Source organism: Atribacterota bacterium (assembly GCA_028717805.1).
Taxonomy (GTDB): domain Bacteria; phylum Atribacterota; class Phoenicimicrobiia; order Phoenicimicrobiales; family Stramentimicrobiaceae; genus Stramentimicrobium.
The window spans coordinates 1-115,343 of sequence record JAQUNC010000001.1; the positions used below are offsets into that span (position 1 = coordinate 1).

Here is a 115,343-nt window from a genome sequence, read left to right on the forward strand (position 1 = left end):
ACAGGTTTTTTTGTTTATCCTATTGATTCTTTGGATAATAATATCCGTATTTTTGCTATCAAAGACGCCACCGAAAGAGTCGAATTCCCCAATAATTTATCACTATAGGTGAAAGCTAAGCAGTATCAAGCATATCATATAGCATTTATGTAAGAATAATTGAGAGCAAAATAGTTTATAGTTGATAGTTTGCAGTTATTAGTTTTATATTTTTTTACGATATACGTTATGCTGGTATACTGGTATACTGAAATAAATGACGCAATACGCACGACGCATGACAAATTGTTATTGCCAGAAGCGAAGCGATGAAGCAATCCCATCCTATTACTCCCGGAACGGTTTTACTGAAAACCGAAAACTTTCCACCAAAAACCAAAAATTATTTACAAAAACCTACTTTTTTTGTCTAACATAAAAAAATTAGGGAATAATTAAGAATATAGGAGAAAAAAATCAGCCCTTAAATTTATAGATGTCTTATTTAAACTAATTGTTTATCACTATGTTTATGCTCAAAGATCAAAAGAAAACGGGAGAAAATATGGAACCTATAAAAAGATACAAAATGAAAAATAAAAAAGGTTTTACCTTGATTGAATTAATGGTTGTGGTAGCAATAATTGGAATTTTAGCCTTAATCGGGCTTAGAATCTACGCTGGTCAACAGAACAAATCTAAAGACGCCTTATTAAAAGGAAATGTTTCCACGATCCACTCACTTATTCAATCCGAATTGGCTGACAATACAGTAAGCAACGTGGAGGTTTGGGGAATGGTAGATAATATTATTAATAAATCCGGTATCCATCTTCCTGCTGGCAGTCCCCAGACCACAAATATTCCAGGAATGGGTGCTACAGAACCTGATATAACAGGAAATGGCGGCTGGGTCTTTGTCTTTGTAGATGATGTTTCTAATCCTGCTGTATTTTATATCAATGGTGTCAATGCGGAGGAGTCTGGCTGGGTTTTTGAAAATCATCTGGAGGCAAAAAAATAATAAAAACTCTGTCTAAAATATTTTTTATAGGGAATAATTATAAAAGAAGTAGTTAACACATAACAAGATAGGAAAAATATTTAAGATAGTTAGAGATACGGTAAAAGATAACTGAAATTTCTTAAGAAAGGAAGGGATAGCATCGCAAAAGATAAAACATATAAAGTGAATGATCTTCACTTTATTCATTGTAAAAAAGCTAACAGTTGATACGAGAAAAAATAATCTTTACAGATTATACTGAATGCAAAATTTAAATTAAACTTGAACCGAAAGCTAAAAACCGAAAACTTTTCAACTAACAACTTAAAATGCAACTTAAATTTTTTACTAAATACTAACGACTAAATACTATATTTAAAATTGGAGGAATTTTTAAAATGTTCATGTACTTACAAAAAAACAAAAAAGGTTTTACCTTAATCGAATTGATGGTCGTCGTGGCCATTATCGGTATCCTGGCACTGTTAGGATTGAGACTGTATTCCGGACAGCAGGCTAAAGCTAAGGAAGCTATAGTAAAAGCCAATGCTGGTACCATTCAAACCTTGATTCAAGCCGAGTTAGCAGATACAGCCACTGTAACTGTTGCTGATATATTCGCAAAGTCTGGAATATTCAATCCTTTTACTAATACTAAACAGGCGGATAGCGCAACTGGAAAAGGGAATGTGGTAGTAAGCCTTGGAACTGCTATAACAGGTAGTGATGTAGCTGAATCCGGTGTTTACTTTATTAATGGATATAAGGAAGATGGAGCTAATTTTGTTTATGATCTTAGTTTAACTGCCAGAAGATAATTAGCTTGATTATTGAAGTATGAAAAATGGACTCTATTTTTGAAAGAGAGTCCATTTTTTATACTTGTCTTTCTCTTTTATTAATACCTTATCTTTGCATTAATTATTAATTTTAGATAAAAAGATTTGCAGTATATATTTCAAAAAAATAAATTGTAGATTATGCTTAATATTGATTTTAGAAAAACTGAATTATTCTTATTAAAACTTTTTATTTTGGTTTCACCAACAGTAGTGTACAAGTATGTTTTTTATTTTAGAGCCAGTCAATTCTTCTGGGTAAAATTTTTCACCATCGTCTTGTTAACGGTTTATCTGGTTTCTTTAATTAAGCCTGGTCAAATTTTACCGGTTAGAATTACTAAAATATACTTACCCATTATTTTATTTATATTGGCTATGCTGATTTCCAATTGGATAAACTCCACGGAAATACCCATTGATCTGGAGCAGGTAGTCATTTATGCAAACTATTTCATTTTATTCTTTCTTATGATTAATTTTGTTGATAACGAAGAGCAATTTAATCAATTTATTCTTCTATTATTTTTAACAAGCACTTTTATTGCTTTGTATATTATGCTCCATTATTACGGAATCATTGCCTATCTTCATGATTTTGGACCCATTATTTCTCCCATTGGACAGAAGAATTGGACTTCAAATTATATAAGCCTAATATTTTTTATTCTTTTTGTATTTTTTTTATTGGAGAATAACAGGAATATAAAAATAATCTATTTTATTTCTTTATTATTTCAATATACTGCTCTGATGATTTGCCAGAGTAGGGGGATATGGATCAGTATTATTGTAAGCTTAATCATTGGATTCTATTTCATTTATAAATATAGCATGGCTAGTCTATTTAAAAATAATAAAAAATGGCTAATTACATTGCTTTCATTTTTTATTCTAATAGCTGCTATCTACTCAACAGACAACGTATTCAATAAAAGTCCCCTTACTGTTACCGAAAGAGCCCTGTCTACATTTGATAAGGACGATCCATCCATTAATCGTCGTTTGATGATCTATAAAATTACTTTAGCTATGATTAATGATAAATACCTATTGGGGGGAGGAATTGGTTCTTTTAAGTATAATTTTTTAGATTACCAGGCAGATTATATTGAAAGAAATCCATCTTATATCAAAAATGCTAAAAAAGTAGCAGAAGCACATAATGAATACCTGCAAATGTTTAGTGAAACTGGATTGTTAGGATTATTATCTTTCTTATCGATCCTAATAGTTTTTTTCTTAAATGCTTATCATTTTTTTATTACTGAGAATAAAGAAAAGAATAAAATAATCTTATTAGGATTAATTTTGGGAATCATTTGTTTTCTTATACATAGTATGTTTACCTTTCCCTTGCATGTTCCTTCTTGTGGCGCTGCTTTTTTTATTCTATTTGCTTTGGCATTTGTTTTTACAAAAAAATATCAATTTAAAACAATGATAATTAATAAATCATCTGTTAATAATCAAATAATATTAAAATTATTGAGTCTTTTGCTATTAGTGATTGTGATATCCTCTTCTTTATACTTTATAAATATTATGGTGATAAAACCTTTTTTAGCCCATCGATATGCTTTTTGTGCTGAAAATAGACTGGCAAATAATAAAATAGACGAAGCATTAATATATTATAAATTATCACTGAAAAACAATCCTCGATATGGCCAAATGTGGCTTAATATGGGAGCATTATATTATAATGCTAATATGAATAATGAAGCGATGGAGAGTTTATTGGAATCAAAGAAGTTTTATAATCATCAAAATATTTATTTCAATCTGGGATTAGTTCATGCAAAATCAGGAAATCTTAGAGCAGCAGAGGAAGAATTTCAAAAGGCAATTTATTTAGAACCAAAATCCTGGCTTGCCTATAATTCTTTAGCATCACTTTATGTTTACCAGAATGAATATGAAAAAGCAATTGAGATATGGAAGAAAGCAATTCAACTTGGACTGGACTTTGAAGAGAAGCATATCTTTTTATACTATATTGGTTTGGGATATCAGCGATTGGATAAACAGGAAGAAGCTTATAATTATTTTCTGGAAGCCTTGCAGGAAGCCCCTGATGATAGCCCGATAATGAAAGATATCGAACAGCAATTATTAAATATTTATCTAAATACCAATGCCTCAGCATAGTCGGTAGATGAAGATACAGATATTTGATTACCTATGTTAACTTACCTTTGGGTGGGAATAAATGCCTGAGCAGATTTTAACCGACAACTTAACACTTTTAATATAACGAAAATAATCACTTATTACTAATTACTGTATTAAATTTGCAAACTATAATATACTCGACACTGATATGATTGATAGATTGTTGTATTTTGGTTGTTGACTGGTGATTATCTTTATAATACCCGATGCAGATATATTTTTGGCTTTCTTTACTATCAGAGTGTAGAATATTAACAATAATGTTAATATTCTGTGCTTTACAAAAAGATATGGAAAAAGATTTCTGAATCCCAAAAAATTAAAGATTGAAAGAAGAAAGAGTCTAGAAAATTCAGATTTTGAAGATAAAATTGCATATTCCAAATATAATAATACACAGGTGCTTGTTAAAGGATTTACCTTGGAACAGATGATGAAAAATGAGATTCAGGCTTTATTGGATAGAAAAGAAATTAGAGATGCTTCTGATATTAAATTTTGGTAAGATAAGGGAATTGAATTACCTGCCGAAATAGAGAAGAATATGGAAATAAAAAAATTGTTAATCATTTTAAGAAAAGTGATTATCATGTTGCTTTAGGTTCATTGTTAGAATCGGAAATCCAAGATTATTATAAGCAAAATGGATTTTCTTATTTAATACAAATACTTAATCAAAAGTTATCTTATATAAAATAATATTTTGCTAAAATCTGTTATAATAGGGAATAATAAAAGTAAAAAGATATGCAATTAAATGCTATTATTTAATAAATTAACCAATATAGAGGTGGCAGGAATGAAAATAAACAGTCAAAAAGGAATCACCATTCTTGCTTTAATTATCTGGGTGCTGATTATAGGTTTGGCAATCATCTATGCACCTAAAGCTTATCAATATGTGCTAAATGCCAATATCAAACGTATTGTTACTTCTAATGTACAGTCCGTAGAAGCAGAAATCCGTTCTGAACTTATCAGCAAGCATCCTGTTCTCATCTGGAACAATATTGATGAATTAATCAAGCGCTTAAATTTTCAAAATCCAATAATGTTGGAGCAGCAAATTAAAAATGGTTGGGACCGGCCTGGTGATGTGGTAGTGACCTTTGATGGCATCAATACCTTTCGACTGGATGGCATTGGACGCGATGGCTCCTCACTTCGCCTCAACATAATAATTCAAAAAGCCCCATAAGGATATAATATAATGTATTACACTGTTTAGTCACGCAATACCCACAACGCAGGACGAATTTGTCCTTGCGAGGAGCAAAGCGACGAAGCAATCTTATCCCATTATACCTAAGGAAATATTAACTGAAAATCGCTCACCGATAACTGCCAATATCTTACATATTTTATAACTTGTAACAAATATCCTCTTTACTATTTAGAAAAGTAATCTCTCTTGTCAATATTTCATAAATATATTATGATATTCCCAAGTTTTAAATTACTTGACTTGTACTATTGCTAATTAACAAATAATTATAGTATATATTTTTTAACTATCTATCTGTAGTAGAGAATAAATATTCAGAACAAGCCGCTCTATAATTATCAGAAGGATAATAATGGGAGAAATGATAAACAAGATTAGATACAACCGAAAATGGCAATTATCAGGTCTGGCAATAATTATAATTATAGGATTACTGGCATTCTGGTATTTTCGTACCAATCCAGTATTACCCCAGATGACCATTTACTTTTTAAATGAGGTGAAATTGCCTGAAGCAGGAGATACTATACTGGTTTTTTCCCCTCATCCTGATGATGAAACCATTGCCTGTGGTGGGTATATCATTGAATCGATAAATATAGGAGCAGAGGTCTATATTGTGCTGATAACTGATGGTAATCGCCGTAGCTTAAAGGATTTGCGTTATGTAGAATTTGAAAACGCTACCAGTATGATGGGTGTACCTAAAGAAAATCTGGTTTATCTAAACTATCCGGATAGTAGACTGGCTTTTCTTAATCCTCAAGAACTTAAAGAAATACTGGCAGAACAGATAGAAAAGTTTCAACCAAATATCCTTTTTTATCCCCACCCTGATGATGCTCATAGAGATCATTCCACAGCTGGTAAAATAATTGAAGAGATTCTCCAGGAAATGAAGGAAAAAGTAGAGGTAATGGAATATTTAGAGGAATATGAGGAGTTAGTAAAGGAAGAGGTCTGGGAAGAATTACAAGAAGCAGAAAAAATTACTCAGAAGATTTTCTATTATAAGTATTTAGTGCATCACAGCTATTTCCCTCATCCCAAACGATATGGGCCAGATTTATATATATTACCCCCATTAGACCTTATTACCATAGATGGTGGCTGGGGAAAGTTTATTCTTTCCAGTGAGACCAAACAAACTAAAGAAAAAGCCCTCAGAGCGTATATCAGTCAGATCAGAAATCCTTTATTGAAGAATCTTTTGGAGGCTTCCATCAGAGAAAATGAACTATTCGCAAATTAAGTTAATGGTTAAAGGTTAAAGTTAATGTTAATGTAATTAATGGGGTCAGGTCTTGAATTATAATTACATTTATTTTTTGTTATGTTTTATGAGTTGTACTAATTGAAATATATAACTGAAATTTAGAGTATAAAGATGATAGGGCAGGGGAATATAGATATAAAGATAAGAAATTTTAGACCGGAAGAGCAAAAAACTATCCGTAAAATCAGTGTTCAGAGTAGTATTTTTGGAGAATATAAAAATCAACTGTTAAGTGAAGAAATAATTGCTGATTTGCTAACTTCATATTTTCTAACAAACGAACCGCAGTCCTGTTTTGTCGCAGAGAAAGATGGTGAGGTTATAGGTTATTTGCTGGGTAGCTGTGATGTAATTAAGATGCGTAAGGTTATAAAAAGCAAAATTTTACCGTCTCTGACAAAAAAATATGGCACAATGGTCTAATATTTCGTTCCCATAACTTGAGATTAATCAAGAACTTGTTGTATAGTTATTTCAAGGGCGAATTTACTGTTCCTGATTTTTCTCGGGAATATCCGGCAGCTTTACATATTAATATTGCTTCTGAATATCGAGGGAAAATGATTGGTTCATTATTAGTTAATCACTTTCTGCAATTTTTAAAAGAGAAGAAAGTTAAAGGTATTCATTTTGGAGTTCTTTCCGAGAAGGCAAAGAGATTCTTTTTAAAGCTAGATTTTGAGATATTGTTTAGTGAGGAATATACCTTTTTACGATTTATAAGCGGGGAAACACTTCCCCATTACATTATGGGTAAAAAATTATAAATAAAGTAATGATACTCGTAGTATAAATTTCTAAGTTTTTAGATCATAGTCATAAGTTTTTAGACAATAATGTGGTAATAATTGATTGAGATAGTTACTTTTATTCGTAATTACATCTTTGTATTTGGTCATTGGTATTTATATTGCAAATAATTAGATAATAATTTCAATCAATTAACTAGCAGAAAAACGAAAACTAAATATCAGGTAACAGCGACTAACTACAATTTTAAACAACATAACGAGATTAAGGTATAAATTATACGGTATCCTTATTTGAATACGATTTGCATAGGAATAAATTTTCATTATGAGTGAACGAGGCGAGCAAATCAATCTCATTCAGTTATACCCGATAACCTGATAGATTTTAACTGAATACTGAGAACTGAAATCTGCCAGCTAAACAATAATGACTAAGGCTAATGTAACGGTGTACATTATGTCATATTACAGTATACTTACGAAAAATAAATTGAAAGGCACACTTATTGTAAATGTTATTATCACTTATCTTGATCTTTGTTTTAGGATATTTAGGTTATCGTATTTTTAGTTTCTTGCATATTCCCGGTGGTGCTGTAACCGGCTCCCTGGTTACCCTTGCTGTTATTACCAGTCAAGGCTATGAATGGGTGGAGCTATCTTCTTATCTAATAACTTTTATGCAGATAATTATAGGAGTTATGATTGGGTGTAGATTTAAAAAAGAACAGATTCCAGTCATAAAGTCTATTTTTATCCCTGGTTTAATATCATCAGCCTGGATGATATTAATTAGTCTGGCAGTTGGTTTTCTCCTGGCGAAAATGACTGGGATAGACCTGGGGACAGCACTTTATGCTTCAGTACCAGCAGGTTTATTCGAGATGGGCTTAATTGCCCTTTCTTTAAGTCTAAGCGTTCCGATTGTAACGCTTTTACAATTTGTACGCGTAATTTCCATAAATTTAAGCTTACCAGTGATTGTTTCTAATTGTGACAATTGGGATAAAAACGGTAAAACAAACTGTCAGTTAAAGACTGATAAGGGAAAATACCCCAATCCCAATAATAAAATAAAACAATCTAAGGCAACAACAAAAGAAAGAGCATATATATGGGAAATATTACTGGTGTTGTTTTTAGGAAGTATCGGTGGATTTACAGCCAAGTATTTAGGCATTCCCGTTGGTGGCATGCTGGGATCTATGATTGTGGTTGGGGCTTTACGTATTGCCGGAATGCCTTTAAAAGAACTTCCCCCATGGCTAATCCTGATTACCCAGATTATTGTAGGAGGATATCTTGGTACTACTTTTGTTCCAGAGATGCTATCTACTTTAAAATCTTTATTGTTTCCTGTTTTATTTTTTTCAATTTTTGTGGTTTTAAATGGAATATTAATCGGTTTTATGTTTCATAGACTATTAAAGTGGGATTTAGCTACTGCATTACTGGCAACTGCCGCAGGCGGGGTTACCTTGATGACCTTAACTGCCATAGAAATAAATGCCGATCCAGTCCGGGTGAGTATTACTCAGACCTTGAGGATTGTTATAATTTTACTTATTATGCCTACGCTGATATTACGTATTATATCCTGATACTTTGTTTCTGAAGTGATAGATAAGTCTAACAAAAGGTATTTAAATGAACCTTACACCCTAATAATCAGCAAATTGTTAAAAGTAAAATTATCAAGGTAAGCGAACTTACTTTTTTTCTTATTACGAGTTACGAGGAATGAGGAGACGAAGCAAATTTATCTAATCATATAATTATTTCCTGGAGAACTTACGACAAAAAATAAAAAACCTGAAGTAAAAAACTTGAATGTCATGGCAAGTGACCGAAGGGAGCAAAGCAATCTCATCCCATTATGCTCGAAAAAATTTTAACTGAAAACCGACAACAAAATAATAAAAACTAACGGCGAATTTCACGGTATACGCTATACGGTATACATAATACTTATTTATTTAGGATGCAATATGCATAACTATCTATTTCGATTGTTCACAGGAATAATTATTGTTACAATTGGTCTGGTAATCGGTAGCTTCAGTAATGTCTGTATCTATCGTATTCCCCGCAGAGAATCTCTCATTTTCCCTGGCTCGCATTGTCCTAAATGCAACCATCCTATCAAATTTTATGACAATATTCCGCTGGTCAGTTATCTCCTCTTAAAAGGTAAATGCCGCTACTGCCAGGAAAAGATATCAGGACAATATCCGCTGGTAGAATTCTCAACTGGTTTTATTTATCTGATTTTATTCTTATCTTATGGATTGCAATTGAAAACCTTTGTTTATATGTTATTTTGTTCGGCTTTAATTATAATTACCTTTATAGATTTAAAAGAAAAGATGATTCCCGATGTCATCTCTCTTCCTTTTATGGCACTCGGTTTCTTATTAAGCTTTGTTCCAGGTAGCTTATCTCCCATTAATTCCTTGCTGGGCATTTTATCAGGAGGCGGTAGCTTGCTCTTAATAGCTGTGGTTGGCAGCTATCTCTTCAAAAAAGAAGCAATGGGGGGAGGGGACATTAAATTAGCTGCTATGGTAGGTGCCTTTTTAGGATGGCAATTAACTCTGCTTTCTCTTTTTCTGGGTTTTCTTCTGGGATCTATTGTCGGTATTATCATATTAATCAAAAACAAAGGAAATAAAGATCAAAGTGATTCCCTTCCTTTTGGACCATTTATTGCTCTGGGGACTGTAATTGCCCTTCTTTTTGGTCAAGCTATTATCGACTGGTATCTTATAATATAGGAAGAATGTAAAAATTAAATCTTACATTAATTCTTACTAATTTTCTCTTTACCTGAAATCTGAAATGTGAAGAATGTTAATAAAGATTATTTTAACGTGGCATATATGTTTTTGCTAAAATCTGCTATAATAGGGAATAATAAAAAATAAAAGATGTTTTTATAATATATACCAGTAAATGAAATACTATTATAATAATAGTAGAAGAAACAAAGGATATACTCTCCTCGAATTAGTTATCATAGTAGGTATCATTTCAATACTTTTAGCAGCATCATTTAGAGGTTTAATAATAGCTAAACACAATTTAGAATTGAATCTGGCAGCACATCAGTTAGCCGCAACATTGAAAGATTGCCAATCCAGAGCAATGTATACTGGTAGTTATTATAAAATAGAATTTTATCCATCTTTAAATAGATACCGGGTATATCGGGAGAATGAATTGGTTGAGGATGTGCAGCTGGAAAATATAAATTTGCATTATACCAATTTTACAGATTATAAGGTTAGATTTTACAATAACGGAACACCAAGTATGGGTGGTACAGTAACCTTGAAAACAAAAAACGGCAGGACTCTATATGTGATTATGACTCCGGTGACAGCACGCACCAGAGTCAGTACCAAACCACCAGCAAACTGGTAGGTTTTACGCAGCAAAACCGGTATATAATATATGGTATGTAGTATGTAGTTTAAAGAGACAAGAATTGTTGCATGAATGCAGGATTGCAATTTTGCAATAATGCTGATAAGCCACTATGAAAGAAAAGTGAAGAAATGATTTAATATATTTATATAATTAAATCCATTAACTATTAACTAACGAAAAACAAATAACTAAAAAATTTGCCAATATATATCACTTACAGATGAAAGAGGGGTGACCTAGATTGTTAGAAATTAGAAAATCTTTATTCCGAAATCAAAGGGGATTTTCATTAATTGAGCTAATGGTAGCAATTGCTATTTTAGGCGCTGCTGCTTTTGGTATATTCCAGTCCTTCCAAGCTGGATTCTGGGGAATGAGTGATGCTCGGGCACGAACTATTGCCACTAATATTGCTCAGAAAAAATTGGAAGAGATAAAGGGTAAATCCCTTGCTGAAGGGACATATCCTGACCCGGATAATCCTATTGTTGTTTCAGGCAAAGATTTTAATGTAGAAATAGTTGTTAAGGATGTTGTAGAAAAGGGCTTATCGACTGGTCTAAAAAAAATCACTACTACAGTAGAATGGCAGAAGCGCAATGGAACACGAGCCAATGTTACTGTAGAAGGATTGCAAAGCAAAGCTCTTGCCCCTCCTGATACTGATGTTCCTACTGCTATCTTGCTTAGTATTAGTCCCAGTGACATAAAAGTTGCCGAACAATCCTTAATTAAAGTAACAATTTTGGATCAAGATAACTATCCGATTGCTTTTGAAGGCCAGATTAATCTATCCATGAATCCAGAAACTTTGGGAGACCTGAATGATGAGTTTCTTATTTTTAATGGTGAAAGTTATATTACAACAGAATTCATCGCCAATGATAGTGGAGAGGCAGGGGTGGTAGTAATTAACGCGGTAGATGATGCTGGGGAACTAATTCCTGATTCAGATATGATTACTATTCTTGGTGGAGAACCAGTAGGTATTGATTTATCTGCTGATCCTAATTCGATTATCATTAATGGTGATACCTCTACTCTTACGGTAAAAATTACAGATGAAGATGGTGTTCTGGCTGATTACTGGACGGGAATAGTGGAATTAACGCTTACATCGGGTAATGACACTGGAGATTTAGGGGAACCGCCAGTAGGCGATACCATTACCCTGAGCTTTGAGGAAGAGAATATAAAGACTACCTTGTTTACTTCCTCTGCACAGGAAGGAGAAGCGATAGTAACAGCAACTGACCAAGCGGGAATATTAGATTCTGATAGTGTAACCATAAATGTTACCAGTGGTCCACCCTATCAGATTGATATCTCTGCTGAACCAAAATCTATTTTTATTGCAGGATATGAAGGTGGACCTACTTCCTCTACCATCACAGTAACTATTAAAAATGAAACAGGGATTCCTGTTAGTGGTTTTATAGGAACAATTTCCCTATCCATATTATCTGGAGAGGAAAGCGGATCACTGTTAGCTAATAGTCTACCTTTTAATGGAGAGAGTACCCTTTCTACTACCTTTACTTCTGCCACGATTCCTGGCAATGTAATTATTGAAGCAAGAGATACCACTTCGACAGAACCATTGGCTCCCGATACGGATTCACTTACTGTAGCCACAGGTCCACCTCAATTCATTGAAATAGTGGCAGCGCCAGATATCATTGTCAATGATGGAGTTGATTCCTCTACTTTAACCGTAATCTTGAAAGATTTCCATGGGAATGTTTCTTCTTTTGATGAAGATAAAGAACTTACTTTTTCTCTTAATCCGGATAAAGGTACGGTAAATAATACTCCTTTAACCTTGCCAGCCGGGCATAGCCAGATTAGCACAACCTATATCTGTGCTGATGAATCCTTTGAAGGCAATGTAGATATTACTGTCAACTGCGAAGGAATTTTGGAGGGCAGCACTACAACTGTTCAAGTTGCTCAAAGAGCTATTAGAGAATCAGAAAATCCCAATATTCGTTATGGAGGAAGATGGATTTATGATTACTGGCGAAGGACTTGGATCTGGAGTGAAGATAGAGAACAAATATTTTTTGACATTGATGTTTTGGGAGGAACCATTGATATCTCGCAGATTGATTTAGCCTGGAAAGAAGGGACTTCCTTGGGTTTGCAAGCAATAACAATAAGAGATATCAGCTCTAATGTTAAGGTGCAAAGAAGCTGGTACTATTCTTATCCTTCTATCCCAATTTATCCGGCATTTTATGAGATTAGTAGTTTTCAAATTAACCAGACGCTTGGTGTAGGGACTTATACCATACAATTGGATTGTAGAGGGGAAATTGAAAATAGAACACTTATTATTCAATTCCATGGTACCTATTCAGGCAAAACAAATATTTATCAATTAGAATTCTTAAGTCCTGATTATATTGTTTAGTGAGATAAGTAGTTATGAAAAAAAATAAGATAAAAAAAGAAAATATAGGGAAGTTGTTAAATAAAACATTGACTTCACATTTCGGTTTTAGCCTTATTGAACTTATGGTTGTGGTCAGCATTCTTGCTTTAGTCGTCCTGGGATTAGTGACTATATTTTCCGGAGGGATGCGCTCTTATATCAGCGGAAATGCGCAACTGGAGGCACAACGTAATGCCCGACAGGGGATGGATAGAATGGTCCGAGAACTCCGCCATGGAAAAAAAGTTAAGACCTGGACCTCTCATTCTATTACCGTAATAATTCCGGAAATTGATGAGGAAGATGGATATGAGGTAACCTATGCCTGGTCAGGAACCCCATATGATTCAATGTATCGCACTGTTTCAGGGGGGAATAGTTCTTTCATTGATAATATATTGAATTTGGATTTTGATAATGCCAAAAGTTCCAGGATAAACATTGAATTAGAAGTTGATGTTGATCGAGATGAGAAAGCTGATATTTCGCTCAATACTGCGGTTACACTTAGAAATTTCTAAATATATATAATATATATTACTATAAATTAAATTAACTGTTTTCAAAGGGGTTGCTTTATTATGAAAAAAAATAAAGATATTTTTAGGCTCCTGCACCAAAATCTTGTTTCTCAAAAGGGATTAGCTTTAGTTGCTACTTTAATATTTGTGGTTGTTTTAACAACTTTTGGAATTGCTATACTATCCATGACCCGAAACGAAATAAAACTGGCAACTTTGCAGGAAGAATCTACCAAGGCATTTTACCTTGCCGATGCGGGGGTAGAGAGAGCAATTAACTGGTTAGAGAACCAAGACCTCCCACCAAACGCAGAGGATCTTCCGCCCGAAAATCTTGATGGAACACATATTTTTGAATTAGCTACTGGGAAGTATAGAGTTGGAATAGAACCTAATATAACCGGAGAAACAACAGCAGGATATATAATCAATTCCGAAGGTTGGATTACCCATGAAGATGACAGTAAAGTTTCGCGAAAGATTAGAACACTGGTAACAATTGCCAATTTTGCTCAATATGCTTATTTCTCAGATGAAGAAGCCTTTCCCTTTAATACTGATATACCTGGTTGGGGTGGTTATGCTGGTCAGACTATCTGGTTTACCGGAAATGATAGCTTCGGAGGCAGAGTTCATAGTAATAGTCAATTCCATATTGTGGATATCCCTGATTTTACGGGTAAAGTTACTTCTACTGAAGAAACCATTGATTTCTGGGGGAGTGCCTATCGACCAGATGGTTCTGATTTTCCAACAGACGGTGAAGGATTTATGGGTGGATATGAATTGGGTGTGGATGAGATTCAGCTACCTCAATTCAGAAATATAAGTGACCTTGATGATGAAAATAGCTTACAGAGAATTGCCGGAGGATCATGGAGTGTAGGTGATTTTCCTTCAACCGATGGTGTTAAAATTCCCTCTGTTATAAGTGGCACCGATAAAGTTACGACTGGTGGAATTTATATTAAGGGTAATGTAAATAGTATTGAATTGAATGTAGATAACACAACAGGGACGGAAGGACCCAATTCCAAGATTACCATAAAACAAGGGTCTTATCCCACTAAAACTACCCATATTACTTTAGTAAAGGAGCCGATTACTTTACCGCCTGGTAGCAAACTTAATGGAGTAGCTGCTGATGGTACAGTTATTCCTGCTAATACAACCCTATATCTTGAAGAAGGAACAACTGACTATAAAAGTTATATCGGTTTAACAAATGGGGTGATGTTTGTTGAAGGTGCTATTGGCAGCTTGTATGGAGAGAATCATCGGGGGAAAATGAGTATAGTCTCCACCCAATCTATTACCATTTCAGATAATATTTATTATTATGACCGCGATAAAAGTAAAGACCTTTTCGAAGATGATATTCAAGCAATAGATGATAGTTTGGGATTGATAGCGGCAAAAGATGTAAAAATAGCTTCCAGTGCTCCGAATAATATTGAAATTGATGCAATTATTATGGCTTTAAATACCTCCTTCTTTTACAATGGATGGCAAAATTATATGAGAGATACTTTAAGTTTACTGGGAGGATTAATTCAGAAGCAGAGAGGTCCGGTAGGTACTCATAATGCCGGAGTAAAGATAACTGGATACAGTAAGCAGTATATTTATGATACCAGAATGGCTAATCCAGCAAGTGGCTATCTTCCACCTTATTTTCCGAGTACTGGCAAGTATGAAAAAATGTGGTGGAGAGAGGTGGTTGATTAACATATTGTAATAATTACAATATTGTTTGTTTAATAATATTATTATGAATAAGATGAATATTAAGAATAATTTTAAATTAAAGAGTATTGTTTACCTAGTTATGGCATTAGTTATCATTATACTGTTGTTTTCAGTATTTAGGCATATTAATAAGCAAAATATTGAATATCGGAAAATAGAGCAAGAGTCAGTAATTAGAAAACAGGAGGAGAGCTTAGAAGAAGAAACGAGAGAAAAAGAAGAATTACCAGTATTAGAAGAAGAAAGCACTGGAACAATAGAACCGGAATTCAGGGATGATACCATAATGATATTCTAGCCTAATATCACAATATTTATAGTTCTTGACTTAATTATTGTTAATAGTTTTAGATTGAGTAATCTTTTTGATAAAAAATTTAAATAATAGCTTGTATATTTTGTTTCTTATATAATATAATATAAAAAATTATGATTGTTTTTTGTGTCTATTGTTTTAAAATAAAAAAGGTTGTTTTAAATTATTTTTTACTGATATAATAAGAGAAGATTGTTAAGCTTGTGTCTTAATGGAAGTCAAGACGCAGGTAAATAATGACTGGAGAGAGTAAATGCTTGCTATAGATTTTGGTGCAAGATCTATCAAAGTAGTAAAATTAAGCAGGACAGGGAGTGGATATCATCTGGATAATTTTGGGATGGTATTAACTCCACCGGATAGTATTTTACATGGAGAGATTAAAGATATTGAAGCGGTTAGTCAAGCTTTAAACAAAATGCTTCATAAGAAGAGACTCTATGATCGTGGTAGTATTATTGCTATTACCGGTCAGAAGGTTATTATCCGCGAAATTACTACCCCCTTGATGACTGAAAAGGAACTGTCAGAAGGATTACAGTGGGAAGCCCCAAAATATGTCCCCTATGATTTAAAGGAATCTTTGCTGGATGCAAAAAAAATAGAAGAATTAGAAGAAAAAGAAGGCACCAAAATGATGAAGGTTTTATTGGTCGCTGCACCAAAAACCCTTGTTGAACAACAGATTTCAGTATTAAAGAATATAAAGATGCAACCTAAAATAGTAGACATAGTTGCCAATGCCCAGATAAGAGCGTTTGAAAGTTACCTTACTCCATCGTCCAGTAGTACAGAAGATGGAACTATGATTGATATTATTCTCTCTATGGGAGCCAGTACCACAGAAATTACTTTACTGGAAGGGGATCGATTAAAATTTACCAGGACTATTCTTAAAGGTGGAAGTGATATTACCAGATTAATTGAGAAGAAATTCAATCTCCCCTTTCAAGAAGCAGAGGCGCTTAAACGTCATGTTGGTCTCTCCTTGCCGGAGGAAGCGTTGATTGCCGAAGATAATAACGACATAAAAGTAGAAGAAAAAGCAGAGACTGATGCAATTTTAGAACAAATGGATGAAGAACAAATTAATACAAAAATAGATAAAAAAGATGAATCAATGCCTGCCGAGGAAGAGATTGCTGATTTAATTCATACCGGTGTTACAGATGTTTTTAATGAAATTCGTAAGTCATTAAATTACTTTAAGACCCAATATCAGAAAGTGAAATATCAAAGAATTATCTTATGCGGTGGCATGACTCAGTTACTCAACATCGGACAAACGCTGAAAAAACAATTCGGTATCACTGTTGTGATTGCTAATCCCTTAAAAAGTATTTCTGTTAATGAACAAGAAGTCGATATTAATCACCTTGATAAATATAAGTCTGCCCTCGCTACTGCTATCGGATTAGCAAAAAGAGAAAGGTAAATAATAAAGTATGGCAAAAAATAAAAATATCATCAGAGATATTAACCTATTACCATCGGAATACCGGGAAAAAGAGAAATTTAACTTATTCAGGATATTGATAGCAACTTTTATAATTCTGCTCTTTGCTGCCTCAGGTTTTCTATATTTCTATCTGGAGAACGAAATTTTAACCAGGGAGAATGAAGTAAGGAATTTGGAAACTCAGTTAAAAGCCATTGAAAAGGTCATTCAGGAAGTAAAAAATCTGGAAAAGGATAAGGCTGAATTAGCTGAAAGAGTTGCGGTAATAGAAAGTTTGATTACAAATCAATCCCGCATGACCAGAGTCTTAGGTGATTTTAGCGAGTCAACTTTCTCTGAGGTGTGGCTTAATAACTTAAGTATAAATGCTAATCAATCTTTTAATTTAGTTGCCAATACTTTTAATAATTATTTAGTTGCTCAGTATATGAATAGTTTGAAAGATCACCAGGGTTTTGATGCCATTGAATTACAATATATTCGTAAGCAGACTACCAGAATTCCGGAGATGGAAAAGAATATTGATACAGTAAGTTTTCAGTTATCGGGAATTTTTATTCCTTATTATCGTTTATTAAACAAAGAAAGCAGTGTTTCAGCAAAATAGAGGAGTATTATTGTGAAGTTAAATAGAAATGCAAAAATTATTATTTCCATTCTTTTACTCATTATTTTTGCCTATTTAAATTATTCCTTTATCTATCAACCAAGAAATATTAGAATAAAACAATTAGACCAACAAATTAGTTCATTACAGAATAGGATTGCTGAGGGAAAGCTTATTGCCGCTCGGTTGGAAGATTTGAAAAAAGAAAACCAGGAGCTGACTGAACGTTTAGAATTCGTTGAAGTGCTTCTACCTCAAGAAAAGGAAATTCCGGAATTTCTGATTCTCTTACAGGATACTATGAATGAGTTTAATATTGACTTCTCCACTTTTACCCCACAGAATTTAATACAGGAACAAAATGTTATCTATGCTAAATTACCCATCAACATAGTTTTTACTGCTAACTATTTTGAAACCATTAAATTTTTAGATAGATTAGAGAATTTTCCCAGAATTGTTGATGTTAGAGATTTAAAGCTTAATCCTGTTGGTGAAGATGTCGAGAATGTTAATGTTAATATGAGCATTTTTACCTATGTCTTAAGGAAAGGAAGATAGTAAATGAGCAGGTTAAACCGTGTATTGCTAATTATTGTAATTGTTCTGGCAGTGGTAACAGCATTGGTTTGGTTTAAACCAGATTTACTAACCTCTTTTTCTTTATCGTCGTTAAATCCCTTTAGCAAAGAAAAAAGTTTACCGGTAACTACCAATACATCCACTGCTCAACTATCACCCGGGGAAAACATCACAACCACTACTCAACGAGATACTGCTCAAACTCCCCAAAGTAGGATTGAAAACACCGCTCTTAATGAAACTGAAGAAGAGCTAACTCCGTTTGAGAAAGAAATAAGACAGAGACATGAAAGTTATCAAACCAAAATCTATACCTATGAACCATATGAACCCCCAGTATTACGTAATCCCTTTCAGAGAGTAGTCAGTACTGTATATGTAGGAGACGAGGAGGAAGAGCGGCTGGCTAAAGAGTTAAGAACTGAAGAAGACATTCGTAGATTTGTCCAACCGGAGTTGCCTCCGGGAACTAAATTTACCGGATTGATTTCTTCCGGTGATACCAAATTGGCTATTATTGAAATGGAGGATGAAACCTATATAGTTAAAGAAGGCGAGCTGATTCAGGATAAATATTTAGTTAAATCAATACAGGATGACCAAGTTATTATTGAAATTAATGGATATGAGATTGCACTAAAATTGGGAGGTGAGGAGGACAGTAATGATTGAACAAATGAAAAAAAGGCATATAAATAATGACCATAACAGAACTAAGATTGATTGTCTGGAAAATAGCACAGCTGATTTTAGCAGAAAGAAAGTTTTCATTGTTTTGATTTCTTTATTATTATTTTTCTTTTTATTTGATGTTTGTCTTGCTCAAGTAAATATTACCATTACTAATATCTGGTATAAGAAGATGCCCAATTTTACCAGAGTAACTATCAAGGCTAATCAGCCAATTCAAGAATTTGAATCAATGTATGTAGGAGACCCGGATCGGGTTGTTATTGACATTAATAATGCTGATTATAATATTACCGGGTTGGTAAAGAATACCCTCTTCTTGAATATGGGTTCTGTCAAACAGGTCAGGTGTGGACAGATTGAGTCAGATAAAGTAAGATTTGTCATTGATTTATTTCAACAGGTAGATTACGATCTGGCGCTGGATAGCACCAAACAGTTATTGCAAATTAATGTTTATGATTATAAAGAGTTCCTCACTCCTGAAAAACAAACATTTACTGTGGAACCTCTTAGGGCAGAAGAGATTAAAAAAATAAAAGAACAAGAAGCGGCTATGGTCCCCTCTCTGGTGGATCAGGTTACTACTCCCATTACTATGAACCTAAAGGAAACTGAGGTTGTTGATGCTATTCGAACCCTATCTATGTTGAGTGGTATTAATATTGTGGCAGACGATTCAGTTACCGGGAATATTACCCTTAATTTAAATGAAGTTTCTTTTAAAGAAGCTTTAAATTGGATTTTAACTTTAAAGAGACTTAGCTATGCTCAGGTAGGGAATGCTCTGATTATTGGTACCGAAGATATTATTGAAACATATCGGGAAAAGATAACACGTATTGTTCATCTGGAAAATGCCAGTGTAGAAAATACCAAGAGTGTTCTGGATAATTACTTTGGCGATAATAGTAATATCAAGATAACCCCGGATGCCAGGTTGAATAACCTTATTGTTGAAGGAACGGAAGAAATGGTATTAAAAGCGGAAGAGCTGATTGCGGAAATGGATACCAGCTTGATTACCCGAAGCTTTAAGATTGATAATGCCACTTTTTCGGAAGAAGTTGATGAAATTAAGAGAATGTTAGGTATTGTTATTCCGGATGAAAATAGAATTATAATTGATTACCGGCAAAATGAAATTATTATTAAGGGAAACCAGGAAGAAATTGCTAATGCTGAGACCATGATTCAAGGACTGGACAAACGTGCGCCACAGATTATGATTGAATCTAAAATTGTGGAGATTACCCTGGATGCCGAAAAGGATCTGGGAATCTCCTGGTCTTCCGGTGCCACCGATGAGGAAGGGGTTGTTCCTGGTAGGATAGTACTGGGTGAAATAACCTTAGGTGGTTCATTTGAAAGACAGGGTTTAATTAAAGCAACCCTTGATGCCTTACAAAGAAAAGGGGAAACGAATGTTTTATCAAATCCCAAAATACTAACTCTTGACGGTAAAAAAGCTGTGATTCTTTCCGGTCAGAAAATTCCGATTCGTGAAATTACTGAAGAAGGTATAGAAACGATTCGCTACCTTGATGTTGGCTTAAATATGACCATTACACCCAGATTAAGTATGGATGATAAAATTACCTTGGATTGCGATATAAAAGTTGAGTCATTAGGAGCTGAATTAATTCAAGGATATCCCATCATTAATTCCAGGCAGGAACAGGCAATTATACGCTCACCTTTAGGAGTAACTAATGTGATAGGAGGATTGATTACCTCAGAAGACATCGAAAATATTACTGAAATACCATTTTTAAGTAAATTACCCCTTATTGGTGAGTTATTTAAATTTACCAATCATACCAAGAAAAGATCTGAAATTATTATCCTGATTACTGCCCATAAAGTTGAATATTAATTCGTGATGAGTATTGCGTAATTAGTAATAAGTAATTAGTTAAGAAGTAAATGATAAACACTAGTAAGTAGAAAAACAAACATATTACTTTTAATTACAAACCAATAACTAAATACTAAATATTAACGGCCAGAATATCATAACAAAGAGCGTAGTAACGAAGCGTTCTCATTCAATTATATCTAAGAAAATATTTACTGAAAACTAAAAACCATAAACTGAAAACTTTTTATAAAAAGGGAGGGGAAGGGTTTGACCAAAAAAATATCTAAAGAGAATAAGAAAATAGTCCTGTTATTATCAATTTTTATATTGTTTGCTATAACACTTTCCGGTTGTAACTGGTTTGGTGAAGGTATTTTAAATGTTTTTGACCCCAAAGCCCAGATAAGAGTTAATTTTACTGAAATAAAATTTGCTGAAGACGAAGGTACTATTGATTTGGAGATTTACTCTATTAACCAGGTGGAATTTATTGGAGAAGGTTTTGGCTATAAATATTATAATGATGGAGTATTGATTCCTGATTTAACAAAGACAGTTGGTATGGCATTTTATGTTGCCCACTCTGATTCTCCCGGGACTCCCGGAGATATAACTGAAATAACAGATTTGCCGTTATATTATCAGCAGGTGTTGGATTATGTTAAGATGAATCCAATGATTACAGAAATTACTTGCACAATTAGCTTAATTGGCACTGATGGTGCAGGGCATGGCATATCTAAATCAGTCACAGTAGAATTTCCGGCTATTCAGCCTGGTGTTGACTTTGAGCCTCCAACGGCTGAAATAGATGTAATTCCAGATACAACTGGCACAGCTCCGTTTAGTGTAATTTTTGATGCATCAAAATCCAAAGATGATAGGGGTATAGCCAGCTATAGTTGGGATTTTGGAGATGGTTCAACAGGAAGTGGAGTTGTTGTTGAGCATACCTATAATAATGTTGGTGCTTATAATGTAACACTTACCGTAACAGATTATTTTGGTAATAAAGGATATGCTTTTGAAAGTATTACAGTAGATTACTTTACTGCAATAAATATCATTGTTGTTGCAGTACCAGCATCCTTTGCTAGTGGTGGAGGAGATTCAACCATAACTGCCTATGTTATAGATTCTGTTGGTGAACCAGTAGTAGGCGTAAATGTAATATTCAGCACTGAAGGAGGAACCTTGTCTAACACAGTAGATGTTACCGATGCGGATGGTACTGCCACAACTGCGTTGGCAGTCCCGCCTAATTCTACTGATAATAATATAACTATTAAAGTAACTGCGCATGTTGGTAGTCAAAGTGGATCTACCACTATCACTGTGCTTAAATAAACCATAAAGAATTGTCACAGAAATAGGGGACGGTTCTCTGTGTCATTGTGATACAGAGCCGTCCCTGTATGTCATGGGGACTGTCATGGGGACGGTTCTCTTGACATAGAAGGGAAAGACTCTCTGATTAACTATACCCCACTGGTATTTTATATGATACCAGTGGGGTTTTCTATTGGAAATTACCAATTTTTTAATTTGACTTGATTTTACTTTGCTGTAAAATGATAATTAGAAAAAAATAATTTTCCCGAGTGTGATGAAAATGGCTAATAATCAAAATGATGAAAAAAAGACACTAAAAAGAAAATATTTCTGGTTACGCCTCTTGATGCATATTCCCAATTTTTTTAAATTAGCCTTTCGTCTGGTCAGGGATAAAGATGTTCCTCTGTATCTGAAAATAATTTCTTATGCCGCTTTTATTTATGTTTTATCTCCATATGATTTAATTCCGGTTATTTTATTACCCTTTATTGGCTGGATAGAAGATGTCATAATTTTTTATTGCTGTATGAAATTATTGGTTAATCTCAGCCCTCCTGAGGTTGTGGAAAAACATGTTAAAGCAATTGATATGGAAATGAAGCAACGATTCAGTCAGTTTTATTATAAAAGATAAATGGTATTTATCGCTATAAACTTTTTTTGAATTAAAAATCTTACTATGCTAAAATTTTATTGACCACAAAAATGATGAAAATTAGTTAATACTGATAGATTTATGAAGTTTAAAATAATTATATCACCAAAAAAAGGCTGGGAAGTTTTTAAAATAAAAAAACAGGAAACTTTTAATAAAACTGGAAATGATTTTAAAGATAACTTGCATTACTTTACTAGGATCAATTAAATGATTAAGATAAGATATCCATAAGAGGAGTGAGTTAAAATAAGAGAGTATACTATCAAAGATATTGCTGAAATTGCCGGTGTGTCTCAACGAACAGTTTCCCGCGTAATTAACAGAGAAGCAAGGGTTAGTCAAAAAACAAGGGAAAAGATAAACCGTATTATCAGTTCGACTGGTTATCAGGTCAATTTAGTTGCCAGGTCACTTCGAAAAAAAAGGACCGGAATCCTCATTGTTTTTTTAGAAAAAAATACCACCAATTATATGGGAAGTTTTACCAATGTTTTTATTAATAATCTGAATGATATGGCCAATGATTTTGGGTATAAACTTATTGTGTCTAAATCTTCAGCCTATCAGGTGGAAGAAAATAAACATGATGGCTTTTATTTACTAAAACATGGCCTGGCAGATGGAGCTTTTATTTTTGATACCCGTGAGGTGGACATGCGCATTGACTACCTTGTAAACAGTAATATTCCCTTTGTTATAATCGGAAGAGATAATATATATGATTCTACATCCTTTGTTAACCTGGATAACTTTAAAGTAGGATACATAGGTGCAGAGCATTTGATTAAAAGAGGCAGAAAATCAATCGTATTCCTTCTGGGTGATAAGAATTTTACCGTTAGTCAAGATCGAGCAAAAGGATTTTTACAAGCTATAAAAGAGTATAATATTATATATGAACTGGTAAAAATTGAATATGGAATCAGAAGTCCACAAATGGCATATCAGAGGATGAAAAATATTATGGATCAAAAGATTCCAGATGCAGTTTTTGTTTCTGGGGATGAAAGAGCACTCGGGGTATATCATGAGATACAGGAAAGAAAATTACGAATACCTCAGGATATCGCTGTATTAGGTATTGACAATATTTTAATATCAGAATACTATTATCCTGCCCTATCAACGATTGACCATTCTATTTATCAGATGTCCGAATGGGCTATGAAGATATTGGACATCCAGTTAAGAGATTTAACTAACCAACCCTGTCGGAGAAAGATATTCCAGCCAAAATTAATCATCCGAGATTCAACATAACCTCCAATTCTCCATAATTAAGCCATAAAGATATTAAGATAGCAGTAAATATTTTTATTTGACAATGAAAAAAGGTAATGATATAGTGATAATATATAAAATGCCATCGATGGCATTCCTTTTTGTTAATGGTCAAAAAAGGAGGTGGTAAAGAGTTGGCCATTAATTTTATTAAAATTTAAGGGGGATAATTAATTGAAAAAAATTAAGCGATCTCTTCATTTTTTTAAAATATTTTTACTTGCTGCTATTTTTCTGCTGAGTTTTGCTTTTAACGGAATTTCTGCTGATAAAGAGGCCAAAATTTTAGAGATTTATCACTGGTGGACTTCAGGTTCAGAAAAAGCTGCCATGGACGCATTAATTGGACAATATCTCAATGAATACCCTGATGTTACTGTTTTAGAAAGCCCTGTTGCCGGTGGGGGTGGTTTGGAGATGCGGCAAGTGATGCATACATTAATGCTAGCAGGAGAAGCTCCTGATTCATTTCAGAGCTATCCGTTTGGTTTGATACCTTACTGGGAAGCAGATATGTTAATTTCTATTGATGAGGTATGGACGGATGAAGTGAAAGAAGCTGTACCAGATGTGGTAGAAGATATGTGTAAAATGCCTGATGGCCATTATTATGCCATTCCCTGCGGAGTGCAACAGGCTGGCGTTTTCTTTTACAATACCAAGATATTTGCAGAAAACGGATTAACTGAACCGAAAACATGGGATGATTTTTGGAACATTTGCGAAACTCTAAAGAAAAAAGGCATTGATCCAATTGCACTGGGTGATAAAAATGCCTGGCCATTAACATATATTTTCCGTACCCTTACTGCCAGTCAAGGAGTTACCTATTATGAAGATTTTATTAATGGGAAAGTAAGCACAGAATCACATCTGCAGCTGGTTGATACACTGGAAAAAATGGTTAAGATGAGTCAATACTATAATTCTGATCATGCAGCTCTAACCTGGGATGAAGCAATGGGGCGTGTTGTTACTGGTGCAGCAGGATTTAGTATTATGGGTGACTGTGGTGCTGGTGAATTTATTGTAGCAGGAAAGGAATATCCTGATGATTTTGGTGCTTTTTATGCTCCCGGAGCTGCTGATATTTTTGGGGTGAGCTTGGATGTATTTGCATTGCCAAAAGGCACTAAGCATCCCGTTCAGGCAATGAACTGGTTTAAGATTATTGCTACGAAGGAAGCTCAAAGTTCTTTTGCAGGACCTAAGGGTTTTATCCCTGCCAGAACTGATTCATTAATGGGTGAAGGTTTCTCTAATTATCAGAAAGATGAATCAGCTGTTCACTTCAAGGAAGCTGCATATTATCGTCCTGGAATGTGGAGTGGTACTCCAGCAACCTTTATGGGTCATTTGCAGGATATTATATCTCAGGAAATCGGAATTAATAAGGATGCTGCGGCTGCTGCGAAAGCCATAGCCAGGATTGTTCAAGAAACTGATTGGCCAAAACAATGGGATTTAACACCATAAATGAAAATTTTATGTTACTGTAGTATTAGTAAATAGTATTGATAGAGAGGTAATGTAAGGTTTTCATTAATCTAAAAAATAGATTGATGGAAGCCTTACATTATTAATGTATGATTAAAAAAATAGGAGCAGTTAATTGGAACAGGGTAAGAAAGAAAAACTAATTGCTTTAATGGTCATTTTGCCTGGTCTCATCATTATATTCATCTTTTATTATATTTTTACAGGATGGAATTTTATTATTTCCTTAACTGATTGGGAAGGATTTATTCCCAGTTATAATATTATCGGACTAAAGAATTATATACAGCTTTTTCATGATTCTCTATTTTGGATTTCATTAAAAAATAATATATTATTAATTGTTCTTTTTGTTCCCGGAGTAATAATTATAGGTTTATTAATGGCAATTTTGCTTGATCAAAATGTGAAGGGAGAAGGGATTTTCCGCAGCATATATCTATTGCCTTTCTCGCTCTCTTTCGTAGTAACGGCAACTTTATGGTCTTGGATGTACAGTCCCAGGGATGGAATAATCAATTTTATTCTTCAAAAAATGAACCTTGAATCTTTTCAGCAAGGATGGATTACAAGTCCCCAGCTGGTAATGTATTGTATTATCATTGCTCTTATCTGGCAATTTGCCGGTTATTCCTGTATTATTTTTTTGGCAGGAATCCGATCAATTCCCCAAACTCAAATAGCTGCAGCCAGAGTGGATGGAGCTTCAAATATTACCATTTATAGGCGAATTATTTTACCTCAATTAAAAGCATCTTTTATTACATCTTTTATTGTTTTTATGTGTTTTGCATTGAAGGCATTTGATTTTATCTGGGTTCTTAATCGTGGTGGACCTGGATATTCTTCCCATATTTTGGGGATAACTATGTTTAAAGAGACTTTTTCTTTTGATCGTTTTGCTTATGGGGCATCTTATTCAACAATAATTTTATTACTCAGTATGGTTATTGTTATTCCCTTTTTATTACGTATTTATAGGGAGAAATAGCTATGAATACAATCAAACCGACTCGGATAGTCTTGTATGGATTGTTAATATTACTAGTTATATACAGCCTGCTTCCATTATGGAGTTGTATTGTTACTGCCTTAAAAAGCTCAAAAGAGGTTGTGCTAACAACGCCGATTACACCACCGGTGGAGCCAACAATGGTAAAACTTATTGAATCCATCGATTTATTAAAAAGGTCTTTAATCAATAGCATAATCCTGGTCTTTTCCGGTGTTATGGTTGCCACTTTCTTTGGTTCTTTTTTAGGATACATCTTTTCCAAGTGTAAATTTCGAGGGTCATTTTTTATCTTCATTCTGGTGGTATTATGTCTTTATATCCCACCCCAGGTGCAACTGATACCTATGGTTCGCACTATTTCAAGATTGCATTTATTTGGAAATCTGGGTGCTCTGGTTTTGTTGTATATGTTGTTTGGGATTCCTATGTGTACTTTTGTCTTTAAAACATTCTATGATGATGAAATACCAAATAGTTTCATTAATGCTGCCAAGGTGGATGGTGCAGGTATATGGACAATTTACCGACGTGTTATTCTACCGCTCTCAGTCCTTCCTTTTGTGGTAGCTGCCCTGCTACAGGTAGTTGTAATTTGGAATGATTTTATTTGGGGACTGGTCCTGACCAGTGGTAAGGCGAATTTACCGATAACAGTTGCCATGGCCAATTTAAAGGGTTCTTTCGTGGCGGAATGGAATTTACAAATGGCAGGTGCCTTATGGGTATCTTTGCCTACCTTGATTATTTTTATCTTTTTAGGAAAGTATATTATTCGTGGTTATAGTAATGTATAGGAGGAAACAGTATGGCCAACTTAACCATTAAAGGATTGACTAAAAAATATGATGAAACAATTGCTGTAAATAAGTTGGATTTAGAAGTTAAAGATCGAGAATTCCTAGTTTTAGTGGGACCCTCGGGTTGTGGCAAAACAACTGTTTTAAACAGTATTGCTGGTCTGGTAAATATCAATGAAGGGGAAATATGGTTTGGGGAAGAATTAGTTGATGCCCCACAGAAGAAAATATTTAAAATTCCCCAGCAACGTGGAGTAGCAATGGTTTTTCAGGATTACGCAATCTATCCACATATGACAGTTTATTCCAATATGGCATTTCCTCTGGAAGTTCGGAAAATAGAGAGTAAGGAGATAGAGAAAAGAGTAACACAAGCTGCAAAATTATTGGGTATCGATCATTTACTCCAGAGAAAACCTAAGGCGTTGAGTGGTGGGCAAAAACAACGGATTGCTTTAGGCAGAGCAATAGTAAGAAATCCAAAAATATTTTTGATGGATGAGCCATTAGCTAATCTTGACGCTAAACTTCGTGTACAGGCACGGGTGGATTTAAAAAAATTGCAAGAAGAATTAGGAGTCACCACTATCTTTGTGACCCACGACCAGATTGAAGCCATGACCATGGGTGACCGAATTGCATTAATGAACAATGGCCGGATTGAACAGATTGGGACACCGCTTGATTTGTATCTAAAACCGAAAAACATATTTGTCGCTGATTTTATCGGTAGCCCGCCTATTAATAAATTCCAGGGAAATCTAGTGAAGAAAGAAAAAAACATCGGTATTGATTTGCGGTTTTTATTTTATCCCTTAACTGCAGAACAAAGTGAATCCATTGTTGACAAAGAATTTTCCAAAATAATCATCGGAATAAGGCCAGAAAATGTTCTGATTGTTCGTAATCAAAAAGAAGGCTTATTTCAAGCAAACATACTACGCATTGAACCAGTTGGGAAAGAGTATAACATTCATCTCAAAGTAGAACAGACGCTATTCATATCAATTGAAAATTCTGTAGATTATTTTCGGGAAGGAGATACAGTGTGGATTACTTTTTCTAAAGATTATATTTATCTATTTAATCAAGAATCCGGTGAAGTTCTTTCTTAATTACATCTTTTTCTAAATCATTAATCTTTGTTTTGAGGAGAAATCGAGTGTCAAAAAAAATGAAACAACTAATAATTTTTTCTGTTTCCATTATCGCTTCAGCTATTCTATTTTTTTATTTGTTAGAAACCTTACTGGTCTGGAGATTGTTTTTTGCTATTATAATGTTCTTGTCTACCTATATTATGTTTGATGGATTTGTAAAATATAGATGAGTGATAAAGTTATGATTGTTAGTTTATTGAGGAGGATTATCTTTGATGAGTAAGAAATTTAAAATTGCACTGGCACAAATCGATTGTCAGCTTAAGGATAAGGATAAAAATATTGACCATACCCTGGAAATTTTAGACCAAGTTAAAGGACATGCCGATATCATCTGTTTCCCGGAGCTATTTACTACTGGTTATGATTTTGAAGTAATCGGAAGTGCCTTTTATGACCTGGCAGAAACGATTCCGGGCGAAACTACTGCAATATTGTGCAAGAAAGCCAGACAATACAAGATGGCTATCATCGGAGGCATTGTGGAAAAAGATGAGTTCAGTCCAGATATCCTCTATGATTCTGCCATTGTTATCAATAAAGAGGGAGAAATAGCCGGGAAATATCGAAAATATTTTCTGTATCCCTTAGAACATAGATATTTTAAAGCCGGGAAAGAAATTCCAATATTTAATCTGGGAACTATCCGAGTGGGAGCTGCAATCTGTTATGACCATGCTTTTCCTGAATTATTTCGAGTGCTTACTCTGAAGGGTGCGCAAATTATCTTTATTCTTTCGGCAATACCGGAAGGATTTCAGTATCTTTTAAATTTGCGGGCTTGTGCCAGAGCACAGGATAACCAGGTCTTTATTGCTCATGTTAACAGAGTTGGGCAGGATGGGGAAACTCGATATTGTGGCTTGAGCAAAATTGTAAATCCCAGAGGTGAACTTATATCAGAAGCCTCACCGACTTCGGAAGATGTGATTATTGAGCAGATTAATCTAGAAATGATTATGCAGGAAAGAAAACAGGAGAAAATCACAAAAAGCCTTAGAGCTGAAATTTATCAGGAGCTAAAACGGCTTATATAACATTTCATTTTTTCAAATACTTCTTAATCACCCTTTTGAAACATAATTGAATACCAAAATAATTTATTTTTCTATTAATTAATCGGTCTTTATGAAAAAAGCAATGAATAAAATGTCAAAAGAAATAAAAATACATATTATTTCTCATACTCATTGGGATCGGGAATGGTTTTTAGACAATAAATATACCAGTGAGTGGTTAATTCCTTTTTTTAACTCTCTATTTTCAATACTAAAAAAAGAGACTGAATATACATTTGTATTGGATGGACAGAGTCTGATTGTGGAAGATTTTTTTAAGGAATTGAGAAGACAAAAAAGGGATTCTTCAAAATATCGTAAATTAATACAAAAGTATTGTAAACAGAGGAGGGTTCTAATTGGCCCCTACTATATGCAACCTGACAGTCAATTAGTCAGCGGCGAATCCTTAGTCCGAAATTTGTTAATTGGACATCAAATTGCGGAAAGACTTGGTAGTATCATGAAAGCGGGATGGTTGTTAGATAATTTTGGTCAGGTATCTCAGACTGTTCAAATACATGATCAGTTTAACCTGAAAGGATTGTTTGTTTGGAGGGGAGTTGAAATGGAACCGACTGGGATCCGTTCTGAATTTTTATGGGAAAGTCCAGATAAAACTAAATTACTTGCAATCTATCTCTTAAGCAGTTATCGGAATGCTATGCGCCTGGGAAGGTACAAAGAAATTATGAATGAAAGAATTTTAAATGAAGTTCAAAAAATATTTCCTTTTGCCACTACTTCCAATGTTCTGTTAATGAACGGCTATGACCAGGAAATGGTCCCGGATGAATTTATTTCAGATTTAAAAAGACAATCTTTCCCGAATATGCAAGTAACACAAAGTACGCCTGAAAAATATCTAGAAACCATTAAAAAAGAAAATCCTGAATTAAAGGTACTGAAGGGAGCTCTTTATAGTGGACGATACATATCAGTATTTCCAGGTACACTATCAACGAGGGTATATTTAAAGTTTCTGAATGACCAATGTCAGCAAGAACTGGAAAGGTATGCAGAGCCTTTATCAGTTCTATCTTGGTTGGCAGGATGGAAATATAATAGAAAAGAATTAATGGACTGTTGGAAAAAATTATTAAAGAATCATCCCCATGATAATATTTGTGGAGTTAGTATCGATGATGTTCATACGGGTATGGAGAAAAGCTTTCATCATATTTTGTCAAAATCACGTCATATTTCAAATAATAAACTGAATGAACTCGCTATGAGTGTTGATACCTCAGCTAAACCAAAAGATTCCACAACTTACTTGTTGTTTAATCCTACTCAAGAGATTCGAAATAAGGTCCTCAGCATCACCAGAAATCAGAAGAGAAAAACTACTTTTATTGATTCACAGGGAAGAGAATTACTGCAAGAAAAAGTGAATACGAATAGTTATCATGTTTATGTAGAGGGAATTCCCTCTTTCGGATTTAAAGCGATTTATACCAGTAATAAGCAAGAAAAGTCTTCTCGGAGTTCAAAATTGACCATTTCTGATCAAGTGATTGTAGAAAAAAATAGAATAGAAAATAAATTTGTACAAATTACAATAAATAATAATGGGAACATAGATGTGTTTGATAAAATCAATCAATGTCATTATCGAGGACTGGGAAGTTTTATTGATAGTGCTGATGCTGGAGACGAATACAACTATTCCTATCCTGAAAATGATATTATTTTTAGTACTGAAAATTGTAAAGCAAGAATAGAAATAATTGAAAAAAGCAGTCTAAAGGTAATTGTGAAAATAAGTCTGGGTATGCAATTACCTGAATCTCTCTCTGCAGACCGGAAAACACGTTTAAATAGATACAGAGAATTTCCAATTATTACCTGGATTTCTCTCGAAGCCCAATCACCTATTATTCGCTTTAAGACAAGTTTAAAAAATACCGTCAAGGATCATCGGTTAAGAGTTTTATTTTCTTCAGATATCGATACCCGGTATTCTTTTGCAGGCACTCAATTTGATATTACAAGACATCGGATTAAAGTAGGGACTTTTGATGATCATAATATCCCGGACAATGTGCAACGTATTATGATTGGAGCAAGAGAGAAAAAGCCCGTAATGACTTTCCCCCATTGTAGTTTTGTTGATATCAATAATGGGCAAAGAGGAATAGCATTATTAGATAGAGGCCTAAAGGAGTATGAAATTCTTCCTGAGCGAAACACAATTGCCATTACTCTTTTTCGATCAATTGGTTGGTTGGCCAGGGGGGATCTCTTAACCAGGATCGGTGATGCCGGACCTACAATTTTTACCCCTGAAGCTCAATGTTTACGTCAAATGACTTTTCACTATGCCCTTGTCTTCCACCAGGGAGATTGTTACCAGGGAGGTATACCCCGATTAGCGGAAGAGTTTAATATCCCTCCCAGGTTAGTGAAGACTAATAATGGTCATAAGGGTAATTGGAAAGAGAATAAGAGTATATTACAGGTAAAATCGAAAAACGATATTTTGAGAGTAACTGCACTAAAAAAGATGGAAAAAGGAAGTGCCACTATTCTTAGATTATTCAACTGTTCTCCGAATAAGGTAAGAGGAGAGATTTCAGCAGATAATATAATTCGAAAAGTATATCTGGTTAATCTTAAGGAAGAAATCATCAAGGAGATTCAAACTTTAAATAAATACAAATTTAAATTAACTGTAAAACCCAAAAAGATTGTTACCCTAAAATTATTCTTAGAAAAGCAGAGATTAATTGGTACAAAGAGAGATTTTATTTCCAATCAGAAAAATGTTGAATTTTTAGACATTGAAAATAGTTATGAAGCAAATTTTAATACCCTCAAGACAGTTCCATTGCTTTCCAGGAGTGATATTCTTCAAGAAGAGCTGAGAATAAAGGAAATCGAGAAAAAACTTGAAAAAGCAAAAAAGAGGATTATTAACATTAGAAATAGGATGCATAAAGATGACCATCCTGATTCAGCAAATTCAAGAGAATTTGATTTTTGTTACCATAGGGCGAGAGGAGATGTAGAAGCCTTTCAAAGAGAGATGCTGGAAGCAAATTTATCGCTATTGCTGGCAAAGAAAAAATATCTCCAGACTTATGCTCAGAAACCCAGTTACATTGGGGAGTCCTTGAAAGAAATAAATGAGAAATTAAGAAAAATAGGATATGCCTTGAATAATGCCAGGATTAATAAAAGAGCTTATGAATATATTGTTGAATATTACCAACATCGTCTAAATATTCTTCAAAATAAGACCACTCTTCCATCTAATTTTAAGCAGAATTAATAGCCTAAATGGATAGCTTGTTAAATTAGTGACTGCTAATAAAGTAAGGTGACCTGTAGAGAAAATCATTATGGTATTAAATGTTGCGGAATAAAAACGGGTTAAGCCTATTTTCGAAAAATTCATTTTAAATTATGGTCTTTACGATTCACTCCCTATCAATTTAGGTAGTTAAAAAGAAAGTAATATCTCAATCTTCTTTAATTTAATTCGGTGTTTCCCCTAAAAACCTCATTGCATTATCAGTTAATAAAATATAAAATAGAGATAGGCAGAATAACTGGAATAAAATAAAAATTTATAAAATTGGAGGGATGTATTGTGAAAGAAATCACTAAAAAAACAATTGAAAAGCTGATTGAGGAAAAAGATGATCTTAGTATTTCAATTTATATGCCGACTATATCTGCAGCAAGTAGTGACGTAAAAAAAATGCCCATCCAACTAAAAAACCTGCTTAATAATGTTAAAAAGGAATTACAGGATAAATATAATGTGGATATTCGTAATATTGAAGACTTATTAAAACCAGCCACGAATTTATTGGGAGATAGAGTTTTTTGGCAAAACCAGAAAGAAGGATTAGCTATCTTTGTCAGTCCCGGACAATTCCACTATTTTCGCTTAAACAGTTCGTTAGCGGAGAAGTCTTCAGTAAGTAAGTATTTTAATATTATACCTTTGATTCCAGAGACTATGTTTAATAATATTTACTATGTATTAGCCTTAAGCAGAAATATGAACAGAATATTCCGGGCTACCAGAGGAAGTATTATGCAGTTAGATATTGAAGGTATTCCGGAGAGCTTAAAAGAAATATCTAAATATTCCGAAAACGAGAAGAGTCTTTCTTCGCATACCTCTGGCTCAGAAGGTGCTGGAACAATTTTCCATGGAGTAGGAGAAATTGATGCTGATAAGAGAGAAGAGTTAATGCAATATTTCCGACAAATAGATCAAGGTTTGAATAAATACCTGGATAAAAAAACTAAGTCTCCTTTAATTGTAATATGTGTAAAAGATCTTTTCCCGATGTATTATGAAGCAAACTCTTATCCCTACTTATTAGAAGAAAGTATAGAAGGCAATCCTGATGAAATTTCACCCGATACAATTTTAAAGAACGCCTTTCCCATAGCTTCAGGTTATTTCCATAGCCAATTGGAAAACATCACATCTTTATATCATAATATAAAAGGTACCGGTAAGACCTCCACCCAGTTGGAAGATGTCGTTTCAGCTGCATACTTTAGTAGAGTAGAACAATTGTTAATAAAGAATAGGGCTTCTCAGTATGGTAGTTTTAATCCGGAAGAGAATCGGGTATATCTGACAGAACAAGGAAATGAACAATATGATTTATATAATTTTGCTGCTATAAAGACTATTTCCAATGGTGGACAGGTATATATTCTTGATGAAGAAAAAATGCCTGATGGAGAAAACATTATTGCTTTTTACCGATTCTAAAAGGTGGTTGGTTTAAGAAGGTTATAGTTTTCAGCTTGTGTTTATATATTTTTGGGTAAATTAGAATGGGATTGCTTCCCTCATCTCTTAATCTGGTTAAGGGATAGGAGAAGCAATTTCAAGTATTTATTCTCACAAATGGTATTCTTTAGCCATTAGCGTTAATTAGTTTACAGTGGTTAATTTTTAATTAAGAGCAATAGATTAATATTTCTATAAATAAAAATACTTGCTTTTTGCTTATTAATTATTACTTATCACTGTATTTTTGAAACATTATACGGAATAGGTAATATTATAGTGCACTATACACTCAATGAGTAAGACTAATAAGTCGTTGTAAGGTAGAATAGCAATTATGGCAATCTAATACTCTTAAATTTACACTGACGTTATCAGGTATACTGATTGAACCTATTTACCATATTTCTTCCCAATGATACTATATTTAAAAATATATTTGAAAAAGATATTTATATGTTATAGATAGGCAGAATTATGCGTATAAGCATCCAATCACTCGGTTGTCCTAAAAATTTAGTAGACAGTGAAGTTATTTGCGGTTATCTATTAGAATATAACTATACCTTAACTAATGATATAGAAGATTGTGATATTGCCTTAATCAATACCTGTAGTTTTATTGAACCGGCAGTTGAAGAATCCATTGATGCTATTTTAAAGGCGGCACAATTAAAAAAAGATGGCAAAATAAAATACATCGTGGTAGCCGGTTGTCTTTCTCAAAGATATGAGCTCCAAGAACTGATAAAATCATTACCTGAGGTGGATGCTTTTATTGGCATTAATGAGATAGCCAGAATTAACGATATTATGGAAAAAGTTACTAGAGGAGAAAATGTATTTCAGGTAAATTTAAAACCATGTTTTATTTACAAGGAAAGTTCTCCACGCTTTCTTTTTACTCCTGGACACTACACCTATCTTAAAATAGCCGAGGGTTGTAATAATGCCTGTGCATATTGTCTTATCCCCCATATTAAAGGTAGCTATCGTAGTCGAACTATGGAGTCAATTTTTTCAGAAGCTCAATTTTTGATAGATAAATATCCTTTAAAAGAAATAATTCTAATAGCTGAAGATACTACCTATTATGGAGTAGACCTTTATGGCAAGCCATCACTGGCAAGCTTGTTGTATAAATTGGTTCAATTAAAGTGGTCTGAGGAGAATCGCATTAGAATTCTTTATACCCATCCTGCTCATTACGATGATCAGTTAATTGATTGCCTGGCTAAAAATGACCTATTTTGTTCCTATCTGGATATACCTCTCCAGCATATCAGTAATTCGGTATTGCAGAGAATGAATAGAAAAGTTAATAAGAAAGACATAATAACACTTATTGAAAAATTGAGAAAAAATATTCCCGGATTAACCTTGCGCACTACCTTTATGGTAGGATTTCCTGGAGAGACAGACGCTGATTTTCAGGAACTGTGTGATTTTGTGCAGGAATATCAGTTTGAACAGGTAGGAGTCTTCACTTATTATAATGAGACCGGTTGTTTGGCCAGTAAATACTCGGATCAAATACCGAAAAAGATTAAGAAAACAAGATTAGATACATTAATGAAAATACAACAAAAAATTGCTTTAAATCATCAAAAGAGAAAGGTAGGTAAAAAGATAAAAGTATTAATTGACGAGATTTCTGAAAAAAAGAAAGATATTCTGGTAGGTCGTTCCTGTGCTGAAGCTCCTGAAATCGATGGGAATATTTTTATCTTGAATGGGAAGAAAAAGGATATAGGGAACTGGGTGAAGGTTGAAATTAGTAAAGCATATCCTTATCATTTAGATGGTAATATATGTTATGAATAGAAATTTAATATTTGCAGATTGAGAAAAATTATGGTTATAATAACATAACTAATTATTTTTTATTTTTAACCTGCATTTTTAGAAATTGGTAATGCTGTTCTCACAGATTAACTAGCAAGATAGATATGAAGTAAATAAGAAATATCATGTTTAATGCAAGAGCTAAATAAGGAGAAAGGAAGCCGTACTTTGATAAAGGAGAGAATAAAAAAATTCTGGCTGGAAATAAATAAAGGTGTAATACAACCCAATGCCTTCCTGGTTATTAATCCTAAAAATATCTTTTATTTGACCCAGTTTAAAGGAGAAGGCCTTCTACTTTCTACTCCTGATCAAAACTATCTTATTACTGATTCACGTTATACCGAACAGGCAAAAACAGAAGTGCAACATTGTGATATTATTATCCAGGAATTGAAACAGAATGATGCTCAGACTATTTCTTTATCTAATCTTATTGCAGAATTGAAGATAAAGGAATTAGGATTTGAATCCGATTTTCTTAAAGTTAGCGATTATCAAAAATATCAACAGGTTATGCCACAATTAAAATTATTTCCCTTTACCAATATCCTTGAAATAGTTCGTATAGTTAAAGATCAATCTGAGATTAATTTGATAAAAAAAGCTGTGCAAATTGCTGATACTGCTTTTCAGGAAACCGTGGGAGAGTTATCACCCGGGATTTCTGAGCTTGCCCTGGCCAACCGATTGAATTATAATATGCGAAAAGAGGGTGCTACCAAGGAAGCCTTTGATTTGATTGTAACTTCAGGTGAGAGAGGTGTCCTGGTTCATGGTGCACCATCTGATAAACAGATTAAAGATGGCGAACTCATAGTAATTGATTTTGGTTGTAATTATGGCATGTATAACTCGGATTGTTCCCGAACATTAATATTAGGAAAACCAGATAAAGGGCAGGAGCAAATATTTAATATTATCAAACAAGTGCAAATAGAGACATTACAGAAAGTTAAAGCTGGGGTACAATGTAAAGAACTGGATGAATTTGCCCGCTTGGTAATAGAAGAAAGTGGTTATGGCGATTTTATTCAGCATTCCTTAGGTCATGGCGTTGGATTGGATATTCATGAGTTTCCACACCTTAATTCTTACGATAAAACCATATTACAACCAGGTATGGTAGTAACAATTGAACCTGGTATTTATGTTCCTGGTCTGGGAGGAGTACGAATTGAAGATACGGTAGTAATAACCGAAAAAGGTTGTCATATACTTACTATGCTACCTAAAGAGCTATCTCTTGCTTTTTATTCCGAAAAAAATTTTATATAAATAGGAGAAAAGAAATGAGTTTAGAAAAGGTTGATTTAGATATATATCAACTTATCAAGAAAGAAGAAGAGCGTCAAAAATATACTCTAGAACTTATTGCTTCTGAAAATTTTGTCAGCGATGCAATTTTGGAAGCCCAGGGTTCTGTCTTAACCAATAAATATGCAGAAGGTTATCCCGGTAAAAAGTATTATGGCGGATGTCAGTTTATTGATAAAGTGGAAATTTTAGCCATTGAGAGGGCTAAACAATTATTCTCAGCTGATCATGCTAATGTACAACCTCATTCAGGATCACAGGCCAATATGGGAGTCTATTTCAGTATATTAAAACCCGGAGATACTATCCTCTCTATGAACCTTGCTCATGGTGGTCATCTTACTCATGGCAGTCCGGTAAATTTTTCTGGAATGCTATATAATATAATACCTTATGGCGTTACCAGAAATACGGGACGAATTGATTATGATGAATTGGAAAGTTTGGCTTTACAGAATAAGCCCAGAATGATTGTTGCCGGCGCCAGTGCCTATCCCAGAGAAATAGACTTTGCCAAATTTCGAGAAATAGCTGATAAAGTTGGAGCATTTCTGATGGCCGATATTGCTCATATTGCCGGATTGGTTGTTGCCGGTGAGCATATAAGCCCAATTCCACATTGCCATTTTGTTACTACTACAACTCACAAAACATTAAGGGGACCAAGAGGAGGCTTAATACTCTGCCAGGAAGAATTTGCTAAACAAGTTGATAAGAGTATTTTCCCTGGTATTCAAGGGGGTCCCTTGATGCATGTTATTGCTGCTAAGGCGGTTTGCTTTAAAATGGCTATGCAAGATGATTTTATTACTTATCAGAGACAAATTAAAGAGAACGCCTCTGTCCTGGCTCAGAGGTTAATGGAAATGGATTATCGGCTGGTATCTGGGGGAACTGATAACCACTTGATGCTGGTTGATTTAAGGAATAAGGGCCTTACCGGTAAACAGGCGGAAAAGGCATTAGAAGAGGCGGGTATTACAGTGAACAAAAATGCTGTACCTTTTGATACCCAACCACCTATGGTTACCAGCGGTATTCGTATTGGTACACCGGCTATGACTAGCCGAGGTATGAAAGAAAAAGAGATGACCCTTATTGCTGAATTAATTGACAGAGTACTTTGTAATATTGATAATGGAAAGGTAAGGCAGGAAGTACGGCAAGATGTACAGACATTATGTCATCAGTTTGTTGTTTAACCTGGCGCTGAAACAGCATTTATTATTAAAATCAATGTGATAAATAATTGAATAATATATATTCTAGAAAGGTAAGGGGGAGTTAACTTGATTTCTACCAGCGATTTTAAAAATGGCTTAAGCATAGAATTAGATAATTATTTATATACTATTATTGAATTTCAACACGTTAAACCTGGTAAGGGAGGTGCCTTTGTTCGAACAAAATTAAAAAATGTACAAACCGGAGCAGTTATTGATAGAACCTTTCGAGCTGGTGAAAAGTTTGAACAAGCAATCATAGAACGTAAAGATATGCAATATATTTATAATGATGGTCATAATTATTATTTTATGGATAAGGATACCTATGAACAAGTACCCATAGATATGGAGATGATAGGTGATTCAGCTGATTTATTGAAAGAAGGAAATGATGTTGAAGTTACCTCCTGTAAGGGTATGATAATCGGTATTCAACTGCCAACCACTATTGCCTTACAGGTAGTAAAGACCATGCCTGGAGTAAAGGGGAATACGGTATCCGGGGCTATGAAACCTGCAATTGTGGAAACCGGTGCGATCATACAGGTTCCTCTCTTTATCAAGGAGGGGGATATTATTAAAATAGCAACAAGTGATAAAAAATATCAGGAAAGAGTATAAAAAATATATGGAATTAGCGAGTATTGTTACCGATAAGGGGAGTATCAATATTTCCCGAATTACCATTGAAGTATTAATTGGTCTTGTTTTGCAGGATATAAATGGCATAATACATCCAAGGAAGACTGGTATGCCAAAAATTATCCAGTCTTCGGTCGATGACACCGGTAAAGAAAGCAACAATATTACTCAGGAAATCAGGATAGAAATAAAACCAGATTCGTTGTTGGTCAATCTCTTTTTGAACATTCAGTATGGTATAAGAATCCCTGATTTAACCTGGGAAGTCCAGACAAAGGTGAAGGAAAAAATTAAAGAGGCAACCAGTCTGGACGTTGATCAAATCAATGTTCATATTCAGAGCATACGTTTTTCTAAGAAACACTATAATAAGGGAAAATTAGTTGCTTCAGGGAGCTTTTTAAAAATATTCTAAAGACAAAGTACAATTTGATAATAAAATAAGTGCTTGGGGAAGTTATGGGGAATAGAAGAGTAGCCAGGGAGATGGCGTTGAAAATACTATTTCAAGTTGATCTTGTTCATTGTAATGTCAATGAGGCAAGTTCATACACCTTTCAAATTGAGGACCTATTGCAATGCAATGATTCTGATAGTATTATCTCTTTTTCCCAAGATTTAGTAAAGGGAGTCCTGGCAAATCTAAATGAAATAGACGCGCTAATTAGAAAACATGCGAATAACTGGTCATTAGAAAGAATGGCCAATATTGACCGTAATATTTTACGAATTGCTATTTATGAAATAGTCTTTATTGATAACATTCCTAAAAGTGTTTCCATAAATGAGGCAGTGGAATTAGCAAAAAAATACAGTACTGAAAATTCCTTTGGTTTTGTCAATGGCGTTTTAGGTAAAGTTGAAAAAAATGATAATTAGTATAAGTACAAAAAAATTAAAAATTTAAGGCCTTAGATGTTAATAAACTCTATCAATGAAAAAATATTTACCGTAAGCAGCATTACTCATCATATTCAAATGCTTTTTAATTCCGATCCTCTTCTTCATAATATCACCATTATAGGTGAGATAAGTAATTTTAAATATCATTCTTCAGGTCATATGTACTTTGTTTTAAAAGATGATCAAAGTCAGATAAAATGTGTGATGTTTCGGGGGAATAATCAGGGACTTGATTTTGAGCCAGGAGATGGAATAAGTGTAAAAGCAAAAGGAGAGGTAAGGGTGTATGAAAGAAGAGGAGAATATCAGTTTTATGTTTCTCAAATGACTGAAGCAGGAAAGGGTGCCTTATTTGCTGCCTTCGAAGCTTTAAAGGAAAAACTAAAAGCAGAGGGGCTGTTTAGACCTGAAATAAAAAAGACTTTACCAAAAATACCTCGTAAAATTGCTGTTATTACCTCACCTACCGGAGCGGCTATCAAAGATATTATTTCTATTACCTTGCGGCGATTTACTAATATGCATATTATTATTGTTCCAGCTCAGGTGCAAGGAGATGAGGCAGCAAGACAGATTGCCGAAAATATTGACTTCCTTAACCAGGAATTACCGGAACTGGACTTCATTATCATCGGTAGAGGAGGAGGGTCAATTGAAGAATTATGGGCTTTTAATGAAGAGAGATTAGCCCGGGCTATTTACGCTTCCCAGATTCCCATTGTATCAGCTGTGGGTCATGAGACTGATTTTACCATCTCTGACTTTGTAGCAGATCTTCGTGCTCCTACTCCTTCGGGGGCAGCTGAAATGACTATTCCTGATAAAGAAAGTTTAGTCCAGCATCTTAGATTAATGCAGGGGAAATTAAATCGTATTATCTGGCATATTATGGAATTGAAAGAACAGAGATATTTGAATACAGTGGTAAATTTAAAATATCAAAGCCCGAAAAACCAGATTCTTCAACATCTACAAACCATTGATGATTTACATAATCGATTGAAATTGAATATGAAACATATTGTTAATATAAATGAAAATATTTTAATAAACTATAAAGAGAAAATCATTACTTTAAGCCCTAAATCGATACTGAGTAGGGGATATAGTATTTGTTTGAAAATACCTGAAAGGATAGTAGTTAAAAAAATTAATCAGGTAGAAAAAGATAATCAAATTGAGGTTCTAATTCAAGATGGTAAAATTTCAGCAAATGTTTTCGGAAAGGAGGAAATAAAGAATGAGTGATAAGAAAAAAAAGGATGAAGATATATCTTTTGAAGATTCATTAAAAAAACTGGAAGAAATTGTAGAAGAACTGGAAAAAGGCGAACTTAATTTAGATGAGGCATTAAAGTTATACGAAGAAGGAATGCATTTTTCAGATAAATGCTTAAAAAAATTAAATGAAACAAAACAAAAAGTTGAAAAGCTAACCAGAGAGGGTGATAAAAAATATCATACTGAACCATTTTCTGTAAATAATAATGAAGAGGCTAATAACAAGTAAATGGAATTAACTTCCTACTTACAGGAAAAAAAGAAAATTATTGATCAGTACCTGGTAGAAAAACTACCTTCAGAACAAGAAAATCCTTTCCTGATACATCGATCTATCCGTTATAGTGTTTTAAATGGTGGTAAAAGGCTCAGGCCGATATTGACCTTAATGACTGCGGAATTATTAGGGAAATCCTATGAACTGGTATTACCTACTGCTGCCGGGATTGAATTAATCCATTGCTTTACCCTGGTTCATGATGATTTACCCTGCATGGATGATGATGACTATCGCAGGGGGAAGTTGACCAATCATAAAATTTTTGGAGAAGGTATGGCGGTATTAACTGGCGATGCTTTGTTAGTAATGGGATTGTCTTTTATTTGTCAGAATGCAGAATTAGAAGGAGTTAGTAAAAATTCAGTTATTCTGGTATTACAGAATATACTTGATATGCTGGGAACAAAGAAGATGCTGGGAGGGCAGGTAGAGGACATTAACTGGCAGTCTCAAAACCAGAATACAGATAATATCAAGGATATTTATTTAAAAAAGACTTCAGCTTTAATCTGTGCTTCTTTGGAAGCAGGAGCTTTATTGTCTCAAGCGAGTGAAGAACAAATTTCAGCATTGAATGGATTTGGTGAGAATATAGGCCTTGCTTTTCAAATTACTGATGATTTACTTGATTTACAACAGGATAAAAAAGGTTATGATAAACCAACCTATCCCGCAATTTTTGGTGTTGAAAAATCGAGAGATTGGATTCAGCAATATTGCAGATTGGCAAAAGAAAGTATGTCAATTTTTGGAAGTAAGGCTGACTTATTTTGTAAATTGGTAGATTATGTACAACACCGGAAAGAGTAAATGTATATTTTTAGAGAGAGAAGAGTGTAGGAGCCATGCTAAGAGCTTATAATCGCAAGTATGATGAAATCAGACCAATAAAAATAATGCGAAATTATATAAAATATTCTGAAGGGTCTGTACTTATTGAGATGGGAGATACTAGAGTAATCTGTACCGCAAGTGTAGAAGAGAAGGTGCCTGCTTTTTTAAGAGGAACACAGCAGGGTTGGATTTCAGCTGAATATTCCATGATTCCCCGTGCAAATCAGTTCAGGAATATAAGGGATTCGGTGAAGGGAAAAATTGACGGAAGATCTCAGGAAATTCAACGATTGGTAGGTCGCTCACTAAGAGCAGTAACCAACCTGGAAAAGATTGGTTCTAGAATGATCTGGATGGATTGTGATGTATTGCAGGCAGATGGCGGAACCAGAACAGCTTCTATTATCGGTTCTTTTATTGCTTTGATTGATGCATTGCAATACTTAAAAGCTGAGAAAAAGATTGGCACCATTCCAGTAAAACATTTTTTAGGTGCAATGAGCGTAGGAATTGTAGATGGAGAGATATTGCTAGATTTGGATTTTAAAGAAGACAGCCATGCTCAAGTAGACATGAATTTAGTAATGACTGAGCGGGGGGATGTGGTTGAAATTCAGGGAACTGCTGAAGATCGACCCTTTTCTATGAGAAATTTAATTAAATTAATTGAATTAGCTAAAATTGGTATGAAACAGGTTATTTCGGTAGAGAAGGAAATAATTGGGGAGCTATGCTAAGATTAATACTCGCTACTCGTAATGAGGGAAAAGTAAAAGAAATCAGAGCAAAACTGAAAGATTATCCAATAGTAGTAGAATGCTTGCAGAATTATCCTCAAATTCCTGAAATTGAAGAAAATGGTAAAACATTTTCTGACAACGCAGTTCTTAAAGCAACTATAGTTTCGCATTATACCAATTTACCTGCTCTAGCAGATGATTCTGGACTGGAAATTGATTCTTTGGGTGGGAAACCTGGTGTATATTCTGCCAGATGGGGAAAAACTGATGAGGAAAGAATTGAAAAGGTTTTAAAGGAGCTACAAGGTATTACTGAGAAACAAAGAAAAGCTTGTTTTATCTGTGTTATGAGCTTAGTAATTCCTGAAAATATAGTCTATACTACAAAGGGTATTTGTTCCGGAAAAATTACGTTGTTACCCAGAGGACAATCTGGTTTCGGTTATGATCCCATTTTTATTCCAGATGGATATGAACTTACTTTCGCTCAAATGGGAGAGCAAATAAAAAATAAGATAAGCCACCGCTCTATTGCTCTTGATAAGATAGTTCAAAAAATTATTGTTCATTATAATTTTAAAAAATTGTCAGAATAGTTAAAACTATTCATAAAGAAAGTAAATTTAAACCTCTTTTTTCATTTCTTAAAACTACTCCCTATAACTGGTATCTGATATATTATTTATTTACATTATTTTTAATTTTAATTATAATGAAATTACTTGCTTCCCAAATTACAGGAAAAGAGGGATAACTTTGTTGACTTCTAATTTGATATACTATATAATACTTTTGTTTCGGGGTGTAGCGCAGTTTGGCTAGCGCACCTGCTTTGGGAGCAGGGGGTCGGAGGTTCAAATCCTCTCACCCCGACCATGAGCGGGAATAGCTCAGTTGGTAGAGCACTAGCCTTCCAAGCTGGTTGTCGCGGGTTCGAGACCCGTTTCCCGCTCCATTTTATGAAAATATTAAGCCTGCGCCTGTAGCTCAATAGGATAGAGCAACGGACTTCTAATCCGTAGGCTGGGGGTTCGACTCCCTCCAGGCGCGCCATGAAAGTATAATGGTGGGCGTAGCTCAGTCCGGTTAGAGCACTGGATTGTGGCTCCAGTGGTCATGGGTTCAAATCCCATCGCTCACCCCATTTCTGAGCGCTCGTAGCTCAATTGGACAGAGCTGTGGACTTCGGATCCAAGGGCTGGGGGTTCGACTCCCTCCGAGCGCGCCTATCTTGATGCTAAATACTAATAACGAGTTCATTTAAACTGAATATGTTATACTATATACGGTATACTAATTATATGGGCCGTTAGCTCAGTTGGCAGAGCACCTGACTTTTAATCAGGGTGTCACAGGTTCGAATCCTGTACGGCCCACCATTATTAAAAATTGGCGAGGGTGGTGGAACTGGTAGACACGCTGGATTTAGGATCCAGTGGGTAACTCCATGCGGGTTCGAGTCCCGCCTCTCGCACCAAAAACGTTGCCGCAAAGTTAATTTGCGGTTTTATTATGATAAGTGGAAGCTTTGGAGGAAGAATATCATGGTTCATATTGAAAAGGATAAAAAAGAAAAAAATAAAATTGAAGTAAAAGTAACAGTGGAACAGGAAAAGGTTGATGAGGCATTTAAAGATGTATATCGCGATTTCTCTCAAAGAGTAAAGATTCCGGGATTTCGTACCGGGAGAGTACCCATTAATATATTAGAAATGAATTTAGGAATAGAATATATTAATCAGCAGGTTGCCGAAAAACTCATTAAAGAAAGTTATACCAAGGCTATAGAAGAAAGCAATCTTGATCCCATTGATGTTCCCAAAATAAATTTAGTACAGATTGAAAAGGAAAAACCTTTTATTTATAAAATGGTTTTGGAAATAAAACCAGATTTTAAAATACCCCCCTTAGATGATATTTCTCTGGAACAGAAACAACCAGTAGTTTCCAAAAAGGAGATAGAGGAAGAACTTAAAAAGATTAGAGAAAGTCATGGTAAGTTAAAGGCAATAGAGGATAGGGAATCAAAAATAGGGGATTTTTTGGTATTGGATTATGAAGCCTTTCTTGATGATAAACCACTCGAGAATAGTAAAAAAGAAAAACAGATAATTCAACTCGGCGAAAGAATACCACCTGAATTCAATAAAAATCTGTTAGGCATAAAACCGGGTACCGAAAGAGAGATAAAGGTAAAATTTCCAGATAATATAGCTGATAAAAAATTAGCAGGAAAAGAAGTAGTCTATAAAGTTAAAGTTGCAGAAATAAAGGAGCAAGAATTACCGGAATTAGACGATAATTTTGCTCAAAGTGTTGGTGATTATAAAAAATTAGCAGATTTAAAAGAACATATTAAAAAACAATTAATGGAACAGGCAAAGTATGAATCAGAAAGAGAATTCCAGGATATATTAATGGAGAAGGTTTCTGAAAAGTGTAATTTTGAAGTTCCGGTAGTACTGGTTGAGAAACAGTTAGAAAGTATGATGGGTAACTTAAAAGAAGATTTAAAAGCAAGAAATATGACCCTGGAGGAATACTATAAAGTAATTCAAGCAGATGAAGCAAAAGTTAAGCAGGAATATCGCTCAATTGCTGAAAAACAGATAAAAAAAGAATTGATTATTGACAAAATTATTCAAGATGATAAAATTACTGCTACTGAAGAAGAGGTCAATAAAAAAATTGAAGAAATTGCGGAGAGTACGAATCAAAAACCATTGAAGGTAAGAGCAATGTTTGAAAAAAACAAGACCTTAGAAAATCTAAAAGAACAGATTAAAAGAGAAAAAGTGATAGCAATACTCTCCCAAAAGGTAAAAATTGTTAAAAAATAAAGGAGATTTTTATTATGTATTTAGTTCCTATAGTAGTGGAGAAGACTCCTCAGGGAGAAAGATCCTATGATATATATTCACGATTATTAAAAGAAAGGATTATTTTCTTAGGAAGTCCTATTGATGATCAGACTGCCAATATAATTATTGCCCAGTTGTTGTTTTTAACAGCAAGTGATCCCGAAAAGGATATCTATATTTATATCAATAGTCCTGGTGGTTCAGTAAGTTCCACCATTGCCATTTACGATACTATTCAGTATATTAAATCTGATGTTTCTACTACTTGTATTGGAATGGCTGCTAGTGGTGCCGCATTGATTCTTGCCTCTGGTGCTCAGGGAAAGAGGTTTTCTCTGCCTAATTCCAGAATTATGTTACACCAACCTTTGGGTGGTGCACAAGGACAGGTCTCTGATATAGAGATACAAACTAAAGAGTTGTTACGAATTAAGAAGAAGATAAATGAAATATTAGCCTATCATACCAATCAGCCTTTGGAGAGAATTGAAAAAGATACTGACCGTGATTTTTATATGACCGGAGAGGAAGCCAAAGAATACGGGATAGTTGATGATGTAATAAAGAAGCGCAGTGATATTCAAAAGAACTAACTTGAGGTGTTTATTATGAAATGTTCCTTTTGTGGAAAAGAGCAAATTGAAGTTGGGAAAATTATTTCTGGTCCTAATGGAGTAAATATCTGTAGTGAATGTATTCAGGTCTGTAATTATATTCTCAAAGAAGAGGACATAAAAAAAGTAAACAAGGATTTTTCAATTAAGAATATTCCCACTCCTGAAGAAATAAAAAAATTTTTAGATCAATATGTGGTAGGGCAGGAAAGGGCAAAAAAAATACTTTCTGTATCTGTCTATAATCATTATCAGAGAATTAAGAATAATCTCTTTAAGAAGGATGGAAAAAGAAAAAAGAAAATAGCAAAGGATTTTGTGGAACTGGAAAAGAGTAATATTCTTCTTCTGGGTCCTAGTGGCTGTGGGAAGACGCTTTTAGCCAAGACTTTAGCTGATAAGTTAGAAGTTCCCTTTGCTATTGCCGATGCTACTACCCTGACTGAGGCAGGATATGTGGGAGACGATGTAGAAAATGTTTTGCTCAAGTTATATCATGCAGCAGAAGAAAACGTCCAGAGAGCACAGATAGGGATTATCTATATTGATGAAATAGATAAAATTGCCCGAAAGTCTGAAAATCCCTCTATTACTCGTGATGTATCTGGAGAAGGAGTACAACAAGCCTTATTAAAAATTTTGGAGGGTACTATTGCGACTATGCCCATGCAGGGCGGAAGAAAACATCCCCATCAGAGTAATATTGATATTGATACTACCCAGATTTTATTTATCTGTGGTGGTTCCTTTGAAGGACTGGAAAATATTATAAGAAGTCGATTACAATCCCATAATATTGGGTTTAATACAGATTTTTTAAGCAATAAACGTCTGCAGGAAAATGACATTTTGAAGAATGTTTTACCGGAAGATCTGATTAAATTTGGTTTAATTCCAGAATTAGTTGGACGCTTAACTATTATTGCTCCTATAGAAAATCTTGACAGAGAGTCTTTAATGGATATATTAACCAAACCCAAAAATGCTATTACTTTACAGTATAAACAGATTTTCCGAAATCAGGGCGTTGAGTTAAAATTTACCCAGTCCGCCTTAAAAGCAGTAGTAGAAAAGGCTCTAAGCCGAAAAACAGGGGCAAGGGGATTAAGATCAATCATTGAAGAATCTATGCTCGATATTATGTATGAAATTCCTTCTCATAAAAATATAAAAGAATGTATCATAACTGATAAGGTTATTGAAAGTAATGAAATGCCCATTCCAATTAAGGAAAAGCAAAAAAAGCAAATAAAAGAAACCGCTTAATTGCCATAACTGTTTTCCTTAATGGTTGGTTATTTTGCTTGACAACCTGCAATAATGATAGTAACATAACAAATAAATATATTGGTGTTGAAAGGATAGAGTAAATAAGATCTAACTATGAATAGGTTTTATTGAAAGTCCTCCTGGAGCCTTTAGCTGAAACAGTAGTAAGTTTCAACGGTAGTACCGTTAAAATTGTTTAAGTGCCTATTCTTTATATCTTTTTACTGAAGAACAGGAATTAAGGTGGTACCGCGAACCCTTTTCGCCCTTAGAGAGGATGAAAAGGGTTTTTTTATGGTTTTTTTACTTATTGTTACAATTTAATAATGTTCAGGAGTAATTCCTATGAAAAACAATAAATATAAAGATAGCCAATTATTAACCCTCTATAATCCTAAAATAGTAGAAGACCGATGGTATCAATTCTGGTCAGATAATAACACTTTTCAAGCTAACAATAATAAAGAAAGAGAAAAAAACTATTCAATAGTGATACCACCGCCCAATATTACAGGTTCACTGCATATTGGTCATGCCTTGAATAACACTCTGCAAGATATTATTATTCGATGGAAAAGGATGCAAGGATTCAATGTGTTATGGCTTCCGGGCACCGATCATGCAGGTATCGCCACCCAGAATGTTGTGGAAAGAGAAATAGCTAAAGAAGGAAAGACCAGATATGACCTGGGCAGAGAGAAGTTTGTAGAGCGGTGCTGGCAATGGCGCGATGAATATGGTTCTAATATATTGAATCAACTTAAGAAGATGGGATGTTCTTGCGATTGGTCTCGTTTAAGATTTACGCTCGATGAGGGATTGTCTAAAGCAGTAAGGAAGGTATTTGTAACCCTTTTTAAAGAGGGGCTTATTTATCGTTCTAACTATGTTATTAATTGGTGTCCACGTTGTCAGACTGCCTTGGCGGATATTGAAGTTGAGCAGAGAGAGGAAAATTCAAAATTATATTATATAAAATATCCCTTAAAATACTCACCAGAAGAATATATTGTAGTTGCTACTACGCGACCGGAAACTATGTTGGGCGATACAGCTGTTGCCGTAAATCCAAATGATTCGCGATATAAAAAATATGTTGGTAAAATAGCAATTTTGCCTCTGGTAGGTAGAGAATTACCAATTGTTGCTGATAAGTATATTGATCTGGAATTTGGAACAGGAGCAGTAAAGATTACTCCCGCTCATGACTCAAATGATTTTGAACTTGGGAAGAGGCATAAATTACCGGAAATTAATATCATCAATAATAATGGTACTACTAATCAAAATGCAGGTGAATATGCCAATCTCTCGATGCAACAGGCTAGAGAAAAAATAGTTGCTGATTTACAGGAACAGGGATTTATGGAAAAGATTGAAAATTATAATCATGCTATAGGACATTGTTATCGATGTGATACTATAGTTGAACCTTATTTATCTCAGCAATGGTTTGTTAAAATGAAAGATTTAGTTAAACCAGCCATTAAGGCTGTTCAAGATAAACAAACTAATTTTATCCCTGAAAGATGGTCTAAGGTTTATTTCGAATGGATGTATAATATTAAAGACTGGTGTATTTCAAGACAATTATGGTGGGGGCATCGTATTCCAGTATGGTATTGTCAGGATTGTCAGGAATTTATAGTTGAAATGGAAGATCCCCAGGAATGCCCTAAGTGTCATAGCAAGAATATAATACAGGATGAAGATGTCCTTGATACCTGGTTCAGTTCAGCCTTATGGCCTTTTTCTACTATGGGATGGCCAGATCAAACTCTGGACCTGAAAGATTTTTACCCTACCAACCTGTTGGTAACTGGATTTGATATTATCTTCTTCTGGGTAGCTCGAATGATGGTAATGGGGCTTAAATTTATGGGAGACGTGCCTTTTAGACAGGTTTTTATTAATCCCCTGATTAAAGATATTGAAGGGAAGAAGATGAGTAAATCGAGAGGCAATGTTATAGATCCTCTATTAATGATTGAGCAATATGGCGCAGATGCTCTACGTATGACCTTAGCATCAATGACCATTCAAGCAAATTACATTCGTTTGTCACAAGATAAGATTGAAACATTTCGAAATTTTACTAATAAAATATGGAATGTGGCACGATTTTCTTTAGCAAACCTGAATGATTTCAATCCCTCAGAAATAAAGGAAGAAGAATTAGAATTGAACCTGTTTGAGCAATGGATATTAGGACATCTAAATAAATGTATCAAAAAAGTAACTGAGGGATTAAATAATTACAAATTTAGCGATTCAGCTATGGCTATATATGAATTTACCTGGAATTATTTTTGTGACTGGTATGTAGAACTAGTGAAAGAAGCATTATATCAAAATGACAGTGGCATCAGGAAAAAATCTACTCAATATGTTATCTGGTATGTATTAGAACATATATTAAGGTTATTACATCCCTTTATGCCCTTTATAACTGAAGAGATATGGCAAAAAATTCCACATCAAGGGCTGAGCATTTCCTTAAGTGAATGGCCTGTATGCCAAAAGGAGAAAATTAAACCTAATATTGAAAAGAAAGTTGTTGTTATTCAGGATGTTATTAAGGTGGTTCGCAATATCAAGGCGGAAATGAACATTCCCTTAACTAAGCAAGTTGAAATTTATATTAGAGTAGTGGATAATAAAAAAGAAAAAATATTACAGAATAATTTATCTTATATTAAAAATTTAGCATATGCCAATTCTATAATAATAGGAAATACTGTAGAAAAACCCAAATATTCAGCAACCGGTGTTTTAGAAGATATAGAAATTTTTATTCCAATACAGAATGTGATTGATATTGAGGAAGAAATAAAACGGTTAGAGAAGAAGTTAACAAAGATAGAAAGAGAAATAGTCATTATCAACAAAAAATTAAAAAATGTTGATTTTATGCAAAAGGCACCAAAAGCCATCCTTAATAAAGAAAAAGAAAAAATGAAAGAATTAGTAGATATACGAGATAGAATTTCCTGTAATTTAAATACCATAAAATCAGTATGAGCAATAGTTATAAAAAAGCAATTGAATATATTTATAATCTTAATAAATATGGAATTAAATTAGGCTTAAAAAATATTACTTATCTTCTTTCACTTTTTGATAATCCACATTTAAAGAATAAGGTAATTCATGTGGCTGGCACTAATGGTAAGGGATCCACTGCAGCTATTATTTATACCATTTTACAAAAGGCTAAGTTTAAAGTTGGTTTATATACTTCCCCCCACTTGGTATCTTTCCAGGAAAGAATGAGTATAAACGGAGAAGATATTACTCAAGAGGAGGTATGTAGTTTACTGGAAAGATTGAAACCTGCTATTCATAAAGTTGCTAATACGGAAGGGTATCAGCATCCTACCTTTTTCGAAGTTATTACCACAATGGCCTACCTTTATTTTTATGAAAAGAATGTCGATTTTACCATTATGGAAGTGGGTTTAGGTGGAAGACTGGATGCCACAAATGTCTGTCAGCCCTTGTTATCAGTAATTACCCATATTGATTTTGATCATATGGATAAACTTGGTAATAGCTTAGCTGATATTGCTGGGGAGAAGGGAGCGATTATTAAACGAAATACTCCTGTTGTGAGTGCTCAACAGTTTCCGGAAGCCGCAGATATAATTAGAAAAATTGTGCAGGACAAAGAAGCTCCTTTCTATGTTTATGGAGATCATATAAATGCTACGCTGCTAAATTCTACGCTAAAAGGTAATTATTTTAATTATGCAGGAATTTATCACAATATCAATAATCTATATCTTCCATTAGCTGGTGAGTTTCAGATTGAAAATGCTTCTTTAGCTATGGCAATAACTGAATTGATTAATAATAAAGGGTTTGTCATTACTAAAGATGATATTGTTAGTGGTGTAAGGAATAGCCAATGGCCGGGTCGTTTTGAAATCGTTAGAGAAAAGCCTATGGTCATATTGGATGGAGCTCATAATCCTAATGGAGTTAACCAATTTATAAACAATTTAAGAAAATTAATACCAGCTAAAAAAATTATAGCTGTTCTTGGAGTCTTTCAAGATAAGGATTATCCTACCATTATAAAAACTATTGTTCCCAGAGTTAACCAGGTTATTCTTACTATGGCTGATAATCCACGTGCTACACCCACCTCGATATTAGCTAAAGAAGCTCAGCGTTATATAAATAAAGAAAATATAGTAGAAACTAATAATGTTACTGCCGCTATTAATAAATCTCTTCAGATAGCCCGAGAAGATGAAGTAATTTGTATCACTGGTTCTTTGTATACAGTAGGAGAAGCAAAAGCCTATTTTCTGAAAAGGAAAAAATAGAAAGGGGTAATAACCTTGTTTATTTTATCCAGACAGGAGAAAATAATTTTATTATTTATTATTGCCGTCATAATCATAATCTTTGGCTGGAAACTATACCTTCAAGAAAAGAGCAGTATTTCCATCATTTCTGCTAACCAGGAGAATAAGGAGGTTAGTCTAAGTACAGAAGAAAACACTAATGAGGGAATCTGTATTATTCATATTTCTGGAGCTGTTCAACAACCTGGTGTATACCAGCTTTCTAATGGTAAGCGTATAATTGATGCAGTAAAGGTAGCTGGGGGAGTAACAGAAAAGGCGAATCTTGATGCTGTTAATCTGGCAGCACATCTCCATGATGGTCAGATGATAATTATTCCTTATATTAGAGAAGGTGTAGATGACGATTTAAATGCTACAGTTGAGGAAAATTTAATTTCTCGAGGATATAATTCTTACCATAATAGTAGTTTATTAAATATTAACATCGCAACTGCCCGGGAATTAGAATCATTACCAGGTATAGGCACTATTCTGGCAGAACGTATTGTGGAATATCGTAAAAATAATGGTATATTCCGCAAGGTAGAAGATATCAAGAATGTTCCAGGAATTGGTGAGAAAAAATACGAAGCTATGAAGGAGATGATTACAACCTATTAGACAGGTTAGACCAGGATATTTATTACCTGATTTTCAGGTACCGCTATTATCAATATTGATATTTTATATAACAGGAATCATACTGCAAAGGAGTTTTATCTCTTTTAGCTATGAGTCAGTTTATCTATCTTGTCTGGTATTTCTGCTTTGCTTTATTTCTTATCGCATAGAATGGGATTTTACTGGTATTTTCTTACTCCTTTGTTTTATGTTATTCGGGATATTAAATACTTCTTATCAAAGCCAGCCGCATGGCTCCAACCACATTTACCAGTTTGTCCATAGATCCGGATTTTTGACTGGCACCGTTCAGGAAGCTGAATATAAAGCAGATAATCAATATCAGGAAGTATTGATTTCTGCCCAATACTTTCAAGAGCAGAATAAATGTTATAATACCAAAGGTAAGGTGCTTCTAAGGATATATGGTGAAGGCGCCTCCCTACAAAATAGAGATTTGATTAAAGCGAGAGTTTTGTTACAAGAACCTACTCTACCTGGAAATTTTGGTGAGTTTAATTACCGAGAATATTTAACCAGAAAAAATATTTTTGTGATAGGCAGTATTAATATTGACCAAGTAGATTTTATGGGCAAAAGTAAGCAATTGGATTTATCCTATTTTCTAAATTATCTCAAAGATAAAGTGGAAAAAAATATTGATAAAATCTACCATTATCCCTATAGCCCTTTGATAAAGGCTATTATAACAGGAAAGAGAACAGAAATACCTCCGGAATGGGAACTTCTTTTTCAAGATGCTGGAATCATGCATATACTGGCAATCTCTGGACTACATGTTGGTATCGTTACCGCAGTTTTATTATATATTTTAAAATTGCTGCCCATTTTTAAAAGAAAAAACTTAAGTTGTTTTATTGTTATTATTTTCTTACTAGGGTATGCTGCCATAACCGGTTTTCGTCCCTCAGTAATCAGGGCTACCATAATGTTTATTACTATTCTCCTAGCCAGATATGTCAATCGACCTTATCATCCTTACAATAGTCTTTATTTGGCAGCTTTGATTTTATTATTTTATCAGCCTTTAATATTATTTGATGCCGGTTTTTTGCTTTCTTTCACAGTAACTTTTTTTATCATTTTCCTTTACCCCATAGTAAAGGAACAATTAGGTTTTCTGCCTTATTGTATGTCTAAACCATTAGCAGTCTCCTCAGCTGCCTGGTTAGGGATGGCTCCACTGTCTGCCTATTACTTTTATAAAATTTCTTATATTGCTATTTTTTCTAATTTGATTATAGTACCGTTGATAAGTATTATTTTAATTTTAGGATTAATTTCTGGTATATTATCCTTTATATTCCTCTCCTGGGCAGGACTAATTGCTTTGTTAAATCAAATATTTGTAGAAATATTAATATATCTAGCAAGTCTGTTCTCTTCCTTACCATTTGCTTATCGATATATAGCTCAACCACGATTGTATCAGATTATAAATTATTATTCTATTATATTTCTTATAGTTTACAGTAATTCATTATGGTTTAAGTTAAATACGATAAAAAAGAAAAAATTATTCTGGACTATAACTATCTCTGCAGTAACATATTTACTAATTCAATTTATATTTTCTTCAAATTTGCTTTCGGTTCACTTCATTAATGTAGGGCAGGGGGACTCTATTTTAATTCAAACCCCTTATAAGCAAAATATTTTAATTGATGGTGGAGGAACGCCTTTTAATGATTTTGACATTGGCAAACAGATAGTAATACCCTATTTGAGAAGATTGGGAATTGATAGAATTGATTTGTTGGTTCTCACCCATCCAGATATAGATCATTTAGAGGGATTACTTCCTATTTTAAGAGAAATAAAGGTAAATATGGTTATTGATAGTGGGATAACCAATCGGCATAATGCCTATCTGGAATTTATTTCTTTAATTAAAAAAGATGAAAATATCACTTATTATCAAGCAAGAGCAGATGATATTATCTGGTTGGGACCAGATCTGGAAATAATTGTCCTTAATTCTTTCAATCCACTATCCTACAGTAATGAAAGTAATTTTAATAATCATTCAATTGTGTTAAAATTACTTTATAAAAATGCCAGTTTCTTGTTTACTGGTGATATTGAAGAAAAAGTTGAAATTGATTTATTATCCCGGAAGAACTTGTTAAGAAGTGGTATATTGAAAGTCGCTCATCATGGAAGTATTACCTCAAGTACTGAATTATTTATGGAAAAGGTTCAACCAACAGTGGCTGTAATTTCAGTGGGTTTAAATAATTTTAATCACCCCCACGCGGAAGTAGTTAAAAGGTTGGAAGACCAATGTCAGCAAGTGTTTAGAACAGATAGGAATGGTACTATTTTGATAAGTAGCAATGGCCAGAAATACTATATAAATACTTTAAGGTAAGGACTAAAAATATGGTTACCAAACTGAAGGCGTTAAATTTTTTTACTATTCAAAGAGAGATAGAAAATAATGTAGTTAAACCCATATACTTAATTTATGGAGAAGAAAATTATTTGCATAATATTATTCTTGATAAATTCAAAGAATACTTTTCCAAGTACCAAGAGCAGGTTAATTATAAAACATTCTTTGGGGAGGATTTAGATTTTAATCGTCTGGCTAATTCACTACAAACTTTACCTCTTGGTGGTGGGATACAATGCATTATTATCAAACAGGCAGAACGAATAAAAGCTTCTTTATCTGAAAAATTATATTCCACAATAGATAAGTTATCTTTTAAATATGATAATAATTTATTCCTTTTACTTTTTAGCAATGATAAGAAAATCCCTCAACATATAAATACCGAAAAAATAACTAATTATGGCTCAATCGTTTCCTTGCCCAAACTGAATACATTTCAGACTAAGCAATGGATAAAACAGAAATGTCAGGATAATCAAAAAGAGATAAACGAGGAAGCTATCTATTATCTGCAAAGAATAACCGAAAATGATTTTGGTCAGATTAGCAATGAGCTGGATAAATTATTTTGTTTTTTGGGGGATTCTACTAATAAAATAAATAAAGATGATATTATTAAAAACTTGTATGGACTTCAAGAAGGGAATATTTTTGATTTTGTAGATGCGGTAGGGGAACGGAAAACTGGAGAGTCCTTATTTTTGCTTAGAAAATTAATGAATAACGGTGAATATCATCCTTTGCAAATTTTGGCTATGCTTAATCGCCAGATAAAATTTATTTTCAAGGCAAAAATATTTTCCGATAATTATAAAAAAATTAAGGGAGATATGAATCTCCCTCCTTTTGTGATAAAAAAATTGATCACGCAGTCTAAAAAATATAAACTGCATGAATTGAAAAAAGCTTATCACTATTTACTAAAAGCTGAAATTAGTCTGAAAACAAGTTCCTTACCATCTGGTATAGTGCTGGAGCAATTAGTAATGAAAATAATCAAATGAAACAGGCTTATTTCTTTTCGTCATCCTGATTAGTTACAGTTTTAGCGCTTTGTGCCTGAAGTTTAAATTTTTTTGATAGTAAGGATTTCTTTCTGGCAACAGTATTTTTTGCTAGAATACCTTTTTGAGCAGCTTTGTCCAGAGCAGATACACATTGATTGTAATATTGCTGAAGAACATCATTGTTTTCAGTGCTAAGAGAATTTTCAAATTTTTTAATCAATGTTTTTACTTTGGATTTATAAGCAAAATTTCTTTGATGTTGTTTTTCCGAAATTTTGACTCTTTTTATTGCTGACTTTATTATTGGCATAATTGGCTTCCTTTCTGAAAGTTTTTGCTGGTAAATTGTAACATCTTTTCAAATTAAAATCAAGAAGCAATAAGCTAAATAGTTCTTATATTACAATTGTGGAGATAAAAGATGACTAATAGTAATTTATGGATTGCTAGATATACCGGTATAGTAATGATAGCAACTTTATTATGCCGCATTCTGGGTTTAGGTAGAGAGATGGTAATTTCTAATCAATTTGGAGCTGGTTTTGAAACCGATGCTTTTTTTATAGCTTTTATGATTCCCAATCTATTAAGAAGTATTATTGGAGAGGGAGCTTTAAATACCGCCTTTGTGCCTATTTTTTCAGGATGTCTAACCAATCAGAATAAGCAAAAAGCAGATGCTTTTGCCAGTAATGTAATAAATCTCTTAATCATAGCTCTGGTGATTATTATAGCTCTGGGTATCTGGGGTGCACCAATCATTGTAGATATTGTAGCAAGTGGATTTAAACAATCTCCCGAAAAATACATCTTAACCATTCGCTTGACTAAAATTATGTTTCCATATATAGGTTTTGCAGCTCTTGCTGCTTTGTTTATGGGGATTTTAAATTCTTATCGAGAATATTTTCTTCCGGCTTTAGCTCCAGCAATGTTAAATATAGGCATTATCTTCTTTGCTTTGTTTTACGCTAATAAAGTTGGTATTTATAGTCTGGCTTTAGGGGTAATGATTGGTGGATTAGTGCAGGTACTAATACATATCCCTTCCTTATTTAAAAAAAAGTTTCATTATCAAATAAACTTAAATATTCATGACCAGGAAGTCCAGATGCTTTTTCAGATGTTAATTCCGGCTATTTTTGGTTTAGCAATTGATAAGATTAATTTTGTTGTGGATCGTATTATTGCTTCTTATCTGGCTCATGGAAGTATATCAGCTTTGTATTATGCTAATCGACTTATGCAGTTCCCCCTTGGTGTTTTTGGTATAGCACTTTCTATTGCTATTCTGCCTACACTTTCCAGACATGTTGCCAAAGGGCAACTAACGAAAATGAAGGATAGCTTCGCCTTTGGTTTTAAACTCCTTTCTTTTTTTACCTTGCCTTCTACGGTAGGGTTAATTGTGCTAAGCTATCCTATTGTTCGACTATTTTACGAACATGGTTTATTTAGCTCTCAGGATACTTCTATTACAGAGGTAGCACTGGTTTGTTATACTATTGGCCTTTTTGCTACCGCTATTTTGAGATTGGTAATAAGTTCATTCTATGCTTTAAAAGATACCAGAACACCACTTCGAATAGGTATTTTTGTAGTAGTCTTTAATATCATACTAGATTTAATTCTGGTACGTTTTTTAGCACATGCTGGAATAGCATTAGCAACATCCGTTTCGGCTATTTTACATCTCCTTATTCTAAGTATTTCCTTAGAGAAGAAAGTTAATGGCATTTACAAAAGGGAATTATGGGTATTTTTTAGTAAAACAGTCCTGTCCTGTCTGGTAATGGCATTAACCTGCTGGGGCTGTGCCCGCTATTTTGATTTTAGATATGATATGAGTCTAAAAATATTTCAAGTAGGTCAGGTGTTGATTTCCGGCCTGCTTGGTGTAATAGTATATTATTTTAGTGGTATAATAATGGGTATCCCAGAGTTTAGGAATGCCAGACAGATTATTAAGACTATTATTAGTAGAAAGATGAAGGAAACAGAAGATAATGACTATCAATCAGATGATTGAAATTGATGATATTCGTAATTTTTCTATTATAGCCCATATTGATCATGGGAAATCTACCATTGCTGATCGTATCTTGGAACTTACTGAGGCTATCAGCCAAAGGGAAAAGAGGGAGCAGATTCTTGATAATATGGATTTAGAAAGAGAAAAGGGTATTACCATAAAATCAAAAGCAGTCCGACTATCCTACAAAGGATTAAATGGTCGGCAATATGTATTTAATTTGATTGACACTCCCGGTCATGTTGATTTTTCTTATGAAGTTTCTCGCAGTTTAGCAGCCTGTGAAGGTGCTTTGTTGGTAGTTGATGCAGCTCAGGGCGTTCAAGCCCAAACAATTTCCAATGTTCAGATGGCTTTAGAAAATAATTTGTCCATTATACCCGTTATTAATAAAATTGATTTGCCAACAGCTGATCCGGAAAAAGTTAGTAAAGAGATTAAAAAAATTAAAGGATTAGAAAATAATCCAATATTTCTAGCTAGCGCCAAAGATGGTACCGGAATAAGAGAGATAATGGAAGCAATTATCAAGTATATTCCTCATCCCAATGGTAGCCTGGAAAAACCATTACAAGCACTGATTTTTGATTCAGTTTATAATTCCTATCAAGGATCTATCGTTTATGTCAGAATTGTAAATGGTTTAGTTACACCAGGTATGAAAATCCAGACTATGTCCAATAAAAAGAACTATGAAGTAAGTGAAGTGGGTGTTTTTACTCCAAAAAAGAAAAAAGCAGAACAGCTTTCTGTAGGAGAGGTAGGCTATCTAACAGCTGGATTTAAAGATATAAATTTAACCAAAGTTGGTGACACTATTACCAATACCGATCATCCAGCTGCTCAACAATTACCTGGTTATAAAAAGGTTATACCAGTTGTTTTTTGTAGCTTTTATCCAGTTGAAAACGATGACTATCATAATCTTAAATATGCTTTAGAAAAGTTAAGTCTAAATGACTCCGCCATTAGTTATTTACCTGAAAATTCACCTGCCTTAGGATTTGGTTTTCGATGTGGCTTTCTGGGTTTACTTCATATGGAAATCATTCAGGAAAGACTGGAACGAGAATACAAAATCCAATTGATTGCCACAACTCCCAGTGTTTTATATCGTGTTCATTTGAAGAATAAACAAGTTATAGAAATAAATAATCCTTCCTCATTACCTGAGATTAATTTAATTGACTATATTGAAGAACTGTTTATAGAATTGACCATGATTTCTCCCGGCCAATTTTTAGGTGGAATAATGGAATTGTTGCAAGATAGAAGAGGAATATTTAAAAATTTAGAATATCTTGATAAGAATAGGGCTCGATTGTTATATCATTTACCTTTAAATGAAATTATGCTTGATTTTTATGATCGTATTAAATCTATTAGCAAAGGATATGCCAGTATAGATTATCATGTTATAGAATATCAGACATCCCCATTGATAAAGGTTGATTTATTAGTCAATCAAGAAGTAGTTGATAATCTATCATTCATTTGCCATAAAGATAAGGCTTATGAGCGAGCCCGGAAACTGGTTGATAATTTGAAAACAGTCATTCCTCGTCAATTATTTGATGTACCTATTCAAGCTAGTATAAATCATAAAATAATTGCTCGATCTACTGTGAAAGCATTAAAGAAGAATGTTCTGGCGAAATGCTATGGAGGGGATATTACCAGAAAAAGAAAATTATTAGAAAAACAGAAAGCTGGTAAAAAAAGAATGAAAAGAATAGGGAAGGTGGAGATTCCCCAGGAAGCATTTATGAGTGTTTTAAAAATTGATTAGACTTTTTTAAAATCTTACCATGAGTATTAATAAAAGTATTGGTTTATATGTTCATATACCATTCTGTTTTTCAAAATGCCCTTATTGTGATTTTTTTTCTATTGTTACTGACAATAAGCAGTTAAAGAAAAATTATCTCTTGGCATTAAGACAGGAGATGGAAATTTATAGTCAGAAAAATAAAGATATTGAAATTATATCAATTTATTTAGGCGGAGGAACTCCCACTGCTTTGGAAGGGATACAATTAAAAGAAATACTGGCTTCCTGTTACAGTAATTTTCACATAAAAAAGGGGATAGAAATTACCGTTGAAGGTAATCCTGGAACTATAGATAATGAGAAAATCAAAATGTTATTACAGGCAGGGGTAAATAGAATTAGTTTAGGAGCCCAATCTTTTAATAATAGAGTATTAAAGAAGATTGGAAGAATACATACTAAAAAAGATATTATGATTTCTTATCAATTAGCTAGAGAAGCTGGATATAAGAATATTAATCTTGATATTATGTTTGGTTTGCCGGGACAGAGCAAGACGGAATTCGAGCAAACATTAGATGAAGTAGTTCTACTAAAACCAGAACACATATCTCTCTATGCTCTTTCGGTGGAGCCAGGAACTCCTTTAGAATATTTAGTGAAAAAAGGTAAAATGAAACTTCCTTCTGATGATTTTAGTAACGAATTATTTTTAAGAGCAATTAATATTCTGGGTGAATATGGTTATGAACATTATGAAATATCCAATTTTGCTTTACCAGGAAGAAAGTGTTTTCATAATCAGATTTACTGGAAAAACCAGTCTTATTTGGGAATTGGAGCTGGAGCATCTTCTTATATAGATAATAAAAGGTATCAAAATTATCGCGACTTGAGTGAATATGTTTTTCTTCTGGAACATGGTATGTTACCAATAGAATTTCAAGAAGTACTCTCCTGGAAGGAAAGGATGGTTGAAACAATAATTTTAGAATTAAGGATGATGGAGGGATTGTCGAAAAATGATTTTTTGATAAAATTCAATATACCAGTAGAGAAAATATTCTGTAAACCCTTACAAATTTTGATAAAACAGGGTTTATTAGAAGAGAATGAAACCAGTTATTTTCTTACTACCAAGGGGATCTCGCTGGCAAATAATGTATTTATGGAATTTATAGATTGAAATATTTTTATCGTATATTTTAATATGTTCTTTCAGAAAGAAGTATTGACAAAAAGTTTGTTGAGTGCTATCTTAAATAAGAAATTAGCACTCTCGGTCTTAGAGTGCTAATTTGAGGTGATAATAATGATAATAAATATTAGGATGAGTAATATCTTAAATGCTGTAGTGCATCTTTATATTACTAAAGCAGAACCTGTTAGCTCAGAAATGATTGTTTCTTATTACGATTTGCCCATTAGTACGGCAACTGTTCGCAATGATCTGCTGGTACTGGAAAAACTTGGCTTTTTGAAAAAACCACATACCTCAGCAGGACGTGTGCCAACGGATAAAGGCTATCGCTTTTATGTAGACCAATTAATGGAAAAAGAAATTGACTATCTGACCGATAGAGAGAAACAAGAAATTATAGAACAATACAAAATGGTAAGAGATTACAATGAAATAATGAAGGTTACCTCTAAATTAATTTCCAGATTGACTAATAATCTAGGTGTGGTTCTAGCACCCAATATGGTAAAGGATACTTTAAGAGATATCCATTTTATTGCCTTAAATAATCAACGTATTTTGATAACTTTGGTTACTAATAGTGGTTTGTTTTTTCAAAAAATGATGAGAACTAATTGTGATATTTCTGAAGAAAATTTAGAAACCATTTCCCAGATTATAAAGAAGGAATTCTATGGTAAAAGTTTGGAAATAGTTAATGAAGAGATGTTGAACCAAATTTATCGTTATTATTTTAAATATCAGACTTTGGAATCAATCTGGAAATTGCTTGAAAGCTGTTTTAATTTTACTGAAGATGAAGCGAAGATTTTTTTAGGCAATCGTAGTTATATATCACGGCAACCAGAATTCAAGGAAATTGAAAAATTAAATTATCTTTTTGATTTTATTGAGGAAGAAAAGAATCTGGTTAAAATTATCAATAAATCCATTTTAAAAAAACAGATTGACATTATTATTGGCAGTGAACTGGGACAAGAGCTTATGGAGAATTGTAGTGTAATTACCAGGCAATACCTCATCAAAGGGAAAATGAGAGGAGCTATTAGTGTTTTAGGACCTACAAGAATGGATTATTCCAAATCTGTTTCTATCCTGGATTTTATTGCTGATCAGTTAAGTGAAATATTATCCTGATGAGATAGTTGAAGAGTAAATTTAGGGAAAATGTTATAACTGTGCTATCAGTGGAGGTAAATAATGGATCATAATGAACAGCAAAGAAAAGAATGCGAAGATGTAAGTGATATTCAAATAGAAAAATATAAGAAGATGAAAAAAACAGAACTTCTTACAGAAATAGTGTCCCGAGATAAGAATCTAAAAGAAGTTGAAGATAGTTTAAAAAAAACAGAAGCTGATCTTGAAAAAATGGGAGAGAATGAAAAAACTTATAAAGAACAATTAATCAGAATGCAAGCTGATTTTGAAAACTATAAAAAAAGAGAAGAAAAGAAAAAACTTGAATTTATGGAATATGCCAAGCAAGATTTAATCTGTCAACTACTATCTGTAGTTGACAATTTAGAAAGGGCTACTTCCTATACTAGTGAACAAAACAATGAAAAGTACTATGAAAATATTAAAGAAGGACTAAAGGGTATTTTAAAGAATTTTCAAAATATATTGGAAAAAGAAGGTCTTAAACCCATTAAGGCTGTAGGTACAAAATTTGATCCTTATTGTCATGAGGCTATTATACAGGTTGAATCTGACAAATTTCCTGAGGATACAGTTATTGAGGAACTTATTAAGGGATATTATTTAAAAGCAAAAGTACTTAGGCCCTCTGTAGTTAAGGTTTCCAAGGGTGTCAGTGAAAAGCAAAAGGAAACCGAAAATAAAGCTGAAGATTTCAATAAGGATGATACAAAAAAATGATAATTGTTATAAGGAATAAAATAAAAGGAGGAAATTAATTATGGCAAAAGCAATTGGAATTGATTTAGGTACTACAAATTCGGTTGTTGCTGTTATAGAAGGCGGCAAACCTATTGTTATAGAGAATAAAGAAGGTAGTAGAACTACTCCTTCCATGGTCGCTTTTACAAAAAAAGGAGAACGATTAGTCGGTTTGTTAGCAAAAAGACAGGCAGTAACCAATTCAAAAAATACTGTCTATTCTGTTAAACGATTTATTGGAAGACGTTTCACTGATTCAGAAGTACAACAAATTAAAAAAGTTCTTTCTTATGACATAGTAGAGGGAGAACATACAGATGTACAAATAAGAATTCAGGATAAGCTTCATAGCCCACAAGAGATATCAGCAATGGTTTTACAAAAGTTAAAACAAGCAGCAGAAGATCATCTGGGAGAGGAGATTAATGACGTTGTTATTACAGTTCCTGCCTATTTTAATGATAATCAGAGAGAAGCAACTAAGGCAGCAGGGAGAATAGCTGGCTTGAATGTCTTAAGAATAATAAATGAGCCCACTGCTGCTGCCCTGGCCTATGGTCTAGATAAGAAAAAAAGTGAAAAGATTGCTGTATTTGACCTGGGAGGAGGTACTTTTGATATTTCCATTTTAGATATAGGAGAGGGTGTTTTTGAGGTCAAGTCAACTAATGGAGATACTTTTTTGGGAGGAGATGACTTGGATCAGCGAGTCATCAATTGGCTGATTGACAATTTTAAAAAGGACCAAGGTATTGACTTAGGTAAAGATCAGATGGCTTTACAGAGATTAAAAGAAGCTGCCGAGAAAGCTAAGTGTGAACTTTCTTCTTCATTGGAAACTGAGATTAATTTACCTTTTATTACGGCTGATACCAGTGGACCAAAACACCTAAATTATACTTTAACCAGAGCTAAATTAGAACAATTGACGGAAGATCTGTTAGGAAGAACCATAGAACCATGTAAAAAGGCATTAGCAGATGCAAAAATGACTGCTGAAGATATTGATGAAGTGATTCTAGTAGGTGGTCAAACAAGAATGCCTAAGGTTCATGAAATAGTGAAGCAAATATTTGGCAAAGAACCTCATAAGGGAGTTAATCCTGATGAAGTAGTTGCTATGGGTGCTGCTATTCAAGCTGGAAAATTAAAAGGAGAAGTTAAAGACATTCAATTATTAGATGTTACACCATTATCCCTGGGTATAGAAACCCTTGGTGGTGTATTTACTAAATTAATTGAAAGAAATACTACTATTCCGGCATCAAGACAGCAGATATTTTCAACTGCATCTGATAGTCAAACTGCTGTTGATATTAATGTTCTTCAAGGAGAAAGACCTTTGGCGAAGGATAATACCAGTTTAGGACGTTTCCAACTGGTAGGAATTCCACCAGCACCAAGAGGAGTTCCGCAGATTGAAGTTTCTTTTGATATTGATGCCAATGGTATTCTCAAGGTTACTGCAAAGGATAAAGGTACAGGAAAAGAGCAAAAGATTACCATTAAACATTCCAGCGGATTAACGGAAGAAGAAATTCAAAAAAAGATAAAAGAATCAGAGCAGTATGCTGAAGAAGATAGAAAACAAAAGGAGAAGGTGGAATTACACAATCAAGCAGATAATCTAATTTACATTACTGAAAAGACTCTGAAGGATGCTGGAGATAAGATTAGTGATAGCTTGAAAAATGAAATAGGTAATCATATCACTCAATTGAGAAAAGCTATGCAGGATGACAACATAGATGAAATGAAAGCGGGTATTGAAAAATTAACCAATTCTTCTCATAAAATGGCTGAAGAGATGTATAAGCAGTCTTCAACTCAACAAGAACAACATACTCATTCTGGTAGCTCTTCTGACCAACAATCAGAGGGAGAACAGGAAGCACAAAAGGATGAAAAGGTATTTGATGCTGAATATAAAGAAGAGGATGGAGACAATACTAAATAATAGCTACCGGCTATAAAAGAAATAATAAACTATATGAACTTTAAAATCTTGCTGAATTTCTGGAGAAAATAATATTTTATCCAGAAATTCAGCAAGATAAGCTTATATATACTTATATTTTACTAAAGGGGTTTTTACTTTGGCTAGCAAGGATTATTACCAAATATTGGGAATTAACAAAGATGCTAATCAGGAAGAAATAAAGAAAGCATATCGTAAATTAGCTTTAAAATATCATCCAGATGCAAATCCTGATAAGAAGGAAGAGGCAGAAAAAAAATTTAAAGAGATAGGTGAAGCTTACGCTGTTTTAAGTGATCCGGAAAAGAGAGCTAGATATGACCAGTTTGGCTCTGCTGATACTTCCAATTTTGGTGCCGGATTTGACTTTAGAAACTTTTACGGTGAAGGAATGGATGATTTTAGTAGCTTTAGTGACATCTTTGAAAGTTTCTTTGGTGGTGGTACTCGTAGAACTTATCGCCGTGATAGAGCTAAAAAAGGAGCTGATTTAAGGTATAACCTAGAAATAACTTTAAAAGAAGCTGCTTTTGGAGCAGAAAAAAAGATTGAAATACCGGTTTGGCAAACATGCAGTAACTGTAAGGGAAGCGGAGCAGAACCAGGAACGACAAAAAAAACCTGTCCTGATTGTAAGGGAAGTGGAGAGATTAGGATTACTCAAAACACTTTTTTTGGTCAAACCATTAATATTCAAACTTGCCCCAGATGTAAGGGGGAGGGTAAGATTATAGAAACACCCTGTAGAGTCTGTCGTGGTTCTGGAAAGGTAAAGAAAAGAAAAACAATAAACATCAAAATTCTGGCTGGTGTGGAAAGTGGGCATCGTCTCAGACTGGCCGGTTTAGGAGAACCTGGTGAAAACGGTGGCCCTTCGGGAGACTTATTTATAGTTCTGTATGTTAAAGAGCATCCCATATTTAAACGAAGTGGGGCAGATATTTATTGTGACCATAAAATTAGCTTACCCAAAGCAATTTTAGGCGGAGAAACTACAGTTCCCACTTTAGAGGGCAATGTTAAAATGCGTATACCAGCAGGGACTCAGAGTGATACTGTTTTTCGATTACGGGATAAAGGTGCTTATGTTCTTGGTTCTAAAAATAGAGGAGATGAGCAAGTCAGGGTGATCGTAGAAATTCCTAAAAACTTAAATGCTAAGACAAAAAGATTGATTTATGAATTAGCCCAGGTAATGGGAGAAAATATTGACCAAATTGGTGAAAAAAATTTTTTTGAAAAGGTAAGAGATTCTTTTACCAAAAAATAAATTTTGGTGAAATAAGTGACCTATAAAGTTGCCTTTAAAACTATAGGCTGTAAAGTAAATCAATACGAAACAGGTACTCTAAGACAGTCATTTATCAAAAATGGCTATCAGGTTGTTGAATTCCGAGATAATGCCGATATATATATTATTAACACCTGCTCTGTTACTGGGGAGGCCGAAAGAAAATCAAAGCAAATAATTAGAAGGGCAATCCGATTAAATCCCCTAGCTACCATTATTGTAACTGGATGTGCAGTACAATCTAATTTACCTGAAATCAAGAAATGCAAAAATATCTCCTTAATTGTCGGAAACAGCTATAAAGAAGAAATTTTTAATATTATCAATCAGATACAATTAGCTGAAGAACAACAATTAATTTATATTAGTTCCCCAGAAAAAATTATCAGTTTTACAGAAAGTAAATATGATAGTGCCTCAAACCGTATTCGTGGATTGGTTAAAATACAGGATGGGTGCAACCAATTTTGCAGTTATTGCATTGTTCCCTATCTTCGTGGTCGAGCTAGAAGCAGGTCTATTAATCTAATATTATCTGAAATCAGGAATTTAAGCAGAAAGGGGTATAAAGAAGTTATTTTGCTGGGCATCAACCTGGGTAGTTTTGGCTCTGATTTAAATAATACCAAAATAAATCTGATAAAATTAATTAGTAAAATAGAAAGTATTCCCAATATTGAGAGAATACGTTTGAGTTCTATAGAATTACCTTATATTAACAAGGATCTTATTGATGCCTTTTATTACAACCCAAAGCTCTGTCATCATCTTCATATTCCTTTGCAAAGTGGTGATAACAGAATACTCTCTCTTATGCATAGGAAATATACCACTGAACAATTTAGCAACATTATTGACTCAATTAAGGAGCAAATCCCTGATGTAGCTATTACTACAGACGTTATTGTTGGATTTCCAGGTGAAGATGAAGAAGCATTTCAGAATACTATAAATTTAGTAAAAAAGATCGGCTTTAGTAAGGTACATGTTTTCCCTTATTCGGCGAGAAGACTTAACCTATCCTCATTTTTACCTGATAAAATTGATGAAAAGGTAATAAAAAATAGAAGTAGACAGCTAATTAATTTTTCAAAACAAATTGCCGGAGATTATATACGAAAAAGTCTTGGAAAAGAAAAGAATGTGTTAATTGAATTTCGAGGACAAGTTAAAAACGAAAGTTTTGTTTATGGTTTGACTGATAATTATATTAAAGTTTATATCTATGATGAAAATACTGAAAAGGGTCGCCTAATTAAAGTTAAAATAATTCAAGTTAATGATAGTTATGCAGTGGGGAAACCATTATAATAAGAATATTCTATAATATAAAGCAGGTATTGATGGGAATTTAATAATATGTATTAAAATTAAGATTTTGATATTTTTTATTTCTATGTTATAATGTTATAAATTTTAAAAACATCTTAATCTAGAAAAGAGTGGTTTGTGAACCACTCTTTTGTTTTGTAATTCTATTTAACTATGCAAACTAATGCTTTGAAAGGTATTAATGGTTAAATAACAGGACTCCTGTTTACTAACTTATTCTAATAGTAAACTATAGAGAAAGATGATATTATTAAGTTTTGAACAAAAGTTATTTTATTTAAGGAATAGAAGATAAGAAAAGGGACAAGTAAAAATACTCCAGTCTTCCCATATTATATAGGGGAGGAGGTTAATAAATATTATGAACATTGATCTGATTAAAATACTTGATGAAATTGAAAAAGAAAAAGGTATCCCCAAAGAAGTTATATTGGATGCTATTGAGATATCTCTTGTTTCTGCTTATAAGAAAAATTTTGTTCAGGGAAAGGATACTGTAGAGATAAACATTGATAAAGAAAGTGGAAAGGTACAAGTGTTATCTAAAAAAATAGTAGTTGAGGAGGTCAAAAAGCCAAATTTAGAAATTGATATGGGGCAAGCTCAACAGTATAAAAAAGGAAATATTAAATTAGGAGATGAAATTAACGTTGAAATAACTCCGGAAGAATTTGGTCGGATTGCTACTCAAACTGCTAAACAAGTTATTGTTCAAAAGATAAGAGAAGCAGAGAGAAAGGCAATATATGAAAGATATATTGATAAAGTTAGGGATATTGTGACAGGAATTGTTCAACGTCAGGAACATTACAATTATATAATAGATTTAGGTAAAACAGAAGCTATCTTACCACCTAATGAGCAAGTAAAAAGCGAGGCTTATAACAAAGGTAAGAGAATGAAGTTTTATGTAGTTGAAGTTAAAAAAACTTCAAAAGGACCTAGAATTATACTTTCTCGAACTCATCCTGATCTTCTAAAGCGCTTATTTGAGCTAGAAGTCCCTGAAATTCATGAAGGATTAGTAGAAATTAAGCAGATTGCCAGGGAAGCAGGAAAAAGGTCTAAAATTGCCGTTACCAGTAGAGATAATATGGTTGATTCAATCGGTTCCTGTATTGGAGACCGAGGTTCAAGAATTAAATCAATAATGACCGAACTTCAAGAAGAAAAAATAGACATTATTAAATGGCATGAAGATGATAAGATATTTATTGCTAATTCTCTTAATCCAGCAAAAGTATTGTTGGTTAAATTGTTTGAAAAAGAAAAAAGGGCTTTAGTTGTAGTTAATGATCAACAACTATCTTTGTCTATTGGTAAAGAGGGACAGAATGCTCGCTTAGCTGCTAAGTTAACAGGCTGGAAGATTGATATAAAAAGTGAATCGCAATACAAGCAGGAAAATAATATCGAACAGAGTGTAGATTTAAGCAAAATGGCATAAAGAATTGCTAAATTAAAATACAATTTTATTGAAAGAATATGAAGAAAAAACAATTCCCAAAGATACCATATAGGACATGTATAGGATGTCAAGAAAAAAAACCGAAAAGAGATTTATTAAGAATTATTAGAACACCTGATGGTGTTGTTGAAATTGATGAAACAGGTAAGAAATCAGGCCGTGGAGCATATTTATGTTATAATAAAACATGCTTCCAAGAAGCTATCAAAAAAAAGAGATTAGGAAAAGCATTAAAAATTGAACTTTCGATAGTAATAGTTCAAGAATTAGAAAAAAGGTTTAATTTAATAGAAAAGAATCAGAGTGATAATACAAGTATTCCAAACTAGGCATTAGTAGATTAGTTAGAGAGCAATATTTTCTTGTTTACAAGCCGGTTGAGATGGAGGTCAATGTGTATGAAAAAAAGAGTATATGAAGTAGCTGAGGATTTAAAAATCCCTACAAAGGAATTAATTGACTTTTTAGCAAAGGAAGGAATTAATGTTAAAAATCACATGAGTACCCTTGATGATGAGATAATTGAAATTATTAAGGAAGCTATCACTGAGGAAAGAAAAAAAGAGAAAAAAGTAGGAAATGAAGAAAGTAGTGTACTCGTATTGAATAAATTACCAAGCTTAAAAGAGTTATCAATACAACTCAATTTATCTTTATCAAAAGCAATGCAACAAGCTTCTAAATTTGGTAAAATACAATCTATTGACAGAGAATTACCATGGGAAATTGTTGAAAAAATATGTCAACAGCACAATATAAAGATAAATATATCCAGTAAACTAAAAAAGTTACTCAAAACTAAGTACACTAAAGATATTAAACCTCTATCGACAGCTAAATCACCAGTTATTACTATTGTTGGTCATGTTGATCATGGCAAAACAACCCTACTTGATGTAATTAGAAAATCAAACATCACCAAAAAGGAAGTAGGTGGTATTACCCAACATATTGGGGCTTATGTGGTTAATCTAAATAATAATCGATTTGTTTTTATTGATACCCCAGGGCATGAAGCCTTTACCACTATGCGAGCCCGCGGTGTGAAGGCAACAGATATTGTAGTATTGGTCGTAGCTGCAGATGATGGTGTTATGCCACAAACTGTTGAAGCAATTAATCATGCCCGAGCAGCTAACGTTCCTATCATCATAGCCATAAACAAGATTGATAAAGCAAATGCTAATATAGATAAGGTAAAAAAAGATCTCTCTAAATATCAGTTAGTTCCAGAAGATTGGGGAGGAGACACTCTTATAGCTGAAATATCTGCTTTGCAGAAAAAGGGTATCGATGAGTTGTTAGAATTAATATCTCTTCAAGCAGAAATATTAGAGCTAAAAGCTAATCCACAGCTCCCTGCTACTGGAGTTGTGATAGAAACTAAACTGGATAAGAGAAAAGGCGTTCTGGCAACTATTTTAATCCAAGATGGTCATCTGAAAATTGGCGATAATTTTGTTGTTGGAACTGCTTATGGAAAAGTTAGAAATATGATTGATGATATGGGAAAACATCTTACCCAGGCAGGTCCTTCTACTCCAGTGGAAATAGCCGGTTTTAATAAAATGCCCATGGCTGGAGATATATTTCAAGTAGTTTCTAATGATCATTTTGCCAAAATAATAATCAGTGAAAGGGAACTAGAAGAAAAACGAAAACAAAAAAAGGAAGAAGAGAAAGTTTCTCTGGAACGATTATTTGAAGAAATGAAAAAAGGTAAAATTAAAGAGTTAAATATTATCTTGAAAGCCGATACACAGGGATCTTTAGATGCTATTAAAGAAACTCTGTCTACTTTGAGCAATGAAGAGGTCGAAGTTAGAATAATTCATGGAGGTATTGGCACAATTACAGAAACAGATATTATGCTTGGTTCTGCTTCAAACGCTTTAGTTATAGGATTTAATGTAGCAGTGGACCACAATACTCAAAAGCTTGCCAAAAATGAAAAGATTGAAATTAGAACTTATAATATAATATATGATTTGATTGACGAAGTTAAGGCAGCATTAAAAGGATATTTAAAACCCCAATTGGAAGAGGTAACCAATGGTATAGCTGAGGTGAGAGAAATATTCAAAATACCTAAGATTGGAGTTGTTGCTGGATGTTATGTTATTGAAGGAAAAATATCGACAAAAGACATCATCCGTGTTTTTCGTAAAGGGCAGAAATTATATGATGGAAAAGATTTTTCCTTAAAACGCTTTAAGGAAGATGTAAAGGAAGTAAATTCCGGATATGAGTGTGGTGTTCATATAGAAAAGTTTGATGACTTGCAAGTACAAGATAATATTGTTTTTTATAATTTTCAAGAAGTTACTAAATAATTAAAATGCTAGTCGGTATATGTGAAATTATTATATATTTACCAAATAGTCATTCTTTGAAAGACAAAAGAAGTATTCTGGAAAGCTATAAGGCTTCCTTGAGAAAAAAATATAACATATCTATTGCAGAAATCGATCAGAAAAATATATGGAAGAAAAGTATTATGGGAATTGTTTGTATCAGTGACAATCGTGGAGCAATTGACCATATATTTCAAAAAATAATTAGGATTACTGAAAATCATTCTGAAATACAACTGCTTAATTATCGAATTTCTGTTAATTAGATAAAACAAAATCTAAGACTATACAATGGATAATTAGAAAAATGGTTTTAGAACAAAAAAAGAAACATTTTGAAAAATTATTAAAAAGAAATATAAGTCATATAATATATAGAAATACAAAAGATCCCCGTATTGGCTTTGTCACTGTAACCAGAATTACCCTATCCAATGACTTGCATAATGCAAAAGTATATATTTCTATTCTGGGAAGTAAAGAAGAACAGGACAGAAGTCTAAAAGGTCTCTACAGTGCAACTAAATTTATAAGGGCAGAATTAGCACATGAGCTTAAGGGATATCGCTTTACGCCATCTATATCTTTTCACTTTGATAAGGAATTAGAAAAAGTACATCAACTTATGATAAAAGTCAGTAATTTGGAGAAGGAGAACGAAGATAGGGAAAAACAAAATGCAGAATGAGAAAATATGCGAAATTGCCAGATTATTTAAAAAATACCATAACTTCATCATTACTTCTCATGTAAACTTAGATGGTGATGCCCTGGGTTCAGAGCTAGCCTTATATTTTATGCTTAAACAGCTTGGAAAAGAAGTGAAGATTGTTAATCAAGACAAAGTACCATATATTTATAAATTTATGCCAGGAATAGATGAGATTATCAACAGTGTTGAGCTTGATAAAAATTATGTTTTAGAAATTAAAAGTGATACAGTATTAGTGGTTCTTGATTCAAGTAATTTAGAAAGAATTGGTAGCATACCTTTAGAAATTGATAAAATTAATATTATTGTAAATATTGATCATCATCCCAGTAACACATATTTTGGCCATATTAATTATATTGATATTAATTCTTCCTCAGTTGGCGAGATTCTCTTTAAACTGAGCAAGGAGATGAATTGTCAATTAACAGAGCAAATAGCAATTCCCTTATTTACGGCAATAGTTACTGATACAGGTTCTTTTCGCTATGCTAATACCAGGGCTAAGACATTCCAAACTGCCTTTCATTTAGTTAAATCCGGAGTTAATCCTCACTTAATTACTAATTATATTTATAATAATAATGAATTATCCAGTCTAAAATTATTAGGAGAAGCGCTTCTAAAATTACAAGTTGACAAGAACTCAAGGATTTCCTGGACTATAGTTACCAGAGAAATGATAGATAAGAACTTGGCAAAAGAAGAAGAAACAGAGGGTATTGTTGATAGAATACTTTCAATCAAGAAAGTACAGATTTCGGTATTATTCAGGGAAACTAAAGAGGGAAAGACAAAAATCAGTTTCCGCTCTAAAAGTAGGTTTAATGTAGACCAATTTTCTCGAATATTTGGTGGAGGTGGTCACCCCAATGCAGCAGGTTGTCAATTAGAGGGAAACATGAATGCCATAGTTGATACAGTAATTGGAAGATTGAAAAAAGCGCTTGACGATTGTAATTTTAATCAGTGATATTATTTTTTTAGTACCCCCTCCCTTTTTTTATTATGAAAGATGGTATTTTAATTATTGATAAGCCTGAAGGAATTTCTTCAGCAAAGACAGTTTTTAAAATAAAAAAAGTGCTAAATCTAAGTAAAGCCGGACATACTGGAACATTAGATCCTTTTGCTACCGGAATACTGGTTATATGTTTGGATAATACTACAAAAAAAGCTGTTTTTTTTTCTAATTTGGATAAAACATATTTAGGTACAATGATACTTGGTATTTCCACTGATACTCAGGATTTAACAGGTAAGGTAATAAAAGTAAATACTAGAAAGAACTATAGATTAAGCGCAGATGAAATTAAAAGTGTTTTTAAAATGTTTCATGGTGAAATATGGCAAACGCCTCCAATGTTTTCAGCCATAAAGTCTAAGGGGAAACCGGTTTACCTATTAGCCAGAAAGGGTATCCAGATAAAGCTTATTCCTCGAAAAGTAAAAATATTTCAGTTAAATCTATTAGATGCGAGGTGGGATCGATACCCCAGTATTAGTTTTAAAGTTCAGTGCTCTAAAGGAACTTATATTAGGACATTGTGTAATGATATCGGAGAATATTTGGGGTATGGAGCATATATGTCCAATCTAAGAAGAATTCAAGTTGGAAAAATTGCTCTCAAGCAAGCTATTCCATTAAATAAATTTATAAAGCTACCATTTGAAAAACAAAAGAAACATATATTACCTTTTGATAAGATTTTAAACTATATTTCCACTAAAGAAGAGGAAGTATACAGTTAAATCTCTTTTATAAAAATCATGAAGCCACTAGTAAGTGGGTATGATATTTGCTGAATAAGGATTAATAAGAATTGCATGAAATCTTTTCAATATAAATATCTTTTGAGAAAAAAATTACTACATAACAAAAAATTATTTTCCTATATAGCTCTGGGATTCTTTGATGGGATGCATTTAGGTCACCAGGCATTATTAAGATTGTGTATTGAAAAAGCAAGGCATACTGATGCCCTGAGTACCGTTATCCTGTTAGAACCTCATCCAGAGAAAATTGTGAATAAAATAGATAATTTTTCTCTTCTTACTACATTATCGGAAAAGGTAAAACATATCAGAAATGCTGGTGTTCAACAAGTCATTGTTCTAGATTTTACTGATGAATTTAAGAAAATTAGTGGTGAGGATTTTATAAAGGATATTTTATTGAATAAATTCCATATGGGTGCCGTTTTTATAGGATATGATTATCGCTTTGGCTATCAGAAAAAGGGTGATATAAACCTAATAAAATTATTAAGTGATAAATATAATTTTAAATACTATATTTTAGAACCCAAAAAGATAAATAATAAGCTAATAGTTAGTAGCACTATTATTAAAAAGCTTTTAAAAAAGGGAGATATAGTTAAAGCCAATCGATTATTAGGTTACTCTTACCAAATAAGCGGAAATGTTATCCATGGTGATAAAAGAGGAAAAAAAATTCTTTCTTTTCCCACTGCTAATATAGAAATTCCACAGGAAAAATTATTACCTCAAAATGGAGTTTATATAGCCTTAGTAGAAGTCCAAGATCAAAAGTATAAAAGTATAGTAAATATTGGCATTAAACCTACCTTTCAACAGAAATCTAGCAATAGCATAACCAGCAAATCTGTTGAAGCATATATATTTGATTTTGAAAGAGATATATATAATAAAAAGATAGCCGTCTCTCTACTTAAAAAAATAAGAGGCGAGAAAAGGTTTGCTGATGTTAAGAAATTAACTCAGCAAATCACAAGGGATAAATCAGAAGCCGAAATTTTTTTCAGAGATGACTACAAACCTTAGTTAATATTTAAAAAATAATTAAATATATTTGAATGAATTTCTTAATTGTGGTAAAATATTTGAATGATGTAAGATTGAAATAGTATTTAAAGCAGGTAATAAATCCCTATTTTGGGGGTTTTGTTATAAAAGGAATATTTTTCTGACAATCTCACAAACATCTTTCCTTACAATAGCTAAGGGAAATAAAACAATTTCATTAAATATTTAAAATATATGATTAATGTTAAAAAAGTAGAACATATAACTACCATTATGTAGAAGGAGAGTTTAGCAAAAATGGTTAAGAAAGAATTAAAAAATAAAATCATAAAAGAATACCAGCATCATGAAACTGATACTGGTTCAACAGAGGTTCAGGTAGCTATTTTAACTGAAAAAATAAATAGTCTAACCAAACATTTAAATGAGAACAAAAAAGATAAACATTCTAAATATGGATTATTGAGAATGGTTGGACAAAGAAGAAGTCTTCTTAATTATTTAAAAAAGAATGACATTGAAAAATATCGTAAATTAATTGAACATTTAAACCTCAGAAAGTAATGAAATTAAATTTTAATTGCCTATTAAGGAGATATTTGATTTATGTCTAATAATAATGTTATCTACAATACAGAAATAGAAATTGGTGGTAGGACTATAAAAATAGAAACAGGGAAATTGGCTAAACAGGCCAATGGTTCAGTCACCGTTACTTGTGGTGAAACGGTAGTACTCGTTACCGCAGTTGCCTCAAAAGAACCTAAAGAAGGGAATGATTTCTTTCCGTTACTTGTTGATTATGAAGAAAAATTTTATGCCGCTGGAAAAATACCTGGCGGATTCTTCAAGCGAGAAGGGAAACCAAGTGAGAATGCCATTCTGACATCCAGGCTTATTGATAGACCGATACGTCCATTATTTCCTGAAGGCTATTACAATGATGTTCAGATTATTACTTCGGTATTGTCTTATGACCAGACAAACCTTCCTGATATCATTTCTATTATTGGTGCCTCCTGTGCTCTTTATATTTCTGATATACCTTTTTATAAGCCAATTGCTGCGGTACGTATTGGGTATTTAAATGGAGATTATTTAATAAATCCTACAGTAGAAGAACTCAAAGCATGTCAGCTAAATCTGGTTGTTGCGGGCACAAAAGATTCAGTTATTATGCTAGAAGGTGAAGCCAATGAATTATCTGAAGAAGATATTTTAGTGGCAATTGGGAAAGCACAGGTTGAGATTGAGAAGATTGTTGAAATGCAGGTTAAGATTGCTCAAGAAATAAAAACCGAGAAAATAAAACAAATATGGCAATTAGAACAATCCTTATTGAAAGAAAGAGATACGTATTACCAGCTGATAAAAAAGGAATATTCAAAACAAATTGAAATATCAATCACTACCAGGGATAAAGTTGAGAGAGAAGCGAAATTAGCTAATCTAAAAGATGATATAATCTCAAAATTAGAAAATAAACGTAAAAACACGGAAGAAGAACTGAATGTTTGCATAGTTAATGAAGTGTTTGACTCTATATGTAAGGAAACTATGAGAGAATTAATTATTGAGAAAAAAACAAGAGTGGATCATCGTGAACTGGATGAAATTAGATCTATTGAATGCGAAATAGGTATTCTACCGAGAGTGCATGGAAGTGCTCTTTTTACCAGGGGACAAACACAGGCTTTGGTTATTACTACTTTAGGTTCGGTGAGAGATGAACAATCTGTTGATACATTAGAAGAGGACACTACCCGTAAATTTTATTTACACTATAATTTCCCTCCTTTTTCTGTAGGAGATGTTAAACCAAGAAGATCTCAATCCAGAAGAGAGATTGGTCATGGAGCCTTAGCTGAGAAAGCTGTGAAATCTCTTATTCCTGATGAGATAGAATTTCCCTATACTATTCGTGTGGTATCTGAAATTTTAGAATCGAACGGTTCGTCATCTATGGCTACAGTCTGTGGCACCAGCTTATCTTTAATGGATGCTGGAGTACCACTAAGAAAACCGGTTGCTGGTGTTGCTATGGGATTGATTAAAGAGAATGATAAATATGAAATACTAACTGACATTCTTGGTATTGAAGACCATTATGGTGATATGGACTTTAAAGCAGCAGGTTCTGCCGATGGCATAACCGCTATACAGATGGATCTGAAAATTGATGGTATATCTATTGATATATTACGAGAAATTTTAGAAAAGTCAAAGAAAGGACGTTTATATATACTTGACAAAATGAATACAGTCATTCCTGAACCCAGAGCAGAATTGTCTCATTATGTTCCTAAGATGCTAATTATTAAGGTTAATACAGATAAAATCGGAAATATTATCGGTCCAAGTGGTAAAAATATAAAGAAGATAATTGAAGAGACTGGTACCTGTATCGATATTAAAGATAATGGTGAAATATTTATAACAGCTGATACTAAGGAAAAGATAGAAAAAGCCAAATATCTCATTGAAGGGCTGGCAAGAGAAGTAAAGACTGGTGAGATATATAATGGCAAGGTAAAAAGAATAACTAAATATGGAGCATTTGTGGAGATTCTTCCTGGTGTAGAAGGTCTTTTGCATATATCAAATCTATCTCATTCTCATGTTGATAGAGTAGAAGATGTATTGAAAGCAAATGATGAGATACAGGTAAAGGTGATTGGAATTGATCAGCAGGGGAAAATTGATTTAAGCAAAAAAGAATTAATGCCCAAGCCAGGAAAAAATGAGAATAATTTTAACAAGCACTATCACAAAAGACCTACTTTTAGATAAGAATATGACTTTTTATGGATAATAACATTGAAAAAGTAGAAGTAAAAATAGAGAGGGAACTAGGATGCGAGGATTTGCCTTTACCTAAGTCAGCCAGTAAATATGCTTCAGGTATTGATTTGTACTCCGCTCAGAACGAGGTAATAGAAATCGAACCCGGTGAACGAAAATTAATTTCAACTGGTATAAAAATTGCCTTACCACCAGGTTACGAAGCACAGGTAAGACCCAGAAGTGGACTAGCCATCAGTTACGGTATTACAGTACTTAATTCCCCGGGAACAATTGATGCTGATTATCGTGGAGTAATAAAAGTAATTTTAATTAACCACGGAAAAGAAAAGTTCTATGTAAATAGGGGAGATCGAGTTGCGCAACTGGTTATTCAAAAAGTAATTCAACCTCTATTAATAGAAATAAAAAAATTGGATAATACCAGAAGGGGTGAAGGCGGATTTGGACATACTGGTATTAAGGTTATAGAATAAATGGTTTTCTTTATATTTGTACATTCATATATGATAATATAAAAGGAAGGATATCAATGCACTACGTTATCCTTGGTCTTATACAAGGGTTAACAGAATTCCTCCCAGTTAGCAGTTCCGGTCATTTAGTAATTAGCCAGAATCTTTTAGGGATTAGTGTTCCTGGCGTAGCTTTTGAAGTATTCGTACATTTTGGTACATCATTAGCTGTAATCTGTTTATTCAAAAAAGAAATAAAAGAGATTATCATTTCTTTTTTAAAAAGCATTTTAATGCTATTTAATTGGCCATTATTTTTTAGTTATATCAAAGAAGATGATCACTGTAAATTTGCCTGGCTATTATTCATCAGTACCATACCAGGTGCAATAATTGGCTATCTGCTTCAAAATGCAATCGAGAAGATGTTTGATAACTCATTATTTACTGCCTTTATGTTGATGATAACAGGTCTTTGCCTTTTTTTTACGGATAAATATTTCATTCAAGGCACTAAAACAATAAAAGATGTTAATTGGGTGGATGCCATATTAATTGGCTTAGCTCAAACTTTTGCTATTATTCCTGGTATTTCCCGCTCCGGATTTACCATTATGATGGGTCTCAGCAGGAGATTAGAAAGAAATTTTGCTGCTAAATATTCTTTTATTTTATCAATTCCCATAATTATGGGAGCTTCGATCTATAAATTCAGGGAAATTTTTCAGTTAAATATGGATATTTTTGTTGTCCTTATTTCAGGATTAGCTGCATTTCTTTCCGGATATTTAGCAATGTTATTTTTTACTAAAATGTTGATTAATTTTAAATTGCGTTTCTTTAGTTACTACTTATGGATTGTTGCTATCATAGTAGTATTTCTTATTATAAAAAGTTGGTAATGAAATGTCAAAAATTGAGAAAAAAAATTATTCCGTTAAGATTAAGAAAAGAGTTATAGGTATTTTTCTAATCTTTATTGCTATTTATTACTTATATATGCTTTTTTCCCCTGAAAAAACAATTGCTCCCTTTCTTAATATTATCAACAATATCAACAAGCTAATTGGATTGGGTAAATATTTCATATTTGTCTTTATGATGATTGAAGGTTTTCATTTACTTTTTAATTTTAATATTCCCAATTTCTATAATAGAATGTTTGGAATTACCTCTTTAATATTGGTATTATTAGCTTTTATTCATTTAAGATTAATATTTATTGAAAACGCCTATTATATGTCCATTAAGGGAATAGGCGGAGGCCTTTATGGATATTATATAGCAAGGCATTTAAATAATTATTTTGGCTTATCCGGAGCTTATCTATTTCTCATTGCCCTGGGTTTAATTGCACTATTATTTGCAACAGATCTTTCTTTTCTGTACCTTTTTAGCTTTATTTTTAAAAGAATAGTAATTGGATTCAATAGGTTGGTAACAATATTTCCAACCAATAGAATGAAAGAAAAAAGAATGCAGAAAAGAGAATCAAGAAAATCAATTAAAATTTATTCATCAAATACTGAGGAAATAAAAAGAAAACCAGAACCAATTTTTAAGAAAGATATTTTATCAAAAGACGAAAAAAAATCAACATCAGCAATTCAAGAGAAGATAGATTTTATGGTAAAGGGTGATGATGAAGAAAAAAGACTTTCTAACTATTATATTGCCCCATCGATTACTTTATTAAATGAACCAAAAAAAGAATATAAAGATCGGGATCTGGAAAAAATAAAAGAAAATATTGCTCTATTACAGAGAACTTTGGATAATTTTAATATTCAGGGTGAAGTAATAGGTGCAACCCAGGGGCCAACGGTAACAAGATATGAAATTCAACCTGCACCCGGGGTGAAAGTATCAAAAATTACCAATCTTAGTAATGATATCGCCTTAGCATTTGCGTCTCCTTCAGTAAGAATTGAAACCCCTATTCCAGGTAAGAATGCCATAGGCATTGAAGTTCCTAACAAGGAAAAAAACATCGTCTTTTTAAGAGAAATAATTGAATCAAAAAATTATCAAAGTAATTCTTTTATTTTACCTATAGTACTGGGAAAAGATATAGGTGGGAAAAATATTATTGCAGACTTAGTGGAATTACCTCATCTACTTATTGCGGGTTCAACAGGATCAGGTAAAAGCGTCTGCCTTAATACCATTATCTTGAGTTTGGTTTATCGTTTTGGTCCTGAAATGGTCAAGTTTTTAATTATTGATCCAAAAAGAGTAGAACTTAACATATATAATGGGATACCCCATCTAATTACTCCTATTGTTACTAATACTAAAAAAGTTGATAAGGTACTTAATTGGGCTATTTCTGAGATGGAAAGAAGATTTAAAATATTTGCTGAGGTTGGAGTTCGCAATTTAAAAGGATATCATGACTATATTAAAAGTATAAAATCTGAGGAAACAAATTTACCATATATTGTCTTTATTATTGATGAATTAGCTGATTTAATGCTTTCTTCGCCAGTGAAAGTAGAAGAAGCATTATGCAGGTTAGCTCAAATGACCCGAGCTACGGGAATTCATCTTATTATTGCCACTCAAAGACCTTCTGTAGATATTATTACTGGTTCCATCAAGATTAATTTTCCTTCGCGTATTGCCTTTGCAGTATCCACTCAGGTTGATTCAAGGACTATTCTGGATGTAAATGGAGCTGAAAAATTGCTGGGCAATGGAGATATGCTTTTCTCCCCCATTAACGCTCCCAAACCTATAAGAGCCCAAGGAGCATTTGTTTCAGAAAAGGAAATTAAGGATATTGTATCATTTCTAGTCAAGAATAATCTCCCTCCAGATTATAATGAAAATATAATTGAACATTTACAACAAAAAGAAGGTGAAAGTGAAGGAATGGGAGATGATGAAGAAGATGAATTATTCGAAGATGCAGTAGATACAATTATTAATAATAATCAAGCTTCAATTTCCATTTTACAAAGAAAGTTGAGAATTGGTTATACCAGAGCAGCTCGTTTAATAGATTTAATGGAAAAAAGGGGATTAGTTGGACCATATGATGGTCGTAATCCCAGAAAAATATTACTTTCTAAAGAAAATTTTTTCTCTAATTATAAAAACTCAAATTCTTAGAATTAAATAATTAAATTCTATGATCATTATTTTTTAATTGAATAAAGAGTGGGAACGTATTATTATAATAATGATAAATATTATTAGAATGATTTTAGAATTTTGTTATGATGTGAGCAGAATTATAACTAGTCCAAATATATGAGGAAAGGAGGAGAATATATACTAGAAAATTGAAATCATAATAAATAAAAAATATTTGCTTACCAATAAATTATTAGAAAGGAGATAAATAACAAATGAAAGTTAATTATAAGAATGTAATTACTTTTTTACTAGTTACAATCATTTTTTCTTCTTTAATTGCGGTAAATTGTTTTGCTCAGAGCGATATTACTGTGGGTTTATGTTTTGATGTTGGTGGTAAAGGGGATAAATCGTTTAACGATTCTGCCTCACGAGGATTAAGCTGGGCAGCTCAAGATTTTGGTATAAAGAGAATAGAGCTTGAGCCAGGAGCAGATGCAGATAGAGAAGTTAACTTGAGAAATTTAGCCAGTATCGGATATAATCTTATTATTGGAGTAGGATTCTTATTTACTGATAGTATTTCTGATGTTGCTGATGAATTTCCAGATACAAAATTTGCTATTGTTGATGGATTTATTCCTGACAAACCCAATGTCGTTTCTTTAAATTTCGCAGAACATGAAGGATCTTTTTTAGTAGGTATGATTGCTGGATTAAAGGCTCTTCAAGATGGGAAGGATACAGTAGGATTTGTAGGGGGGATGAATGTTCCACTAATTCAAAAATTTGAAGCCGGTTATTTAGCTGGTGTCAAGTATGCTTACCCTGATTGCAAAATATTATCTGCTTATGCCGGAGATACTGATAAAGCTTTTGCTGATCCAGTTAAAGGTAAGGAGCTGGCTTTATCACAGTATGACAATGATGCGTATGTTATTTACCATGCTTCTGGCTTAACCGGTGCCGGAGTCTATGAAGCAGCAAAAGAAAGAAAGAGGTATGTAATTGGGGTAGATTCCAACCAGAATTATTTAGGATATATTGAGGAAACTGGTGAAAATTTTGGATTGACTAGTATGTTAAAACAGGTTGATGTATCAGTGTATTTAACGGTGAAATCTGTTATAGAAGACACCTTTGAGCCCGGAATCAGGCTATTTGATTTAGCCACATCAGTTGTGATTAATGATGTTGAATACAATGGAGTTGGTTATGCTATGGATAAATATAATCAAGACTTGGTATCAGAGGATGTATTACAAAAAGTTGAGGAAGCTAAAGCAAAAATTATAAAAGGAGAAATTTTAATACCTGCTGAGTTATAAAATATGAATTAATCATCAGGAAATTAATAATATTTATGTACTGTAAATATTTAATTTCCTGATGATTAATGTTTTTATATTATTTATTTTATAAGATATGGTGATAAAAATTGCTTGAATATCTAATAGAAATGAAAAATATTTCCAAAAATTTTCCCCTGGTAAAAGCAAATGATAAAGTCAATTTTGCTGTAAAAATGGGAGAAATACATGCCTTGGTTGGAGAGAACGGAGCAGGGAAAAGCACATTAATGAGTATATTATATGGTCTATACCAGGCAGATGAAGGAGAAATATTCATTGCTGGTAAAAAAATCAATATTTCTAATCCTAATAGAGCTATAGAAAATAAAATTGGAATGGTTCATCAACATTTTATGTTAATTCCCCCCTTAACTGTCATAGAAAATGTAATACTTGGGATGGAACCCAGAAGGAATTATTTTTTTGTTGATTTACATAAAGCTGCCAGCGATATTAAAAAACTCTCGGAAAAATATGGTTTTAAAATAGAACCTTGGGTAAAGATAGAAGATGTTTCAGTTGGAATCCAACAGAGGGTTGAAATAATTAAAGTCCTATATAGAGGAGCTGAAATATTGATATTGGATGAACCAACTGCTGTTTTGACTCCTCAGGAAGTAGATGAATTATTTAAGATTCTAAAATCTTTAAAAAAACAGGGGAAAACAATTATTTTTATTACCCATAAACTAAATGAAGTAATGGAAATATCAGACCGAGTTACTGTAATGAGGGATGGTAAAGTTGTTGGTACTAAAGACACTATGCAAATAAATACTTCCGAAATTGCTACACTCATGGTAGGCAGAGAGGTCTTATTAAAGACCAGCAAAATCGATCGAAAAACTGGTAAGACTGTATTAAGACTCGAGCAGGTAAGTGCTTTTAATCAAAATAAATATCTTGTGTTAAAAGACGTTAGTCTTTCAGTTAAAGAAGGTCAGATATTAGGAATAGCCGGGGTAGAAGGGAACGGACAGACTGAATTAGTAGAAGTAATTACTGGATTAAAGCCAATTTCCAGTGGAAAAATATATTTATATGAACATAATATTACAGGATTAAGTCCCAGGAAAATAAGGGAGTTAAATATTGCTCACATACCAGAGGATAGACGTAAAAGAGGATTCATTGGTGAATATTCAGTAGCAGAGAATCTGGTATTAGGTAGCCACTATAAGCCACCCTTTGTTAAAGGTTCTTTAATAGACTTTCCAGAAATTCATAGATATGCTAACAAGTTAATTGCGGATTTTGATATAAGACCAGCTGTAAAAGAAAATTTATTAAAATCATTATCTGGTGGAAATCAGCAAAAAGTAATTGTAGCAAGAGAATTACAGGGTGAACCAGTTCTTCTAATAGCTGCTCAACCTACTAGGGGATTAGATGTGGGTTCCATAGAATTTGTTCATAAACAAATATTAAACGAAAGAAGTAAAGGTAAGGCAATACTATTGGTTTCGGCAGAATTAGACGAGATACTATCTTTAAGTGATGAAATAGCAGTTATTTACGAAGGAAGAATTGTTGAAATTTTAATAAATAAAGACATTGATAGAGGAAAATTGGGCTTTCTTATGACTGGCGGTTCCTCGCAAGGAGAAAAGAGCAACAAAACCACAATATTCTGATATTAGATAGATAGGAGGAGTATTTTTTGAATAAGGAAAAGATACAGAAAGGCAATCTTTTTTTCTCCATAGTTGAAAAAATTACTCCTATTATTGCTATTATAGGAGCTCTTATTATTGGCTCAATAGTTATTCTATTAATGGGTGAAGATCCAATACAAGTTTATAAAATGATGTTCGGCTTGGCAATAGGAAATCGTGATGGATGGGGAAATGTTCTCTTTAGGGCAACTCCTTTAATATTTACTGGACTAGCTGTTGCCTTCGCTTTTCGTTGTGGACTGTTTAACATTGGAGGAGAGGGGCAGGTTTATGTAGGTGCATTTTTGGCTGCTTATGTTGGATTTACATTTACCAATTTCCCGGCAATTATATTAATACCTTTAACTATTGCTGCCTCTGCCATAGGTGGAGCATTCTGGGCGACCATTCCTGGTGTTTTAAAAGCAAAGAAAGGCATTCATGAAGTGATTATCACGATAATGATGAATTGGATTGCTGCCTCATTTACTTTTTATTTGGCTTTAGTATATAAGGCTCCCCCCACTGAGGCTATGAGGATGGCGGGAGTGCAACAGATGATTCCCCATACCAGTGAAATAGTAGAAGCAGCAAGGTTACCAAGAATTGCTTCAATATTATCTAAGATAAATATTCAGTTTCCCGCACACAATCCTCTGAATGTGTCTTTTATTATCGCTATTATTGCTGCATTTTTAGTTTATTATATTCTATGGAAAACCAGTTTGGGTTATGAAATAAGAGCTGTTGGATATAATCAGACTGCTTCTGAATATGCCGGAATAAACATATCAAAAAATATCATACTGGCAATGATGATTAGTGGAGCATTGGCTGGTCTGGTAGGTACGAATGAGCTGATGGGTTATAAATTTCGCTGGCGTCAGGATCTTTTTACGAACTTAGGATTTAATGGCATTGCTGTTGCTTTGTTAGGTAAAAATCATCCTTTTGGTGTGGTATTAGCTGCAATATTATTCGGTATACTTTCTTATGGTGGTGCATTAGTTAATATTTTTACAGCGGGGAAAATACCACGTGAATTAATAATGGTAATTCAAGCGGTTATTGTTATTCTAGTGGTTATTTCTGATGAAATTATAAAAAGAGTTATTCTGAGGAGGAAAGCAGAATAATGATTGATAGTATCTTAAATCCAGATTTTTTTGCTTCCGTAATACGAATTACAATTCCTCTAACTTTAGCGGGTTTAGGTGGGGTTTTTTCTGAGAAGTCAGGAGTAGTAAATATAGGCTTAGAGGGCATTATGCTCACCAGCGCCTTTGCTGCTGTTGCCGGTACCAATTTTACAGAAAATGTATGGATGGGTATTTTAATTGCTGCCATTGTTGGTACGTTATTGGGTTTAATACATGCTATTGTTACAGTAACTTTTAAAGCTAATCAAATTGTAAGCGGAGTAGCTATTAATCTATTTGCCAGTGGTATTACTGTATTTTTAAGTTGGCTCTGGTTTCATGAGACACAAATAATGGCATTAGATAGTCTTCCTATCTGGGGATTTAATATTCCAAATCCAGGAGAAGCTTCGCCTCTGGTAAGAAGTTTAATAGTAATATTTGCCCATCATTCGCCGATGGTATATATTACTTTAATTATCATCATAATTTCTCATATTTTAATTTTTAAAACTCCATTTGGTTTAAGATTGCGTTCTGTTGGAGAATATCCGCAAGCTGCAGATACTCTTGGAATTAACGTTATTAGTATGAGGTATATAGCGGTATTGATTTCTGGTGGTTTAGCTGGTTTAGCCGGATCATTTCTTTCCATTGAACAAGCGCATTTTTTTGTAAAAGAGATGAGTGGTGGTAGAGGTTTTATTGCTTTAGCAGCAATGATATTTGGTAAATGGACACCAATTGGAACAGTTGGAGCAGCCCTTTTATTTGGAGTAGGAGAGGCATTAGCAATTAGATTACAGGGAATTTTTACTATCCCAGTTCAATTCATTAATATGGTACCTTATTTATTGGCTATATTTGTATTGGTCGGAGCTATTGGCAGAGCTACTGCACCTGCTGCTAGTGGAATTCCTTATGAGAAAGAAATAGGCTAGTTTTATATATTTTTATAATATAATAATTATCACTACATTAAAATTTGTGCTATTATTAAAAAAAGATTAACTCAATCAATTATTGTTTGAATTAATCGAAGATAATTATTGAATATATGATAATCCCTGACACTGAAAATCTTTGGTAACAAATAAGCAAGAGGAGTATTATTTAAGATGAAGGAAATAGGAGAGTACTTGAAAAATAGAAGAATTGAACTAGGAATTTCCTTAGATGAGGCAGAACAATTTCTTAAAATTAGAAAAAAATATTTAATTGCTATAGAAGAAGGGGATGAAAGTGTTCTTCCAGGCAAAACATATTTTGTTGGCTATTTAAGAAATTATGCCAATTATCTTCAGGCAGATCAGGATTATATAAATCAACTCCTAGATAAATCAGAGCCAGTTTCTAAACCTCTTGAACCGGAGCCACAAATCAAAAGGAAAAAACTGAGTAGACATTTTTCACAAGGAAAAAGAAAAATACGCGTAAAGAAAGAAAAAAAACCAATTAATATTATTCCTTTATTCAAAATAGCTCTGGTTATACTTTTAATAGGCGGCTTCATTTTTATTCTTAATCAATATTTACATAGAATGAGGCAACCTTCTATCCCTATAGTTGAAAATGAAAGTATCTCTCCAGAACAAAACATAGAACAGGAAATGCTTGAGATAGCTTTGGAAAATATTGAACAAGAAGAAATCTCTGAGCTTGATGGTGTTGTTTTTTTAGAACCCTTACCCGATTATAAACCAATTGAAATTATTGCGAATGATCCGAGTTGGATAAAAATAATTCAGAATGATCAAGTGTTATACGAAGGAGTTATTATCTCTGAAGATAAAATTTTAGTAAAATCAGATGAATTAATTTCATTAATCACCGCTAGTCCAAATAGAATTACAGTATCATATAATAATAATGTTTTAGAACCCCAACCTTTAGAGAATTATCGTCTTATAAGTTACCAAATTTTGCCTAGCAATAATTAGTTAAATAAAAAATGGGAAAAATTATTTATCCTAATCCAGTCAAATTAATATTTAGCATTATCAGCGGCGAGGATAAACTTTTTTTTGAAGCAAAGGATTTACTAATAACTTTTTTCGGAATAATTGATATGGAAAGTGACTTTCAACCGTTTGATTATACCAGTTATTATCGAGATGAAATGGGAGAGGGATTAAAACAAAAGATAGTATCTTTTGAAAAATTAATATTTCCTGACCAATTAAGTCAGATAAAGTGTAGTAGTAATAAATGGGAGTTTTTATTCAGTTCTTATCGCAATCATTCTTATGCATCAGGAGAAAAGAAGAGAAAAGTAAATTTTGATCCAGGTTATTTAACATTGAACAAGTTCATCTTGGCAAGCACTAAAGATGGTCCTGCTAGAATTTATCTTACACAGGGGATATTTGCTGAAATAACTCTGAGATTTATCAACAAAACATATTGTCCTTTAGAATGGACTTATCAAAACTATAAAACCGAATCATATATATCTTTTCTAAATAAAGTAAGAGAACAATATAAGAAACAGATAAATTATTATGCTAACATCAATTATAATATATAAAATATAAGGGAACAGCATCAATATTAACGATATGATAAGGACATTTATTGCTATTAACTTAGAGAGTGAAATCAAAGAATATATTTCTAAAATACAAGGAGATATCGCACAGTTAAGAAATAGCTGTAACATGAAGATCAAGTTTATCGAAAAAGATAATCTTCACATTTCTTTAAAGTTTTTAGGTGATTTAAATTCAATAGAGATAGAAAAAATCAAAATCACATTACAAAATATTTCCAATGAATACAGACAATTTACTATTGGACTATCCAAAAATGTTGGTATTTTCCCCAATTTCATAAGACCAAGAGTTCTCTGGATAGGTATTGAAAAAGGAAATGGTACACTTCTAAAAATATTCCAATCAATTGAGAAGGAATTGAGATTAGAATCATATTATCAGAAAGAGAATCAATTTACAGCACATATAACCCTGGCTAGGATAAAATACTTAAAATATCCCAAAATATTGAATGATTATATAAGAGATATTCAGATTAATTCTATATCACAGAGAATAAAAGCCATTGATCTTATGGAAAGTCAATTAACCAAAGATGGTCCGATTTATAAGATTATTAGTAGCTTTACACTTGTGACTTAAGTAAGATTTCAATGTTTTTGCAATGTCTTTTTTTAATATATTAATTAATGAAATTACCAGTTTTAAAAATATTTTTACTACTTAAAAGGTGAATTAGATATAAATTGAATCAAATTGTTAAAGAGGAGTTATTTTATGAAAGAGGATAAAAACAATGTTTCGGAAAGGGAAAAAGCTTTAAAAATGGCAATGGACAATATTGAACATCGTTTCGGGAAAGGTTCTATTATGAAGTTTAGTGACCGACCGAAAGTTGCCGGCAGTAATATTATTTCTACTGGCTCCTTAGCACTTGATATTGCATTAGGTATTGGTGGTGTGCCTAGAGGAAGAATAGTAGAAATCTATGGGCCCGAATCATCAGGAAAGACTACTTTGGCTTTAAATATGATTGCAGAAGCCCAGAGGCATAAGGGAATAGCTGCATTTATTGATGCAGAGCATGCTCTTGATCCGGTTTATGCCAAAAATATTGGTATTAATATTGACGAACTTATTATTTCTCAACCAGATACTGGGGAACAGGCATTGGAAATTACTGAATCTTTAGTTAGAAGCAATGCAGTTGATATTATTGTTATTGATTCTGTAGCAGCTCTGGTTCCTAAAGCTGAAATTGAGGGGGATATGGGTGATGCTTCAATGGGCTTACAAGCTCGCTTGATGTCTCAAGCGCTGAGAAAATTAACGGCAATTATTAATAAGTCTAGAACAACGACAGTATTTGTTAACCAAATAAGAGAAAAAATTGGCATTATCTTTGGAAATCCAGAAACAACTCCAGGAGGAAGGGCCTTAAAATTTTATGCCTCCATTAGATTAGATATCAGAAAGAAAGCTTCTATTAAAAAGAATGAATCCAATATTGGCATAACAGTAAAAGTAAAAGTTGTGAAAAATAAGATGGCTCCACCATTCCAGGAAGCTGATTTTGATATTATTTTCGGCAAAGGTATTTCAAAAGATGGAGATATATTCAATTTAGGCTACCAATATGGAATAATTCAAAAATCAGGTACTTGGTTTTCTTACAATGATATGCAATTAGGCCAGGGAAAAGAGAACACAAAATCTTTCTTATCAGAAAATCCTGAATTAGTTAGGGAAATTGAAAAGAAAATATTGAAGGCGGCGAATCTTCCCAATATAGAAAATAATTCATCTGATGAACAATAATTACCAAATAACTAATATTAAAGTTAAGAAAAACAATATATATAGAGTAAAAATATACATCAATAATGAATTCTTTGCAGAAATTGATTCATCTATTATAAATGATTTAGATCTTTATATCAGTAAAACAGTCTCTCAAAATATTTTGGATATTATTCAACAAAAATGTAAACTATCAGAAGCCAAGAATGAAGCTATTAGATTTTTATCTTATAGACCTCGCTCTAAATGGGAGGTTAAAAAGAAATTAAGAGATAAAAAATATCAATTAAATACAATAAATGATGTAATCAATTGGTTAAAATATGAGAATCTTATTGATGACCGAGAATTTTCTATACAGTGGATAAAATATCAAATTAATAAAAAACCTGCTGGAAAAATAAAATTAAGAAACGAGCTATATAAAAAAGGAGTCAAGAGAGAAATCATTGATAACGTTATTAATTCATTTTTTGAACAGGATGAATGTGAGTTATCATTAGCTTACAAGTTAATCAGGAAAAAACGCAATTCTCTTCAAGCAAAAAACATAAAGATAGAACCCCAGAAAATTATTAATTTGTTAAGGAGTCAGGGTTTCTCTAATCCAATTATCCAACAAGTATATAATGAATTTATTAATGGCGAAAATACTGAACCATGATAAAATTTAAGAATTTTAATCAATTTGACTTTTATTTTATTAAGAGATAAAATATTAAAGTTAATTAAAATGAGATAATTTTTATGTTTTGTGCCGATATTTTTAAGATAAATTATGGTATTGAAAATTATTCTTTAATAATTTTATAGGTTTGAAACACTAAGTATTTGCTTTAAACTATAATTTTTGTACCTTTTAAATTGAATAGGGGGTGAAAGCTATTAGCATATACATTATATCTATTTTAATTATTTTGATTGGAATATTCATAGGCTTTTTCTTAGCCAATTTTATAGCAAAAACAAAATTGTCTGTTTGTGAAGAAAATGGCAAGAAAATAATTGAAAATGCAAAAAAGGAAGCTGAATCAATCAAAAAAGAAGCACAATTGCAAGCCAAGGAAGAAACATATCAGATTATCCGGCAAAATGAAATAGAATGTCAACAAAAAAGATCAAAATTAGAAAGCATAAATGAACAACTAATAAAGAAAAGCAATAATCTGGTGCAGAAAATAGAATTGATTGAAAACAAACAGAAACAAATCGACGTAAAAGAAAAGGAAGTAGAACAAAAACTACAAGAAATAAATCAGCTTTGCCAAAAACAAAGAGATGAGTTATTGAGAATATCCAAGTTAAATATTGAAGAAGCCAAGATAGACTTACTTAATCTTCTTGAAAAGGAATTAAGTCATGAAGCAGGTAAGATTATAAAGAATATTGAAGAGAAAGCCAAAGAAGAAGGCGAAAAGAAGGCACAAAACATTCTATCTCTGGCAATTCAACGTTATTCTTCTGAATATACAGTAGAGTCAACGATATCCGTAGTTCCTCTTCCCAATGAAGAAATGAAGGGTAGAATAATTGGTAGGGAAGGTAGAAATATACGGACTTTTGAACGAATTGCAGGTGTAGATCTTATTGTGGATGACACACCAGAAGCAGTTATTATATCTGGTTTTGATCCTATAAGACGTGAAATTGCCAGAATTGCTTTGGAAAAATTAATTACAGATGGCAGGATTCAGCCAGCTAGAATAGAAGAAGTAATAGATTCTTCAAAGAAGATCGTTGAAAACAATATTAAAGAAGAAGGCGAAAAAGCTGTATTTGAGACAAATGTTAGAAATCTAAATCCAAAACTAATTAATACTTTAGGTAAACTAAAATATAGAACAAGTTATGGACAGAATGTTTTGCAACATTCCAAAGAAGTAGCATATTTTGCAGGGATAATGGCAGATGAACTTGGCTTAAATACAAGTTTATGCAGAAGAGCGGGACTACTTCACGATATCGGAAAATCTGCTGACGTTGAAGTTGAAGGACCACATGCATTAATAGGTGCGGATATTGCTAGAAAAAATGGGGAATCGCCTAAAGTGGTTAACGCTATTGCTGCTCATCATGAAGATGAAAAACCTGAGACGGCAGAAGCAATATTAATACAAGCTGCAGATGCTATCTCCGCTTCTAGACCAGGTGCCAGAAGAGAGATGCTGGAAACTTATATTAAGAGGTTGCAACAATTAGAAGAAATTGCCAATTCATTTGAAGGAGTAGAAAAATCTTATGCTATTCAGGCTGGTCGTGAGATAAGGATTATTGTGAATCCTTTAGAAATAGATGATTATTTAGCAGCAAAACTTTCCAGAGATATTTCTAAAAAAGTTGAAAAGAATATTGATTATCCTGGCCAAGTAAAGATTAATGTTATTAGAGAAACACGCTCTGTAGAATATGCTAAGTAAATTATAATTTGGATTATACATTACGAGTTGATAGAGAAGGAGGTATGTTAAGAAATATCTCCTTCTTTTTTCATTAAAGGCATTATTTTGTATTGAAACATATATTTTTACATTAGTCAGCAAAGAAGATAGTTTTACCATAAAGATTAAGCTATTTTAGTAGATAATGTTCTTGAAATTTTAGGGTGAGCAATCTTACCCTGTTAGATTAACTGACATGATGCAGTAGAAATAAGCAAACAGGAGAAGGTAAATAGAAATTGTCTTATTAGAGAAATGATGTTTGATATGAATAGAAAAGATAAAAATATATTATATTATTATATTAAAACATTTGGTTGTCAAATGAATGTGAATGACTCTGAATATTTGGCAGGTCAACTCGAAGATATTGGTTATGTAATGACATCAGATTTGAATAAAGCTGACCTTATTATCTTAAATACCTGTTGCGTTAGAGAAAAGGTAGAGCAAAAGATTTACAGTTTAGCAGGTATAATCAATAAAATTAAGAAGGAAAAGCCCGAACTTATTTTTGGAATCTGTGGTTGTCTGGCTCAGAAGGAAAAAGAAAATATCCAAAAAAAAGCACCTACAGTTGATTTAATATTTGGACCATCTCAAATTACTTCATTCATAGAGATATTAGAGCTTTACTGGCAAAATAAAGGAATGAAAACCATTACTTTATGTGATAATACAGAATTATTACAATTAGCAAACAAACCGATAAAATACCATAGCTCCATTACAGCATATGTCCAAATTATGAAAGGATGTAATAATTTTTGTTCTTATTGTATTGTTCCCTATACTAGAGGCTTTGAAGAAAGCAGATCTTTACAAGAGATATTAAATGAAATTGAAAAATTAGTAAAGAAAAACTATAAAGAGATAATATTGTTGGGACAGAATGTTAATTCTTATGGAAAAGATCTAAGTAATGGAGATAATTTTTTAACGTTACTTTCAAAAATTAATGACATAAATGGAATTGAAAGAATCAGATTCATTACTTCACATCCCAAAGATTTCAATCTTGATTTAATTAAAGTTATTAAAAATGGTAATAAAATTTGCGAACATATTCATTTACCTCTTCAATCCGGATCAGATAGGATATTACAAGAAATGAATAGAAAGTACAATATGGAACAATATTACAATATTATTAATAATATTAGGAAATATATTCCTGAAGCCAGTATTACTACTGACGTAATGGTTGGTTTTCCAGGGGAAAAAGAAGGAGATTTTCAAGAAACAGTTAAAACCTTTCAAAATATTCAGTTTGATTCTGCTTATACCTTTATCTATTCTAATCGAAAAGAGACTCTATCCTCTTTTTTTGGGCAAGAAGTAACCCTTTTAACTAAGAAAAAACGTTTGTGGACCTTATTAAAAATACAAAATAATATAACTACCAGAATAAATCAACATTTAATAGGTAAAACAATAGAAATACTGGTTGAAAATAAATCTAAAAAGGGAATAGAAAAGCAATATTGGGGAAAAACAAGAACAAATAAAATAGTTGTTTTTAGCTGTTCTGATGATAATAATGATTTGTTAGGTAAATTAGTCAATGTGGAAATCAAACAGGCAGATTCTTATACCTTGTTTGGGGAGTTGGTTGATGTTAAATATTAACAAAATAATTGTTCTTACCGGTCCGACCTCTAGTGGAAAAACAGAAATATCCATCAAAATTGCCCAGATTATACCAGATTTGGAAATTATCTCTGCTGATTCAATGCAAATCTATAAAGATATGGATATTGGTACAGATAAACCAGGAGAGGAAATACTAAATAAATATAAACATCATTGTATTAGTTTAATTGAACCATCAGAAAGTTATGATGTTAAACAATATACTAAACAAGCACAAAAATGTATTTATGATATATTAACTCGAAATAAAAAACCTATTATTGTGGGGGGAACGGGGCTTTACATTAAAACACTTATCAATCCAATATTTCGAGGTCCCGGTCGAAACCAAAAAATTAGAGATGAATTAACTGAATTAGCTAAAGAGAAGGGGAATATATTTTTATATGAGAAACTTAAGGAATGTGACTTAGAATATTCCAAGAAAATAAGCATTAATGACACCAGAAGAATAATAAGGGCTTTAGAAGTTTTTTATTTAACTGGTAAACCAGTATCATATTTTCATAATAAAGAAGATAACCATAAAAATAAAGCAAAATACCAGTATTACATTATATGTATTTACAGGAACAGAGAAAACCTCTATAAAAGAATTAATTATCGTGTTAACAAAATGGTTGAAAATGGATTGATAGATGAAACTAAAGAATTAATAAACAAATACAATAATATTAATATGAATGCCATGCAAGGTTTAGGTTATAAACAAATAGTGGATTATTTGCAAGGGGAAAAATCACAAGAAGAATCAATTGAGATAATTAAAAAAGAAACCCGTCATTTTGCGAAAAGACAGTTAAGCTGGTTCAAAAATCAAATAGAGATAGATTATTGGATCAATTTAGATGACTATTCAGATATACAACAGTGCATTACAGAGATAGTTGAAATAATGAAGAGAGAAGGATACTAAAATAATTGATATTATAAAAATATTTTATTGTTCCGATAATATATCTTATGTAAAGTGATGGAGGATATTAATAAAAGATAATTAGTCTTTATTTTATTTATTTTATCCAAGTTACCCCTTATATCTTTCTTAGAAGTTAGAAATTTTGCTTGTAAGTTCATTCTATGTTACTTAAATATCTATTCATTTTAATTTTATTTATTATTTTTTCCATCATTTAGTAAAATTATTTAAAATTAAAATGTAATTCATTACTTCCAATATTAGTTTCGGTTATTCTAAATAATATTAAAAAATCTTTTTAATACGATATGCTTACGTTTAATTTAATTTCTTTTGAACAAACAATAAATATTTCTCTCATTAATGGAATACAAAATAAGTATTAGAAATTCTATAATATTGATTGATTAATATAATTATTTTGATAATTTTAACTAACTTTATTAGTTATTATATTCAACACTGTATTTTAAAAATATTTTTATAAATATGTTTAAAAATAAAAAATATTAGAAAATAAACTAACATATTATTGTAATATACCAGAATAACTCAAAATACGTTCAAAATTGAAAAAATAATTAGGTATTAATGGTTTTATATTTATAGAAAAAATATCAATATTTTTTCAATTAATTGTAAATATTAATTCAATCCAAAATATTTAAAAGATAGAAGTATTTTTTAAATAAGTATACTAATATATGATGTTATATAATTTCAATGAACAAACTTCAAAATTTCATTGTAAAAATATTTTTAAAAAAATAAAAAAATAGAAATAGAATATTTAATATTGAAATATATTATTTTTATTTTTCAATTATATTTCAATATTCATTAAAGCTTATTACTACATATAAAAATATAAAAAGACAAATTTGGTAAGTTAATTAGCAAGTTAAGTGTAACGCAGCAACTTTTTTTAGAGCAGTTTCCTTATTATAATATTGACAAGCTATTTTTGTTTTTTCAACTATTAGATTTTTTATACCCAAATCTTTTAATTCTTGTATCAAATAATTATCAACCTTCATCAAGCCATATCTACCGGTACCAATAATTAAAATATCTGGTTTATAATTTATAACGCTTTCTAAATCTGCAATCCTTAAAAAATGCTCTTCTCCTCTCCACCATTTATCCTGAACATGATCGGGAAATACAATAACATCTGTTTTATAGCTTGAACCATTAATTATTATTTTACCAAATTGATATTTTACAATAGTATTCATATTTATTATTTATTATTAATAAATTCTAAAATATTATATGAACTTAAAAACTTATTGAAAAATAATTGAAGCATAACCAACAACCTGATCATTCATACCGGAAACATCGCCTGATGTGGCATATTTTAATAATTTACCCCTATTGATACCTAATCTTTTACAAGTCTCCATCACTACAGAAATAGTTCCAGGACCGCAAATAGAAGCACCATTTTCCTGAATTGTTTTATAAAAAAGGCCAGTATCCATATTAAGAATTTGCTTAATTCCTTCAGCATCTTTGCGCTTTGTACTTTCCTGGTCTTCATAGTGATTGAAGTCAGAACTGGCAATTAAGAGAAATGCACTGTAATTGTCCTTAATTGTTTTGTATATTATATCGGTTAGATATTTCATTAATGAAAGTTGCTGATTAGTGACGCAAATAGGTATGATTTTGTATTCATTGGCAGGATAAATGAATTGCAAAAATGGTAACTGCACTTCAATGGAATGTTCAAAAAGATGTGCTTGAAAATCATCTTGGATCATTTTTTTTTCATCATGAGCAAGCATTTCACTGGCTATAAGCTGATCAATTTCTATCATTCCTAGGGGTGTTTCCCATTGACCCGAAGACATAAGTGATATGTCTCCTCCCAAACCTCTATGATTAGGGCCAAGTATAATAATAATTGGAGGCGTTTTTTCTAAAGAAAGTTGTAAATAATTATAAGCTGCAACTGGACCTGAAAACATAAATCCTGCATGGGGAGAAATAATACCCATTATTTTTCTATCTCTTTTCTCATTTTTCGTGGGTAATGCTTGAGGACCGATTTGATGCAAAAAGCAATCTTTTATTTGTTGATATAAGGATTTCCGATTAGCTGCATAAAAAGAACCAGCGACAACAGCTCTTCTTTTGTGTTCCATAAAAAATCCTCCTAAAAAAGTATATTAAAGGTTCTAATCTAAAAACTGTTCCTACCTTTAAAATGTTTACCACTTCTTTTCTTTTTACTTGAAATCTTTGGAAATATAAAAAAGATGACCATAATTAAAATAATAAGTGCAATAATAAGCTTAAAAAATATTGAATTATATAGATATTTAATATAAGTCAAATAATAATTCATTTTTGCTTCAGGGTAATTCGGTTGATTTTCCAGAACGATTTTATAATGCTTTAAAGCTTCTTGGTAACGATTTTCTTTCGTGTAATGCGTTGCTAATGTATAATGAGTATCGATTAGTTTTAAATTAATATTTTGATCTTGTGGATATTCTTGCAGAATTAGTGAATATTGTTGTATTGCCTGTTCTAACTGACCATTTTCAAAATACGCCACAGCTATTGCTTTCATACTGTCAATATCTTTTGGATCTTCTTCTAGTACCTTCTGGAAAGATTGAATTGCTTCATTCCACTGTTTATTTTCCAGGTACTCTATTCCCAGTTTCTTATTGACAATTATTTTGGAAATGCAATACTTTATGATTCTATTATTACCAGCATCAGCTACATAAATATAACCTCTTTGATCAATGGCGATACCTTCCGGATACATTAAAGATACGCCATGCTCATTTGCTCCAAATTCTGTTGCAAAATTAAATTCATTATTATATTGGACCACTTTACCATTTCTATAATCCGTTATATAAATATTATTTTTTTTATCAATAGCGATATATCTTGTTCCATTAAATTCACCAGGACCACTGCCAGCAGAGCCTATACGTCTAATGAATTGACTTTTTTCATTAAAAATTTGCACTTGATGATGAAAAGTATCGGCAACATAGATATTTCCCTCTTTATCAAGAGCAATACCTCTGGGATAATAAAACTCTCCATCACCCATCCCTTCTCTGCCAAAAGCAAATAATAGGTCAAAATCTTTTGAAAATACTTGAATTCTGTTATTGCCGGTATCGGCAACATAGATATTTCCCTCTTTATCAAGAGCAATACCTCTGGGATTATCAAATTCTCCTGGTTTATTACCAGGTTGACCAAATATAGTAATTAATTGACCATCAGGAGATATTTTTTGTATCCTATGATTGTGTTGCTCTACCACAAAAATATTATTTTCGTTATCAAAAGCAATCCCTACCGGTCCATCTATTTGTACATTGCTTTTTTCATCTGGTATCATACCTAAAAAATTTCCATTATTATCAAATATTTGTATCCTATCATTTTCCCAGTCAGTAACATAAATGTTATCATCTTGGTTCAGAGCAATGCCAACCGGGTAATTAAATTCCCCTGCTTTGTTACCATATTCACCAAATGTGGCTTCAATAACATATTCACTATTATTAGCTAATACAACTTGAGGATATACAATCAGTAATATAAATATAAATAAAACAAATAAATTGCTACAATTACCCTTACTTTTATTTATGTTTGGCATAAGAATTTACCTCACTGTAATTTTTATCTACATCATTTTTTTTGATAAATGAGTCAATTCCCTTATTTTATTTTCTATTTTTAGTAGGGAATCTTTTATATATTTCACCTCTTTACGCTTATTCCTATCAAGGTATAATGGTTTACCAAAATGAATATAGATATATTGTTTTTTAAACAATGCTGGGAATTTAGCATGTGGAGGATAAATTTCAAAAGTTCCACTCAATCCCACTGGAATAATTGGTACATTAGTTTGTAAGGCTATTTTTATCAATCCTGAATTAAATTCTAAAAGTCTTCCATCTAAAGAACGCGTTCCTTCCGGGAATATACCAAGGATTTGGTCTTTTTTTAGCAAAGCTATACTTTTTCTAATAGAAGCAGGATTAATATTTTTTCTATCAACCGGAATGACTCCTATTCTTTTTAGAATAAAACCGAGGATAGGTATATCAAATACTTCCTTTTTAGCAATAAAGTATATTGGTTTTTTTACCGCAATTCCCAAAATAAATGGATCTAAATAGCTAACATGATTTGCTGCCAAAATATAAGGACCTTTATAATTAGATATATCTTCTCCCTCTATTTTTAGCGGCCAGAAAAGACAAATAACTATATGACAAATAAACCTACAAACTTTGTAAATAATCATTTATTCATTTCTTTGTTAAAAAATTTTCCCCATAATTCTTAACTAACTATTTTTTCGATAGTTCTAAAAGAGAACTGTCGTTTGATAATAGTTATCATTAAAAATCATATTTTTTATTAAATAATATCAAACCATGGTGTGCCCGAGAGGATTTGAACCTCCAATCTACGGCTCCGGAGGCCGTCGCTTTATCCAGTTAAGCCACGGGCACCTATTTTATTATTATATATAATATCATTTTTATAGGTTAAAATGCCAGGTAATTTTTTAACAATTTAGTGAATTAAGAAGAAATTTCTTAATCAAATTGATAAATTCATAGATTGTTTTGAAAAATATTTGAAGTTGTTGTTGCGATGTTTGGATAAATAGATTCAGAGAAATAGAATAGATATATTATGACTATATGATAAAAAGATATTATCAAGGTATATGTGATTTCGAATCAGATATTACTATATTTTTATTCGTATTCGCCTCGTATCATCTCTTTAATACGCATAATGGCTGAATTATTAGATCGGGCCATTTCATCTAGTTTCATTGTTATAAATTTTATAGTATCTTCTAAATTGGGAATCATTACGTATTCTAATGCATTAACTCTTCTTCTGGTTTTTTCAATTTCTTCAGTTAGTAATATTATGGTTTTATCTAATTCTGCCATTTTTATCATTAGAGGCATAATCTCATGGTATTTTTTTATGGCACTATCTAATTCAGGGCTTGTTTTAATCATACCATAAGTATATAAATTTCCTTCCTCTATGATTTTATATTTTGGTACTTTTACACTCATTATGTTTTGATGTTCAACTTTAACTTTGGTATCTCTTTGGGGAAATAAGAAAATGGAATTCAACTCATCTTCTCCCATATATAAAGTAGCAAGAAGAAATTCATTCATATATTCTCTCATCTTCTTATCAAATTCTTCTCTTGTTTTTTTATTTTCCTGAACTAGTTTTATAAATATTTGGATAAGTGCATCACGTTTATCTCTTAGTAGTTTATACCCACGCCTTGCCAGTTCTAACCTGCGTTTTAATCTTAATAACTCCATACGATTAGGATTAACAGCTAATATCATTATTAGAAAACCTCTTGATGAAATTGTAAAGTAATGAAATAATTTTTATATTCTTATTTTTTATTCTTTATTGTTTATTTCGTTTTCTTTATTATTTGATGGTTTGGGCAAATACTTATTTATGTACTCATCTTTAATTCTTTTCAATTCATTTATTGGTAATATGGCTAGCGTTTCCCATCCAATACTTAGACTTTTTTCAATATCCCTATTCTCATCTTCTCCTTGCTGGACAAAAATCTCTTCAAATTTATCAGAAAATTCAACGTATTTCTTATCTTCTTCAGTCAATGCAGCTTCACCCAATATAGTAGCTAGTTCTTTTGATTCTTTTCCTCGAGCATAAGAGGCAAAAAGTTGGTTCATAACATTAGCATGATCCTCTCGGGTTTTATTTTCTCCAATTCCCTTGTCCTTTAAACGTGATAAAGAGGGCAGGACATTTATAGGAGGATATATTCCTTTTAGATGCAATTCGCGTGCCAGGATAATCTGACCTTCTGTGATGTATCCGGTCAAATCTGGGATAGGATGTGTTTTATCATCTTCCGGCATACTAAGAATTGGCATTAGAGTAATCGAACCTTTTTTGTCTTTTATTCTTCCTGCTCTTTCGTAAAGTGTCGCTAGATCAGTATATAAATAACCAGGATATCCCCTTCTCCCCGGTACTTCTTTACGGGCTGCAGATACCTCTCTTAAAGCTTCACAATAATTAGTCATATCTGTTAAGATTACCAGTACATGCATATCCTTTTCGAAAGCCAAATATTCTGCAGTAGTAAGAGCCATTCTTGGAGTAATTATTCTTTCAATTGCTGGATCATTGGCCAGGTTAATATACATTACGCTCTTTTCTATAGCCCCTGTTCTTCTAAAATCATTAATAAAAAAGTTAGCTTCTTCAAAAGTAATGCCCATTGCTGCGAATACTACGGAAAAACCTTCTTCTTTACCTAGGACTTTTGCTTGGCGTGCAATTTGAGAAGCAACTTTAGAATGTGGTAATCCTGCACCGGAAAAGATGGGTAGCTTCTGACCTCTAACCAAAGTATTTAGAAGGTCAATAGAAGAGATTCCAGTCTGGATGAAATCATTAGGGTAATCCCGAGCATAAGGATTTAATGGACTTCCATTAATATCTAATCGTTTTTCAGCAATTATCCTAGGCCCTTGATCAATTGGCCTACCAGAGCCATCAAATATTCTCCCCAGTATATCCATAGAAACCGGTATCTCTATTACTCTTCCTAAAAAACGTACCTTAGTATTGAATACATCAATTCCTGAAGTTCCTTCAAACATTTGGACAACGGCTTTGTCTTCTGATACCTCTAGAACTTGCCCTCTTCTTTTTTCCCCATCTGATAATTCTATTTCTACTAATTCATCGTACTTAACATTAGTTATTTTGTTAACGATTATTAGTGGACCATTCACTTTAGTAATTGTAGAATATTCTTTTATCATGGTCATTCTTCCTTTCCTGACTTTTTTGACATGAGGGAATTAATCTGTTCTTTTATTTGATCTTTTATTTTCATAAACTCTTCTAATTTTTCTTCAGGTATATATTTAGCTCTAGCTATTTGATTTTTTACTGATAATTGATTTAGTTGTTCATTGGTGATATAGTCTTCCTGAATAGCTGATGTTGCCATTTTATGAAAAAAGATGATTAAATCTAACATTAAGTATTGCTTTTTCATAGAGGTATAAGTATCAATTTCATCAAAGGCGTTTTGGTGTAAGAAATCTTCTCTAATAGAACGTGCAGTATCTAGGATTAGACGCTCTCTTTTTGACAGGGCATCAATACCTACTAATCTAACTGTTTCTTCTAATTCAGATTCTTCCTGAAGAATACTCATAGCAGTTGTTCTAATATTAATAAAATCTTTACTTATTTCTTCTTGGAAATAATCACTCAATTGGTCGAGATAAAGAGAATAACTTTTTAACCAATCAATTGCCGGGAAATGCCTTTTATAAGCTAATTTATCTTGTAAACTCCAATAAACCTGTACTGTTCTAAGAGTATTCTGAGTAACTGGTTCTGATAAATCACCCCCAGGTGGAGATACTGCGCCGATAACACTTATAGTTGCTTCATGTTCTTGCGAAGACAAACATTTTACTCGACCTGACCTTTCATAGAAGCTAGCAATCCTCGTTCCTAAGTAGGCAGGATATCCTTCTTCCCCCGGCATCTCTTCCAACCTACCAGAAATTTCACGCATTGCTTCAGCCCATCTTGATGTGGAATCAGCCATTAAAGCAACATTATATCCCATATCTCGATAATACTCTGCGATAGTGATACCTGTATATACTGATGCTTCTCTAGCTGCAACAGGCATATTAGAAGTATTAGCAATCAAGACTGTTCTTTCCATTAGTGGTTTACCTGAATTAGGATCAATTAGCTCAGGAAATTCAAGTAAAACATCGGTCATTTCATTTCCTCTTTCTCCACAACCAATAAAGACTATTATTTCAGCATTACACCATTTAGAAAGTTGGTGTTGTACAACAGTTTTCCCACTGCCGAAAGGACCAGGAATACAAGCAGTACCACCCTTGGCAATAGTAAAGAATGTATCAATAACTCTTTGACCGGTAATCAGTGGTTCTTTGGGAGGTAATTTTTCTTTAAAAGGACGTATTTTTCTTACCGGCCATTTTTGTAGCATTTGAACTTCATGAAGATTTCCATTTTTATCCTTAATCTTAGCAATAGTATCACTCACGCTATAACTACCTTCGTTGATACTTTCAATTATCCCTTCCATCCCAATAGGAACCATAATATAATGAGATACTATAGAAGTTTCCTGAATAACACCTAATCGATCCCCAGAAGTAACATGATCACCGTTCTGTTTTAATGGTTTAAAACCCCATTTGGTTGATCTAATCAAACTGTGAGCTTCCACTCCTCTGGAAATAAAAGCTCCTTCATTTTGAAATATTATATCTAAAGGTCTTTGGATTCCATCATAAATTGATTTAATGAGACCAGGACCTAATTCTACGCTTAGGGGTAAACCAGTAGTATAAACAGGTTCTCCAGGGCCGATACCAGACGTTTCTTCATATACCTGAATAGTTGCTCTATTTTTATTTAATTCAATTATTTCTCCAATCAATTTATTTTCACTAACTCTTACTACATCATACATTTTAGCTCCTAATAAATTTTCAGCAATTACAACCGGTCCTGATACTTTTACAATTTTGCCTGTATTTTCTTGCATTCTTATCCCTCTTTTCTAAACAATATATCTGTACCAACTGCTTTTTCTACATTCTTTCTTAACTTTTTTATACTGAGCTCAGAATCTTTTATACGATTTGGGAGGATACAAATTGAAATCGGTGATATTTTTTGAAATTGTTCAATTTCATCAATAACCAAATGGGCAATATTATCAGTGATAAATACTATCTTATAATCACCATGACAGCATTTTTCTAAAGCTTCTTTAGTCTCAGTCAGATCAGTTACTGGAAATAGTTGAAATCCAATGAGGTTATAACCAATAATAGTCTCTTTTTCTCCAATTATTGCTATATTAGACATAAGCGTCCCTGACGTATTTTTTAATACTATCATTTGGTAAAGAATATCTCTTACCATTGATAATCATTCTAATATTTTTTATATCATTTTCTTTAGCATAATAATAAGCAATTATGCTTTCCAGTCCAAAAGTAGTGTATTTACCTATTTTGAGTAAGCTTAATAGATAATTGTCACTTAACTGTTCAAGCTTCAATAATGAATTATTTTCTAACCAGTATTTAATGCCTTCTTCAACTATTGTAGAATATTCTGTTTTTTGGAAATCATTTGACCAGGTATGCAGAGAATTATCATAAATATCAATTATTTTTTGAATTGGAAAATAACCATATTTTACTAATATCTCAAATAATTTTGATTTTCTAATATCTCTTATTTTGCACCGACAGGCAATACTTAAATTTATTAAATCAATTTCAGTTTTATATAAGTAAAATAAAAAGGGATTGTTAATTTCTTCTAATTGATCAAAGATAATTTCATAGTAGCCTTGATCCAATATTATTTCCATTAATTGCAAATTTTCTGATTTCATGTATTCAGCCTCTGATTGTTTAATAATCCTTTCAATTTTAACTGGCACTAACTGGAATTTCCCTTCAAAAACAGCTGCGAATAATCCATTTGAACTTATATTCCCCATATCATTATATATAGGGTAAGGTTCCTTTTTGTCGAGTGCTTTTGCTTTTAACAGGACTTTTAAATTATGAAAATCATATTTCCATCTAAATAAATGCAACAAGTAAGGATATGGTGAAATTTCATTGATTATATTTAAAGTTACTTTTAAAATATTTGCTAATACTTGATCAATATAATGAGAGTCAGTACTTTCAAAAGAGTATTCACTCAAGTTATTTTCAATTAATACTTTAAGGGCATTTTCTAAATCAGGAGCCCCAATCATTTTATTAATAACTTCTTTGTTTAATAAGTGTTTTTCCAGCTCTCTAATGCGAGCACAGGCATATCCATATTCTTCCTGTGTATTAGTAGTTTCATTGATATACTTGAGCATACTAACCCTCATTCTTAGCAAATAGAAATTGGTTAAGTTGCGTTTCTATTTCATCCTTAATATTTTCCAAAATGACTTCTAAAGAAGCATTTTTTTTAATATCTCCAGTACCTAGTACTACACCGCCCTTAATAGGAAGGCGATCTTCAGAAAGTTTCAATTCTCCCTTTTTGCCTTGTGCTTTTAGTTTTTTATTAATTTTAATGATGAATTCTTGGTTAATTGATTGTCGTTCTTGATTTCCAATATATACAGTTTCATCTCCTATTTCTACGTTTTCCAGAATAAATTTTTCCATTAAAGATAAGTATTTATTATTTTCTAATTTAATTATTCTATTTATTGCTTCTGAGAAGATATTATCAATGATAGCTTGTTTTTCCGCGAGAATATCTTTGTTCGCATTCAATTTAGCTTCTGTAATAATTTTTTTCTCTTTTAGTTCGGCTTCTTGGTTATATCTTTCCAAAATTTCTTTTTGAATGGAATCAATTTCTTTTTTAGCTAAGCTTTTTATATTTTCTATCTTTACTTTGGTATCTTTAAATATTTTTTCCTTTTCTTCTAAAGCATCTTGTAATATCTTCTCTTTTATTTCTTTTATTGACATAAGTAAAAATCTCCTCAGATATTAAAGAACAACTCCATTTAACAATAGTATAGAACCTAATAAGGATAGTACCGCATAAGTTTCTACCATTGCCGGCATTACCACTGCTTTTCCAGTTTCTTCCGGTCTACGAGCAATAAGTCCAATTGAGCCAGCAGAAGCCTTGCCCTGGTAAATTGCCGAGAAGAAACCGGCAATAGCAATAGGCAGACAGGAATTCAAAATTTGTAGTCCTTGATTAATAGTTAAAGTAGCAGGTGTGCCAGCAAAGATGCCTATTTTGGTTAAGACTAAAAATCCAACCAGTAATCCATAGATACCTTGTGTACCTGGCAGTGCCTGAAGTAAAAGTACTAAGCCAAACTTACTTGGATCCTCCGTCATGATCCCAGCACCACTTGTGCCAGCTATACCAACGCCAATTGCAGAACCAGAACCTGCTAATCCTATTGCCAAAGCTGCTCCTAAGTAGGCTAGAACAATACCATCTGTCATGAATCATATCCCCCTTTTATACTTTACATTTTTTTATCTTTATTCTTAATTTTATTTAGAATTATATTTAAATTATTAATCAAACGTCTTCTTCAACCTTAATGTATTTAGTTTTAAGAGCGAATGGCTTGAAAGGTGTTCCTCCTGCTTGATAAAATTTAGTAAAAAATTCAACATATTGCAGTCTTGCATCATGGATAAAAGCACTTAATCCACTAATTAATAGATTAAAGGTATGTCCTATTATTAGTATGATTATTGTTAGTAAAAAACCTATATAAGGAATATTGACCATAGTAGAAAGCATATTAAACATCTGAGCAATAATTCCGGTAGCCAATCCAAGTGCGAATAACCGGGAATAAGAAAGGACATCACTAAAATAACCGGTAATATCATATAGAGCAAGGACGCCACTGCCAATTCTTAATAAAATATCATTTTTAGTTCTTCCCTGGGTTAAAACAATAGTTAGAATACCAATTAATGCAATAATCCAGGAAATTTTCCCTATAATGGAGGGCATCATGCTTTTTAATAAGACTAAAATTATACCGGTTAACAGAAATAACCAGGATATCTGGTCCATCAATCCATCATATAATTTGCCATTTCTTATATTATCAATAAACTTTAAAATTATTCCTGTATAAACTTGTATAACTCCCAGAGTAAGACTCAATATTAATAGAGGAAGTGGATTATCCGTTGGTTCAAATAAGGCAAGTTTTTGGATTAGAACATTCCTTAAATTGGAAAACATTGGTGGTAAAAAATTTAAAATATCACCGAACCAGCTACCCACAAGAATTCCTCCAAAAATTCCCGATATACCGCAATAATAAAGCAATTTAAAAAATTTAGTGGGGCCTTCTCCCAATTTTATTTTTTTTATGGCGATGTAACTGATCAATGCCATAGAAGCACCATATCCTACATCAGAAAGACAAAGCCCAAAGAAAACAAAATAAAATATAGAAAGGATTGGGGTCGGATCTATTTCATGGTAATTTGGTAAGCTATAAAGTTCAGTAATTATTTCAAACGGTTTTACCAGATTATTATTGTTTAGAGCAACTGGAATTTGTTCATCTTTTTTTGGTTTTGTAAAATCAATTTCATATTCAGTATAATTTTTTTCCAATCTTTTTTGTAATTTGGTAATATCTTTATTTTGTATCCAACCTTTAACAACAATTATTTTTTCACTCTTCTTTAAATATTTTTTAGTTTCCTCTTTTTCATGTATAATGGAAAGATAATCATATAAGGGATAAATAAGTTGATTGTCTCGGTGTAATTTAATTAAGATTTGTGCAATCTCACTTCTTCTTTTATCAATTAACATCAGTTGCTCGGAAATTGTTTTAAGTATTTGTTTAGGGGTACCGGTAAAGGAATAACTGTATTTATATATTTCAAAATGATATTTTTGAAGAATAGAATCAATTTTAGGCTGGTTTTCTTTTAAAGTAATAATTATAATGTTTAATTTATTCTTTTCTTCTTTGATTGTTTGAATAATAGTTGTTTTAACAAGGTGTTCTATATCAAACAATAGATTATTAACATATTTTTTTGTTATGGAGCCAAGTATATATTTAATATATTTTCTTTTATCAATTTTATTAAAATCTAATTCTAAATCTTGCCATTTTTCTATTTCTTGTTTAGCGTTAATTAATTTATTCTCTTGTAATTTAATCCGATTAAGTTCATTATCCAATTCTTTACATTGTGTAAACAATTTTTCATAGTCAAACTGTTGTGAAATTTTTACCAGATCATTATAGCTATAGAACTTTTTTGATGGAAAAAATGAATTTAATCCCCTTCTCTTTTCACTTCCATAACTTGAAAGCAGCTCAATGCAGAATTTTATATTATTTAATTTTACTGAGGTACCACTTTTAGTATCTTCTTCGATATCTTTCCAATTATGAAATTCTGCCTTTTCCTCAATATGAGAAATCTCCACACAACCTAATTTTTGCAAATCACTAAGTATAGGTTCTTTTATTGATAGATGAGCAAAAATATGAAATTTACTTACCGCAGATATAGCCATGCCTATTTCACCATCTGGTTTAAGACCATTTCTATAGCTTGGTCATATTTATTTATTATATCTTCTTTTATTTTTACCTTTTCTTTTTTACTATTTTCATATATTTCTTTAGATTTCTTTTGAGCAACATTGATTCTTTCCTTCACCATATCTTGACTTTTTTTATGTAAATCAGAAATTATTTTCTCTTTATTTTCATTCTGTTTATTTATTTCCTCTTGAATCATTTTTTGAGCTTCTTTTTGGGCATTTATAATTATTCTTTCAGCTTCATTTTCCATATCTGTTAATTCTTTTACTATTTTTTTTAACATGAGGTTGTTCTCCACAAGTATTTTATTTTTTTCCATCATAGCTAAAATCTAAAAAATGCAACAAAATATTCTCTTAAGACAGAAGTTGTTAAGTATTTTTATTTCAAAAGCACATACAGTTAAAAATTTACCATAAATTGTTTTTCAAGTCAATTTTCACAATTGAAATTAGCTTGAGCTATCTTAGTAGTAAGGAATTTATTAAGATTTTAGTTGTTTAACAATGTCTAAATACATTTGCAACCTTTTTTTAGTTCCTTCAATAATTCCATATTTTTCTTCCTTTATAATCTGACTTAAATTAGTTAATTTTATTTTATCTACTCTATAGTGATATTTTTTTACCGTTTTAGTAATAGCAATTTCTAAACCATATTTTAGTAGATCAATGTCAGGAATAAGGTTTATTATTTCCCTTTTCATAGCTCTCTGGCCTGAAAGGTAGGGCATTATAAATTGAGATAGATCTGTTAATAGTCTTCCCTTACTAAAAATACCAATAGTCATGTCAGCCAAATTACTTATAATTGGATTAACCAGAGAATAGATATGTCGTGTTTTTAAACCAATTAAATCAGCATCTAAAAATAATAATATTTCAGAATCAGTTTGGTCAAAACCCTTCTTAATTGCACCACCCTTACCGACATTTCTTTCAATTTCATAAACGTTAACCTCTAAGGAAGTAGCAATTTTAACTGTTTGGTCAGTAGAACCATCACTTACTACTATAATGGAATTAATTTCTGGCACCTTCTTTACAGTTTTAATTACATTAGCAATAGTACCTTCTTCATTATAAGCAGGTATTATAACAGAAATTTTCATTTACTATCATCCTCTTTGGTAATTTTCATATTATTGTTTTGTAAAATAATTTAAATATTCGGGAAAAACACAATAGTCGGCATTTCTATCATTACATAGATCTTATCTCCCGATTTAAAATCTCGATAGCCTCTTTTATATTATATCGTCCAATCAATTTTCCTTTTTTAAATAGCATTGCCTCTTTGTTATTAAAAGCAATTCCTGCATCAGCCATTTTTGCTTCACCTGGTCCATTAACTATACAACCCATGATGGCAACTGTAAAAGGATATTTTATATCACTCAAGATAGATTCTACTTTCTTAGCAATTTTATATATATCGACTTGACATCTTCCACAGGTGGGACAGGTTATTAAGTTGATGCCTATTTTTTTTATTTCTAATGCTCGTAATATATCATGACCAACCAGAACTTCTTTTACCGGATCTCCAGTTAAAGAAACCCTAATGGTATCTCCGATCCCTTCATATAATAATATACTAATTCCTACTGCTGATTTGATGACGCCTGATTGATCAAATCCAGCTTCGGTAATACCAATATGTAGAGGATAATCACAATTTTGAGCAATAATTTTATTAGCTTTTATGGTGTCAATAACGTTACTTGATTTAATAGAAATAACAAAATTTTGATATTCTATTTTTTTTAAGAAGGTAATTAACTGCTCAGCTTCTTCTGCCAAAGCTAAATAACTTGGTTCCTTATACTTTTCCATAATACTTTTATCTAGAGATCCTGCATTAATTCCAAAACGAATCATAACATTTTTCTTTTGAGCTTCTTCAATAACTTGAATTATTTCTGATTCTTTTTTTATATTACCAGGATTTATTCGAATACCATCAATATTATATTTAATAGCTTCTAGTGCTATTAGATAATTAAAATGTACATCAGCCATGATAGGTACCCTCGTCTTATTCTTAATTACTGCTATTAGCTGACATGATTGGATATCTGGGAAAGCAATCCTGATTAGATCACATCCTGATGATTCTAATTGTCTAATTTGTTCCAAGGTAGATTTGATATCTTTAATATCACAGCTAGTCATTGATTGAACAGAAATGGGATGGCTACTACCAATTTGTAATGTACCTATCTTTGCAGTTTTACTTTTTCTTCTCGTAATATTAATTAAATTGGACCTATTAGACATATTATCAAAACGTACCTTTATTGAACAAATATTCTTAAAATATCCTGATAAGTAGCGATTATAAAAATCATAATAATTAACGCAATACCAATAATATATAGAAAATTAATATGTTCTGGTTGTATTGGTTTACCTCTTATTTTTTCAATCATTAATAAAAGAATTTGACCGCCATCCAGAATGGGAATAGGAAAAAGGTTAATAATTCCTAAAAATATATTAATTACTGCAGTAAAAAATAGTAAGTTTAAGAAGCCAAATTGTGCCGCCTCTCCAGCCATTTGAGCAATACCCAATGGACCAGCGAGTTCAACAGGTACCTTACCGGTAAACATTTCTAAAAATCCTTTTATAATTAAACAAAATATTTCTCCAGTAGTAACAATTGACTTTTTAATAGACTGTAAAATAGATGATTTCTTTACTTTAAGTTCCAAGGTTATCCCTATCAGGGCCCTCTCTAATTCTTCATTGTATTCTGGCATAAGAGTGGTTTCAAAAATATTATTATTTCGCGATATTTTCAAAGAAATAATAATATCTCGATTGTTATTTATTATTTTAGAAATATCTTCGGCATTCTCTATAGTTATTGAGTTAATAGCGATAATTTGGTCTCCCTTTTGAAGTCCGGATTCTTCAGCTGGTGTCCCAGGAGTAACTTCTGCAATAGTATTTGATATTGTTGCTATGCCGGAAAAGAAAAAGACCAGTATTAATAAGCATATAGCTAAAATCACATTCATTACAGGACCATTTATTATAACAGAGGTTCTAATTAAAAATGATTTTTTATCAAATCTTTGATGTTCAGGAACATATTCGTCGGGATCTATTGTCCCAATGTCATTATCTATTTCATTTTGTGTGCCTTCCCCAGCCATCTTCACATAACCACCGAAAGGAAATAAACATAATATATATTCAGTTCCTTTCCATGATATGCCGGCAATTTTAGGACCAAAACCTAAAGAAAATTTAAATACTTTTATACCTGATATTTTTGCTATAATAAAATGTCCGAATTCATGAAATAAAATAGCTATGCCTAGTACAAATATAAAAGCAAAAAAAGTTATCAATTTATATTCTCCTTGCATATTTTTTCAGTTAGCTTTCTAGTTTCACGATCTTGATAGATAATATCATGAATATTAGGATTAGATTGATTTTGGTGAGTTTTCATCACCATTGAAACAACTTTAATAATGTCTTTAAATCTCAATCCTTGATTTAAAAAAGCATTGACAGCTACCTCGTTTGCTGCATTTAATACTACTGGTAAGGTACCACCCTGTCGAATTGCTTCATAACATAATTCAATACTAGGAAATCTTTTTGAATCAAGTTTTTTGAAGGTTAACTGCCCAATTTTTGCTAGATTAATTCGAGGTAGAGAATTTTTTACTCTAATAGGATAATGTAAGGCAAAATGTATTGGAATCCTCATATCATGATTACTCAATTGAGCAATCATACTGCCGTCATCATATTGGACCAGGGAGTGAATATAACTTTGAGGATGTATTAAAACTTCTATTTTATTTAAGGGGACATTAAAGAGCCAATAAGCTTCTATTATTTCTAAACCCTTATTCATTAATGTAGCTGAATCTATGGATACTTTTTTACCCATTTGCCAATTGGGATGATTCAAGGCTTCCTCTACAGAGATATTTTCTAGTGCACTTTCTTTTAAATGATAAAATGGTCCGCCGGATGCAGTAATAATTACTTTTTCTATATTTTCATAATAATCAGGCATAATGCATTGGAAAATAGCACTATGTTCACTGTCGATGGGAATTATTTTTATATTATTTTCTTTTGCTTTTTTCATTATTATTTCGCCCGCAGATACAATGATTTCTTTATTAGCCAGACAGATTTGCTTTTTTGCATTGATAGCTTCTACAGTTGGTTTTAATGCTGCCATACCTGTAATTGCTACTATAATCAAATCGACATCTGGCAATGTAGATATTTTAGTAAGTCCATATTCGCCATATAATATATGGCAACTAATTTTATTGTTTAATCTATTTATTAGTTCTTTTGCTATTTTATCATCTCTGACTACTGCATATTTTGGTTTAAATTTTATAATTTGCTCTTTCAATAATTCCAAATTTCTCCATGCAGATAATCCAAAAACTTCAAATTTTTCTGGTTCATTTTGGATTATCTGTAAGGTTTGTGTTCCTATTGAACCAGTTGAACCTAAGATTGTTAACTGTTTTTTCATAATAATAATCTTTTCTCCAGTATTTCACAAAAATATTATAATACAATTTGAAAGGTATAATATAGAATTGGAATAGCAAATAAAATACTGTCCATACAGTCTAAGATACCTCCATGTCCGGGTAGTAATGTACCAGAATCTTTTACTCCAAAATTTCTTTTTATTAAAGACTCAAATAGATCTCCAATCTGACCGGCAATTGCTGCAATAAGACCCAAGATAATTAATGTATATATTTTTAACGGAAGTATAGAGTAAAAAGCTAAAGCACATATCCCCCCACTTAAGAAGCCACCTATTGCACCTTCTAAGGTTTTATTTGGACTTAGATATGGGAAAGGATGTTTTTTCCCAAAATTAATTCCAACTAGATAAGCAAAAATATCGCTTATCCAAGTGCAAAATAAGGAAAAGGTTAATAATATTTTACCATTTGTGAGGCCTCTAATTTCTATAAAGAATGATAATAGATGACCTATATATATTGCCATAAATATAGTTAGTGTAATATTTAAAATACTACGTTTATGAGGCTTTATAAAAAAATGTTCCAAAATAATTAAAAAAAATAGCAGTGTAAAGATTAGTTTAATGTTACTAAATAATTCCGATATGTTTTTCAGAAATAAAAAAAATATTGTAAGAGTTACACCTAGTATTAAAGAAGGTTGATATTCTTGATGTTTTATTATATGCCACAGCTCCCAAAAAGCTAATATAGTAATTAAAATTATAGTCGAATAATATAATATTCCACCAAAGTGAATTATTAATAATATTATAGGTAGACCAATAACAATAGTAAGTATTCGAGCACTTATTTTCTCAAACTTTTTCCCCAAATTTTCTCACCCTTTTTTCATAATCACTTAATGCTTTCCATAGTTGTTTTTTTGAAAAGTCTGGCCAGAAGGTCTTTGTAAACCACAACTCGGTATAAGCAATTTGCCACAGAAGGAAATTGCTTATCCTTAGTTCCCCTCCTGTTCTAATTAATAAATCAGGATCAGGTAATCTTGAAGTAAAAAGATGTTCATTAATAAGATTCTGGTTTATCTGCGATGGATCTATTTTTCTCTGGAGAATATCTTCAGAAATTAATTTAAAAGCATGACACAATTCTGATCTTCCACCGTAGTTAATGGCGATATTGAGTAAAAATTTTTTATTTTTTTTAGTTTTTTCTTCGATATTTTCCATAGCTAATTTAAGTGGCATGGGCAAATTGTCTCTGTGTCCTATAAATCTAACTCTAATATTATTTTCTAATAAACTCATTTTCCCTTTTTCGATCATTTCTTGAAATAGATTCATTAATGAGGATATTTCTTGTTTTGGCCTTTTCCAATTTTCGGTAGAAAAAGCATATAATGTCAAAATACCTATACCAACTTTAATTGATTCAGCAATTACCATTTTAACAGTTTTAACGCCAGCTTTATGCCCAGCAAAACGTGGCAAATTGCGCTTCTTTGCCCATCTGCCATTTCCATCCATTATAATAGATAAATGATTTGGGATTACCATGAACCTTGTTCTATTTAAATTATTTTTATTATTTTTTAACATGCATTATACTTACCTTTTCTTATAAAAAAACCCCCATTTTTTAAAAAAATTCATTAATACATTCTATTTATATAATAATCTGGGGGAAATTTATTATATTTAATAATAACCTTTTGTGTTTTTTAAGTGAGAATCTTATAAACCATCCTCTCAAGGAAATAATTTTATCTTAATCATACTTTCATTATTTCTATTTCTTTTGTTTTACAAATTTCATCAAGTTCTTTAATAAAGGAATCCGTTAAATCCTGTACTTTTTTAAAAATTTCCTTACTTTGATCCTCAGAAATATCACTATTTTTTTCGAGTCTTTTAACTTGGTCATTAATTTCTCTTCTTACGTTTCTAATAGCAACTTTCCCTGATTCAATCTCTTTTTTTACTACTTTCACTATTTCTTTCCTTCGCTCTTCGGATAAAGGAGGAATTGATAGCCGGATAACAGTTCCATCACTATTAGGAGTTAATCCAATATCAGCTTTCCAAATGGCTTTTTCAACCTCGCTAACAAAATTTTTATCCCATGGTTGTATCACGATTAAATCAGATTCGGGGACAGTAATATTAGCGATTTCTTTTAGGGGAGTTAAAACACCATAATATTCAATTTTAATTTTTTCAACTAAAGCAGTCGAAGCCCTTCCAGTTCTAATTTGAGATAATTCTTCCTTAGTTATTTCTATTGCCTTTTTCATTTTGTAATCAGCTTCTTTTGTTATCTCAAGTAACATATTTAATCCTCCTTCACAATG

At 32.4% G+C, this 115,343-nt stretch carries 105 protein-coding genes and 8 tRNA genes (1 of these 113 running past the window's edge); 89 read left to right on the forward strand and 24 right to left on the reverse strand.

Going from position 1 to position 115,343, the window contains the following annotated elements; genetic code table 11:
* Positions 1 to 226: 226 nt before the first annotated feature.
* Positions 227 to 379: a hypothetical protein gene (locus PHD84_00005; protein ID MDD5636199.1), complete on the reverse strand. Its 153-nt coding sequence runs from the start codon at positions 377 to 379 to the stop codon at positions 227 to 229.
* Between the two features lie 189 nt (positions 380 to 568).
* Here PHD84_00005 and PHD84_00010 point away from each other — a divergent pair, with 189 nt between their 5' ends.
* From PHD84_00010 to holA, 56 genes are all read left to right on the forward strand, one after another.
* Positions 569 to 1,003 carry a type II secretion system protein gene (locus PHD84_00010; GenBank protein ID MDD5636200.1) on the forward strand — a complete coding sequence of 145 codons (435 nt, stop codon included), beginning with the start codon at positions 569 to 571 and terminating at the stop codon, positions 1,001 to 1,003.
* A gap of 380 nt (positions 1,004 to 1,383) precedes the next feature.
* Positions 1,384 to 1,803, forward strand: coding sequence for a type II secretion system protein (locus tag PHD84_00015; GenBank protein MDD5636201.1), 420 nt, complete (start codon positions 1,384 to 1,386; stop codon positions 1,801 to 1,803).
* Between the two features lie 162 nt (positions 1,804 to 1,965).
* The gene (locus PHD84_00020) at positions 1,966 to 3,975 is read left to right on the forward strand and encodes an O-antigen ligase family protein (GenBank protein MDD5636202.1); all 2,010 of its coding nucleotides are present in this window, start codon (positions 1,966 to 1,968) and stop codon (positions 3,973 to 3,975) included.
* A gap of 823 nt (positions 3,976 to 4,798) precedes the next feature.
* On the forward strand, positions 4,799 to 5,197 hold the full coding sequence (locus PHD84_00025; GenBank protein ID MDD5636203.1) for a hypothetical protein: 399 nt from the start codon (positions 4,799 to 4,801) through the stop codon (positions 5,195 to 5,197).
* Positions 5,198 to 5,576: 379 nt separating this feature from the next.
* Positions 5,577 to 6,476, forward strand: a complete 900-nt coding sequence (locus PHD84_00030; GenBank protein ID MDD5636204.1) for a PIG-L family deacetylase — start codon at positions 5,577 to 5,579, stop codon at positions 6,474 to 6,476.
* A 135-nt stretch (positions 6,477 to 6,611) separates the two neighbouring features.
* Complete coding sequence (locus PHD84_00035) at positions 6,612 to 6,923, forward strand: hypothetical protein (protein ID MDD5636205.1); 312 nt, start codon at positions 6,612 to 6,614, stop codon at positions 6,921 to 6,923.
* Positions 6,924 to 6,958: 35 nt separating this feature from the next.
* Positions 6,959 to 7,267 carry a GNAT family N-acetyltransferase gene (locus PHD84_00040; GenBank protein MDD5636206.1) on the forward strand — a complete coding sequence of 103 codons (309 nt, stop codon included), beginning with the start codon at positions 6,959 to 6,961 and terminating at the stop codon, positions 7,265 to 7,267.
* Between the two features lie 497 nt (positions 7,268 to 7,764).
* On the forward strand, positions 7,765 to 8,853 hold the full coding sequence (locus PHD84_00045; GenBank protein ID MDD5636207.1) for an AbrB family transcriptional regulator: 1,089 nt from the start codon (positions 7,765 to 7,767) through the stop codon (positions 8,851 to 8,853).
* A 387-nt stretch (positions 8,854 to 9,240) separates the two neighbouring features.
* Entirely contained in the window at positions 9,241 to 10,026 is a 786-nt protein-coding gene (locus tag PHD84_00050) for a prepilin peptidase (GenBank protein ID MDD5636208.1), read from the forward strand.
* A 178-nt stretch (positions 10,027 to 10,204) separates the two neighbouring features.
* The gene (locus tag PHD84_00055) at positions 10,205 to 10,675 is read left to right on the forward strand and encodes a type II secretion system protein (protein MDD5636209.1); all 471 of its coding nucleotides are present in this window, start codon (positions 10,205 to 10,207) and stop codon (positions 10,673 to 10,675) included.
* A gap of 247 nt (positions 10,676 to 10,922) precedes the next feature.
* Entirely contained in the window at positions 10,923 to 13,094 is a 2,172-nt protein-coding gene (locus PHD84_00060) for a prepilin-type N-terminal cleavage/methylation domain-containing protein (protein ID MDD5636210.1), read from the forward strand.
* A 14-nt stretch (positions 13,095 to 13,108) separates the two neighbouring features.
* Positions 13,109 to 13,636, forward strand: a complete 528-nt coding sequence (locus tag PHD84_00065; GenBank protein MDD5636211.1) for a prepilin-type N-terminal cleavage/methylation domain-containing protein — start codon at positions 13,109 to 13,111, stop codon at positions 13,634 to 13,636.
* A gap of 60 nt (positions 13,637 to 13,696) precedes the next feature.
* Positions 13,697 to 15,364, forward strand: a complete 1,668-nt coding sequence (locus PHD84_00070) for a hypothetical protein (GenBank protein MDD5636212.1) — start codon at positions 13,697 to 13,699, stop codon at positions 15,362 to 15,364.
* Between the two features lie 43 nt (positions 15,365 to 15,407).
* Entirely contained in the window at positions 15,408 to 15,683 is a 276-nt protein-coding gene (locus PHD84_00075) for a hypothetical protein (GenBank protein ID MDD5636213.1), read from the forward strand.
* 271 nt (positions 15,684 to 15,954) lie between these two features.
* Positions 15,955 to 17,136, forward strand: a complete 1,182-nt coding sequence (gene pilM, locus PHD84_00080; protein MDD5636214.1) for a type IV pilus assembly protein PilM — start codon at positions 15,955 to 15,957, stop codon at positions 17,134 to 17,136.
* Positions 17,137 to 17,146: 10 nt separating this feature from the next.
* Positions 17,147 to 17,767: a PilN domain-containing protein gene (locus PHD84_00085; GenBank protein MDD5636215.1), complete on the forward strand. Its 621-nt coding sequence runs from the start codon at positions 17,147 to 17,149 to the stop codon at positions 17,765 to 17,767.
* Positions 17,768 to 17,779: 12 nt separating this feature from the next.
* Entirely contained in the window at positions 17,780 to 18,328 is a 549-nt protein-coding gene (gene pilO / locus PHD84_00090; GenBank protein ID MDD5636216.1) for a type 4a pilus biogenesis protein PilO, read from the forward strand.
* Between the two features lie 3 nt (positions 18,329 to 18,331).
* The gene (locus tag PHD84_00095; GenBank protein MDD5636217.1) at positions 18,332 to 19,021 is read left to right on the forward strand and encodes a hypothetical protein; all 690 of its coding nucleotides are present in this window, start codon (positions 18,332 to 18,334) and stop codon (positions 19,019 to 19,021) included.
* Positions 19,014 to 20,915: a secretin N-terminal domain-containing protein gene (locus PHD84_00100; GenBank protein ID MDD5636218.1), complete on the forward strand. Its 1,902-nt coding sequence runs from the start codon at positions 19,014 to 19,016 to the stop codon at positions 20,913 to 20,915. The genes PHD84_00095 and PHD84_00100 overlap by 8 nt, the downstream gene beginning before the upstream one ends.
* Before the next feature lie 252 nt (positions 20,916 to 21,167).
* Entirely contained in the window at positions 21,168 to 22,247 is a 1,080-nt protein-coding gene (locus tag PHD84_00105; GenBank protein MDD5636219.1) for a PKD domain-containing protein, read from the forward strand.
* Positions 22,248 to 22,512: 265 nt separating this feature from the next.
* The gene (locus tag PHD84_00110) at positions 22,513 to 22,869 is read left to right on the forward strand and encodes a DUF1232 domain-containing protein (protein MDD5636220.1); all 357 of its coding nucleotides are present in this window, start codon (positions 22,513 to 22,515) and stop codon (positions 22,867 to 22,869) included.
* 294 nt (positions 22,870 to 23,163) lie between these two features.
* Entirely contained in the window at positions 23,164 to 24,153 is a 990-nt protein-coding gene (locus PHD84_00115) for a LacI family DNA-binding transcriptional regulator (GenBank protein ID MDD5636221.1), read from the forward strand.
* Positions 24,154 to 24,348: 195 nt separating this feature from the next.
* Positions 24,349 to 25,650: an ABC transporter substrate-binding protein gene (locus PHD84_00120; protein MDD5636222.1), complete on the forward strand. Its 1,302-nt coding sequence runs from the start codon at positions 24,349 to 24,351 to the stop codon at positions 25,648 to 25,650.
* A gap of 136 nt (positions 25,651 to 25,786) precedes the next feature.
* Entirely contained in the window at positions 25,787 to 26,662 is an 876-nt protein-coding gene (locus PHD84_00125; protein ID MDD5636223.1) for a sugar ABC transporter permease, read from the forward strand.
* 2 nt (positions 26,663 to 26,664) lie between these two features.
* Complete coding sequence (locus PHD84_00130) at positions 26,665 to 27,480, forward strand: carbohydrate ABC transporter permease (protein MDD5636224.1); 816 nt, start codon at positions 26,665 to 26,667, stop codon at positions 27,478 to 27,480.
* 11 nt (positions 27,481 to 27,491) lie between these two features.
* Entirely contained in the window at positions 27,492 to 28,598 is a 1,107-nt protein-coding gene (locus tag PHD84_00135) for an ABC transporter ATP-binding protein (protein MDD5636225.1), read from the forward strand.
* A gap of 47 nt (positions 28,599 to 28,645) precedes the next feature.
* Positions 28,646 to 28,813 carry a hypothetical protein gene (locus PHD84_00140; GenBank protein ID MDD5636226.1) on the forward strand — a complete coding sequence of 56 codons (168 nt, stop codon included), beginning with the start codon at positions 28,646 to 28,648 and terminating at the stop codon, positions 28,811 to 28,813.
* A 45-nt stretch (positions 28,814 to 28,858) separates the two neighbouring features.
* A complete protein-coding gene (locus tag PHD84_00145) occupies positions 28,859 to 29,680 on the forward strand; it encodes a carbon-nitrogen hydrolase family protein (GenBank protein ID MDD5636227.1) in 822 nt (273 codons plus the stop codon).
* Between the two features lie 112 nt (positions 29,681 to 29,792).
* Positions 29,793 to 32,975, forward strand: coding sequence for a glycoside hydrolase family 38 C-terminal domain-containing protein (locus PHD84_00150; GenBank protein MDD5636228.1), 3,183 nt, complete (start codon positions 29,793 to 29,795; stop codon positions 32,973 to 32,975).
* Between the two features lie 321 nt (positions 32,976 to 33,296).
* Positions 33,297 to 34,445 carry a hypothetical protein gene (locus PHD84_00155; GenBank protein MDD5636229.1) on the forward strand — a complete coding sequence of 383 codons (1,149 nt, stop codon included), beginning with the start codon at positions 33,297 to 33,299 and terminating at the stop codon, positions 34,443 to 34,445.
* Positions 34,446 to 34,943: 498 nt separating this feature from the next.
* Positions 34,944 to 36,290 carry a 30S ribosomal protein S12 methylthiotransferase RimO gene (gene rimO / locus PHD84_00160; GenBank protein ID MDD5636230.1) on the forward strand — a complete coding sequence of 449 codons (1,347 nt, stop codon included), beginning with the start codon at positions 34,944 to 34,946 and terminating at the stop codon, positions 36,288 to 36,290.
* Between the two features lie 189 nt (positions 36,291 to 36,479).
* Positions 36,480 to 37,589, forward strand: a complete 1,110-nt coding sequence (locus PHD84_00165) for a Xaa-Pro peptidase family protein (GenBank protein MDD5636231.1) — start codon at positions 36,480 to 36,482, stop codon at positions 37,587 to 37,589.
* Between the two features lie 14 nt (positions 37,590 to 37,603).
* Positions 37,604 to 38,830 carry a serine hydroxymethyltransferase gene (locus tag PHD84_00170; GenBank protein MDD5636232.1) on the forward strand — a complete coding sequence of 409 codons (1,227 nt, stop codon included), beginning with the start codon at positions 37,604 to 37,606 and terminating at the stop codon, positions 38,828 to 38,830.
* A gap of 87 nt (positions 38,831 to 38,917) precedes the next feature.
* The gene (gene efp, locus PHD84_00175; protein ID MDD5636233.1) at positions 38,918 to 39,475 is read left to right on the forward strand and encodes an elongation factor P; all 558 of its coding nucleotides are present in this window, start codon (positions 38,918 to 38,920) and stop codon (positions 39,473 to 39,475) included.
* Between the two features lie 7 nt (positions 39,476 to 39,482).
* Positions 39,483 to 39,911 carry an Asp23/Gls24 family envelope stress response protein gene (locus tag PHD84_00180; GenBank protein ID MDD5636234.1) on the forward strand — a complete coding sequence of 143 codons (429 nt, stop codon included), beginning with the start codon at positions 39,483 to 39,485 and terminating at the stop codon, positions 39,909 to 39,911.
* 44 nt (positions 39,912 to 39,955) lie between these two features.
* Positions 39,956 to 40,375 carry a transcription antitermination factor NusB gene (gene nusB / locus PHD84_00185; protein ID MDD5636235.1) on the forward strand — a complete coding sequence of 140 codons (420 nt, stop codon included), beginning with the start codon at positions 39,956 to 39,958 and terminating at the stop codon, positions 40,373 to 40,375.
* A 36-nt stretch (positions 40,376 to 40,411) separates the two neighbouring features.
* Positions 40,412 to 41,647, forward strand: coding sequence for an exodeoxyribonuclease VII large subunit (xseA, locus tag PHD84_00190; protein MDD5636236.1), 1,236 nt, complete (start codon positions 40,412 to 40,414; stop codon positions 41,645 to 41,647).
* Positions 41,640 to 41,909, forward strand: coding sequence for an exodeoxyribonuclease VII small subunit (locus PHD84_00195; protein MDD5636237.1), 270 nt, complete (start codon positions 41,640 to 41,642; stop codon positions 41,907 to 41,909). The genes xseA and PHD84_00195 overlap by 8 nt, the downstream gene beginning before the upstream one ends.
* Entirely contained in the window at positions 41,910 to 42,770 is an 861-nt protein-coding gene (locus PHD84_00200; GenBank protein MDD5636238.1) for a polyprenyl synthetase family protein, read from the forward strand.
* A gap of 35 nt (positions 42,771 to 42,805) precedes the next feature.
* Positions 42,806 to 43,531, forward strand: a complete 726-nt coding sequence (gene rph / locus PHD84_00205; protein ID MDD5636239.1) for a ribonuclease PH — start codon at positions 42,806 to 42,808, stop codon at positions 43,529 to 43,531.
* Positions 43,525 to 44,130, forward strand: coding sequence for an RdgB/HAM1 family non-canonical purine NTP pyrophosphatase (gene rdgB / locus PHD84_00210; GenBank protein MDD5636240.1), 606 nt, complete (start codon positions 43,525 to 43,527; stop codon positions 44,128 to 44,130). Before rph ends, rdgB begins: the two co-directional genes overlap by 7 nt.
* A 202-nt stretch (positions 44,131 to 44,332) precedes the next feature.
* Positions 44,333 to 44,410, forward strand: a tRNA-Pro gene (locus PHD84_00215).
* Between the two features lie 3 nt (positions 44,411 to 44,413).
* Positions 44,414 to 44,489 (forward strand) — tRNA-Gly (locus tag PHD84_00220).
* A gap of 21 nt (positions 44,490 to 44,510) precedes the next feature.
* Positions 44,511 to 44,587: transfer RNA gene (locus PHD84_00225), tRNA-Arg, on the forward strand.
* 13 nt (positions 44,588 to 44,600) lie between these two features.
* Positions 44,601 to 44,678: transfer RNA gene (locus PHD84_00230), tRNA-His, on the forward strand.
* Between the two features lie 7 nt (positions 44,679 to 44,685).
* A tRNA-Arg gene (locus PHD84_00235) sits at positions 44,686 to 44,759 on the forward strand.
* Positions 44,760 to 44,837: 78 nt separating this feature from the next.
* Positions 44,838 to 44,913, forward strand: a tRNA-Lys gene (locus PHD84_00240).
* 13 nt (positions 44,914 to 44,926) lie between these two features.
* Positions 44,927 to 45,011 (forward strand) — tRNA-Leu (locus tag PHD84_00245).
* A gap of 67 nt (positions 45,012 to 45,078) precedes the next feature.
* Entirely contained in the window at positions 45,079 to 46,374 is a 1,296-nt protein-coding gene (tig, locus tag PHD84_00250) for a trigger factor (GenBank protein MDD5636241.1), read from the forward strand.
* A 14-nt stretch (positions 46,375 to 46,388) separates the two neighbouring features.
* Entirely contained in the window at positions 46,389 to 46,988 is a 600-nt protein-coding gene (gene clpP, locus PHD84_00255) for an ATP-dependent Clp endopeptidase proteolytic subunit ClpP (protein ID MDD5636242.1), read from the forward strand.
* Between the two features lie 15 nt (positions 46,989 to 47,003).
* Positions 47,004 to 48,275, forward strand: coding sequence for an ATP-dependent Clp protease ATP-binding subunit ClpX (clpX, locus tag PHD84_00260; GenBank protein ID MDD5636243.1), 1,272 nt, complete (start codon positions 47,004 to 47,006; stop codon positions 48,273 to 48,275).
* 348 nt (positions 48,276 to 48,623) lie between these two features.
* Entirely contained in the window at positions 48,624 to 51,299 is a 2,676-nt protein-coding gene (locus PHD84_00265; GenBank protein MDD5636244.1) for a valine--tRNA ligase, read from the forward strand.
* Positions 51,296 to 52,609, forward strand: coding sequence for a bifunctional folylpolyglutamate synthase/dihydrofolate synthase (locus PHD84_00270; protein ID MDD5636245.1), 1,314 nt, complete (start codon positions 51,296 to 51,298; stop codon positions 52,607 to 52,609). Before PHD84_00265 ends, PHD84_00270 begins: the two co-directional genes overlap by 4 nt.
* Before the next feature lie 15 nt (positions 52,610 to 52,624).
* Positions 52,625 to 53,254, forward strand: coding sequence for a helix-hairpin-helix domain-containing protein (locus tag PHD84_00275; GenBank protein MDD5636246.1), 630 nt, complete (start codon positions 52,625 to 52,627; stop codon positions 53,252 to 53,254).
* A gap of 55 nt (positions 53,255 to 53,309) precedes the next feature.
* Positions 53,310 to 55,646, forward strand: a complete 2,337-nt coding sequence (locus PHD84_00280; protein MDD5636247.1) for a DNA internalization-related competence protein ComEC/Rec2 — start codon at positions 53,310 to 53,312, stop codon at positions 55,644 to 55,646.
* 11 nt (positions 55,647 to 55,657) lie between these two features.
* A complete protein-coding gene (gene holA / locus PHD84_00285) occupies positions 55,658 to 56,677 on the forward strand; it encodes a DNA polymerase III subunit delta (GenBank protein MDD5636248.1) in 1,020 nt (339 codons plus the stop codon).
* 7 nt (positions 56,678 to 56,684) lie between these two features.
* Here holA and rpsT read toward each other — a convergent pair whose 3' ends face one another.
* Complete coding sequence (gene rpsT, locus PHD84_00290) at positions 56,685 to 56,990, reverse strand: 30S ribosomal protein S20 (protein ID MDD5636249.1); 306 nt, start codon at positions 56,988 to 56,990, stop codon at positions 56,685 to 56,687.
* A gap of 111 nt (positions 56,991 to 57,101) precedes the next feature.
* Between rpsT and murJ the strand changes: the two genes are divergently transcribed.
* The 33 genes from murJ (at position 57,102) to miaA (ending at position 95,291) form a co-directional block, all read left to right on the forward strand.
* A complete protein-coding gene (murJ, locus tag PHD84_00295; GenBank protein MDD5636250.1) occupies positions 57,102 to 58,709 on the forward strand; it encodes a murein biosynthesis integral membrane protein MurJ in 1,608 nt (535 codons plus the stop codon).
* Positions 58,687 to 60,501 (forward strand): translation elongation factor 4, encoded by a 1,815-nt coding sequence (gene lepA / locus PHD84_00300; GenBank protein MDD5636251.1) that lies wholly within the window; start codon positions 58,687 to 58,689, stop codon positions 60,499 to 60,501. Before murJ ends, lepA begins: the two co-directional genes overlap by 23 nt.
* Positions 60,502 to 60,520: 19 nt before the next feature.
* Positions 60,521 to 61,669: a radical SAM family heme chaperone HemW gene (gene hemW, locus PHD84_00305; GenBank protein MDD5636252.1), complete on the forward strand. Its 1,149-nt coding sequence runs from the start codon at positions 60,521 to 60,523 to the stop codon at positions 61,667 to 61,669.
* Between the two features lie 126 nt (positions 61,670 to 61,795).
* On the forward strand, positions 61,796 to 62,821 hold the full coding sequence (hrcA, locus tag PHD84_00310) for a heat-inducible transcriptional repressor HrcA (GenBank protein ID MDD5636253.1): 1,026 nt from the start codon (positions 61,796 to 61,798) through the stop codon (positions 62,819 to 62,821).
* Between the two features lie 63 nt (positions 62,822 to 62,884).
* Positions 62,885 to 63,565, forward strand: coding sequence for a nucleotide exchange factor GrpE (locus PHD84_00315; protein ID MDD5636254.1), 681 nt, complete (start codon positions 62,885 to 62,887; stop codon positions 63,563 to 63,565).
* Positions 63,566 to 63,605: 40 nt separating this feature from the next.
* Positions 63,606 to 65,543, forward strand: coding sequence for a molecular chaperone DnaK (gene dnaK / locus PHD84_00320; GenBank protein MDD5636255.1), 1,938 nt, complete (start codon positions 63,606 to 63,608; stop codon positions 65,541 to 65,543).
* A gap of 139 nt (positions 65,544 to 65,682) precedes the next feature.
* Positions 65,683 to 66,834, forward strand: coding sequence for a molecular chaperone DnaJ (gene dnaJ / locus PHD84_00325; protein ID MDD5636256.1), 1,152 nt, complete (start codon positions 65,683 to 65,685; stop codon positions 66,832 to 66,834).
* Positions 66,835 to 66,849: 15 nt separating this feature from the next.
* Positions 66,850 to 68,166 carry a tRNA (N(6)-L-threonylcarbamoyladenosine(37)-C(2))-methylthiotransferase MtaB gene (gene mtaB, locus PHD84_00330; protein MDD5636257.1) on the forward strand — a complete coding sequence of 439 codons (1,317 nt, stop codon included), beginning with the start codon at positions 66,850 to 66,852 and terminating at the stop codon, positions 68,164 to 68,166.
* A gap of 382 nt (positions 68,167 to 68,548) precedes the next feature.
* Complete coding sequence (nusA, locus tag PHD84_00335) at positions 68,549 to 69,634, forward strand: transcription termination factor NusA (GenBank protein ID MDD5636258.1); 1,086 nt, start codon at positions 68,549 to 68,551, stop codon at positions 69,632 to 69,634.
* 38 nt (positions 69,635 to 69,672) lie between these two features.
* The gene (locus PHD84_00340) at positions 69,673 to 69,984 is read left to right on the forward strand and encodes a YlxR family protein (GenBank protein MDD5636259.1); all 312 of its coding nucleotides are present in this window, start codon (positions 69,673 to 69,675) and stop codon (positions 69,982 to 69,984) included.
* A gap of 69 nt (positions 69,985 to 70,053) precedes the next feature.
* Positions 70,054 to 71,988, forward strand: a complete 1,935-nt coding sequence (gene infB / locus PHD84_00345; protein MDD5636260.1) for a translation initiation factor IF-2 — start codon at positions 70,054 to 70,056, stop codon at positions 71,986 to 71,988.
* 5 nt (positions 71,989 to 71,993) lie between these two features.
* Positions 71,994 to 72,275, forward strand: a complete 282-nt coding sequence (locus PHD84_00350; GenBank protein ID MDD5636261.1) for a DUF503 domain-containing protein — start codon at positions 71,994 to 71,996, stop codon at positions 72,273 to 72,275.
* Between the two features lie 41 nt (positions 72,276 to 72,316).
* Complete coding sequence (gene rbfA, locus PHD84_00355) at positions 72,317 to 72,697, forward strand: 30S ribosome-binding factor RbfA (protein MDD5636262.1); 381 nt, start codon at positions 72,317 to 72,319, stop codon at positions 72,695 to 72,697.
* Complete coding sequence (locus tag PHD84_00360; protein MDD5636263.1) at positions 72,687 to 73,694, forward strand: bifunctional oligoribonuclease/PAP phosphatase NrnA; 1,008 nt, start codon at positions 72,687 to 72,689, stop codon at positions 73,692 to 73,694. The genes rbfA and PHD84_00360 overlap by 11 nt, the downstream gene beginning before the upstream one ends.
* Before the next feature lie 35 nt (positions 73,695 to 73,729).
* On the forward strand, positions 73,730 to 74,473 hold the full coding sequence (gene truB / locus PHD84_00365; GenBank protein ID MDD5636264.1) for a tRNA pseudouridine(55) synthase TruB: 744 nt from the start codon (positions 73,730 to 73,732) through the stop codon (positions 74,471 to 74,473).
* Positions 74,474 to 74,548: 75 nt separating this feature from the next.
* Complete coding sequence (locus tag PHD84_00370; protein MDD5636265.1) at positions 74,549 to 75,526, forward strand: bifunctional riboflavin kinase/FAD synthetase; 978 nt, start codon at positions 74,549 to 74,551, stop codon at positions 75,524 to 75,526.
* A gap of 279 nt (positions 75,527 to 75,805) precedes the next feature.
* The gene (gene rpsO / locus PHD84_00375) at positions 75,806 to 76,072 is read left to right on the forward strand and encodes a 30S ribosomal protein S15 (protein MDD5636266.1); all 267 of its coding nucleotides are present in this window, start codon (positions 75,806 to 75,808) and stop codon (positions 76,070 to 76,072) included.
* 42 nt (positions 76,073 to 76,114) lie between these two features.
* A complete protein-coding gene (pnp, locus tag PHD84_00380) occupies positions 76,115 to 78,298 on the forward strand; it encodes a polyribonucleotide nucleotidyltransferase (protein MDD5636267.1) in 2,184 nt (727 codons plus the stop codon).
* Positions 78,299 to 78,312: 14 nt separating this feature from the next.
* Positions 78,313 to 78,786: a dUTP diphosphatase gene (gene dut / locus PHD84_00385; protein ID MDD5636268.1), complete on the forward strand. Its 474-nt coding sequence runs from the start codon at positions 78,313 to 78,315 to the stop codon at positions 78,784 to 78,786.
* A 56-nt stretch (positions 78,787 to 78,842) separates the two neighbouring features.
* Positions 78,843 to 79,667, forward strand: coding sequence for an undecaprenyl-diphosphate phosphatase (locus PHD84_00390; protein ID MDD5636269.1), 825 nt, complete (start codon positions 78,843 to 78,845; stop codon positions 79,665 to 79,667).
* A gap of 4 nt (positions 79,668 to 79,671) precedes the next feature.
* Complete coding sequence (locus PHD84_00395; protein MDD5636270.1) at positions 79,672 to 81,879, forward strand: DNA translocase FtsK; 2,208 nt, start codon at positions 79,672 to 79,674, stop codon at positions 81,877 to 81,879.
* Between the two features lie 239 nt (positions 81,880 to 82,118).
* Positions 82,119 to 83,174, forward strand: coding sequence for a BMP family ABC transporter substrate-binding protein (locus tag PHD84_00400; protein ID MDD5636271.1), 1,056 nt, complete (start codon positions 82,119 to 82,121; stop codon positions 83,172 to 83,174).
* Positions 83,175 to 83,305: 131 nt separating this feature from the next.
* A complete protein-coding gene (locus PHD84_00405; protein ID MDD5636272.1) occupies positions 83,306 to 84,832 on the forward strand; it encodes an ABC transporter ATP-binding protein in 1,527 nt (508 codons plus the stop codon).
* Between the two features lie 26 nt (positions 84,833 to 84,858).
* The gene (locus PHD84_00410) at positions 84,859 to 85,989 is read left to right on the forward strand and encodes an ABC transporter permease (GenBank protein MDD5636273.1); all 1,131 of its coding nucleotides are present in this window, start codon (positions 84,859 to 84,861) and stop codon (positions 85,987 to 85,989) included.
* Positions 85,989 to 86,933, forward strand: a complete 945-nt coding sequence (locus tag PHD84_00415; protein MDD5636274.1) for an ABC transporter permease — start codon at positions 85,989 to 85,991, stop codon at positions 86,931 to 86,933. Before PHD84_00410 ends, PHD84_00415 begins: the two co-directional genes overlap by 1 nt.
* Before the next feature lie 177 nt (positions 86,934 to 87,110).
* Positions 87,111 to 87,932, forward strand: coding sequence for a helix-turn-helix domain-containing protein (locus PHD84_00420; GenBank protein MDD5636275.1), 822 nt, complete (start codon positions 87,111 to 87,113; stop codon positions 87,930 to 87,932).
* A gap of 11 nt (positions 87,933 to 87,943) precedes the next feature.
* Positions 87,944 to 88,519 carry a DUF4416 family protein gene (locus PHD84_00425; GenBank protein MDD5636276.1) on the forward strand — a complete coding sequence of 192 codons (576 nt, stop codon included), beginning with the start codon at positions 87,944 to 87,946 and terminating at the stop codon, positions 88,517 to 88,519.
* 31 nt (positions 88,520 to 88,550) lie between these two features.
* Entirely contained in the window at positions 88,551 to 89,126 is a 576-nt protein-coding gene (gene thpR / locus PHD84_00430) for an RNA 2',3'-cyclic phosphodiesterase (GenBank protein MDD5636277.1), read from the forward strand.
* 135 nt (positions 89,127 to 89,261) lie between these two features.
* Positions 89,262 to 90,302, forward strand: coding sequence for a recombinase RecA (gene recA / locus PHD84_00435; protein ID MDD5636278.1), 1,041 nt, complete (start codon positions 89,262 to 89,264; stop codon positions 90,300 to 90,302).
* Positions 90,292 to 90,948, forward strand: a complete 657-nt coding sequence (locus tag PHD84_00440; GenBank protein ID MDD5636279.1) for a regulatory protein RecX — start codon at positions 90,292 to 90,294, stop codon at positions 90,946 to 90,948. Before recA ends, PHD84_00440 begins: the two co-directional genes overlap by 11 nt.
* Positions 90,949 to 91,159: 211 nt before the next feature.
* On the forward strand, positions 91,160 to 92,701 hold the full coding sequence (gene rny / locus PHD84_00445) for a ribonuclease Y (protein MDD5636280.1): 1,542 nt from the start codon (positions 91,160 to 91,162) through the stop codon (positions 92,699 to 92,701).
* 288 nt (positions 92,702 to 92,989) lie between these two features.
* Positions 92,990 to 94,351 carry a tRNA (N6-isopentenyl adenosine(37)-C2)-methylthiotransferase MiaB gene (gene miaB / locus PHD84_00450; GenBank protein ID MDD5636281.1) on the forward strand — a complete coding sequence of 454 codons (1,362 nt, stop codon included), beginning with the start codon at positions 92,990 to 92,992 and terminating at the stop codon, positions 94,349 to 94,351.
* Positions 94,338 to 95,291, forward strand: a complete 954-nt coding sequence (gene miaA, locus PHD84_00455; GenBank protein MDD5636282.1) for a tRNA (adenosine(37)-N6)-dimethylallyltransferase MiaA — start codon at positions 94,338 to 94,340, stop codon at positions 95,289 to 95,291. The genes miaB and miaA overlap by 14 nt, the downstream gene beginning before the upstream one ends.
* Positions 95,292 to 96,187: 896 nt before the next feature.
* On the opposite strand, the gene PHD84_00460 is transcribed toward miaA, so the two are convergent.
* The 22 genes from PHD84_00460 to pyrH all read right to left on the reverse strand — a co-directional run.
* Positions 96,188 to 96,532: an MTH938/NDUFAF3 family protein gene (locus PHD84_00460; protein MDD5636283.1), complete on the reverse strand. Its 345-nt coding sequence runs from the start codon at positions 96,530 to 96,532 to the stop codon at positions 96,188 to 96,190.
* Between the two features lie 51 nt (positions 96,533 to 96,583).
* Entirely contained in the window at positions 96,584 to 97,447 is an 864-nt protein-coding gene (gene amrB / locus PHD84_00465) for an AmmeMemoRadiSam system protein B (protein ID MDD5636284.1), read from the reverse strand.
* 38 nt (positions 97,448 to 97,485) lie between these two features.
* The gene (locus PHD84_00470) at positions 97,486 to 98,940 is read right to left on the reverse strand and encodes a 6-bladed beta-propeller (protein MDD5636285.1); all 1,455 of its coding nucleotides are present in this window, start codon (positions 98,938 to 98,940) and stop codon (positions 97,486 to 97,488) included.
* Positions 98,941 to 98,967: 27 nt separating this feature from the next.
* The gene (locus tag PHD84_00475; GenBank protein MDD5636286.1) at positions 98,968 to 99,597 is read right to left on the reverse strand and encodes a lysophospholipid acyltransferase family protein; all 630 of its coding nucleotides are present in this window, start codon (positions 99,595 to 99,597) and stop codon (positions 98,968 to 98,970) included.
* A 134-nt stretch (positions 99,598 to 99,731) separates the two neighbouring features.
* Positions 99,732 to 99,808 (reverse strand) — tRNA-Arg (locus PHD84_00480).
* A 252-nt stretch (positions 99,809 to 100,060) separates the two neighbouring features.
* Positions 100,061 to 100,687 carry a V-type ATP synthase subunit D gene (locus PHD84_00485; GenBank protein MDD5636287.1) on the reverse strand — a complete coding sequence of 209 codons (627 nt, stop codon included), beginning with the start codon at positions 100,685 to 100,687 and terminating at the stop codon, positions 100,061 to 100,063.
* Positions 100,688 to 100,747: 60 nt separating this feature from the next.
* Positions 100,748 to 102,157, reverse strand: a complete 1,410-nt coding sequence (locus PHD84_00490) for a V-type ATP synthase subunit B (protein MDD5636288.1) — start codon at positions 102,155 to 102,157, stop codon at positions 100,748 to 100,750.
* 2 nt (positions 102,158 to 102,159) lie between these two features.
* Positions 102,160 to 103,944 carry a V-type ATP synthase subunit A gene (locus PHD84_00495; GenBank protein MDD5636289.1) on the reverse strand — a complete coding sequence of 595 codons (1,785 nt, stop codon included), beginning with the start codon at positions 103,942 to 103,944 and terminating at the stop codon, positions 102,160 to 102,162.
* Positions 103,945 to 103,946: 2 nt separating this feature from the next.
* Complete coding sequence (locus tag PHD84_00500) at positions 103,947 to 104,270, reverse strand: V-type ATP synthase subunit F (GenBank protein MDD5636290.1); 324 nt, start codon at positions 104,268 to 104,270, stop codon at positions 103,947 to 103,949.
* Positions 104,263 to 105,294: a V-type ATPase subunit gene (locus PHD84_00505; GenBank protein MDD5636291.1), complete on the reverse strand. Its 1,032-nt coding sequence runs from the start codon at positions 105,292 to 105,294 to the stop codon at positions 104,263 to 104,265. The genes PHD84_00500 and PHD84_00505 overlap by 8 nt, the downstream gene beginning before the upstream one ends.
* A 1-nt stretch (position 105,295) precedes the next feature.
* Positions 105,296 to 105,904: a V-type ATP synthase subunit E gene (locus PHD84_00510; protein ID MDD5636292.1), complete on the reverse strand. Its 609-nt coding sequence runs from the start codon at positions 105,902 to 105,904 to the stop codon at positions 105,296 to 105,298.
* 21 nt (positions 105,905 to 105,925) lie between these two features.
* Positions 105,926 to 106,399 carry a V-type ATP synthase subunit K gene (locus PHD84_00515; protein ID MDD5636293.1) on the reverse strand — a complete coding sequence of 158 codons (474 nt, stop codon included), beginning with the start codon at positions 106,397 to 106,399 and terminating at the stop codon, positions 105,926 to 105,928.
* Positions 106,400 to 106,478: 79 nt separating this feature from the next.
* Complete coding sequence (locus tag PHD84_00520) at positions 106,479 to 108,467, reverse strand: V-type ATP synthase subunit I (GenBank protein ID MDD5636294.1); 1,989 nt, start codon at positions 108,465 to 108,467, stop codon at positions 106,479 to 106,481.
* Between the two features lie 2 nt (positions 108,468 to 108,469).
* Positions 108,470 to 108,781: a hypothetical protein gene (locus PHD84_00525; GenBank protein MDD5636295.1), complete on the reverse strand. Its 312-nt coding sequence runs from the start codon at positions 108,779 to 108,781 to the stop codon at positions 108,470 to 108,472.
* Between the two features lie 201 nt (positions 108,782 to 108,982).
* Positions 108,983 to 109,609, reverse strand: a complete 627-nt coding sequence (locus PHD84_00530; protein MDD5636296.1) for a glycosyltransferase family 2 protein — start codon at positions 109,607 to 109,609, stop codon at positions 108,983 to 108,985.
* A 91-nt stretch (positions 109,610 to 109,700) separates the two neighbouring features.
* Positions 109,701 to 110,777 carry a flavodoxin-dependent (E)-4-hydroxy-3-methylbut-2-enyl-diphosphate synthase gene (gene ispG / locus PHD84_00535; GenBank protein ID MDD5636297.1) on the reverse strand — a complete coding sequence of 359 codons (1,077 nt, stop codon included), beginning with the start codon at positions 110,775 to 110,777 and terminating at the stop codon, positions 109,701 to 109,703.
* Positions 110,778 to 110,794: 17 nt separating this feature from the next.
* Positions 110,795 to 111,859 carry an RIP metalloprotease RseP gene (rseP, locus tag PHD84_00540; protein ID MDD5636298.1) on the reverse strand — a complete coding sequence of 355 codons (1,065 nt, stop codon included), beginning with the start codon at positions 111,857 to 111,859 and terminating at the stop codon, positions 110,795 to 110,797.
* Positions 111,856 to 113,022 (reverse strand): 1-deoxy-D-xylulose-5-phosphate reductoisomerase, encoded by a 1,167-nt coding sequence (locus PHD84_00545; GenBank protein MDD5636299.1) that lies wholly within the window; start codon positions 113,020 to 113,022, stop codon positions 111,856 to 111,858. The genes rseP and PHD84_00545 overlap by 4 nt, the downstream gene beginning before the upstream one ends.
* Before the next feature lie 35 nt (positions 113,023 to 113,057).
* Positions 113,058 to 113,864: a phosphatidate cytidylyltransferase gene (locus PHD84_00550; GenBank protein ID MDD5636300.1), complete on the reverse strand. Its 807-nt coding sequence runs from the start codon at positions 113,862 to 113,864 to the stop codon at positions 113,058 to 113,060.
* Positions 113,848 to 114,591, reverse strand: a complete 744-nt coding sequence (locus PHD84_00555) for an isoprenyl transferase (protein ID MDD5636301.1) — start codon at positions 114,589 to 114,591, stop codon at positions 113,848 to 113,850. The genes PHD84_00550 and PHD84_00555 overlap by 17 nt, the downstream gene beginning before the upstream one ends.
* 173 nt (positions 114,592 to 114,764) lie before the next feature.
* The gene (gene frr, locus PHD84_00560; protein MDD5636302.1) at positions 114,765 to 115,322 is read right to left on the reverse strand and encodes a ribosome recycling factor; all 558 of its coding nucleotides are present in this window, start codon (positions 115,320 to 115,322) and stop codon (positions 114,765 to 114,767) included.
* A gap of 2 nt (positions 115,323 to 115,324) precedes the next feature.
* Positions 115,325 to 115,343 carry the final stretch of a UMP kinase gene (pyrH, locus tag PHD84_00565; protein ID MDD5636303.1) on the reverse strand. 707 nt of this gene lie beyond the right edge of the window, so 19 of the gene's 726 nt are visible here — the last part of the coding sequence; its start codon lies off the right edge, out of view; its stop codon occupies positions 115,325 to 115,327.

What these genes read in the sequence shown, in the direction of transcription:
- PHD84_00420 (MDD5636275.1), top strand. Translation starts at nt 87,111, where the DNA reads ATGAAGGAAATAGGAGAGTACTTGAAAAATAGAAGAATTGAACTAGGA.
- ispG (MDD5636297.1), bottom strand. Translation starts at nt 110,777, where the DNA reads ATGTCTAATAGGTCCAATTTAATTAATATTACGAGAAGAAAAAGTAAA.
- miaA (MDD5636282.1), top strand. Translation starts at nt 94,338, where the DNA reads ATGTTAAATATTAACAAAATAATTGTTCTTACCGGTCCGACCTCTAGT.
- murJ (MDD5636250.1), top strand. Translation starts at nt 57,102, where the DNA reads ATGACTAATAGTAATTTATGGATTGCTAGATATACCGGTATAGTAATG.
- PHD84_00195 (MDD5636237.1), top strand. Translation starts at nt 41,640, where the DNA reads ATGAGTGATAAGAAAAAAAAGGATGAAGATATATCTTTTGAAGATTCA.
- PHD84_00150 (MDD5636228.1), top strand. Translation starts at nt 29,793, where the DNA reads ATGTCAAAAGAAATAAAAATACATATTATTTCTCATACTCATTGGGAT.
- PHD84_00475 (MDD5636286.1), bottom strand. Translation starts at nt 99,597, where the DNA reads ATGATTATTTACAAAGTTTGTAGGTTTATTTGTCATATAGTTATTTGT.
- PHD84_00100 (MDD5636218.1), top strand. Translation starts at nt 19,014, where the DNA reads ATGATTGAACAAATGAAAAAAAGGCATATAAATAATGACCATAACAGA.
- amrB (MDD5636284.1), bottom strand. Translation starts at nt 97,447, where the DNA reads ATGGAACACAAAAGAAGAGCTGTTGTCGCTGGTTCTTTTTATGCAGCT.
- PHD84_00200 (MDD5636238.1), top strand. Translation starts at nt 41,910, where the DNA reads ATGGAATTAACTTCCTACTTACAGGAAAAAAAGAAAATTATTGATCAG.
- PHD84_00015 (MDD5636201.1), top strand. Translation starts at nt 1,384, where the DNA reads ATGTTCATGTACTTACAAAAAAACAAAAAAGGTTTTACCTTAATCGAA.
- pnp (MDD5636267.1), top strand. Translation starts at nt 76,115, where the DNA reads ATGTCTAATAATAATGTTATCTACAATACAGAAATAGAAATTGGTGGT.
- PHD84_00095 (MDD5636217.1), top strand. Translation starts at nt 18,332, where the DNA reads ATGAGCAGGTTAAACCGTGTATTGCTAATTATTGTAATTGTTCTGGCA.
- PHD84_00170 (MDD5636232.1), top strand. Translation starts at nt 37,604, where the DNA reads ATGAGTTTAGAAAAGGTTGATTTAGATATATATCAACTTATCAAGAAA.
- PHD84_00135 (MDD5636225.1), top strand. Translation starts at nt 27,492, where the DNA reads ATGGCCAACTTAACCATTAAAGGATTGACTAAAAAATATGATGAAACA.
- PHD84_00025 (MDD5636203.1), top strand. Translation starts at nt 4,799, where the DNA reads ATGAAAATAAACAGTCAAAAAGGAATCACCATTCTTGCTTTAATTATC.
- nusB (MDD5636235.1), top strand. Translation starts at nt 39,956, where the DNA reads ATGGGGAATAGAAGAGTAGCCAGGGAGATGGCGTTGAAAATACTATTT.
- PHD84_00505 (MDD5636291.1), bottom strand. Translation starts at nt 105,294, where the DNA reads ATGCTCAAGTATATCAATGAAACTACTAATACACAGGAAGAATATGGA.
- PHD84_00510 (MDD5636292.1), bottom strand. Translation starts at nt 105,904, where the DNA reads ATGTCAATAAAAGAAATAAAAGAGAAGATATTACAAGATGCTTTAGAA.
- PHD84_00075 (MDD5636213.1), top strand. Translation starts at nt 15,408, where the DNA reads ATGAATAAGATGAATATTAAGAATAATTTTAAATTAAAGAGTATTGTT.
- dut (MDD5636268.1), top strand. Translation starts at nt 78,313, where the DNA reads ATGGATAATAACATTGAAAAAGTAGAAGTAAAAATAGAGAGGGAACTA.
- dnaK (MDD5636255.1), top strand. Translation starts at nt 63,606, where the DNA reads ATGGCAAAAGCAATTGGAATTGATTTAGGTACTACAAATTCGGTTGTT.
- clpP (MDD5636242.1), top strand. Translation starts at nt 46,389, where the DNA reads ATGTATTTAGTTCCTATAGTAGTGGAGAAGACTCCTCAGGGAGAAAGA.
- PHD84_00035 (MDD5636205.1), top strand. Translation starts at nt 6,612, where the DNA reads ATGATAGGGCAGGGGAATATAGATATAAAGATAAGAAATTTTAGACCG.
- PHD84_00265 (MDD5636244.1), top strand. Translation starts at nt 48,624, where the DNA reads ATGAAAAACAATAAATATAAAGATAGCCAATTATTAACCCTCTATAAT.
- PHD84_00110 (MDD5636220.1), top strand. Translation starts at nt 22,513, where the DNA reads ATGGCTAATAATCAAAATGATGAAAAAAAGACACTAAAAAGAAAATAT.
- recA (MDD5636278.1), top strand. Translation starts at nt 89,262, where the DNA reads ATGAAAGAGGATAAAAACAATGTTTCGGAAAGGGAAAAAGCTTTAAAA.
- PHD84_00470 (MDD5636285.1), bottom strand. Translation starts at nt 98,940, where the DNA reads ATGCCAAACATAAATAAAAGTAAGGGTAATTGTAGCAATTTATTTGTT.
- PHD84_00130 (MDD5636224.1), top strand. Translation starts at nt 26,665, where the DNA reads ATGAATACAATCAAACCGACTCGGATAGTCTTGTATGGATTGTTAATA.
- PHD84_00070 (MDD5636212.1), top strand. Translation starts at nt 13,697, where the DNA reads ATGAAAAAAAATAAAGATATTTTTAGGCTCCTGCACCAAAATCTTGTT.
- PHD84_00525 (MDD5636295.1), bottom strand. Translation starts at nt 108,781, where the DNA reads ATGTTAAAAAAAATAGTAAAAGAATTAACAGATATGGAAAATGAAGCT.
- truB (MDD5636264.1), top strand. Translation starts at nt 73,730, where the DNA reads ATGAAAGATGGTATTTTAATTATTGATAAGCCTGAAGGAATTTCTTCA.
- PHD84_00315 (MDD5636254.1), top strand. Translation starts at nt 62,885, where the DNA reads ATGGATCATAATGAACAGCAAAGAAAAGAATGCGAAGATGTAAGTGAT.
- PHD84_00400 (MDD5636271.1), top strand. Translation starts at nt 82,119, where the DNA reads ATGAAAGTTAATTATAAGAATGTAATTACTTTTTTACTAGTTACAATC.
- PHD84_00395 (MDD5636270.1), top strand. Translation starts at nt 79,672, where the DNA reads ATGTCAAAAATTGAGAAAAAAAATTATTCCGTTAAGATTAAGAAAAGA.
- PHD84_00370 (MDD5636265.1), top strand. Translation starts at nt 74,549, where the DNA reads ATGAAATCTTTTCAATATAAATATCTTTTGAGAAAAAAATTACTACAT.
- xseA (MDD5636236.1), top strand. Translation starts at nt 40,412, where the DNA reads ATGTTAATAAACTCTATCAATGAAAAAATATTTACCGTAAGCAGCATT.
- nusA (MDD5636258.1), top strand. Translation starts at nt 68,549, where the DNA reads ATGAACATTGATCTGATTAAAATACTTGATGAAATTGAAAAAGAAAAA.
- PHD84_00405 (MDD5636272.1), top strand. Translation starts at nt 83,306, where the DNA reads ATGAAAAATATTTCCAAAAATTTTCCCCTGGTAAAAGCAAATGATAAA.
- PHD84_00340 (MDD5636259.1), top strand. Translation starts at nt 69,673, where the DNA reads ATGAAGAAAAAACAATTCCCAAAGATACCATATAGGACATGTATAGGA.
- PHD84_00270 (MDD5636245.1), top strand. Translation starts at nt 51,296, where the DNA reads ATGAGCAATAGTTATAAAAAAGCAATTGAATATATTTATAATCTTAAT.
- PHD84_00460 (MDD5636283.1), bottom strand. Translation starts at nt 96,532, where the DNA reads ATGAATACTATTGTAAAATATCAATTTGGTAAAATAATAATTAATGGT.
- PHD84_00360 (MDD5636263.1), top strand. Translation starts at nt 72,687, where the DNA reads ATGCAGAATGAGAAAATATGCGAAATTGCCAGATTATTTAAAAAATAC.
- infB (MDD5636260.1), top strand. Translation starts at nt 70,054, where the DNA reads ATGAAAAAAAGAGTATATGAAGTAGCTGAGGATTTAAAAATCCCTACA.
- PHD84_00045 (MDD5636207.1), top strand. Translation starts at nt 7,765, where the DNA reads ATGTTATTATCACTTATCTTGATCTTTGTTTTAGGATATTTAGGTTAT.
- PHD84_00050 (MDD5636208.1), top strand. Translation starts at nt 9,241, where the DNA reads ATGCATAACTATCTATTTCGATTGTTCACAGGAATAATTATTGTTACA.
- PHD84_00020 (MDD5636202.1), top strand. Translation starts at nt 1,966, where the DNA reads ATGCTTAATATTGATTTTAGAAAAACTGAATTATTCTTATTAAAACTT.
- PHD84_00030 (MDD5636204.1), top strand. Translation starts at nt 5,577, where the DNA reads ATGGGAGAAATGATAAACAAGATTAGATACAACCGAAAATGGCAATTA.
- rdgB (MDD5636240.1), top strand. Translation starts at nt 43,525, where the DNA reads ATGCTAAGATTAATACTCGCTACTCGTAATGAGGGAAAAGTAAAAGAA.
- PHD84_00555 (MDD5636301.1), bottom strand. Translation starts at nt 114,591, where the DNA reads ATGTTAAAAAATAATAAAAATAATTTAAATAGAACAAGGTTCATGGTA.
- PHD84_00530 (MDD5636296.1), bottom strand. Translation starts at nt 109,609, where the DNA reads ATGAAAATTTCTGTTATAATACCTGCTTATAATGAAGAAGGTACTATT.
- lepA (MDD5636251.1), top strand. Translation starts at nt 58,687, where the DNA reads ATGACTATCAATCAGATGATTGAAATTGATGATATTCGTAATTTTTCT.
- rpsT (MDD5636249.1), bottom strand. Translation starts at nt 56,990, where the DNA reads ATGCCAATAATAAAGTCAGCAATAAAAAGAGTCAAAATTTCGGAAAAA.
- PHD84_00425 (MDD5636276.1), top strand. Translation starts at nt 87,944, where the DNA reads ATGGGAAAAATTATTTATCCTAATCCAGTCAAATTAATATTTAGCATT.
- rpsO (MDD5636266.1), top strand. Translation starts at nt 75,806, where the DNA reads ATGGTTAAGAAAGAATTAAAAAATAAAATCATAAAAGAATACCAGCAT.
- PHD84_00515 (MDD5636293.1), bottom strand. Translation starts at nt 106,399, where the DNA reads ATGACAGATGGTATTGTTCTAGCCTACTTAGGAGCAGCTTTGGCAATA.
- frr (MDD5636302.1), bottom strand. Translation starts at nt 115,322, where the DNA reads ATGTTACTTGAGATAACAAAAGAAGCTGATTACAAAATGAAAAAGGCA.
- PHD84_00085 (MDD5636215.1), top strand. Translation starts at nt 17,147, where the DNA reads ATGGCAAAAAATAAAAATATCATCAGAGATATTAACCTATTACCATCG.
- PHD84_00545 (MDD5636299.1), bottom strand. Translation starts at nt 113,022, where the DNA reads ATGAAAAAACAGTTAACAATCTTAGGTTCAACTGGTTCAATAGGAACA.
- PHD84_00415 (MDD5636274.1), top strand. Translation starts at nt 85,989, where the DNA reads ATGATTGATAGTATCTTAAATCCAGATTTTTTTGCTTCCGTAATACGA.
- PHD84_00440 (MDD5636279.1), top strand. Translation starts at nt 90,292, where the DNA reads ATGAACAATAATTACCAAATAACTAATATTAAAGTTAAGAAAAACAAT.
- tig (MDD5636241.1), top strand. Translation starts at nt 45,079, where the DNA reads ATGGTTCATATTGAAAAGGATAAAAAAGAAAAAAATAAAATTGAAGTA.
- PHD84_00490 (MDD5636288.1), bottom strand. Translation starts at nt 102,157, where the DNA reads ATGATAAAAGAATATTCTACAATTACTAAAGTGAATGGTCCACTAATA.
- hemW (MDD5636252.1), top strand. Translation starts at nt 60,521, where the DNA reads ATGAGTATTAATAAAAGTATTGGTTTATATGTTCATATACCATTCTGT.
- thpR (MDD5636277.1), top strand. Translation starts at nt 88,551, where the DNA reads ATGATAAGGACATTTATTGCTATTAACTTAGAGAGTGAAATCAAAGAA.
- PHD84_00520 (MDD5636294.1), bottom strand. Translation starts at nt 108,467, where the DNA reads ATGGCTATATCTGCGGTAAGTAAATTTCATATTTTTGCTCATCTATCA.
- hrcA (MDD5636253.1), top strand. Translation starts at nt 61,796, where the DNA reads ATGATAATAAATATTAGGATGAGTAATATCTTAAATGCTGTAGTGCAT.
- PHD84_00390 (MDD5636269.1), top strand. Translation starts at nt 78,843, where the DNA reads ATGCACTACGTTATCCTTGGTCTTATACAAGGGTTAACAGAATTCCTC.
- miaB (MDD5636281.1), top strand. Translation starts at nt 92,990, where the DNA reads ATGAATAGAAAAGATAAAAATATATTATATTATTATATTAAAACATTT.
- PHD84_00180 (MDD5636234.1), top strand. Translation starts at nt 39,483, where the DNA reads ATGGAATTAGCGAGTATTGTTACCGATAAGGGGAGTATCAATATTTCC.
- PHD84_00500 (MDD5636290.1), bottom strand. Translation starts at nt 104,270, where the DNA reads ATGTCTAATATAGCAATAATTGGAGAAAAAGAGACTATTATTGGTTAT.
- rimO (MDD5636230.1), top strand. Translation starts at nt 34,944, where the DNA reads ATGCGTATAAGCATCCAATCACTCGGTTGTCCTAAAAATTTAGTAGAC.
- PHD84_00495 (MDD5636289.1), bottom strand. Translation starts at nt 103,944, where the DNA reads ATGCAAGAAAATACAGGCAAAATTGTAAAAGTATCAGGACCGGTTGTA.
- clpX (MDD5636243.1), top strand. Translation starts at nt 47,004, where the DNA reads ATGAAATGTTCCTTTTGTGGAAAAGAGCAAATTGAAGTTGGGAAAATT.
- holA (MDD5636248.1), top strand. Translation starts at nt 55,658, where the DNA reads ATGGTTACCAAACTGAAGGCGTTAAATTTTTTTACTATTCAAAGAGAG.
- rph (MDD5636239.1), top strand. Translation starts at nt 42,806, where the DNA reads ATGCTAAGAGCTTATAATCGCAAGTATGATGAAATCAGACCAATAAAA.
- PHD84_00145 (MDD5636227.1), top strand. Translation starts at nt 28,859, where the DNA reads ATGAGTAAGAAATTTAAAATTGCACTGGCACAAATCGATTGTCAGCTT.
- PHD84_00010 (MDD5636200.1), top strand. Translation starts at nt 569, where the DNA reads ATGAAAAATAAAAAAGGTTTTACCTTGATTGAATTAATGGTTGTGGTA.
- PHD84_00350 (MDD5636261.1), top strand. Translation starts at nt 71,994, where the DNA reads ATGCTAGTCGGTATATGTGAAATTATTATATATTTACCAAATAGTCAT.
- PHD84_00065 (MDD5636211.1), top strand. Translation starts at nt 13,109, where the DNA reads ATGAAAAAAAATAAGATAAAAAAAGAAAATATAGGGAAGTTGTTAAAT.
- PHD84_00055 (MDD5636209.1), top strand. Translation starts at nt 10,205, where the DNA reads ATGAAATACTATTATAATAATAGTAGAAGAAACAAAGGATATACTCTC.
- PHD84_00485 (MDD5636287.1), bottom strand. Translation starts at nt 100,687, where the DNA reads ATGATATTAGCTGTTAATCCTAATCGTATGGAGTTATTAAGATTAAAA.
- rbfA (MDD5636262.1), top strand. Translation starts at nt 72,317, where the DNA reads ATGGTTTTAGAACAAAAAAAGAAACATTTTGAAAAATTATTAAAAAGA.
- pilM (MDD5636214.1), top strand. Translation starts at nt 15,955, where the DNA reads ATGCTTGCTATAGATTTTGGTGCAAGATCTATCAAAGTAGTAAAATTA.